Source organism: Clostridium nigeriense (assembly GCF_050585245.1).
Classification (GTDB): domain Bacteria; phylum Bacillota; class Clostridia; order Clostridiales; family Clostridiaceae; genus Clostridium; species Clostridium nigeriense_A.
Map to the genome: position 1 here is coordinate 1 of NZ_JBNOOF010000002.1, position 115,343 is coordinate 115,343.

The 115,343-nt window shown below is 28.4% G+C and carries 101 protein-coding genes, 3 tRNA genes, 1 pseudogene and 2 riboswitches (1 of these 107 running past the window's edge); of the genes and pseudogenes, 92 read left to right on the forward strand and 13 right to left on the reverse strand.

The window, feature by feature from the left end; translation table 11 throughout:
* Positions 1 to 420: 420 nt before the first annotated feature.
* Positions 421 to 1,197: a class I SAM-dependent methyltransferase gene (locus ACQPUY_RS03415; RefSeq protein ID WP_430839528.1), complete on the forward strand. Its 777-nt coding sequence runs from the start codon at positions 421 to 423 to the stop codon at positions 1,195 to 1,197.
* A 143-nt stretch (positions 1,198 to 1,340) separates the two neighbouring features.
* On the opposite strand, the gene ACQPUY_RS03420 is transcribed toward ACQPUY_RS03415, so the two are convergent.
* Positions 1,341 to 2,426 (reverse strand): ArsR/SmtB family transcription factor, encoded by a 1,086-nt coding sequence (locus ACQPUY_RS03420; RefSeq protein WP_430839529.1) that lies wholly within the window; start codon positions 2,424 to 2,426, stop codon positions 1,341 to 1,343.
* A gap of 282 nt (positions 2,427 to 2,708) precedes the next feature.
* Here ACQPUY_RS03420 and ACQPUY_RS03425 point away from each other — a divergent pair, with 282 nt between their 5' ends.
* The 4 genes from ACQPUY_RS03425 (at position 2,709) to ACQPUY_RS03440 (ending at position 10,563) form a co-directional block, all read left to right on the forward strand.
* Positions 2,709 to 8,627 (forward strand): S8 family serine peptidase, encoded by a 5,919-nt coding sequence (locus ACQPUY_RS03425; RefSeq protein ID WP_430839530.1) that lies wholly within the window; start codon positions 2,709 to 2,711, stop codon positions 8,625 to 8,627.
* 67 nt (positions 8,628 to 8,694) lie between these two features.
* Positions 8,695 to 9,408 carry a hypothetical protein gene (locus ACQPUY_RS03430; RefSeq protein ID WP_430840245.1) on the forward strand — a complete coding sequence of 238 codons (714 nt, stop codon included), beginning with the start codon at positions 8,695 to 8,697 and terminating at the stop codon, positions 9,406 to 9,408.
* A 47-nt stretch (positions 9,409 to 9,455) separates the two neighbouring features.
* Positions 9,456 to 9,785: a hypothetical protein gene (locus ACQPUY_RS03435; protein WP_430839531.1), complete on the forward strand. Its 330-nt coding sequence runs from the start codon at positions 9,456 to 9,458 to the stop codon at positions 9,783 to 9,785.
* Positions 9,786 to 10,008: 223 nt separating this feature from the next.
* Entirely contained in the window at positions 10,009 to 10,563 is a 555-nt protein-coding gene (locus ACQPUY_RS03440; protein WP_430839532.1) for a maltose acetyltransferase domain-containing protein, read from the forward strand.
* A gap of 218 nt (positions 10,564 to 10,781) precedes the next feature.
* Here ACQPUY_RS03440 and ACQPUY_RS03445 read toward each other — a convergent pair whose 3' ends face one another.
* From ACQPUY_RS03445 to ACQPUY_RS03460, 4 genes are all read right to left on the reverse strand, one after another.
* Positions 10,782 to 11,471: a radical SAM protein gene (locus ACQPUY_RS03445; protein WP_430839533.1), complete on the reverse strand. Its 690-nt coding sequence runs from the start codon at positions 11,469 to 11,471 to the stop codon at positions 10,782 to 10,784.
* Complete coding sequence (locus ACQPUY_RS03450) at positions 11,464 to 12,027, reverse strand: ECF transporter S component (RefSeq protein WP_430839534.1); 564 nt, start codon at positions 12,025 to 12,027, stop codon at positions 11,464 to 11,466. The genes ACQPUY_RS03445 and ACQPUY_RS03450 overlap by 8 nt, the downstream gene beginning before the upstream one ends.
* Before the next feature lie 18 nt (positions 12,028 to 12,045).
* Positions 12,046 to 13,020, reverse strand: coding sequence for a nucleoside hydrolase (locus ACQPUY_RS03455; protein WP_430839535.1), 975 nt, complete (start codon positions 13,018 to 13,020; stop codon positions 12,046 to 12,048).
* A gap of 396 nt (positions 13,021 to 13,416) precedes the next feature.
* Positions 13,417 to 13,461, reverse strand: a riboswitch (PreQ1 riboswitch).
* A gap of 80 nt (positions 13,462 to 13,541) precedes the next feature.
* A complete protein-coding gene (locus ACQPUY_RS03460; RefSeq protein ID WP_430839536.1) occupies positions 13,542 to 13,880 on the reverse strand; it encodes a hypothetical protein in 339 nt (112 codons plus the stop codon).
* 376 nt (positions 13,881 to 14,256) lie between these two features.
* Between ACQPUY_RS03460 and ACQPUY_RS03465 the strand changes: the two genes are divergently transcribed.
* From ACQPUY_RS03465 to ACQPUY_RS03720, 52 genes and pseudogenes are all read left to right on the forward strand, one after another.
* A complete protein-coding gene (locus ACQPUY_RS03465) occupies positions 14,257 to 14,517 on the forward strand; it encodes a DUF4190 domain-containing protein (protein ID WP_430839537.1) in 261 nt (86 codons plus the stop codon).
* 322 nt (positions 14,518 to 14,839) lie between these two features.
* The gene (locus ACQPUY_RS03470) at positions 14,840 to 16,699 is read left to right on the forward strand and encodes a beta-glucoside-specific PTS transporter subunit IIABC (RefSeq protein WP_430839538.1); all 1,860 of its coding nucleotides are present in this window, start codon (positions 14,840 to 14,842) and stop codon (positions 16,697 to 16,699) included.
* A 4-nt stretch (positions 16,700 to 16,703) separates the two neighbouring features.
* Positions 16,704 to 18,173: a glycoside hydrolase family 1 protein gene (locus ACQPUY_RS03475; protein WP_430839539.1), complete on the forward strand. Its 1,470-nt coding sequence runs from the start codon at positions 16,704 to 16,706 to the stop codon at positions 18,171 to 18,173.
* Between the two features lie 37 nt (positions 18,174 to 18,210).
* Positions 18,211 to 19,050, forward strand: a complete 840-nt coding sequence (locus ACQPUY_RS03480; RefSeq protein ID WP_430839540.1) for a PRD domain-containing protein — start codon at positions 18,211 to 18,213, stop codon at positions 19,048 to 19,050.
* A gap of 247 nt (positions 19,051 to 19,297) precedes the next feature.
* Entirely contained in the window at positions 19,298 to 21,892 is a 2,595-nt protein-coding gene (locus tag ACQPUY_RS03485; protein WP_430839541.1) for a polysaccharide deacetylase family protein, read from the forward strand.
* Positions 21,893 to 21,918: 26 nt separating this feature from the next.
* Positions 21,919 to 23,784 carry a glycosyltransferase family 2 protein gene (locus ACQPUY_RS03490; protein WP_430839542.1) on the forward strand — a complete coding sequence of 622 codons (1,866 nt, stop codon included), beginning with the start codon at positions 21,919 to 21,921 and terminating at the stop codon, positions 23,782 to 23,784.
* Positions 23,774 to 25,459 carry a glycoside hydrolase gene (locus ACQPUY_RS03495; protein ID WP_430839543.1) on the forward strand — a complete coding sequence of 562 codons (1,686 nt, stop codon included), beginning with the start codon at positions 23,774 to 23,776 and terminating at the stop codon, positions 25,457 to 25,459. The genes ACQPUY_RS03490 and ACQPUY_RS03495 overlap by 11 nt, the downstream gene beginning before the upstream one ends.
* Positions 25,460 to 25,470: 11 nt before the next feature.
* Positions 25,471 to 26,559, forward strand: a complete 1,089-nt coding sequence (locus ACQPUY_RS03500; protein WP_430839544.1) for a glycosyl hydrolase — start codon at positions 25,471 to 25,473, stop codon at positions 26,557 to 26,559.
* 5 nt (positions 26,560 to 26,564) lie between these two features.
* Positions 26,565 to 26,798 carry a hypothetical protein gene (locus ACQPUY_RS03505; RefSeq protein WP_430839545.1) on the forward strand — a complete coding sequence of 78 codons (234 nt, stop codon included), beginning with the start codon at positions 26,565 to 26,567 and terminating at the stop codon, positions 26,796 to 26,798.
* A gap of 244 nt (positions 26,799 to 27,042) precedes the next feature.
* Complete coding sequence (locus tag ACQPUY_RS03510) at positions 27,043 to 27,771, forward strand: MurR/RpiR family transcriptional regulator (RefSeq protein WP_430839546.1); 729 nt, start codon at positions 27,043 to 27,045, stop codon at positions 27,769 to 27,771.
* A 273-nt stretch (positions 27,772 to 28,044) separates the two neighbouring features.
* Entirely contained in the window at positions 28,045 to 28,350 is a 306-nt protein-coding gene (locus tag ACQPUY_RS03515; RefSeq protein ID WP_430839547.1) for a PTS sugar transporter subunit IIB, read from the forward strand.
* 43 nt (positions 28,351 to 28,393) lie between these two features.
* Positions 28,394 to 29,728 (forward strand): PTS sugar transporter subunit IIC, encoded by a 1,335-nt coding sequence (locus tag ACQPUY_RS03520; protein ID WP_430839548.1) that lies wholly within the window; start codon positions 28,394 to 28,396, stop codon positions 29,726 to 29,728.
* Positions 29,729 to 29,745: 17 nt separating this feature from the next.
* Positions 29,746 to 30,069 carry a PTS lactose/cellobiose transporter subunit IIA gene (locus ACQPUY_RS03525; protein WP_430839549.1) on the forward strand — a complete coding sequence of 108 codons (324 nt, stop codon included), beginning with the start codon at positions 29,746 to 29,748 and terminating at the stop codon, positions 30,067 to 30,069.
* Between the two features lie 140 nt (positions 30,070 to 30,209).
* Positions 30,210 to 30,752, forward strand: a complete 543-nt coding sequence (locus ACQPUY_RS03530) for a phosphatase PAP2 family protein (RefSeq protein WP_430840246.1) — start codon at positions 30,210 to 30,212, stop codon at positions 30,750 to 30,752.
* 78 nt (positions 30,753 to 30,830) lie between these two features.
* Positions 30,831 to 31,022: a hypothetical protein gene (locus ACQPUY_RS03535; protein ID WP_430839550.1), complete on the forward strand. Its 192-nt coding sequence runs from the start codon at positions 30,831 to 30,833 to the stop codon at positions 31,020 to 31,022.
* Positions 31,023 to 31,300: 278 nt separating this feature from the next.
* Positions 31,301 to 32,248: a PucR family transcriptional regulator gene (locus ACQPUY_RS03540; RefSeq protein WP_430839551.1), complete on the forward strand. Its 948-nt coding sequence runs from the start codon at positions 31,301 to 31,303 to the stop codon at positions 32,246 to 32,248.
* A gap of 114 nt (positions 32,249 to 32,362) precedes the next feature.
* The gene (locus ACQPUY_RS03545; protein ID WP_430839552.1) at positions 32,363 to 33,577 is read left to right on the forward strand and encodes a maltose ABC transporter substrate-binding protein; all 1,215 of its coding nucleotides are present in this window, start codon (positions 32,363 to 32,365) and stop codon (positions 33,575 to 33,577) included.
* Between the two features lie 99 nt (positions 33,578 to 33,676).
* Positions 33,677 to 34,594, forward strand: a complete 918-nt coding sequence (locus tag ACQPUY_RS03550) for an ABC transporter permease subunit (protein WP_430839553.1) — start codon at positions 33,677 to 33,679, stop codon at positions 34,592 to 34,594.
* A gap of 1 nt (position 34,595) precedes the next feature.
* Positions 34,596 to 35,492 carry a sugar ABC transporter permease gene (locus ACQPUY_RS03555; RefSeq protein WP_430839554.1) on the forward strand — a complete coding sequence of 299 codons (897 nt, stop codon included), beginning with the start codon at positions 34,596 to 34,598 and terminating at the stop codon, positions 35,490 to 35,492.
* A gap of 87 nt (positions 35,493 to 35,579) precedes the next feature.
* Entirely contained in the window at positions 35,580 to 36,602 is a 1,023-nt protein-coding gene (locus ACQPUY_RS03560) for a LacI family DNA-binding transcriptional regulator (RefSeq protein ID WP_430840247.1), read from the forward strand.
* Positions 36,603 to 36,690: 88 nt separating this feature from the next.
* Complete coding sequence (malQ, locus tag ACQPUY_RS03565) at positions 36,691 to 38,169, forward strand: 4-alpha-glucanotransferase (protein ID WP_430839555.1); 1,479 nt, start codon at positions 36,691 to 36,693, stop codon at positions 38,167 to 38,169.
* Between the two features lie 270 nt (positions 38,170 to 38,439).
* Positions 38,440 to 39,045: a protein adenylyltransferase Fic gene (gene fic, locus ACQPUY_RS03570; protein WP_430839556.1), complete on the forward strand. Its 606-nt coding sequence runs from the start codon at positions 38,440 to 38,442 to the stop codon at positions 39,043 to 39,045.
* Between the two features lie 99 nt (positions 39,046 to 39,144).
* Complete coding sequence (locus ACQPUY_RS03575) at positions 39,145 to 39,432, forward strand: DUF503 domain-containing protein (protein WP_430839557.1); 288 nt, start codon at positions 39,145 to 39,147, stop codon at positions 39,430 to 39,432.
* 80 nt (positions 39,433 to 39,512) lie between these two features.
* A riboswitch (SAM riboswitch) is annotated at positions 39,513 to 39,653 on the forward strand.
* 90 nt (positions 39,654 to 39,743) lie between these two features.
* Positions 39,744 to 40,772: a methionine ABC transporter ATP-binding protein gene (locus ACQPUY_RS03580; RefSeq protein ID WP_430839558.1), complete on the forward strand. Its 1,029-nt coding sequence runs from the start codon at positions 39,744 to 39,746 to the stop codon at positions 40,770 to 40,772.
* Positions 40,772 to 41,407 carry a methionine ABC transporter permease gene (locus ACQPUY_RS03585; protein ID WP_430839559.1) on the forward strand — a complete coding sequence of 212 codons (636 nt, stop codon included), beginning with the start codon at positions 40,772 to 40,774 and terminating at the stop codon, positions 41,405 to 41,407. Before ACQPUY_RS03580 ends, ACQPUY_RS03585 begins: the two co-directional genes overlap by 1 nt.
* Before the next feature lie 138 nt (positions 41,408 to 41,545).
* Entirely contained in the window at positions 41,546 to 42,382 is an 837-nt protein-coding gene (locus tag ACQPUY_RS03590) for a MetQ/NlpA family ABC transporter substrate-binding protein (RefSeq protein ID WP_430839560.1), read from the forward strand.
* A 200-nt stretch (positions 42,383 to 42,582) separates the two neighbouring features.
* Complete coding sequence (locus tag ACQPUY_RS03595) at positions 42,583 to 43,554, forward strand: serine hydrolase (protein WP_430839561.1); 972 nt, start codon at positions 42,583 to 42,585, stop codon at positions 43,552 to 43,554.
* A gap of 8 nt (positions 43,555 to 43,562) precedes the next feature.
* On the forward strand, positions 43,563 to 44,759 hold the full coding sequence (locus tag ACQPUY_RS03600; protein WP_430839562.1) for an alanyl-tRNA editing protein: 1,197 nt from the start codon (positions 43,563 to 43,565) through the stop codon (positions 44,757 to 44,759).
* A gap of 187 nt (positions 44,760 to 44,946) precedes the next feature.
* Positions 44,947 to 45,657, forward strand: a complete 711-nt coding sequence (locus ACQPUY_RS03605; protein ID WP_430839563.1) for an N-acetylmuramoyl-L-alanine amidase — start codon at positions 44,947 to 44,949, stop codon at positions 45,655 to 45,657.
* Positions 45,658 to 45,789: 132 nt separating this feature from the next.
* On the forward strand, positions 45,790 to 46,527 hold the full coding sequence (locus ACQPUY_RS03610) for a peptidase MA family metallohydrolase (RefSeq protein ID WP_430839564.1): 738 nt from the start codon (positions 45,790 to 45,792) through the stop codon (positions 46,525 to 46,527).
* A gap of 24 nt (positions 46,528 to 46,551) precedes the next feature.
* Positions 46,552 to 47,100, forward strand: a complete 549-nt coding sequence (locus ACQPUY_RS03615) for a hypothetical protein (RefSeq protein ID WP_430839565.1) — start codon at positions 46,552 to 46,554, stop codon at positions 47,098 to 47,100.
* Positions 47,101 to 47,335: 235 nt separating this feature from the next.
* A complete protein-coding gene (locus ACQPUY_RS03620) occupies positions 47,336 to 49,747 on the forward strand; it encodes a glycoside hydrolase family 3 C-terminal domain-containing protein (RefSeq protein ID WP_430839566.1) in 2,412 nt (803 codons plus the stop codon).
* A complete protein-coding gene (locus ACQPUY_RS03625) occupies positions 49,744 to 50,628 on the forward strand; it encodes a LysR family transcriptional regulator (protein WP_430839567.1) in 885 nt (294 codons plus the stop codon). Before ACQPUY_RS03620 ends, ACQPUY_RS03625 begins: the two co-directional genes overlap by 4 nt.
* A gap of 175 nt (positions 50,629 to 50,803) precedes the next feature.
* Positions 50,804 to 52,009 (forward strand): sensor histidine kinase, encoded by a 1,206-nt coding sequence (locus tag ACQPUY_RS03630; protein ID WP_430839568.1) that lies wholly within the window; start codon positions 50,804 to 50,806, stop codon positions 52,007 to 52,009.
* Position 52,010: 1 nt separating this feature from the next.
* Positions 52,011 to 52,664, forward strand: coding sequence for a response regulator (locus tag ACQPUY_RS03635; RefSeq protein ID WP_430839569.1), 654 nt, complete (start codon positions 52,011 to 52,013; stop codon positions 52,662 to 52,664).
* A 180-nt stretch (positions 52,665 to 52,844) separates the two neighbouring features.
* The gene (locus ACQPUY_RS03640) at positions 52,845 to 53,645 is read left to right on the forward strand and encodes an SDR family NAD(P)-dependent oxidoreductase (RefSeq protein ID WP_430839570.1); all 801 of its coding nucleotides are present in this window, start codon (positions 52,845 to 52,847) and stop codon (positions 53,643 to 53,645) included.
* A 48-nt stretch (positions 53,646 to 53,693) separates the two neighbouring features.
* The gene (locus tag ACQPUY_RS03645) at positions 53,694 to 54,113 is read left to right on the forward strand and encodes a hypothetical protein (RefSeq protein WP_430839571.1); all 420 of its coding nucleotides are present in this window, start codon (positions 53,694 to 53,696) and stop codon (positions 54,111 to 54,113) included.
* Between the two features lie 190 nt (positions 54,114 to 54,303).
* Positions 54,304 to 55,929, forward strand: coding sequence for an Mbeg1-like protein (locus ACQPUY_RS03650; protein ID WP_430839572.1), 1,626 nt, complete (start codon positions 54,304 to 54,306; stop codon positions 55,927 to 55,929).
* Positions 55,930 to 56,717: 788 nt separating this feature from the next.
* Positions 56,718 to 57,113, forward strand: coding sequence for a hypothetical protein (locus tag ACQPUY_RS03655; RefSeq protein ID WP_430839573.1), 396 nt, complete (start codon positions 56,718 to 56,720; stop codon positions 57,111 to 57,113).
* A gap of 204 nt (positions 57,114 to 57,317) precedes the next feature.
* Entirely contained in the window at positions 57,318 to 57,899 is a 582-nt protein-coding gene (locus ACQPUY_RS03660; protein ID WP_430839574.1) for a hypothetical protein, read from the forward strand.
* A gap of 5 nt (positions 57,900 to 57,904) precedes the next feature.
* A complete protein-coding gene (locus ACQPUY_RS03665; protein ID WP_430839575.1) occupies positions 57,905 to 58,585 on the forward strand; it encodes a response regulator transcription factor in 681 nt (226 codons plus the stop codon).
* 2 nt (positions 58,586 to 58,587) lie between these two features.
* Positions 58,588 to 59,619: an ATP-binding protein gene (locus tag ACQPUY_RS03670; protein ID WP_430839576.1), complete on the forward strand. Its 1,032-nt coding sequence runs from the start codon at positions 58,588 to 58,590 to the stop codon at positions 59,617 to 59,619.
* A gap of 186 nt (positions 59,620 to 59,805) precedes the next feature.
* Positions 59,806 to 61,161 carry a radical SAM protein gene (locus ACQPUY_RS03675; RefSeq protein ID WP_430840248.1) on the forward strand — a complete coding sequence of 452 codons (1,356 nt, stop codon included), beginning with the start codon at positions 59,806 to 59,808 and terminating at the stop codon, positions 61,159 to 61,161.
* Between the two features lie 736 nt (positions 61,162 to 61,897).
* A complete protein-coding gene (locus tag ACQPUY_RS03680) occupies positions 61,898 to 63,799 on the forward strand; it encodes a beta-glucoside-specific PTS transporter subunit IIABC (protein ID WP_430839577.1) in 1,902 nt (633 codons plus the stop codon).
* A 243-nt stretch (positions 63,800 to 64,042) separates the two neighbouring features.
* Complete coding sequence (locus ACQPUY_RS03685) at positions 64,043 to 66,919, forward strand: glycoside hydrolase family 3 C-terminal domain-containing protein (protein ID WP_430839578.1); 2,877 nt, start codon at positions 64,043 to 64,045, stop codon at positions 66,917 to 66,919.
* A 187-nt stretch (positions 66,920 to 67,106) separates the two neighbouring features.
* On the forward strand, positions 67,107 to 69,557 hold the full coding sequence (locus ACQPUY_RS03690; RefSeq protein WP_430839579.1) for a glycoside hydrolase family 3 C-terminal domain-containing protein: 2,451 nt from the start codon (positions 67,107 to 67,109) through the stop codon (positions 69,555 to 69,557).
* 2 nt (positions 69,558 to 69,559) lie between these two features.
* Positions 69,560 to 70,165, forward strand: a complete 606-nt coding sequence (locus ACQPUY_RS03695) for a hypothetical protein (RefSeq protein WP_430839580.1) — start codon at positions 69,560 to 69,562, stop codon at positions 70,163 to 70,165.
* A 258-nt stretch (positions 70,166 to 70,423) separates the two neighbouring features.
* Positions 70,424 to 71,440 carry a glycosyltransferase family 2 protein gene (locus ACQPUY_RS03700; protein WP_430839581.1) on the forward strand — a complete coding sequence of 339 codons (1,017 nt, stop codon included), beginning with the start codon at positions 70,424 to 70,426 and terminating at the stop codon, positions 71,438 to 71,440.
* A 101-nt stretch (positions 71,441 to 71,541) separates the two neighbouring features.
* A pseudogene (locus ACQPUY_RS03705) lies at positions 71,542 to 72,222 on the forward strand (UDP-galactopyranose mutase); the annotation flags it as partial.
* Between the two features lie 148 nt (positions 72,223 to 72,370).
* Positions 72,371 to 72,889, forward strand: coding sequence for an RNA polymerase sigma factor (locus ACQPUY_RS03710; protein ID WP_430839582.1), 519 nt, complete (start codon positions 72,371 to 72,373; stop codon positions 72,887 to 72,889).
* Positions 72,889 to 73,572, forward strand: a complete 684-nt coding sequence (locus ACQPUY_RS03715; RefSeq protein ID WP_430839583.1) for a hypothetical protein — start codon at positions 72,889 to 72,891, stop codon at positions 73,570 to 73,572. The genes ACQPUY_RS03710 and ACQPUY_RS03715 overlap by 1 nt, the downstream gene beginning before the upstream one ends.
* 118 nt (positions 73,573 to 73,690) lie before the next feature.
* Positions 73,691 to 74,221, forward strand: a complete 531-nt coding sequence (locus ACQPUY_RS03720) for a helix-turn-helix domain-containing protein (protein WP_430839584.1) — start codon at positions 73,691 to 73,693, stop codon at positions 74,219 to 74,221.
* Positions 74,222 to 74,334: 113 nt separating this feature from the next.
* Here the strand turns inward: ACQPUY_RS03720 and ACQPUY_RS03725 are convergent, their stop codons facing one another.
* Positions 74,335 to 74,754: a hypothetical protein gene (locus tag ACQPUY_RS03725; RefSeq protein ID WP_430839585.1), complete on the reverse strand. Its 420-nt coding sequence runs from the start codon at positions 74,752 to 74,754 to the stop codon at positions 74,335 to 74,337.
* A gap of 237 nt (positions 74,755 to 74,991) precedes the next feature.
* Here ACQPUY_RS03725 and ACQPUY_RS03730 point away from each other — a divergent pair, with 237 nt between their 5' ends.
* Entirely contained in the window at positions 74,992 to 75,369 is a 378-nt protein-coding gene (locus ACQPUY_RS03730) for an HsmA family protein (RefSeq protein ID WP_430839586.1), read from the forward strand.
* 122 nt (positions 75,370 to 75,491) lie between these two features.
* Here the strand turns inward: ACQPUY_RS03730 and ACQPUY_RS03735 are convergent, their stop codons facing one another.
* The gene (locus ACQPUY_RS03735) at positions 75,492 to 77,240 is read right to left on the reverse strand and encodes an ATP-dependent metallopeptidase FtsH/Yme1/Tma family protein (protein ID WP_430839587.1); all 1,749 of its coding nucleotides are present in this window, start codon (positions 77,238 to 77,240) and stop codon (positions 75,492 to 75,494) included.
* 222 nt (positions 77,241 to 77,462) lie between these two features.
* On the opposite strand from ACQPUY_RS03735, the gene ACQPUY_RS03740 reads away from it, so the two are divergent.
* The 12 genes from ACQPUY_RS03740 to ACQPUY_RS03795 all read left to right on the forward strand — a co-directional run bounded on the left by ACQPUY_RS03740 (position 77,463) and on the right by ACQPUY_RS03795 (position 87,994).
* A complete protein-coding gene (locus ACQPUY_RS03740; protein WP_430839588.1) occupies positions 77,463 to 77,885 on the forward strand; it encodes a hypothetical protein in 423 nt (140 codons plus the stop codon).
* Between the two features lie 24 nt (positions 77,886 to 77,909).
* On the forward strand, positions 77,910 to 78,869 hold the full coding sequence (locus ACQPUY_RS03745; RefSeq protein ID WP_430839589.1) for a YkvA family protein: 960 nt from the start codon (positions 77,910 to 77,912) through the stop codon (positions 78,867 to 78,869).
* A 23-nt stretch (positions 78,870 to 78,892) separates the two neighbouring features.
* Positions 78,893 to 79,825 (forward strand): viroplasmin family protein, encoded by a 933-nt coding sequence (locus ACQPUY_RS03750; protein WP_430839590.1) that lies wholly within the window; start codon positions 78,893 to 78,895, stop codon positions 79,823 to 79,825.
* A gap of 196 nt (positions 79,826 to 80,021) precedes the next feature.
* Positions 80,022 to 80,939 (forward strand): ComEC/Rec2 family competence protein, encoded by a 918-nt coding sequence (locus tag ACQPUY_RS03755; RefSeq protein ID WP_430839591.1) that lies wholly within the window; start codon positions 80,022 to 80,024, stop codon positions 80,937 to 80,939.
* Positions 80,940 to 81,149: 210 nt separating this feature from the next.
* Positions 81,150 to 81,338, forward strand: coding sequence for a hypothetical protein (locus tag ACQPUY_RS03760; RefSeq protein ID WP_430839592.1), 189 nt, complete (start codon positions 81,150 to 81,152; stop codon positions 81,336 to 81,338).
* Between the two features lie 298 nt (positions 81,339 to 81,636).
* Positions 81,637 to 81,795, forward strand: a complete 159-nt coding sequence (locus tag ACQPUY_RS03765) for a hypothetical protein (protein ID WP_430839593.1) — start codon at positions 81,637 to 81,639, stop codon at positions 81,793 to 81,795.
* Between the two features lie 197 nt (positions 81,796 to 81,992).
* Positions 81,993 to 82,439: a DUF6323 family protein gene (locus ACQPUY_RS03770; protein WP_430839594.1), complete on the forward strand. Its 447-nt coding sequence runs from the start codon at positions 81,993 to 81,995 to the stop codon at positions 82,437 to 82,439.
* A 29-nt stretch (positions 82,440 to 82,468) separates the two neighbouring features.
* Complete coding sequence (locus ACQPUY_RS03775; protein WP_430839595.1) at positions 82,469 to 83,695, forward strand: DUF6179 domain-containing protein; 1,227 nt, start codon at positions 82,469 to 82,471, stop codon at positions 83,693 to 83,695.
* A gap of 316 nt (positions 83,696 to 84,011) precedes the next feature.
* Positions 84,012 to 84,614 (forward strand): carboxypeptidase-like regulatory domain-containing protein, encoded by a 603-nt coding sequence (locus ACQPUY_RS03780; RefSeq protein ID WP_430839596.1) that lies wholly within the window; start codon positions 84,012 to 84,014, stop codon positions 84,612 to 84,614.
* Between the two features lie 251 nt (positions 84,615 to 84,865).
* Positions 84,866 to 85,039 (forward strand): YtxH domain-containing protein, encoded by a 174-nt coding sequence (locus ACQPUY_RS03785; protein WP_430839597.1) that lies wholly within the window; start codon positions 84,866 to 84,868, stop codon positions 85,037 to 85,039.
* Between the two features lie 378 nt (positions 85,040 to 85,417).
* On the forward strand, positions 85,418 to 86,719 hold the full coding sequence (locus ACQPUY_RS03790; protein WP_430839598.1) for a helix-turn-helix domain-containing protein: 1,302 nt from the start codon (positions 85,418 to 85,420) through the stop codon (positions 86,717 to 86,719).
* Positions 86,720 to 86,737: 18 nt separating this feature from the next.
* The gene (locus tag ACQPUY_RS03795; RefSeq protein WP_430839599.1) at positions 86,738 to 87,994 is read left to right on the forward strand and encodes a helix-turn-helix domain-containing protein; all 1,257 of its coding nucleotides are present in this window, start codon (positions 86,738 to 86,740) and stop codon (positions 87,992 to 87,994) included.
* A gap of 428 nt (positions 87,995 to 88,422) precedes the next feature.
* Here ACQPUY_RS03795 and ACQPUY_RS03800 read toward each other — a convergent pair whose 3' ends face one another.
* Positions 88,423 to 90,489 carry a helix-turn-helix domain-containing protein gene (locus ACQPUY_RS03800; protein WP_430840249.1) on the reverse strand — a complete coding sequence of 689 codons (2,067 nt, stop codon included), beginning with the start codon at positions 90,487 to 90,489 and terminating at the stop codon, positions 88,423 to 88,425.
* 172 nt (positions 90,490 to 90,661) lie between these two features.
* Here ACQPUY_RS03800 and clpB point away from each other — a divergent pair, with 172 nt between their 5' ends.
* Positions 90,662 to 93,262 (forward strand): ATP-dependent chaperone ClpB, encoded by a 2,601-nt coding sequence (clpB, locus tag ACQPUY_RS03805; RefSeq protein ID WP_430839600.1) that lies wholly within the window; start codon positions 90,662 to 90,664, stop codon positions 93,260 to 93,262.
* Positions 93,263 to 93,365: 103 nt separating this feature from the next.
* Here clpB and ACQPUY_RS03810 read toward each other — a convergent pair whose 3' ends face one another.
* Positions 93,366 to 94,247, reverse strand: coding sequence for a DUF4300 family protein (locus tag ACQPUY_RS03810; RefSeq protein ID WP_430839601.1), 882 nt, complete (start codon positions 94,245 to 94,247; stop codon positions 93,366 to 93,368).
* A gap of 198 nt (positions 94,248 to 94,445) precedes the next feature.
* Between ACQPUY_RS03810 and ACQPUY_RS03815 the strand changes: the two genes are divergently transcribed.
* The 4 genes from ACQPUY_RS03815 to ACQPUY_RS03830 all read left to right on the forward strand — a co-directional run bounded on the left by ACQPUY_RS03815 (position 94,446) and on the right by ACQPUY_RS03830 (position 95,358).
* Positions 94,446 to 94,522, forward strand: a tRNA-Arg gene (locus tag ACQPUY_RS03815).
* 4 nt (positions 94,523 to 94,526) lie between these two features.
* A tRNA-Lys gene (locus tag ACQPUY_RS03820) sits at positions 94,527 to 94,602 on the forward strand.
* Between the two features lie 7 nt (positions 94,603 to 94,609).
* A tRNA-Gly gene (locus ACQPUY_RS03825) sits at positions 94,610 to 94,684 on the forward strand.
* A 326-nt stretch (positions 94,685 to 95,010) separates the two neighbouring features.
* Positions 95,011 to 95,358: a class Ib ribonucleoside-diphosphate reductase assembly flavoprotein NrdI gene (locus tag ACQPUY_RS03830; protein ID WP_430839602.1), complete on the forward strand. Its 348-nt coding sequence runs from the start codon at positions 95,011 to 95,013 to the stop codon at positions 95,356 to 95,358.
* 213 nt (positions 95,359 to 95,571) lie between these two features.
* Here the strand turns inward: ACQPUY_RS03830 and ACQPUY_RS03835 are convergent, their stop codons facing one another.
* Positions 95,572 to 95,760 (reverse strand): small, acid-soluble spore protein, alpha/beta type, encoded by a 189-nt coding sequence (locus ACQPUY_RS03835; protein ID WP_430839603.1) that lies wholly within the window; start codon positions 95,758 to 95,760, stop codon positions 95,572 to 95,574.
* A gap of 249 nt (positions 95,761 to 96,009) precedes the next feature.
* A complete protein-coding gene (locus ACQPUY_RS03840; RefSeq protein WP_430839604.1) occupies positions 96,010 to 96,636 on the reverse strand; it encodes an ECF transporter S component in 627 nt (208 codons plus the stop codon).
* A 204-nt stretch (positions 96,637 to 96,840) separates the two neighbouring features.
* Between ACQPUY_RS03840 and ACQPUY_RS03845 the strand changes: the two genes are divergently transcribed.
* From ACQPUY_RS03845 to ACQPUY_RS03915, 15 genes are all read left to right on the forward strand, one after another.
* Positions 96,841 to 97,554, forward strand: coding sequence for an ABC transporter ATP-binding protein (locus ACQPUY_RS03845; RefSeq protein WP_430839605.1), 714 nt, complete (start codon positions 96,841 to 96,843; stop codon positions 97,552 to 97,554).
* Positions 97,547 to 99,145 carry a putative ABC transporter permease subunit gene (locus tag ACQPUY_RS03850; RefSeq protein ID WP_430839606.1) on the forward strand — a complete coding sequence of 533 codons (1,599 nt, stop codon included), beginning with the start codon at positions 97,547 to 97,549 and terminating at the stop codon, positions 99,143 to 99,145. Before ACQPUY_RS03845 ends, ACQPUY_RS03850 begins: the two co-directional genes overlap by 8 nt.
* Before the next feature lie 89 nt (positions 99,146 to 99,234).
* Positions 99,235 to 99,615, forward strand: a complete 381-nt coding sequence (locus ACQPUY_RS03855; RefSeq protein WP_430839607.1) for a GntR family transcriptional regulator — start codon at positions 99,235 to 99,237, stop codon at positions 99,613 to 99,615.
* 10 nt (positions 99,616 to 99,625) lie between these two features.
* Positions 99,626 to 100,756, forward strand: coding sequence for a DUF1648 domain-containing protein (locus ACQPUY_RS03860; RefSeq protein ID WP_430839608.1), 1,131 nt, complete (start codon positions 99,626 to 99,628; stop codon positions 100,754 to 100,756).
* Between the two features lie 23 nt (positions 100,757 to 100,779).
* A complete protein-coding gene (locus ACQPUY_RS03865) occupies positions 100,780 to 101,580 on the forward strand; it encodes a YhfC family intramembrane metalloprotease (protein WP_430839609.1) in 801 nt (266 codons plus the stop codon).
* 105 nt (positions 101,581 to 101,685) lie between these two features.
* Positions 101,686 to 102,150, forward strand: a complete 465-nt coding sequence (locus ACQPUY_RS03870) for a GNAT family N-acetyltransferase (RefSeq protein WP_430839610.1) — start codon at positions 101,686 to 101,688, stop codon at positions 102,148 to 102,150.
* A gap of 37 nt (positions 102,151 to 102,187) precedes the next feature.
* A complete protein-coding gene (locus ACQPUY_RS03875) occupies positions 102,188 to 102,688 on the forward strand; it encodes a GNAT family N-acetyltransferase (protein ID WP_430839611.1) in 501 nt (166 codons plus the stop codon).
* A gap of 195 nt (positions 102,689 to 102,883) precedes the next feature.
* The gene (locus ACQPUY_RS03880; protein WP_430839612.1) at positions 102,884 to 103,024 is read left to right on the forward strand and encodes a phosphoribosyl-AMP cyclohydrolase; all 141 of its coding nucleotides are present in this window, start codon (positions 102,884 to 102,886) and stop codon (positions 103,022 to 103,024) included.
* A 434-nt stretch (positions 103,025 to 103,458) separates the two neighbouring features.
* Positions 103,459 to 103,623: a hypothetical protein gene (locus ACQPUY_RS03885; RefSeq protein ID WP_430839613.1), complete on the forward strand. Its 165-nt coding sequence runs from the start codon at positions 103,459 to 103,461 to the stop codon at positions 103,621 to 103,623.
* Between the two features lies 1 nt (position 103,624).
* Positions 103,625 to 104,191, forward strand: coding sequence for a zeta toxin family protein (locus tag ACQPUY_RS03890; RefSeq protein ID WP_430839614.1), 567 nt, complete (start codon positions 103,625 to 103,627; stop codon positions 104,189 to 104,191).
* 415 nt (positions 104,192 to 104,606) lie between these two features.
* Positions 104,607 to 105,530: a hypothetical protein gene (locus ACQPUY_RS03895; protein ID WP_430839615.1), complete on the forward strand. Its 924-nt coding sequence runs from the start codon at positions 104,607 to 104,609 to the stop codon at positions 105,528 to 105,530.
* Between the two features lie 60 nt (positions 105,531 to 105,590).
* Complete coding sequence (locus tag ACQPUY_RS03900) at positions 105,591 to 105,830, forward strand: hypothetical protein (RefSeq protein WP_430839616.1); 240 nt, start codon at positions 105,591 to 105,593, stop codon at positions 105,828 to 105,830.
* Between the two features lie 270 nt (positions 105,831 to 106,100).
* Complete coding sequence (locus ACQPUY_RS03905; protein WP_430839617.1) at positions 106,101 to 106,523, forward strand: Rrf2 family transcriptional regulator; 423 nt, start codon at positions 106,101 to 106,103, stop codon at positions 106,521 to 106,523.
* Positions 106,524 to 106,647: 124 nt separating this feature from the next.
* Positions 106,648 to 107,115, forward strand: a complete 468-nt coding sequence (locus ACQPUY_RS03910; protein WP_430839618.1) for a nitroreductase family protein — start codon at positions 106,648 to 106,650, stop codon at positions 107,113 to 107,115.
* 81 nt (positions 107,116 to 107,196) lie between these two features.
* Positions 107,197 to 108,198 (forward strand): NADP-dependent oxidoreductase, encoded by a 1,002-nt coding sequence (locus tag ACQPUY_RS03915; protein WP_430839619.1) that lies wholly within the window; start codon positions 107,197 to 107,199, stop codon positions 108,196 to 108,198.
* 114 nt (positions 108,199 to 108,312) lie between these two features.
* On the opposite strand, the gene ACQPUY_RS03920 is transcribed toward ACQPUY_RS03915, so the two are convergent.
* Positions 108,313 to 108,894, reverse strand: coding sequence for a histidine phosphatase family protein (locus ACQPUY_RS03920; RefSeq protein WP_430839620.1), 582 nt, complete (start codon positions 108,892 to 108,894; stop codon positions 108,313 to 108,315).
* A gap of 56 nt (positions 108,895 to 108,950) precedes the next feature.
* Positions 108,951 to 109,796, reverse strand: a complete 846-nt coding sequence (locus ACQPUY_RS03925) for an aldo/keto reductase (protein WP_430839621.1) — start codon at positions 109,794 to 109,796, stop codon at positions 108,951 to 108,953.
* Between the two features lie 102 nt (positions 109,797 to 109,898).
* On the opposite strand from ACQPUY_RS03925, the gene ACQPUY_RS03930 reads away from it, so the two are divergent.
* Positions 109,899 to 110,297: a MerR family transcriptional regulator gene (locus ACQPUY_RS03930; RefSeq protein WP_430839622.1), complete on the forward strand. Its 399-nt coding sequence runs from the start codon at positions 109,899 to 109,901 to the stop codon at positions 110,295 to 110,297.
* 557 nt (positions 110,298 to 110,854) lie between these two features.
* Positions 110,855 to 115,343, forward strand: the 5' portion of a protein-coding gene (locus ACQPUY_RS03935; RefSeq protein ID WP_430839623.1) for an Ig-like domain-containing protein. 401 nt of this gene lie beyond the right edge of the window; the window shows 4,489 of its 4,890 coding nt (coding positions 1-4,489); the start codon lies at positions 110,855 to 110,857; the stop codon falls past the right edge of the window.

A 115,343-nucleotide genomic window follows, 5' to 3' on the forward strand; every position in this document is an offset into this window, starting at 1 on the left:
ATTATAAATAACAATCTTATTAAAACAGAAAATGGAGATCTAGTTGAAAAGCAAGCAGCTCAAGTAGTTGTTAAGGATACGACAGAAATCGAACTATAGTTTTTAAGTATTAATTTCATTTTACTCCGAATTTAATTTTTATATAAAGACCCTTAGTAGAATAATGAAAGTTGTTATACTAAGGGTTTATTGGCTATTAAGTATACCTAGACAAAAATATGAGATAAGTATATAATAATTTCAATAAGAATCTTGATAAATAAAGGCTTAGAGCCTTTGAAATTAATAAAAATGTAAATTTAGAACCTTGAGAGATCAAGGTTTTTTCTAACAGAAAATCAATGTTTTATATAAGTATTAACAAGAAACGTTTATCCACTTTATAAGTTAAGCAATTATATTAAAAGGGGAGAAAAAGAAATGACAGTGGAATTAGAAAAACACTATAATAAATTTTGTGAAGATAAAAGATTAACAAGAAGACATGGACAAGTTGAATATATAACTTCTATGAAATATATTCATGAATATTTAAATGATGATAAGAATTTAAAAATATTAGATGTTGGAGCTGGTACTGGAAGATATTCAGTATCATTAGCTAATGAAGGATATGATGTTACAGCAATTGAACTTGTAAAACATAATCTAGGAGTTTTAAAGGCTAAAGGTAGCTCAGTAAAGGCTTTTCAAGGTACTGCGTTAGATTTAGCTAGATTTGAAGATAATACTTTTGATATGACATTAGTTTTTGGACCAATGTATCATTTATATACATTTGAAGATAAAGTAAGAGCTTTAGAAGAAGCAAAAAGAGTAACTAAAGTAGGGGGAAAGATATTAGTTGCTTATCTAATGAATGAGTATAGTGTAATAACATATGGATTTAAAGAAAATAATATTAAAAAGTGTATTGAAGATGGAAAGCTTGATGAGAACTTTCATGTTATATCAAATCCCGAGGATTTATATGACTATGTAAGAATTGAAGATATTAATAAAATAAATGAAGCTGCAGGAGTAAAGAGAATAAAAATAATTTCAGCAGATGGGCCAGCTAATTATATGAGACCAATTTTAAATGCTATGGATGAAGAAACATTTAAAACTTTTATTGATTATCATTTATCTACATGTGAAAGAGAAGATTTATTAGGGGCAGGTGCTCATACATTAGATATTTTAACAAAAGAATAGATAACAATTTATAGTAATAAAATTACACCCAAAATATTAGCTATTGCTTAATATTTGGGTGTAATTTATTGTATTTAGAAAACCCCGAGTTAGATGTGGGGTTGCGGATAGCTTATAGCTATGATTATTGACTACGATTGTAATTAGCTTTTATTACAGAATAGGTCTTTCTGGCTTGTAAGAAAGGTTTCAAAGGCTTCAGTATCAAGTGAATAATAAACTCTCTTGCCATCAGTAGTGCAAACCACAAAACCATGATTGATAAGTTTGCTCATGTGGTGATGAATTGTATTCCTAGAAAGATTAAGGTGATTTGATAACTCTATACCGTATGCACTTTGTTGACGTAGATAACAGAGAATATCAAATCTTGTACGATCTCCTAAAAGGTGGTAAGCTTCATAGACATTGTCTACATAGGAAATCTGTCCGTTTAACATATCTAAAAGATCTTTACGTAGGATTCCGCAGTAAATATTCACATTATTGATATTTACATTAGAGGTAAGGTTTGTATCCATACCAAAAATGAAGGGTCTTAGGTGATATTCTATTTCATCTACAGGCTTTAGCTTTGATATTTTCTTAAAAAATTCCATGTATCCAGTATCAACTACTTCTATACTAAAATTATCTATTATGTCTGTTAAAGAATTTTTTTCCTTTTTTAAAGTATTAATAACAATTTTTAGACAGCAAGAAATTTCATTTAATACCTCTTGATAATTTCGGTAGGTGTCTAGAATAACTATTTTGATTTCAGCTGGAACAGAAAGTAACAGAATTTTGTCTAAGAATTCTCGGTCATTTAATGAACCAGGAATATTGCAATTATCTGAGATATCCAAAGCTTCAGCAATATTATAGGCAACTCTATCATGTGAGAAACCTTTCATATATGAAATTAGAGAGTCAAAATCTTCATCAAATTCTTCTAAAACATTATAGAATAGGAGGAAGGCAACTGAAGTTGATCCGATGGTATTGAAAGGAAAACCTTCAAGGTTAGCAAAATATTTATTTAGTATATCTTCATTTATAGATATATTTTTATCCATACGAATAGTAAGTTCTTTAAGTTTAGAAAATGTTTGATGAAACGAATCTTTATCTTTTAATTTTCTTTGTTTAATCTTTTGTTCTAAGTGATCCCAAGTATTACCTGATGCCTTTCGACCAAGATATGCAAGAGCTTCAAGCAGCAGGTTAGGTTTATCTTTATAATCCATAGTATAAATTTCCCTTCTTCTGATACCTTTAGGCACATTTTTTTACTTTTTTATTAATTTTGAAAATAATCGTTTTGAGTATTTCATATAATAGCATTTTTGTCAAGTTTTACAATAGTTATAATTATATAAAAATGGTTTTTATTGACAAGGAGTGGGAAAAAGTATTATTATATTTATGTATAATATATATAGAACATAATGTTACATATTGATTTAACATTACTAGTAGTATATATTGTACGAGTTGTAAATAAAATTAAATAAAAAGGGGGCAAAAACATGAAAAAGATGAATCGTTATTTTTCGGGAATTATTACGATTTTCATGTTAGTTGGGATGTTAACGACTAACACTCAGGCAGATATAAAGGAGAGTGATGATTCTCAGCTGACGGCTGTTGAAGTTGAGGGAACTCCTAGGCTTGATGAATTAAAAACAAAACCAAATGAATCACAGGTAGAAACTATTTATGGGGACGATGAGATAGTTACAGCCATCGTAGAGATGGAAGATGCTCCTGTGATGGATTATTACGAAGTTAGCAATTATTCTTTACTTGATGGAGAAACTTCAGCAGGGGAAGCAGTATCTAACTTTTTATCTTCAGAGGATGCTAAGATAGCATCTGATGAAATAATTGATAGTCAGCAGAATGTAATTTCTAAGATATCCACACTAGCTAATGAAAGTAGTAATATAGCTAGAGTGTCTGAAGGTGAATTTGAAGTAATTGATAATTGGTCTACTATCGTAAATGCTATGGCTATTCGTGTACCATATGGTATCATTGATAAAATTAGTGGAATAGAAGGAGTTAAGCGTGCTTATGTTGAGCACACATATGATCTTCCTGACCTTATTGAGAATTCAGTGGTGCAAGATGGCAAGGAAAATTACTCCTATAGTTATGATATGATAGGGGTTGATGAAACCTGGAGGCAAGGGGATACAGGTAAAGGTATGCTAGTTGCAGTTCTTGACAGTGGACTTGATATAAAGATTGATTGGAACGGAGAAGTTGTACGTACACATGAAGCCTTTACTGATGATTCTTTTATGAGTGGAAATCCAACCGATGGAATAGATGATTGGAATCTACGTTTCACTGGTAATAGTCTTGAAGAGTTTCTAAAGGGAAATCAACTTAATTCTACTACTGGAAATAATGGAAATCATATAACTTATGATAACAACGCACTTTATAAAAATTTAAAGGTACCATATGCATGTGACTATGCGGAGGGAGATTTAAATGTTTTACCTGCTGATAGCGATCATGGTACCCATGTTACTGGTACTATTGCAGGATTTGCTAGTACTGAGGAAGGGGAAGTTAAATTTTCAGGTGTTGCTCCTGATGCACAGGTATTATTCATGAAGGTATTCCCTGATGCTGGTGGAGGAGCAGCAGAAAGCTATATTGTAAATGCTCTTGAAGACTCTCTAAAGCTTGGGGCTGATATGATTAACCTAAGTTTAGGTTCTGATAATGGTTTTGCAAATGACGATACAATTCAGAATGATGTCCATGAACGTGTTAATAAATCAGGAATAGTTCTTATGACTTCTGCTGGAAATAGTGAAAAGTCTTCTGAAGGTAATAGTTACAATGGTAATAGCTTAACATCTAATCCTGATGAATCTATGATGTCATCTCCAGCTATTTATAGTAGTAATATTAGTATTGCATCTATAGACAATACTATTAAAGTACAATCATATTTCACGTGGAATGATAATGAAGGTAATGAGCACAAGGTTTCTTTCAACGACCCATGGTCTGTTGCTATGAAGGCGGACTTTTCAGATAAGGAGTATCCAATTTATTCTGTAGGTGGGGTTGGTACTTATAATGACTATTATAATGCCGGATTTAATAATGGATATAATAACGGGAAGACAGGTTTAGCGCTTGTAAAGCGTGGAGAGATATCCTTTGCAGATAAAGTTAACAATGCTATTAGTTTTTCAGGAGTAAATTCTAGTAATGAATCTTACGGTGTATTAGGAGTTATAGTATATGATAATGATCCTAACGGTACAGAATTAATTGGAATGAGTGTTTCAGGTACTAGTTTAGATTCAGCATTTATTTCAGGACAAGATGGTTATGAAATAGTAAATGCTTTAGAGAGTGGATATGATGTTAAAATAAAAGTTTCTAAAGTTGATGAAACACTTGATAATCCGAGCTCTGGACAAATGTCTTCATTTACTTCATGGGGAGCAGGTCCAGGACTTGAGCTTAAACCTGAAATTACTGCACCAGGAGGAAATATATGGTCTACAGTATTAGATAAGGTTAACACAAGCAATAACGGATATACTGGAAGTTATGAAATGATGAGTGGTACATCTATGGCAGCTCCTCATATGGCAGGTGTTGGTTCGTTGGTTCGTCAGCATATAGCTAAAGAAAGTGCCTTTGCAGGAACTCCAGTGGCATCTATTGGAGATATTGTTAGCCAGTTATTAATTAGTACTGCTATTCCTCAAAAGGATAAAAATGGATCATATTATTCTCCACGTCAACAGGGGGCAGGTCTTGTAAATGCATCAGCAGCTGTGTCAACACCGGCTTATATAACAGTTGATGATAAGAAGGTTGGTAAGTTGGAACTTGGTGATGACCCTGATAAAAATGGTAGTTATAATATAAGTTTTAATTTAAATAATATTTCAGATAGTGATTTAAAATATAATGTTGAAGTTGTCTTGATGAGACCTGATACAGAGTCTACATCTAGCAAATGGGGTGAACGTAATGTTATTTCTAATAATGATGTTATTATAAAAACTACATCACTAGGAGAAGTAAGTGTACCTGCTGGTGGGAACACAACATTTAGTAATACTGTATCATTAACAGATAGTGAAAAATCAGAGTTGGACAGGCTATTTGAAAATGGAACTTATGTAGAGGGATATGTAATTTTAACTGATGCAACAGATAGTGAGAATCCTCAGATAGGTATGCCTATGCTATCATTCTATGGTGATTGGTCTAAAGCTCCAATATTTGACTCAGCTTTATGGATTGACGAACCTGAAGATGGCGAGAATGTATTAAATAACGAATCCACTTGGAATACTAATATAGTTGGAAGTAACCAAAAAAATGATATCTATGGAGTTATAGGATTCTTTAATCTTGGTCAGAACGTATTTGATGAAATGTCATCTAGCAGTCAGGTTATATATAAAGAAGAAAATATAACACTATCACCTAATGGAGATGAGTATTTTGACCGTATTGATGACTATATTCTTTATCAGCTTCGTGATGCAAGAGTAGTAGTTATTGAGGCAAAAGATTCTGAAACTGGAGAGGTTTATATGCGTGATTGGGCTTCTTATCCAACAAAGAGTCTTTATAATTCTAGCTTAGGTGCTGCTATACCATTTAGCCTTTACGGTACATTCCCAGAATGGGGTGGGACTGATATGGAGGGAAATGTACTTCCTAGTGGAACGAAGTGTACCTATACTATTACTGCTTATGGAGATGGAGATTATGGCGACGAAGTTTATAATGAAGAAGTAGATAGATATGTTACAAACTTTGATTCCATAATTCCTGGGGAAAATGAGCCTACATTTAATGGTCATACAATGGATATGACTGGAGATGTTATTTCCTTCCCAGTTACTATAGATACAGTAGCACCAAAACTTGAAAATAATGCTGTTAGAATATATGAGAAAGATGGTCGCACATATATTACTGGAAAAGTATATGATGAAGATGGATCAATTGCATCTGTTGAAATAGCACCATATGTAACACGTACCTATAAAGAGGGTTATGGTGATCCTAATTATTCTCAAATAGGTATTGATAGGAATAATCCATTTTATGTTAATAATGTTTATGAAGCAGAAAAAAAGGAGCTTACATTTACTGTAGATGTAACAGAATATAGTCATGCTAATGAGTCATATCCAGGTGAAAATAATTATTATGATTATAAATGGAATGGAAATGTTCTTGTTTCATGTGGAGACTATGGTGCTAATGACAGAAGTTATGCGATAAAAATTGATGCTTCAAGTGGAATTGTTCTTTCACAGACATCTGCTCTATTAAATCCTGGACAGCAATTTGATTTAAGTGTTAATAATAATACTGAAGTTTTAGCTGATACCCTTACACGTACCTCAAGCAATCCTGAAGTTGCTACTATTGATGAGTATGGCCGTGTTACTGCTATTGCACCAGGACAAGCTGTTATTACTGTTTCAAATGGTAGTTCCTCTGCTACTTGTGTAGTAGCAGTTGAAGAGAAAAATACTGAGGTTAAGAGTTTTGATTTATCTATTGATAGTTTTTCAGGATTAAAGCCTGATGGAGAACTTGTAGTTAAGGTAAATAATATTCAACCAGCTAATGTTAAGATAGATAATATACGATGGGAAGTTTCAGAAGATGAAGATTATGCTAATGATTATGCATCAGGTCTTATTACTGTAGGAAAGTATTCTAGTGATGCTCTTTCAGGATTTTTGTATCTGACAGTAAATTCATCACAAGAAGTTCTTCCTAAAGGCCATGGAGTATTAACAGTTACTATAGGTGATGTACAACGAAGTATGGATATAGACTGGGATCAAATTTATCAGTCTAATAAAGAAGATGACATTATTTCTGGGGGAAACTATAATTCACAGTCAATTTATGTAACTCAGGGTGAGACAGCTACACTAATGGCAAAGTATAGGCAATCTAGTTTGCATCAGATAGGAGATGTGAATACAGAACTTAAAGGACTTAAGCTTGATGGAGCAGATTTCTTCAGTATAGGGGGAAGCTATAAGGCTAAATTAGTGAATGATGAGGGTTATGCGTTACCATCTGATGTTCATATTTACATTGTATATTCAAACGGCTATAAATATGAGATTAAGAACTATCCTGGCTATAATGCTTACACATATGATTCAAATACAGGGGAAATTATCATTAACTATGCCCCAAGTGGTGCAGATAATAAGCTTCTCATTGTAGCAGATGGCGTAGAGAGTGAAGGTGCCAAGGCTGGTACTATATCTGATACGACATATGTTAAGCCAGATGGAATGTTTGGACCATTTGATTGGACTCTTACAAAAGGGAATGGTGAGATTGAATTAGGCGAAGCAAATGTAAATGGAAAGAAATATGAAGCGGCTATGTATACTCCATCTGAACCAGGAGTGAGCTATATAACTGCAACTACGAAAGATGGACAGTATTCTGTGAATTTTGCAGTAATATCTGAACCAGTTTTAGCAGATAAGATAACTCTTGATACACATAATATAGAGATGAAGGTTGGTGAAACAGCTAATCCAGTAGCAATATTGTCTCCAACACCAACTAATGAGAAAGACAAAGAACTTACTTGGACAAGTTTTAATCCAGAAGTTGCTACTGTTTCGGAAGATGGAACTATAACTGGATTATCTGAAGGATATGCATATATAAAAGTTGAATCAGCTACAGATAATAATGTAAAGAGTTATTGTATTGTTAAAGTTTCAAAAGATACTGAAAAATATACAGTTACATTTAAAGATTACGACGGATCTATTTTAAAGGAAGAAATAGTTCAAAAAGGTAATAGTGCTATAGCTCCATCTGATCCACAAAGAGAGGGATATTCCTTTACAGGATGGGATAATAGTTTTGAGAATGTTACAGAAGATATGACTGTAACAGCACAGTATTCTATAAATAGCTATACTATTACTTTTACTGCAGATGGTAAGGTTATTGGTACTGTAACTAAGAATTACGGAGAATCATTGACAGATAATGAGTATCCAGAAATTCCTCTTAAGAAGGGATACACTGGTTATTGGAATAAGGTAACAGATTATATTAAGAATGATATTACAATTGAGACTGTCTATACAGCAGATTCAGGAGATACAGGAACAGATAACCCAGGATCAGGAGGTTCGGGAACAGATAATCCGGGACCTGGAGATACAGGAACAGATAATCCGGGATCAGGAGGTTCAGGAGTAGATAATCCAGAACCAGGGGATTCAGGAACAAATAATTCTGGTTCAAGCGATTCAGGATCGAATGGTTCATCCTCTTACGATAAAATTCCGAATACAGGAGGAAGGGATTGGAAAATTGCTTTATGGATTGCTGTAATTTTATGTTCTATAGGTGCAGTGATGAGGCGTAATAGAAGACAGGTAGAATAAAAATATAGAGGCTGTGGCACTAAATTGTTAGTGCACAGCTTCTTTTTTTGAGAAAAATAATCTTATTATACTCACGGATGGTTTTATGCATATAAATACACTAAATGCAATAAATGTACTAGATAATCTAATGTATAGAGATTTAATCCCAAAAAGTGTATGTGTTTTTGTAGATAGTAATAATAACAGAGTTGAAGAGCTAGCTTTCAATAAAAATTATGGTGAGTTCATTACTAATGAAATTCTTCCATGGGTTTATAATAATTATAATGTAACTACTGAATCGGAAAAAACAATTATAGGTGAAGATAATACTTTTGATATAACATTAGTTTTTGGACCAATGTATCATTTATATAAATTTGAAGATAAGGTAAGAGCATTAGAAGAGGCAAAAAGAGTAACTAAAGTAGATGGAAAAATATTAGTTGCGTATCTTATGAATGAATATAGTGTAATAACATATGGATTTAAGGAAAATAATATTAAGAAGTGTATTGAAGATGGAAAGCTTGATGAGAACTTTCATGTTATATCAGAACCAGAAGATTTGTATGATTATGTAAGGATTGAAGATATTAATAAAATAAATGAAGCAGCAGGAATAAAAAGAATAAAAATAATTTCAGCAGATGGTCCAGCTAATTATATGAGACCTATTTTAAATGCTATGGATGAAGAAACATTTAAAACTTTTATTGATTATCATTTATCTACATGTGAAAGACAAGATTTAGTAGGGGCAGGAGCTCATACAGTAGATATTTTAATAAAAGAATAGTTTATTTATTATTAATCCACTAAAAATTTTGTAAAGGAATGATATTTATGGCATTAGGTTTTTTATTTATTACAACAATTATAATTGGAATAATTATAGCAGAAACAATAACTATAGCTTTTTTAAAGAAAGATACTATATTTAATGAAATTTGGTTTATATATTGTAGCTTAATATTAATAGTAGCACTTACAGTAATTGCATTTACTGCATTACCAAGTAGCTATGTTATTTATAGGATTATAGCAATTTCTTTAGGAGCATTAGGTGCTTTAGGAGTATATTTAGGCAAGTTAAAAAAGTTAGACTTTAAAATGAGTATAGTTATAATTGCAATATCTTTAATAGGAAATTATTATATAAGTTTCTTTATATAATACAAAAATATTATTTTTACCTAGGTATTAAGGCGGGAAGATTTACCACTTACTACCTAGGTTTTATTATTTTCGCCTATAACTTAATTTGATACAGCTTATTTTTTACAAAATTCTTTAGGGATTATATTGATTGCATTAATAATACAAGAATTTTTTATAAGATAGGAATATAATAACATTATAATATTAAAATAAAATTTAAGGGTGGGTAAGATTTATTATGACAGAAAAAGAAAAAATGATTAAAGGTGAAATGTATTTAGCAGATGATGAAGTTTTAGTAAAAGAAAGACTTAATGCTAGAAGACTATTTAGAGAATTTAATTCTACTTTAGAAACAGAATTAGAAAAAAGAACTGAAATATTAAAAGAATTATTTGGAGAGGTAGCAGGAAAAATATACATAGAGCCAACCTTCAAATGTGATTATGGATACAATATTAAAGTAGGTGAAAATTTCTATGCAAATTATGATTGTGTAATGTTAGATGTATGTCCTATAACAATAGGAAATAATGTGTTTTTAGCACCAGGAGTTCATATTTATACTGCTACTCATCCATTAGATCAAATAGAAAGAAATAGTGGTTATGAATATGGAAAACCAGTAAAAATAGGTGATAATGTTTGGCTTGGTGGAAGAGCTGTAATTTGTCCAGGGGTAACTATTGGAAATAATGTTGTAGTTGCAGCTGGAGCAGTAGTTACTAAGAATGTTCCTAATAATGTAGTTGTTGGTGGAAATCCAGCAAAAATTATAAAGAGTATAGAATAATCATTATATAAATAAGAGGGTATATGAGGGATATATTATGTAAAATTAATATAGATAATTTAAATAATAAAGAAGCAATATTTAATGGAAATAAAGTTTCAGTGATAAATAATAATTTTGAGATTAATATATAAATATAGAAGAGGAGCTAATCTTTAGTGAATTTTTATTCACTAAAGATTAGCTCCATTTTTATTTAATTACATTATGTAGCCTTATTAATCTCCAACGCCAAAATCAGTATTGTTATATAATACTTCAATATTGTCATAGGAATCTAAATATTTATATTCTTCAATAAACCATTTTACTAGTTCCTCATCTCTTTTTATATCTGTTGTATTATTTACAAATACATTTAATGTGGCATATTTGAAGTTTTTAAGGACTATATCTATATCTCTTTTAATCATTTCTTTAGTTTGACCTTTTATTCCAATTAGTAAACAAGCTGATTCAAAGTGTTCTTTTACATCATCAGGAGTTTTAAAATTTGCATTTTTATTTAATACTAAATTTCTAAAGTTATTATCAAAGGTTTCTACACCTATTTTAAATACAATTGGAATACCGAAGAATTCTCTCATTTCATCTAATCTATTTTTGTAGCACCAATGGCTTTCTAAAAATAATTTTTCTATATTTTTTTCTTGAATTATTTTCTTTATATCATTTAAAGTTTCTTTAGGAATTTCAAAGCAGCTACCTGAGTTTATAACTTCTAATACTTTAAATTCTCCAGTAATATTTTTTAATACTTCTTTATTTAGGTTTACTATTTCTTCTTCGTTTAAGCTATTATCATCTATATAGTCACAAAAGCTACATTTTCCCCAGACACAAGGAAAGGCTTTTAATAGTACAATTTCTCTAATATTTTTATTGATTATTTTATTATATCTATCCATTTATTACACCTATTTTTTCCTTCATATTATATGGTAAAGATTTAATTAAGATTAATACTATAAAAATAGTAGCGGCCTTATCTAATAAATCAAATAATATTTGAGTTGAGAAAACACTAGCTACTATATTTACACCAACGTTTTTCAAGTACATAACTACAAATGTAGATCCAGAGGAAGTTATACCACCAAAAACATAGGCTGAAATTAATGAAGCAATTAGTGAACCTGCTATAGTTGAGATTAAAATGCCTAAAACTATAAATTTACCTTTAAATAATCCTTTTTTATAGCATAAACCAGCTGTTAAGCCTATTACTATTTGAACAGGAAAGAAGTATAGTGAATATGGATCAAAGGTAAAGCCATTAATTAGTGAGGTAGCTAAACCAGTTATTACACCACTTAGTGGTCCAAATAAGAAAGCAATTAAGAATGTTCCTATTGTATCTATAAATATTGGAAGTTTAAGGGCAATAGCGATAAAGCCTCCAAGAATGTTTATTACAACAGCAATAGACATAAATGTTAATTTTAAAATGTTATTATTTCTCATGATTCTATCTCCCGATTATCAAATTAAGCCATATTTTTTATTGTTAAGTATTAATTTTATATCATTAATATGTTCAGGGAATAACCTGAAAAGAAACATTTCCATAAATTTCTTAGAATCAACTTTAGTTAAAACTAATCCATTATGTTCTTTTTTATAGAATTCGCCTACATCAACTAAGGTTTGCCCCATAGCAATTCCATTAACAACAATATCTAAATAAGAAGTAAAGCCTTCACAAATACTTCTATCTATAAAATAAGCTACAGCTAAAGGGTCATTAATAACACATCCAAGGGTTCTTTCTTGTTTCCAATGGAAATCAACATAAAATCTTGTTATATCCACAATAAATTTACCTATTTCTCCGCCAATTTGATTTATAACTTCTATAAGATTAGGAGTTAATACTATTTCACGGGTAACATCTAGACCTACCATGGAAAATGGAACTTTACTTTTATCAAAGACATTTTTTACACTATGAGGATCAACCCAATAGTTAAATTCTGCAACTTGTGAACAATTACCATGGGATTTAAATGCACCACCCATAGATACTATTTCCTGAATCATATTAAAGGAAGACTCATCTTTTTCTAAAGCTTTTGCTAGATTAGTTAAAGGTCCTAAAGCAATAATGCTAACATCACCTTCTTTAGCACTATCTAATATAAAATCAATTCCGTTATAATTAATTTCAATATCAGCTTCTTCATAATTAGTTTCACCTAATCCATCTTCACCATGAGTGTCTTGTGCAGTAACTAATTCTCTAACTAAAGGTGTACTTTCACCAATATAAACTTTAATATCATCTCTCCTTAGAAGTTTTAAAACTTTTAAAGCATTTTTAGCACCTTGGTTAGCAGGAACATTTCCAGATACAATACTTATTCCTATAACATCTAGTTCAGGTGAATTTAAAGCTAGAAGTAGAGCTAATGAATCATCAATACCTGGATCACAATCAATTATTACTTTTCTTTTCATTTACATTTCTCCTTACCGATTATATGAAAATTTATATTCATAAATAATAAAAAAGTAATTCTATATAATTTTGCTTATTCCGTCGCATTCGCTCCAAGTCATCGCAAAATTAATAGAATCACTTCAGAGCTAAAGGATGGAAATTATAAAACCTTATTCACAGGGTAACACTTTTATAATTTCCTAAAGAGTAAAAAAGGAACGAACTATACAGTTCATTCCATCACAAATAAAATAGGACATAATTTATAAAAAGTTATTTACAGCATAAGCTTTTTATAAATTGCTAGAAATTAAAAAGGACTATTAGTAAATAATAGCCCTTATAAAAATCTAGTTGTTATTTCATTGAAATTTTATACAACAAAAATAATCTAATTTAAAATAAATTAAATTAGGGTCCTAGTTTTTTATAGAGGGATGGTTACGAACCTCTCTCAGAATCATTCTGAGTATATAAATTTTACATTATTAGTATATAACAAAAAATAAGTTTTTCCAAGATTTTAAGATAAATTATATTATATAGAAGAATTTAGATCATAAGAACTTGAAGCAATTTCTATAAGGTAATCTTTATCTATTATTTTATAATATTTACCTGTTTTATTTAATTTATTATTATTGCAGAATGTATTAAGAACTCTTAATAAGTGTCTATAGCTAGTGCATAAAAGCTCTGCACATTCTGTTAAGTTATAATGAAATATATTATCTGTAGAGTTGTTTAGTATAAATGAAGCTAAACGACTTTCTAATGAATCAAACATAGTAATGCAAGTATTACTATTCATGTAACTAAGCCTTTCACCAAGATTCATACAAGTATATCTTAAAAATTTTATATCATTAAAAAGCATTTCCCTATGTTTTGCAAGAGATATTCCTATACAATAGCCATTTGTAGTGGCTTGAACTGTAGCTGTAGGAGGTTTTCTCCATAGGCTACATGTTTCGCCTAAAATTTGTAGATGTTATTGATGTTTTAGAAGAAAGCAAATTTTTAACATGTGTCAAGTTTTAATATAATAGTTAGATTAGTATTTTAAATTTGTGAATCGAAGATTCTAATGTTGAATGAAAGTAGATAGATTTGTGAAAAAACGGATCTATCTATTTTTTTATAGTATAAATTTACTAATATTAAATATAATGGTATACATTTTTTGGAAGATAATATAATATAAAAGTATAAATTATATTTGTTTATAAAATATTTAAAAAGGGGGACTTATCTTGGGCGAATATAATAATAGTTTAGAGAATAAAAATAACTCTACAAACGGAATGGCTATAGCTGGATTTGTTTTAGGTCTTGTTTCATGGTTTATAAATTTCCTTGGTTTAATTGGAATATTAGCAATAGTTTTTTCTGCAATCGGATTATCACAAGTTTCAAAGACATCTCAAAAGGGAAAAGTATTTTCTATTATTGGACTAGTATCTGGAATTATTAATGTGATTTATGCTTTTATAGTAATTATTACAATATTCTAGTATATCTTAGTATTAAAAATGAATATAAGAGAATTTATTTTATTAGAACACTGAGAATTTTCAGTGTTCTATATTTATTAAAAAAAAATTTTTGAAAAGTAAAGATTTACATTGACTAATTAGCTAGGATATAGTATTATAATCTTAGTTAATGTTTAGACATGTGACTGGTAATGCAGGCAGGATCTAATAAAAATAACACTATTTTTACGTGTTACTTTTATTGGGTCCTTTTTGCTTTTTTAAATTGATATTGGCCAAATTCAATTAGTAAATTCCAGAAGTTAAACTAAATTTCAAATTATAAAAGGAGAAATTGATTATGAAAAGTTATAGAGAAACAGCTATAAATATTTTGAAAAATGTTGGTGGAGAGAAGAATGTAGCATATTTAGAGCATTGTTCTACTCGTTTAAGATTTACATTAGTTGATGATAAAAAGGCAAATATTAATGAATTAAAGAAAATTGATGGCGTAGTTGGAGTAGTTACTTCAGCACAATGTCAGGTGATTATTGGTAATGAAGTTATAGAAGTTTATGATGAAATAATGAAAATTGCTAATATTGGACAAGGAGAAGGAAATAAGGCTCCAGAAGGCAATAAGAAAATAGGTGCAACTATACTTGATTTTATAGTTGGTGTTTTCCAACCGTTAGTTCCAGTAATTGCAGGGTCAGGTATATTAAAATCTTTATTATTACTTTTAGCTATGTTTGGGGTATTAGATAAATCAAGTCAGTTATATAATATATTAAATAATATTGGAGAAGCAGGATTTTATTTCTTACCTATATTCGTAGCAAGTACTACTGCTTCTAAATTAAAATCAAATAAATTAGTATCAATTTCAGCAGTAGCAGCTTTAATTTTACCATCAATGACAAGTATAATGGCAGAGGGAGCTTCAATATTTGGACTACCTATTACAAATATTAATTATACTTCTCAAGTATTCCCAGCGATACTTTGTGTGTTATTCTTAGCTCAAGTAGAAAAATTATTTACTAAGATATCACCAAAAGCAATTCGTATATTTTTTGTACCACTTATGACATTATTAATTACAGTACCAGTTACTTTAGTTGCTATAGGACCATTAGGATATTTCTTAGGACAAGGTTTCACAAGTTGCATATTATTCTTATATAGTAAATTGGGATGGGTGGCAATTGCTATTTTAGCTCCAGTTTTACCATTCTTAATTTCAACAGGAATGCATAAAGCCTTAGTACCATACGCAGTATCATCTATTACAGAAATGGGATACGAACTTTTATATTTACCAGCATCATTAGCACATAATATTTCTGAATCTGGAGCATGTTTTGCAGTAGCCCTTAAATCAAAAGATGATAAGACTCGTTCAACAGCAATATCATCTGGAGTATCAGCATTATTTGGTATTACAGAACCAGCACTTTACAGCTTGACTATTCAAAATAAGAAGGTATTATCAAGCGTTATGGCAGGTAGCTTTGTGGGAGCAACATTTATAGGTATATTTGGGGTTAGAGGATTTGCAGCAGTAGGACCTGGTCTTGCAAGTATTTCAATGTTTATTTCAGAAGAGCTACCTAAAAATATACTTTATGCAATAATTGGTGCATTAATATCTTTTGTAGTTGCTTTTGTTGTAGGTATTATACTTTGGAAGGATCAAAAGGAAGATGTTATAGAAAAAAGTAAAGAAGAAGTAGTTCAATCAGATGATTTAAATAAGGAAATTACTTTAGTAAGTTATGCAAATGGAGAAGTTGTTAATATTGAGGATGTAAAAGATGATATGTTTTGTCAAAAAATATTAGGTAATGGAATTGCTATAATGCCTAAAGATGGAGCTCTATATGCTCCTTGTGATGGAACAATAGAAACTGTATTCCATACAAATCATGCAATTGCGATTAAATCAAATTGTGGGAAAGAAATTCTTCTTCATGTAGGTATAGATACAGTTAAATTAGAGGGAAAGTATTTTGAGGTAAAGGTAAAAGTTGGAGATAGAGTAAAGGCAGGAGATTTACTTTTAAACTTTGATATAGATGCAATTAAAAGAGAAGGATATGATACAATAATTCCAATGGTAATTACTAATATGGAAAATGTTGATATTCAACCTAAAACTCAAGGTAATACAAAAGTAGGAAAAGATTTAGTTTTAGTTAAAGCAATGGAGGTATAGAATAATGAGTATTAAAAAAGGATTTCCAGAAGGATTTTTATGGGGAGGGGCAGTTGCTGCAAACCAAGTTGAAGGAGCATGGAATGTAGGAGGAAAAGGTTTATCGGTTGCAGATGTTGCAATGTTTAGATCTAATATAAGTGTTACAGATTATAATGGTCATGTTGGTATAACTAGTGAACAAATACAAAAGGCAATAGAAGATAAGAGTTCTGAATTATATCCAAAACGTAGAGGAATAGATTTTTATCATCATTATAAAGAAGATTTAGCATTATTTGCTGAAATGGGATTTAAAGTTTTAAGAGTTTCTATAGCATGGAGTAGAATATTCCCAACAGGAGAAGAAAATGAACCAAATGAAGAGGGCTTAAAATTCTATGAAAATTTATTTTCTGAAATGAGAAGGCTAGGAATAGAACCATTAGTAACTTTATCTCATTATGAAATGCCATTAGCATTAAGTCAAAAGTATAATGGATGGGTTGAACGTAAGGTTGTAGACTACTTTGTAAAGTTCTGTACTGTATGTTTTGAAAGATATAAAGATTTAGTAAAACTATGGTTAACTTTCAATGAAATAGATAGTATATATCGTCATCCATTTACTACAGCAGGTATAGTAGCAGATCGTTGTGAAGAAGGAAAAGAAGAACAAGATATATACCAAGCATTACACCATCAATTTGTAGCATCAGCTATTGTGACAGGTGAATGTCATAGAATAATAGAAAGAAGTAAAGTAGGCTGTATGCTAACTAAGCTTACAACATACCCATTAACATGTAAGCCAGAAGATATTTTAAAGGCTTTAAATGAAAATCTTAATAACTACTTTTACTCAGATGTACAAGTTCGTGGTAAATATCCAGAACGTATAAAAAGAATGTTTGCTGAAAAAGGTATTGTTATTGAAAAGAATGAAGATGATGATAGAATATTAGAAGAGAATACTGTTGATTTTGTATCCTTTAGTTATTATATGTCATTAGCTGCATGTGAAAATGAAGAGGAGATGGAAAAAACAGCAGGAAATACGATTATGGGAGTGAAAAATCCATATCTTCCACAAACTGAATGGGGATGGCAAATTGATCCAGTTGGATTGCGTATATCATTAATTGAATTATATGACCGTTATCAATTACCATTATTTATTGTTGAAAATGGAATGGGAGCTGTTGATAAAATTGAAGAAGATGGTTCAATAAATGATGATTATAGAATTGCATATTTCAGAAGTCATATGATAGAGATGAAAAAGGCAGTAGAAGAGGGGGTAGAGCTTATGGGATATACAAGCTGGGCTCCAATAGATTTAATTAGTGCAGGAACATCTCAAATGTCAAAGAGATACGGATTCATTTATGTAGATCAAGATGACTTTGGAAATGGAACATTAGAAAGAAGACGTAAGAAATCATTCTACTGGTACAAGAAAGTTATTGAAACTAACGGAGAAGATATGAACTAAGGATTAATTAAAATAAATTAATGTTGAGAGGGATATTATGCTAATCATAAAGAAGGCTTTGAATTCTAGTGTATTATTGGTTGAAGATGATAAGAAACAAGAATTTATTATATTAGGAAAAGGCATAGGATATGGACGTAGAGCTGGAGAAGAGATAGATGATAATGATGAAAATCAGATTTTTATGCCAGTTGAAAATCCAACAGCTAAAAGATTAATGGAGATGATTAATTCAATTCCTGCAAAATATTTTGAATTAACTCAAGAAATTATTAATTATGCTACTGAAAAGTTAGAAACTACATTTACAGATAATATATATTTACTTCTTACAGATCATTTAAGTTTTGCAGTAGAAAGATATAATAATGATATTATGGTTTTTAATAGAGTTTATTGGGAAATTAAAAACTTTTATCCAAAGGAATTTAGTGTTGGAGTCTATGCATTAGAATTACTTAATAAGAAATTTAATGTTAATCTTCCAGAAGAAGAAGCTGCTAATATCGCCTTTCACTTAGTTAACGCACAAAGTGGAAAAAGTTATCAGCATGATGCTATGAGAGCAGCAAAACTTATTTCAGCTGTAGTTAATTTAGTTAAGTATGCAACAAATCAAGATTTTGACACGGAGAGTTTTCATTATTCAAGATTTATTTCTCATATGCAATTTTTTGCAGAAAGATTTTTTGCTGAAAAATTAATAGATAGTTCTGATGATTTTTTATATGAGCAAATAAAGCACAAACATGCTTCTTCAGTAAAATATGCAGAAAAGGTTGCTCAATATATTTATAAAACATATAACAAAGAACTACCTAAAGAAGAAATAGCATATTTAGCAGTTCATATACAAAGATTAATATCTATAGATTAAATTATGAAAGGACCTAGATTTTAGGTCCTTTTAAAATTTTCTGATAATGAATTAAATTACTTAATGTTTATTAAAACAATATTTTTTTGAGTTATTTTTAGATTATTAAAAATAATTTAAATACCAAATGTTGTAAATAAAATATATTATTGCTATAATGAATCATGCAAAATCTAATTAAAGGTAAAAATAATGGTTATATGAGAAATACATTGTTTTTGTTAATTTATAAATCGGAGGAGAGAAAATGAAGAGAAAGATTGTGCCTATAATAACAATAATATTATTATTAGCTTTATTTATAGGACTCTATGCTTACAGACATTATGGGATAGATAATAGTTCATTAGGAGTAAATCCAATTGATGATGAGAAATATGATTCATCATATGAAACTAAACTAGCAATAGAAAAATATAGTATTAATAAAAAAGCTAAAGTAATTAAAGATATTGATACAGAATCTAATATTATTGCTTTAACCTTTGAGGGAATAAATGATACAGAGGTTACAGAGGAAATACTAGATTTATTAGATTTATATGATGTTAAAGCAACTTTTTTTATTACAGGAGTAGAGGCTGTTGAAGATCCTAGTACAGTAGAGCTGATAAAGGAATATGGACATGATATAGGTAGTGGAACTTTATCAGGGACAAAGGATATGCAAAATTTATCAAAGGAAGATTTAATATCAGATTTCTCTAGTGCTAATAAGGTGTTAAAAGAGATAGTTAAAAAGAATGCGAGATTATTAAAATGTAGCTCAACAGTATATAGTAATGAATTATTAGCTTCAGCATATGCAGCTGGAAATAGATATGTTGTAAGTCCAGACTATTATTTAAGTTATCAAAGTTTTAAAGATTATGAAGAAGTACAGAGTTATATAAAGAAGTTATCTAAAGGAGAAATTATATCTATAAAATTAGATGGAGTTTTAGATGATTTTGAGTATAATAAATCCAGCTCAGAAGAAGAACCTGCAATAGATAAAAAATCTACTATAGATGAAACTCAAATAGATGAGTATGATGTAAGTATCGTAGATATAGTAGAGTGGATTTTAGATTCAATTACAGAACAGGGAATAACACCAGTTCAAGTAAAAAAATTACCTATTATAGATAAGACAATCGATACAAATGAAGAAGAAGAACTTACAAAGCCTAATACTACTTATATTATAAATAATATTTATAATGAAGTTATTAATAAAGAAGAAATAAAAAATGAAGTAAATAAGAATGAAGAAAAAGAAGAAATTAATTTCTCTGAAATTAATTTAAATGAATTAATAGAAAAAAATAACAATAATCTTTCGCCAGTAGTTTCAAGATTTTTTACAACTCAAGAGGCAGTAACATATACATTTAGAGGAATAAGTAATGGAAAAGTGTTAGATGATGTATTGGAGAGTCTTGATAAATACAATGCTAAAGGAACGTTTTTTGTAACTAAGGAAGACATAGAAGATTATCCAGATAGAATAGAAAAAATTATAAATGCTGGTCATGAAATTGCTAATGGAGGAGTAACTTCTAGTTCTAAAATATTAAGTAAAACTACTGAAGAAATATGCAAAGAAATTTATGAAGTTGATAAATTATTGAAGAAAAAAGGAATTTACACTAATGCATACATGGCTGGATATGGATATTCAAATTCCAATATTCAAGAAGCCATATCTACAATAAGGCAAATAAGTGGTCTTGAAAATTATGAGCTAATCACCTATACAAAGGCACCTATTCTAGGAAAGTATAGAAATATGAGTGCTGAAGATATTGTTAGTGATTACTTTAATATAAATTCTTATGTTTCATTAAGCAAAGGTGAAATTGTGTATTTTAGATTAGATTCAGATATATTTGAAGATGAAAATCAAATTTCAAATATTATAGAAATTTTAACAGAAAGGTATGTAAAAAATGGGTATGCTCATAGATATAATGAGAGGACAAGCTCCTATGATATAGCTCAAGTACCATTAAACTACAATATAACCTCTGTAAAAAATATACAAAATACTATTGAGGGCACGAATGGATATGGTAGATATAGTATTTTATCTAATTATAAAACCCTTGAAAAGATTAATAGTGATAAAGTTCTTGATTTAATTAGAACTAATTATATAGGCAATGTGTATGTACCACTATATGGTTTTAGTGATGAGGAAGTAGTGGGAATTGATACTACTGGAACCATAAACACTAACGGTGAAGATGTAATATTCTTTACATTTGATGATTGGGGCGGTGATCCTATTGTTAATGAAATATTAGATGTATTAAATAAACATAATGTAAAAGCATCATTTTTTGCAATAGCAAGGTATTTTGATATAGATAGTAATTTATCTAATATTAATCCTAATATACTTAGAACAATTGCTTTAAATGGGCATGATATAGGTAGTCATACGTATAGTCATGAATTACTAAGTGAAAGTAAAGAGACACTAGAGTGGTCATTAACTGAGTCATATAATGCTATGGCTAAGGTAATAGGTGATTTAAATTCTCTAAAGCAATATTTTAGACCACCAACATTATATGTTGATAAGGATGGGTTATCATCTGTATTTGAAAGTGGATATAAGTACTCAATTAGCGGAAATATATCTACTCATGATTATGAAAGTAGCTCTTCAGATAAGATAGTCAATACTATTGAATCACAGCTAAAAGAAGGAGTAGGTAATGTAATAGTAATGCATATGAATAACCAAAGTTATTATACAGCAGAAGCATTAGATAAGTTCCTTACTAATAATGAAAATGGAGTATACGGTAAGAAGTATAAAATTGCAAAGCTTAGTGATTATCTGGAAAATTAAAAGCTTTTATATAGGGAGGAGTAAGCTTGAAAATTAAATATAAGAAGAAAAAAGTTAAAGATGATGAAGATATTTTATTAGAACCAGAAAAGGATAGAAGAATTTTATCTAATGTTCCAGATAAAAAAGGTATAAGAAAAGGAATTGATCGTAGAGGTCAAAAGATGATAAATAGCAATAAAAATAAAACAACTGCATTCATTAAAAGTAGTAAAGCTGGAATAAGGTATGTTACAGAAATTGATGTAAAAGTAAAATATAAAAATTCTAAAGAAGAAAATGAATTTATAGTAAAATCTAATAATATATCTACTACTGGAATATTAATAAAACTAGAAGATAAAAGTCAGTTAGAAGCAATTAATGAAGCTGACTATTTAAAACTACAGTTTAGAATATTACCAGGTTCGATGCCTGAAGGCTATGAAATGAAAGTTAAAATAAGAGGCAAGAAAGCAAGAGATATGCTTGATAAGGATGGAAATATATTATGTGGAATTGAATTTCTAGAAACCTTATCTGAATATTCAAATAGGAAAAAAGATAAATATTTTTTGGCTATGTCAAGTATATTATTATTTTTCATAAGCTTTTTTATAATATTAATGAGGGCAGAGAGTATAATTTATTTTAAGTTTAATAAATGGATGTACTTGTACAGTATAATAGCAGCAATATTTTTATTGAGTAGATATCTATTTGGTGCATTATACAAGCCTGTTCCAATTGACTCTAATTATACCCCGGGAGTAACTATAATTATTCCTTGTTTTAATGAAGAAAAATGGATACAAAGAACAATTATAGGATGTATTAACCAGGAGTATCCTATTGATAAATTAGAAGTAATAGTTGTAGATGATTGTTCTAATGATAGGTCTGTAGAGAAAATTAAGGAAACTATAGAAGAGTTAAAAAAAGAAGAGAGATTTGAAGTTGATAAAAGATTAAAGTATTTTGTCCAAGAAAAAAATATGGGTAAAAGAGAAGCACTGTGTACAGGAGTTTTAAATGCAAAACATGACTTAGTAGTTTTCGTTGATTCAGATAGCTTTTTAGATCCATTTGCAATTATTAACTTAGTACAACCCTTTAAGGATCCTAAAATGGGAGGGGTATCTGGTAGAACAGATGTGGCTAATACATATACTAATGTATTAACTAAAATGCAGTCAGTTAGATATTATATAGCCTTTAGAATAATGAAGGCGGCAGAAGGATATTTTGATGCTGTTACATGTTTATCTGGACCACTTTCATGTTATAAAAAACAAATAGTTATGGACAATATGGAGGCATGGAGAAATCAAACTTTTTTGGGGCAAAAAGCTACCTTTGGAGATGATAGAGCTATGACTAATTTTGTTTTAAATAAACATAGAACTACTTATCAGGATACAGCTATTTGCTCTACTATAGTTCCTAATAAGTATAAGGTGTTTTTGAAACAACAGATGAGATGGAAAAGATCATGGCTTAGAGAGTCAATTATTACAGGAAAATTTATATGGAAGAAGGAACCCTTCATGTCTATCTTTTTCTATACGGGATTATTAGTTCCTATATTAGCTCCAATTGTAGTTGTGTATAATCTTATTTATGTCCCTATATTTCATAATGTTTTTCCAACAACCTTCCTTGTAGGATTGTTGATGATGGCATTGATGATGAGCTTTGCACAAATGTTTTTTAGAAAGAGTACAACATGGATATTTGGAATGATATTTTGTATATTCTATGAAGCAGTATTACTTTGGCAAATGCCAATTGCTTGGGCAACATTCTGGAAATCAACATGGGGAACAAGAATGACTAAAAGTGATATAGAAGCAGAAAGAAAAAGAACAATAATGAAAAAGGGAAGACAAGGAGGAATTAATAATGAAGTATAAAGAAATTTCTCCTAAAAGAAAAGATAGAAAAAAGATTATTAGAGGTACTATACAAGCATTGATATTATTAGTCTTATTAATAGTAGCTATAAGAGCAATATTTACATTTTCAGAGTATAGTCCATATGATCATAATGTTGTAAGTAATAATGATGACAATGGTTTTGTTGTTATATCTTATTTTGGAGTAGATAGAAGTGGAACTAATAAACTAATAAGTACAGAAGCATTAGAAAATCAATTAAAAGCTTTAAAGGATAATGGATATGTTACTATAACCCAACAAGATGTTTTAGATTATTATAATGAAGGTAAAGCATTGCCAAGTAAGGCGTTATTACTATTGTTTGAGGATGGTAGAAGAGATACTGCAATTTTTGCACAAAAAATAATGGAGAAGTACAATTATAAGGCAACAATGCTTACTTATGCTGATAAGTTTTCTAAGAATGATCCTAAGTTTTTAATGCCAAAGGATTTAAAAGAACTTGTTAAAAGTTCTTACTGGGAACTGGGAACAAATGGGTATAGACTGGAGTATATAAATGTTTTTGATAAGGATGATAATTATTTAGGAGAGTTAACTTCTAATGAGTTTTCTGAATTATCAACTAATATTAGAAGAAATTACAATCACTATTTAATGGATTATATTAGAGACGAAAATAATATACCAAAAGAAACTTATAGTGAAATGAATGAACGTATAGATTATGACTATGAAAAATTATATGAGATTTATAATAAAGAGTTAGGAAGTGTGCCAAGCTTATATGCTCTTATGCATTCTAACACAAGTCAATTTGGAACAAATGATAAGGTTAGTAAAATTAATGAAAAGTGGATTAATAAAATTTTTAGTATGAATTTTAATAGAGAAGGATTTTCTTTAAATACTAGAGATAGCTCAATATATGATTTAACAAGAATACAACCACAGGCATATTGGTCAACAAATCATTTATTAATGAGAGTTTGGGATGATACTAAGCAAGATATAAATTTTGTTGTTGGAGATGAAGAAAGATCAAAAAGTTTTCAAAATATAAAAGGTGAAGCAGAATTTAAAGATGATACTATTATTCTTACATCATTACCAGAAGATCAAGGAATTATTAAGTTATTGGATAGCGAGGATTTTAAAAATATTAAATTATCTGTAGAACTTAATGGAAATATAATAGGTTCACAAGCAATTTATCTTAGGGCAAGTGATGATTTACAAAGTAATTTAAGATTTAAGATTATTAATAATAATATTGAAATTACAGAAAGCATAGATGGTAAAGAAGAATTACTATATTCAAAAGATTTGAATGATGGAAGAGATGTTGATGACATTGATATAAATGAAAAGGGAAATAAGAAAGTAAGTATAATATTAAATGAAAATAAACTTGATATTACATTAGATGGAGAAACAGTAGTAGAAGGACTAGAAGTACAAAGCACAGAAAAAGGAAGTGTTTTCCTAGAATCAGCTTGGGGAGAGTATGGATATAGTCAAAGAAATATTGCAGATGATGTTTATGATGGAATATTTAAAAAGCTAAAGGTTACTGAAATAGATGATACAGTATTATATGATGGATCACTAAAGGGAACTGAACTTATTAAATATAACATTAAAAATTATTTTGGAAAAGTTATAAATTGGTTTATAACTAACTTATAAGAAGAGGTAATATGATTAGAAAACATAAAAATCTTTACATTATGATTGGAATTTTAACATTAATAGTAACTTTATTATTGTTATTTAAATTAATAGATAATAGCAAAAATATTGAAGAAAATAATGTAACTACACATGGAGATAATGTATTTATAGATGATGATAAGAGTGGGACTTTTACAGATTTAAGCAATTTATCTTCTTGGGTTGTATATTGGGACTTAGATGTAGATAATGAGATAAAACAATTAGATAATGAATTAAGTAGTATTTCATATTTCTCAGCAAATTTTAATGATAAAAATAAACTTGTAATTCCTGAGAAGCTAATAACATATTACAATGAAACTAAATTATATAGTTTTAAAAAGTATATTACTATTGTAAATGATGTGGTTTATGATGATGGAAAATCTTCTTTAAAAGATACCAATGTATTAAATGAAGTTCTAAGGGATGAAGAATCTAGAAAAAATCATATTAATGAGATAATAGACTTAGCTAGTAAATATGAATTTGATGGAATAGAAATTGATTATGAACAAATTAAGGATGACTTAGATTTATGGGATAATTTCTTGTTGTTTATTGATGAGCTATATAGTAAATCAATTTTAAATAATTTAGATTTAAGGGTAATGCTAGAACCTAATGCCCCTATAGAGAAATTAGATTTTATAGAAGGGCCAATCTATGTAATGATGTGTTACAACTTACATGGGGCTTTTAGTGAACCTGGTGAAAAGGCAAACGAAGAGTTTATAAAATCTCTAATAGAAAAAATGAAAAAAATAGATGGAAATAAGAGTTTTGCTATAGCTACAGGAGGATTTGATTGGGGAGAAGATGGTAAGACTAAATCAGTATCCGAATTAGAGGTTAATAAAATATTAAGTGAATATGATGTAGATGTACAAAGAGATGAGAATAGTAAATATCTATATTTTAAGTACATGGATAAAGATAATATAAAGCATGAAGTATGGTATGCTGATAAAATTACTTTACAATGCTTATATAAACCAATAATAGAGGCTGGATATAATGTTAGTCTATGGAGATTAGGCGGAAATTTATTTAATAATTTTGTGGGAGGATAAGGGTTATGCATAAAGTTGAGATAAATGGAGTGCAAATGAAATTTATAAGAGGATTTTTTGATAATTACCAAGATGACAAGGTTAAGCTAACAGTTTTTGATGATAAAAATAGAATTAAAATAATTTACTTAGCTGAAACAGAGTTATCAGCTGTAGATTTAGAGAAATATTTAAAGTCAGAATTTAAGAGAAAATCACCTTATGGGACAAGTCTTTACTATACAATACATGTAAAATAAAGTTTATGTTAAATGAGAATTGGAAATATTACTTGAAGCATTTTTATATGAATTAAGGATGTAGGAGATAGATATCCATAAGGATAATTTAGATAAAAATAAAAAAGTCTCTTTTTATTAGTATAAAAACATAATGAAAATAAAAGGAGAATACATTTAAGTATATAGAAAAGTAAATTGGCTGAGATCTTGACAGAGGAGATTTCAGCCTTTTTTAAAATTATTATATTTAAAGGAGATTAGTATGTTTAGTTATAATAAGATACAAAGTTTAAATGAACTTGAGCTATCATTGTATAACTATATTATGAGAAATAGTGAAAAAGTTATTTATATGAGGATAAGAGAGTTAGCAAAAGAAGCTCATGTTTCAACTACAACTATATTAAGGTTTTGCAAAAAACTAGATTGTGAAGGATTTTCAGAATTTAAAGTTAAATTCAAAATGTATTTAGATCAATCTGGTGGTAAAGGGTTAGCAGATAATACTTCAATGATAATAGACTTCTTAAAAAAAGCCCAAGGAAAAGAATATATAGAAAAAATAGATTTAGTTTGTGATGAATTGAATAAGGCTAATACTATTATATTTATTGGAATAGGATTCTCTGGAATAATATCTAAATATGCAGCTAGATATCTTTCAGCTATTGGAAGAAACTCTATTTATATAGATGATCCATTCTATCCTTTAAATTTAAAATATAGTGAGAATTACGTTGCAATGGCTTTTTCAGTTTCTGGAGAAACACCAACAGCTATAGAGCATATTAATAGACTTAAGAAAAAGGGTTGTAAGATAATAAGTATTACTAATAATGAAGACTCTACAATAGCAAAGATATCTGATATAAATATTGGATATTATGTACAGCAAGAAAAAACTGAAGAGGATGATATTACAACACAAATACCTGCATTATATATTATAGAAATCATAGGCAAAAAATTATATAAAAATTATAAGGGATAGAGGAGTCTATCCTTTTTTTTTGAAAAAATACCCTGTTACTATCATTAATAAATATATTGAAAAGTAATATAAAAACTATGGTAAAGTAAGACAAATTGTTATTTTTATGTGACAAATTATATATAAGGGAAGTCTGTTTTTTTAGGCGTGAAAATGATTACAAAGAGAGCTTGGAAGGATATAATTTAATTATAAAGAAAGAATAAATTGGTATTGGAAGATGGATGCAAAGAGAGTAAGCTCAGGCATAATGTAAATTTAGGGGGAATTAGTATGAAAAATATTTTATTAGTTTGTGCAGCAGGAATGTCAACTAGCCTTTTAGTAAATAAGATGAAGGCTGCAGCAAAGGAAAAAGGAATAGAAATACACATTGAAGCTTTACCGGTTTCAGAATGTTCAAGTGTTATAGATAAAATGGATATTGTACTTCTTGGACCACAAGTAAGATTTCAAAAACCTCAAGTAGATGCATTAGTTAAGGGAAGGGTACCTGTTGAAGTAATAGATATGAGATTATATGGGACCATGAATGGAAAAGTCATTTTAGATAATGTATTAAAAACTCTTGGCATTTAACAAGAAGTTTATAATAAATAAAAAGATAAAAGGGGGAAAAATAATGAGTATTATGACTAAGCTAGAAAGCAGTATGGAAAGACTACTTGTTCCTATTGCTACAAAGTTGAATGCGCAAAGACATATTGTTGCAATTAGGGACGCATTTATCTTAACCTTCCCATTAACAATGGCAGGCTCACTAATGGTATTAATAAATAATGTTTTACTTCATCCAGATGGATTTATAGCAAACCTTTTACACTTAGGAGATTTAATTCCTAATTTAGCAGACTATCAAGCTATATTTGCACCTGTTTTAAATGGCTCTTTAAACATTTTAGCAATTTTAATAGTATTTTTAATAGCAAGGAACCTTGCAAGATCCTTAGGCGCTGATGATCTATTAACAGGACTTACTGGAGTATCTGTATTCTTTATAATGTATCCTGCAGCAGTGGATGGAAGCATTACAATGACATATATGGGACCTCAAGGTCTATTCGTTGCAATAATAGTTGGATTATTAGTAGGCGAACTATTATCAAGACTTTCAAAGTCATCTAAACTTGAAATTAAGATGCCTGAGCAAGTTCCTCCAGCAGTTTCTAGAACATTTAAGATATTGTTACCAATAATAATAGTAACAGTTGGTTTCTCAATCCTTAACTTTATATTAGATAAAGTTACTAATGGTGGAGGAATTCACACTATAATTTATAATGTATTGCAAGCTCCGTTAACTAAACTTGGAGATAACATTTTTTCAGTAGCAGTTATGGTTTTAGTATCAAATTTATTATGGATAATGGGTATTCATGGACCTAACACAATTGCAGCAGTAAGAGAGACTATGTTTGCTGAAGCAAATGCCGCTAACTTAGCTTACGCACAAGCTAATGGAACAGCATGGGGAGCACCATTCCCAACAACTTGGGTTTTAACTGATGCCTTTGCTAACTATGGTGGTTCAGGTATGACATTGGGATTACTTATAGCAATATTCATATTCTCTAAAGCAAAGGATCAAAGAGATATTGCTAAATTATCCATAGGACCTGGATTATTCAATATTAATGAATCAGTAATATTTGGTTTACCAATAGTATTAAATCCAATATATATAATACCATTCTTACTAGTACCTATAGTAAATGTTTTTATTGGATATGGAGCGATATTCTTTAAGATTATTCCACCAATAGCTTATGGGGCTGTGTGGACTACTCCAGGACCACTTATTCCGTTTATAGGAACTGGTGGAGAATTTATGGGACTTGTAGTAGGATTTGTTTGTTTAGCAGTCAGTGTATTAATTTATGCTCCGTTCGTAATTGCATCAAATAAAGCTGCTATAAAGATGCACGAAGAAGAAGTAGCAAATACAGAAACTATGTAATTAGGTAGGAGAAAAAAATGAATGAACTAGAATTAGTTGCTTTTGAAATAATAAGCAATGTTGGCATGGCTAAATCTTTGGCTATGGAGGCAATAAGAGAAGCAAGAAATGGGAATTTTGAAGAAGCTGAAAAAAAGATAGATGAGGCTAAAGTTTTTTTGCTAGAAGGACATCATGCTCATTTTGATTTAATTCAAGATGAAGCCAATGGTAAAAAGATAGAGTTCTCATTAATAATAATGCACGCAGAAGATCAACTCATGAGTGCAGAAACTATTAAAGATTTAGCTATAGAGTTAATTGAAATGAACAAAGAAATTAAAAAAATAATATTTAAATAAAATAGGGATTTAATGGTGATTATAAGAGTTACATTCTTGTAATCACCATTTTGGAGTTAAATAACTTGTACAAATTATACATAAAATGTATAATTGTTAAATAAATATAATTACATAAAATAAATGAAGAGGTTATTATGATAAGTTTTATAAGTAATATTGATATAAATACTTTACATTTTATTAAAGAAAATTTCTCAAATCCAGTTATGGATAAGTTAATGGTAATAATAACAAACCTAGGAGATAAGGGCTTTATTTGGATATTAGTAGGCATTATTTTATTAGCTCAAAGGAAGTATAGGAAAGTAGGATTTATTTTATTAATAGCTTTACTTATAACTTCTATAATTGGTGAAGGAATAATAAAAAATGTAGTTCAAAGACCAAGAGCTTTTATAACGTATCCAGATATAAATATAATAATTAAAGCTCCATCATCTTTTTCATTTCCTTCAGGGCATACTGCATCATCATTTACAGCAGCAGTAGTTATCGGATATTATATGAAAAATTGGAGAGTTATAGTTTATGCGCTAGCTTCATTAATAGCATTTTCAAGATTATATCTTTTTGTACACTATCCATCAGATATAATTGGTGGAATTTTACTTGGAGTTACATGTGCTCTTTTAACAATTAAACTATTAAATAATGTTAATCTAAAGAAATCAGTAGAATAAATTTATTTACCTAACTAAGTATAATTATATTTTAATGGTTAAATATAATTATATATCTTAGTTAGGAGGTGTAAATCTATGGGTATGGAAGAAATAGAAAATAAAATTAAAAAGCTATATAAATATGTTAAATCTGGTAGATTGACCCAAGAGATTGCTGATGAAATATCTGAGTTAGTTGAAAAGGTTGAGGAAATGGGAGACGACGTTAAAGATAACGTTGCATCAATGGTTAATGATATGAAAAAAGCATTAAAAAAGATGAAGTAATATAAAATATTTATTAACACATAAAAAGCTGAATTATTCAGCTTTTTTGTTTTTTAGGAACAGATTCACTTTAAATTAATATTCTTAAAATTTATTATATATTTGTGAAATTGTACAAAATAAATCTTCTAAATTGTGCAAATATACTATTGAATAAAAACGATTGCAGGAATATAATTTAATTACAAGAAAAATTTGGAAAAAATATAAGAATTTTAATTGTAGTTTTTGGAAACGTTACCTGTTTCAAGTCAAAGTAATTTATTCGGAGGGAGATTATGTATGGATTAAAAAGCTCCTTTAAAAAAATAAGCGAGAAAATTCAAATTCCCTTCAAACTAAGTGAAAAAAATGGAGTTGTATTAGCAGACTTTCTTAAAGGAGATAATTCTAAGGTTATAAGTAGTATAATTAAAATTCCAACAGAGGAATTGCTCTTAGAAACTTATGAGAATTATAGTAATTGTATAAGCTTATTAAAATGCTTCTTAGAACAAGAACTAAATAATGCAGTTAAATCAAAGGAAGAAATTATATTAGGTATATTAAAGGAAAAAGAATTTTCAGATGATAGTCTAAAAGAAGTTATTAAATACAAGCCCTTTAAATTAATATTACTATACTTAGAAGAAAAACAATCAAAGGTATTAGACTTTATTAAAAGTAAGTATGAGAAAGAAGAAAATATTATAGTAACACAAGATAAATATATATTGATTATAAGCAAAAATGATATTAGTGATGAAAAAATTAATGATTTATTTGAATCAATAAGCAAAAATATAAAAGAAAAGGTTTATGTAACTTACTGTAAGATAAATGAATATAAAGAGCTTAAGGAGAGATTTGAATATTTAAAAGATAATATAGAAATTTGCTTAAAATACAATTTAGCCTCAAAGGTTTATAGTGAAAATTCTTTATTGCTTGAAAAGATGGTTAATAATGCTAAACATGAAGAAGTTATTAGAGTATATAAGCAATATAATGATTTATTTTCAAAATTAGATAATGATTTAATAAAAACAATCGAGGTATTTTTTGTTGAAGGACTTAAGATCACAGAATCTGCGGATAAGCTATATATTCATAGAAATACATTATTCTACAGAATAGATAAGATAAAGAAGATAATTAATTATGATATTTCTAACTTTAATGAAGCACTAGAGTTTAAAATATTATTTTTACTTTGGAAAGAAGCAATTTATAGTAGTAAATTGTAGAGTTTTTCGGAAACGGTACCGGAAAGGGTATCTGAAAATGTTATCAAAAAGTTAATAAACCTAAAAGGGGTTTATAATATAAAGATTTAAATTAGATTTTGGGAGGAATTTATTATGGTTAAACGTTCAAAATTATTAGCAATTTTAATTGCTGGATTAATTACTACAACTGCCTTTGTTGGTTGTGGCTCAAGCAGCTCTGATGGAGGAACAAGTTCTGATTCAGGGGAAAAGAAAACTTTAACAGTTTGGTCTCACTTTACAACTAATGAAGTTCAGGAGTTTGAAAAGGTAGCTCAGGCTTGGGGAGAAGAAAATAATGTAGAAGTTAGCGTTGTTGAAGACCAAGGTGAATGGCAAGCTATGATTCAAGCTGCTCAAAGTGATAATGGGCCTGATATAATGTTAGGTATTCCACATGATAACTTAGGAACATTCCAAAAGGCTGGAGTTACAGCAGAAGTACCAAGTGGTATTGTTTCAGCAGATAAATACACATCTGATGCACTAGTTGAAGCAGTTACATTAGATAGTAAGATTTATGCAGTTCCTTTTGCACAAGAAACAACTGCAATGTTTTATAATAAGGATTTAGTTAAAGAAGTTCCAACAACTATGGAAGATTTAGTAGAACAAGCTAAAGATGTTGGATTTGTATATAATATTAATGATTTCTATTTCTCATATGCATTCTTATCAGCTAATGGTGGATATGTTTATAAAGATAATAATGGAACATTAGATCCAACAGATATAGGGCTTGGAAATGAAGGAGCAATAAAAGGACTTCAATTTATTTCTGATTTAGTAAATAAGGATAATTTAATGGCAGCGGATATTACAGGAGATATAGCTCAAGGTGAATTTACTTCTGGAAAAGCTGGATTCTATTTCTCAGGTCCATGGGATGTTTCAGCAGCTGAAGAAGCTGGATTAAACTTTGGTGTAATTCCAATGCCAACACTTGGTGGAAATACTACAAGTACTTTCTTAGGTGTTCAAACTGGTATTGTTAATGAAAATTCTAAGAATAAAGATTTAGCATGGGATCTTATGCAAGAATTTATTGATAAGGGACAAGATATAGTATATAAAACTGGTAATAGAATTCCTGTAGCTAAAGACTATACTATTGAAAGTGAATATACTAATGCCTTTGTAGAACAAGCTAAAGTAGCTACACCAATGCCTAATATAGTAGAAGTTCAAGCTATGTGGACTCCAGCAAATAATAACTTAATATTATTAACTTCTGGACAAACTGATGCAGCAACTACTGCTAAGAATATAGTTGATCAAGTTACAGAAGGTATTAAGCAAATTAAATAAAAGATTAAACTAATAGAGATGGTGATGTTGCACAATAAATATTAATGATGATGTTCTTGTGACAGCCCCATCTCTATATAAAACAAAGGGGGACTTTATATGGGCATGAAGAGTAAAAGTCATAAAGCTTATTATTACTTAGCACCAGCACTTATTTCAATTCTAATATTCACAGTAATGCCAATAATATCAACAGTATATTATGCTTTAACAGATTATACTCAATACTCTAAAGGTGAAATAAACTTTGTAGGATTAGCAAATTTCAAAGAAGTGTTAACAGGACCTTTTAAGGAAACTTTTTTACCTGTATTTGGATGGACGATGATTTTTGCAATAGTTTCAACTCTTGGATGTTTCTTATTAGGTTTAATTTTAGCATTAGCACTAAATAACCCCAATATAAGAGAAAGAGGATTTTATAAAGGCATATTAATATTACCTTGGGCATTACCAGCAACAGTTGCTATACTTTCATTCCAAGGATTATTTAATGGAAGTTACGGTCAAATTAATAATTTATTAATGGCATTACATTTAATTAAAGAGCCTATAAAGTGGTTGACAGATCCTAACTTAGCTAGGGTGAGTATATTAATGGTTAATATATGGCTTGGATTCCCATATATGATGAATGTGGCTTTGGGATCATTATCAGCAATACCAGAAGTTTATTATGAAGCTGCAATGGTAGATGGGGCAAGTAAATGGAAGCAATTCACAAGCATAACATTACCATCAATAGCTAAAACAGCTTATCCATTAATAATTTCATCATTTGCATTTAACTTTAATAACTTTGGATCTGCATATCTAATAACCCAAGGAAACCCACCTAGATTAACAACTCAATTTGCAGGTTATACAGATATACTAGCATCAGTAAACTATAAGCTTTCAATACAATTTGGGAGATTTGAAATTGCATCAGCACTTAGCATAATAATCTTTGTAATAATTGCATCAATTTCATTTGTTCAAATGAAAGCATCTGGTCAGTTTGAGGAGGTTGAATAAAATGCAACAAGTTGATACAAATTTAAAGATAGCTACACAAAAAGAAAAAAAAGTAGTGTATAAAAAGAAATTAAGACCTGATGAAATAAGGACAGCTTGGATAAGTAGAGTTTTTATATGGTTTATGTTAATAATTACTGTTTTTCCTATAATAGCTGTAATCTCAGCTTCAATGGCAAAAGGAAATGCGTTTACACAAACAACATTTTTCCCTAAAGAATGGACATTAGAAAATTATACAAAGGTAATAGAAAAAACTCAATTTTTATTATGGGTTAGAAATTCATTAATAATAAGTTCAATAGTGGCTGTTATTCAATTACTATTATCAGTTCCAGCAGCATTTGCTTTTTCAAAATTAAAGTTTTGGGGAAGAAAAAAAGGATTAATGAGTTTATTAATACTACAAATGTTCCCAACAACAATGGCTTTACCTGCAGTACTTGGTATAGTATTTGCATTTAACTTAACTAATAAACCATGGGTTTTAATATTAATACTAGCTGGTGGAAGCGCCTATAATATATGGTTATTAAAAGGGGCTATAGATGGTATTCCTGATGAATTAGTAGAAGCAGCATATATAGATGGGGCATCTACACTTAAGGTGTTTTATTCGATAATATTACCCCTTCTTAGAAATATGTTAATAGTAATATTCTTATTAGCGTTTATTAGTGCATATAGTGAATTTATGTTTACTTCAGCAATATTAAAAAATGCAAATGTTCAAACTATAACTACAGGATTACAAAAGTTTATTACTAATAATTTCTCTGCTAACTGGACTCAATATTCAGCAGCGGCAGTAATGTCAGCATTACCTATAGTAGTAATATTTATGATTTTCCAAAAATATATAGCAACAGGATTAGTTTCAGGATCAGTAAAAGAATAATTCTATATTTATGAATTATATTAGTTTAATTATAATAATATATGGAAACGTTACCGAATAATTTGTCGAAACTTGGAGGGAGTTATGATAAACATAAGAGATATTGCTAGAATATCTGGAGTAGGGGTTAGTACAGTTTCACGTGTAATCAATAATCATCCAGACGTTAAAGAGCAGACTAGAGAAAGAGTTTTGGAAGTAATAAAAGAAAATAATTATATACCAAATAATAGTGCAAGAAATTTAAAGAAAAATAATACAAATAATATTGGTGTTTTAATCAAAGGTGTATTTAACCCATTCTTTTCAGAAATGTTAGATTCAATAAGTAAAAGAATATCTAAGGCAGGATATTCAATGATATTAGAACATCATGATTATCTAAGCGACGATGAAATGAACAATTTAATATCTATGATAAAGGAGAAAAGACTACAAGGAGTTATATGCCTTGGAGGAAACTTCACAGAAGTAAAGAATGATGATTTTAATGATATTGCTGTACCAGTAGTATTAACATCTATAAATCACAAATATGGAAAGGAGTTTTCTAACTTTTCATCTGTATCTATAGATAATGAAAAGTCAGCATATTCAGCTACAAAATATCTTATAGATTGTGGTCATAAGAATATAGCTATAATGCTAGGTGATGAATATGATATTGGGATTGGTCACTTAAGAGAAGCTGGTTATTTAAATGCTCTAAGTGATAATAATATAAAGTTTAATAAAGACTATAGAATCTTAGGAGATTATGATTATAAAGGTGCTTATGAAGAAACTAATAGGTTAATAAAAAACCATAAAGAAGTAACAGCTATATTTGCAATATCAGATATAATGGCTGTTGGATGTGCAAAGGCCATAAAAGATAATGGATTAGAAATGGGTAAAGATATAGCTGTTGTTGGATTTGATGGTATGGATATAAGTGAGTTTTATAATCCTACTATTACAACAGTTATTCAGCCTAAATTAGAAATGGCAAAAATTAGCGTTGATTTATTATTAGATTTAATGGCAAATAAAACAGATAATAAACACATTATTTTAAATACAGAGCTTGTAGTAAGAGAATCATCGACTAACTTTAATATTAACCCTTAAACAGAAATTCTAAAATCTCTTATAAAATTAGTTTTACTAAGGAGATAAAAGAAACATAAAATAGCTTTTTAGAAAAGGGGTAAAGTTTATGGAAAGAAGTAGTGGAATATTAATGCATATTTCATCATTACCTGGAAAGTATGGAATAGGCACCTTTGGGAAACACGCCTTTGCCTTTGTAGATTTCTTAAAGAAAAGTGGACAAAAATACTGGCAGATACTACCTCTAGGACAAACAGGATATGGGGATTCACCATATCAATGCTTTTCAGCATTTGCTGGTAATCCATATTTCATAGATTTCGAATTATTAGAAGAAGATGGATTAATAGAAAAAAAAGATTATGATAATTTAGATTATGGTTCCAAAGAGAACACTGTAGATTATTCAAAATTATTTATTAATAAAAATAAAGTTCTAAGAATTGCTTATAATAACTCAAAAGGAAAATATAAAAAGCAATTAAAAAAGTTTATAATTAAAAATTATTTTTGGCTTGAAGACTATGCTTTATATATGGCTGTGAAAAAGCATTTTAATTTAGTTAGCTGGCATAATTGGGATGATGATATAAGATTAAGAAAAAGTGAGGCCATAAAGCGTTATAGAAAATTACTTAAAGATGAGATTGATTATTGGATTTTTATTCAATACCTATTTTTTAAACAATGGGAAGAATTAAAAGAGTATGCTAATGAAAATGGCATAAGAATAATAGGGGATATACCAATATACGTAGCAGAAGATAGTGCAGATATTTGGAGTAATCCTAAGTATTTTAATGTTGATAAAGATATGAAACCAATAACTGTAGCAGGATGTCCTCCAGATACTTTTTCAGATACAGGACAATTATGGGGGAACCCTATTTATAATTGGAAGGCATTAGAAGAGGATGAATATAATTGGTGGATAGATAGAGTTAGAGAGAGTTTTAAGTTATATGACGTTGTTAGAATAGATCATTTCAGAGGATTTGAAGCTTATTGGGAAGTTCCTTATGGAGATAAAACTGCAGAAAATGGTGAATGGACAAAAGGCCCAGGAATAAAGCTTTTTAAAGCTATAAAAGAAAAACTTGGAGATGTGGAAATTATTGCTGAAGACTTAGGAGTGATGACAGATGAAGTAATAAAACTTAGAGATGAAACAGGATTTCCAGGTATGAAGATATTACAATTTGCTTTTGGTGGTGAAGATAGTGGCGATTTACCACATAATTATCCAGTAAATTGTGTTGCATATACAGGTACACATGATAATGATACTGTTTGTGGATGGTATAATAGTACTGGAAGCAAAGAAGAAATTGAAAAGGCAAAAAAATATCTAAATTTAACTTATGAAGAAGGAATAGCAAGAGGACTAATAAGAGGTGTATGGGGAAGTAAAGCTTACTTAGCAGTTACAACTATGCAAGATTTTTTAGGACTAGGAAATGAAGCAAGGATGAATTTTCCTTCTAAATTAGGAGGAAATTGGGTTTGGAGAGCTAGCGAAAAAGATATTAATGATAAATTAGCAAAAGAAATTTATTATTTAACTAAGTTATATAATAGATGTTAGTGAATGAATAATTAAGAATGCATAATTGATAATTAAGGTGAAAACTACTCTAGTAGTTTTGGAGTAAATTAAAATAAAAGGCTGCAGTAGCAGTCTTTTACTTTTTTTAGAAGAACCCCTTCTTTTAGATTCTTAAGTTACTTAAATCTTTAGATAATCGGTTAAAATATTGGTTACAATAGAGTATAATCTACATAAGCTATATTTAAATATAGCTTATGTAGATTATTATGAAAAACTATATAAATATGAAATAGGAGAGAAATAGAGATGGTTCTTAAAAATAAATTACAAATTACTAATTCTGTTGAGCTAGCAAGAATTGAAGAAAAAATAAGCAAGAAAAAAGCTATTGAATTATTTGAAACTGGATATCTAAATAGCCTAGAAGCAGGTAAATTCAGTTCATTATCTGAAATTCATAAGTATATATTTGGTGATATATATGATTTTGCTGGCGCAGTACGTAACGTAAATATTGCAAAAGGAAATTTCAGATTTGCTCCTGTTATGTATTTAGATGCTGCTTTAAATAACATTGATAAAATGCCACAATCAACATTTGAAGAAATTATTGAAAAGTATGTTGAAATGAATATCGCCCATCCATTTATAGAGGGAAATGGCCGTAGTATGAGAATATGGCTTGATTTAATGTTAAAGAAAGAATTGAATAAAGTAGTTGATTGGAGTCAGGTAGATAAAAATGATTATCTTCTTGCAATGGAACGTAGCCCAATAAAAGATATTGAAATAAAATATATTTTGAAAGAAGCACTAACTTGTAAAATAGATGATAGAGAAATATATATGAAGGGAATTGACACAAGTTATTATTATGAAGGATATACAGTCTATAAGACAGAAGAACTGTAAGGTTTAAACATTTATAGTGATATAGTTTCAATTATAACAAAATTTAAATTCAAAAGAATTGTTTAAAAATGCGAACATTTTTAAATAAAAGGTGATAATATGAAAGTATTAGTTATGACTCTAGATTTAAGAGCTGAGTGGGTACATTCTCTAAAAGAAAAAAGGATGGTAGTTAGGAGTATAACTCAAAGGTTAAAAAATAAATATAATATTTCAGTTAATGAAGTAGATAATCAAGATATTCATCAAATTATTACAATTGGCGTATCAGGAATATGTGCAACTAATGCACAAGTTGATTCTACAACTGAAAATATAATAAATTTTGTTGAATCAAATACTGACGCTGAATTAATTAACATATCAAAGGATGTTATAGTTTTTTAAAGTATTTAAAAATAATTATTGACAATTTTATGTAATAAATGTATATTAATATAAACAGAAAAATTAATAAAATTTTGAGTTTCTTATCAAGAGTGGTGGAGGGACTGGCCCTATGAAACCCAGCAACCTGCAATAGGTGTGATAGGCTTAATTAAATTAGGCTAAATTACTCTTATTAAGTTTGGTGCTAAATCCTGCAGCTTTTAGCTGAAAGATGAGAGAATAAATTAATAGGTGAATTTTATGCGCACTAGAGAATTTATTCTCCAGTGCGTTTTTTATTTTTTCAGAAGTTCTTAGGAGGGACGTTAATGATTGAAATTAAAAGCTTAAGTAAAAGATTTAATGATGTTGAAGTCATAAAAAATGTTTCTTTAAAAATAGAAGAAGGAAGTATTTATGGAATAATTGGACATAGTGGAGCTGGAAAGTCAACTTTATTAAGATGTATAAATGGACTTGAAACCTACGAAGAAGGTTCAATAAACGTAATGGGAAAAGAAGTTAAGGAATTAAGAGGATTAGAGCTTAGAGAATTCAGAAAAAAATTGGGAATGATATTTCAAGGCTTTAATTTATTAAATAGAAAAACAGTATTTGAAAATATAGCTTTACCATTAGAAGTTTGGGGTTATGAAGAAGAATATAAAGAATACAAAGAAAGCTTAAATGGAGAAAAGGCAATTAGCTATAGGAAATACAGAAAAAACAAGATAAATGAGAGAGTTACTAAGCTTTTAGATTTAGTTGGACTTTCAGAAAAAGCAGATGTGAAGCCATCAAGTTTAAGTGGTGGGCAAAAACAAAGAGTAGCAATTGCAAGAGCATTGGCCCTTGAACCTAAAATTTTACTTTGTGATGAAGCAACCTCTGCTTTAGATCCTAAGATAACAAAGGATATACTAGCACTACTATCAAAAATAAACAAAGAGTTAGGAATTACTATTGTAATAGTAACTCATCAAATGGAAGTAGTAAAAGAAGTATGTGAAAAAGTTGCATTAATAGAAGGGGGAGTATTAAAGGCAGAAGGAAAATCAGAAGAATTATTCCTAAGACCGGGAGTATCTCTTAAAAAATTTCTTGGAGAAGAAGATGAACTTCTTCCTATTAAAGGAGTTAATATTAAATTATACTTCCCAAGTACATCTTCAGAAAATGCACTTATAACAAAGATGTCAAGAGAGCTAGATATTGATTTTTCAATAGTTTGGGGTAAGCTTGAAAAATTTAGAGAAGAGATATTAGGAAACTTAGTAATAAATATTGAAGAAAAAGATAAGGACAAGGTTATAGCTTATCTTGAAGAAAAAGGAGTAGTATCGGAGGTGCTTAATTAATGTCAGAAATATTAATAGAAGGATTTAATAAAACAATAATAATGGTGTTTTTTTCAACACTATTTTCAGTAATATTAGGATTTATTCCAGCTATTGCATTAATAGTTACAGCTCCAAAGGGCTTAAAACCTAATAAAACAGTTTATCAAACTTTAGATACAATAATAAATATTTTAAGAGGTTTTCCATTCTTAATATTAATGGTAGCAATTATGCCATTTACAAAATTACTAATTGGAAAATCTATAGGTACAATAGCAGCGATAGTTCCATTAACTATAGCAGCAGCTCCATTTGTAGCAAGAATTATAGAATCAGCTTTAAAAGAAGTAGATCCAGGAGTAATAGAGGCAGCAAAATCCTTTGGAGCTTCAAATACACAAATAATTTTTAAAGTTATGCTTAAAGAAGCAGTTCCATCAATAATTTCGGGATTAACGCTAACTGTAATAAGTATAATTGGATATTCGGCTATGGCTGGGACAGTAGGTGCAGGTGGACTTGGTGACATAGCAGTAAGATACGGTTATCAAAGATATCAAACAGATGTAATGATAGTAACAGTAATAATTCTAATAATAATTGTACAAGTTCTACAATCATTAGGAAATTACTTATATAAAAAATTATCATAGTATTTTGCAAAGCAAAACTAAAATAAAAAATTTTTCATTAGTCACATTTAATTATAAAAAAAGAAACTCATAAGAGTTTCAACCAAAATTATGCATTGTTAATTATGCATTAACAATTAACTTAAGGGGGATTTAAATATGAAAAGAAAATCAATTTTATCAATTTTATTAACAGGTGCTTTAGCAATAAGTTTAGTGGGGTGTGGAACAGCAAAATCAGATGATAGTACAGGAGCAGCAAAGGAAGATAAAACAATAACAATAGGAGTTAGTCCAGTTCCTCATAAAGAAATAGTAGAGCAAATTGTACCAGATCTTGAGGCGAAAGGATATACAGTTGAAATAGTAGAATTTACTGATTATGTAACACCTAATACAGCTTTAGAAGAAGGGGAATTAGATGCAAACTACTTCCAAACTATAGCATATTTAGACGAAACTAATGAAGGGAAGGGATTACATTTAACTTATACAAAGGGAGTTCACTTAGAACCTTTAGCAGTTTATTCAAGTAAAATTAAAGATATAAAAGACTTAGCTGATGGAGCAACAATAGCAGTTTCAAATGATCCATCTAATGAAGCAAGAGCTTTAAGAGTTTTAGAGAGTGCAGGAATTATAACATTAAAGGATGGAGAATTAGTTACTCCAAAGGATATAACAGAAAATCCAAAGAACTTAAAATTTGAAGAGTTAGAAGCAGCACAAATTCCAAGAGTTTTAGAAGAAGTTGATTTAGCAGTTATACCTGGTAATTATGCTCTTGAAGCAGGATTAAGTCCAGCTAAAGATGCTGTATTTGTAGAAGATTCAACTTCAGAGGCTTCAAAGAAATATTATAATGTAATAGCAGTAAAAGAAGGAACTGAAGATAGTCAAAAAATAAAAGACTTAACAGAGGCATTAACATCAGAAACAGTTAAAAAGTATATACAAGAAAAATATTCTGATGGGTCAGTAGTTCCAGTATTCTAAATTAATTAAAATCTTATAAAAAAATCCTTTATAAACAAGATGAAATAGCTTTAATTGTATAAACAGTTAGGTATTTCATCTTTTTAATTTTAATAAATATTTTTAAAAATTATATATCTATTAAGAAGCTATAAGTTGTGATATTTGCCATAGTCCTATGATATAATGTAATAATTATTAAATTTATGAAGGTGAATAAAATGAAAAAAATATATATATTATTTATTTTATCTTTATTATCAATATTTTTAGTAGGCTGCAAAAGTAAGGAAGTAGTAAGTATATATGAAAATGGATCAGATGAAGAAATAATTGAGATTCAAGAGGATAAAGATGAAAATACTGAAGAGGAAGAGGATGAAGAAGCAATAGATTTAGTAGAAGCTATATCTAAAAATGTAGATGAAATATTAGGTGAATATAAGAATAATGTATCTATTTATTTTAAAAATTTAAATACAAATGAAGAATATATTTTAAATGGAGATACATATTATGTAGCTGCAAGTACCACAAAGGTTCCATTATGTATGATGATATTAGATGATGTCAATAATGGAAGTAAAACAATGAATGATTTGCTTTATTTTACTGAAGCTGATAGAGAAGGGGGAAGTGGAAGTCTATATTACTTAGATGAAGTTCCGAACTTAACTATAGGAGAAGCTATTTATCTATCTATTGTAGATTCAGATAATATTGCAAAGAATATGCTAAGCAGAGTGGCTAGTTCAAATGTTACTGATTATATGAGAGATGTTACTGATGATTATAATATTCCATATGGCAATTATACAACAGCAAATCAATTTGGAGAACTTTTAAGAATTTTATACGAAAATCCAGATAATAATCCTTATTATAGTACTCTTATAGATTATATGACTGAGACTAATTACCATGATAGATTAGATAAATATTTAGATTATGGAATAGTTGCACATAAGATTGGAAATTATTATAGATATTATCATGATGTAGGAATAATATATGGAGCAGATCCTTATATATTAGTAGTTTTAACTAAGGATATTGGAGACTTAAGTGATGAATCCTTTGAGGATGGTGGAGAAGATGAAAGGTTCGTGCTAGATTGGGGCGATGAAGCTTGTGAGATTATAGCACAAATATCTAAGGAAATATATACTTTAGTAGATGAGAGTAAAAAGTAGGTGAAAATATGGATAAATTATTTTATAAAAATCAATATCTAAAAGAATTTGAAGCAAAAGTAATAGAAGTAAAAGAGTTTGAAAATAAATATCATATAGTATTAGATATGACTGCATTCTTCCCTGGGGGAGGAGGACAGCAGTGTGATTTAGGAGATATATCTGGCAGAGAAGTTTTAGATGTTTATGAAAAAGACAAGAAAATATATCACGTTGTTAATGAAAGAATTAAAGATGATTCAATTGTTAAATGTAAAATAGACTGGGATAGAAGAGAAGATGGAATGCATCAACATTTAGGTCAACATATATTATCGGGATGTTTCTTTAAATTATTTAATGCTAATACAGTGGGTATTCATTTAGGAAAAGAAATAAGTACAGTAGATATTATAGGGCAATTAGATGAAGAGAAAATGAGAAAAGCAGAAGCTTTAGCTAATGAAGTAATTAAAAAAGGCTTAGAAGTAAATTTCTTAGTTCCAAGCGAAGAAGAATTAAAAACTATGAATTTAAGAAGAGATTTGCCAAATACTGAAGATGATATAAGAGTAGTTGAAATAGAAGATTTAGATATTAATGCCTGTTGTGGAGTACATCCTAGTAAAACTTCTGATTTAAGAATGATTAAAATTAAAAGGTTTGAGAAAAATAAAGGAAATACTAGGATAGAATTTTTAGCAGGACAAAGAGCAGTTAATGATTCACTAAATAAAGATAAAGTAATAAGAGATATATGTAATTATTTAAGTAGCAATGAAGATGAAGCTTTAAATGGAATAAGAAATTTGAGGGCTTCGTTAGAGGAAATAAAGATTGAAAAAAAGAAGTTGGAAGAAGAACTATTAGAATACGAAGTAAATTCATTATTAGCAGAAAATGAGGGTAGTAATAAAAGTAGAATTATAAATAAAATATTTATAGATAAATCTGTAGAATATGTTACAAAGCTTGCTAATAAATTAAGTGAAAAAGATAATGTTATTTGTTTATTTGCAATAAAAAATAAAGATAAAGCTAATATAATTCTTTCCTCATCTAAAAATATTGAAAATATAAATATGGGACAGGTTTTTAAAGAATTTGCTAATATTATAAATGGAAAAGGTGGAGGAAGTAAGACTTTAGCTCAGGGGATTGGAGAATTAGGTAAAATAGAAGAATTTCTAAATAGTATATATGATGTGTGCTATAGCATAATTTAAAATTTAGTTGCCATTTAGATAGGATCTTAATTAGTTATAATTCTGAAGAATGAGGAATTATTACATTCAGTGTTGAAATATATATAATAAATATAAATTTTGGAACCAACTATTGGAATTTGAAATATAATGAAATATAAAGTAATAAAAATTTATATAGTAATTATATAAATTGGGAGGGAAAAAGTTGGCAAAATGGGTATTAGATGCAGGTCATGGTGGCAGTGACTCTGGGGCAGTTGGTAAAAATGGTAGGCGAGAAGCTGATATTGCATTGCAAGCTGTCTACGAAGCCAAAAGGTTACTAGAGAGAAATGGTGAAATAGTGTTACTTACAAGGGCATCTGATATTTACTTAGATGTAAAGGATAGAGTAGATATTGCTAATAGTTGGGATGCAGATTATTTTGTTAGCTTCCATATGAACTCCTTTGTAGATAATTCTGTTAGTGGAACTGAAATTGTTATATTTGAAAAGGGAAATAAATCAGAAGAATTAGCAAGGTTTTTAAAAGATGAGTTACTTGCTAATTTAAAATCTAAGGATAGGGGAATAAAGGAAGCAAGTTACACTATTTTAAGACAAACTAAAATGGCAGCAGTAATAATAGAAGCTGATTTTATATCTAATGAAGAAGTAGAGAATAACTTTGATAGTATAAAGTATGGATACATGGTAGCTAATGCTTGTTTAGCGATGGTTAATAAAATCCTAATTGATACTCCAGTTAAAAAACCTAAAACACCTAAAAGAGAAGGTTGGAGGATTTGTATAGGATATTATAAAGATTATGAAGAAGCAGAAGAGGAAGTACTTAGATTGCAAAATGAAGGATTTAAAGATGCATATGTAGTTCCTTATCCTGAAGATAATGAAAGAGTTAAAAAATTAATATAAAATCAAAAAATAGAAGAGTAATTAACACTCTTCTATTTTTTGATTTTATATTTTAATAATTATATATGAATATTGTAATCAATATCTTTAAATGGTAAAATATTGATGAATTTAACTTGGGGAGGAATTTATATGAGATACAAGGGGTTTTTTCTTATTATATTAATGTCTATTTTTTTATTTAGTTGTGCTGAAAAATCTAATATTATAAAATTAAGAAAGGAAAGTGAGCATTTTAAGTATAACTCTACTAAAGATGATGAAGAGGCTTTAGATGATATAGAAAAAATTTTAGAAGATAATTATGAGAGAGTAGCTAAGGATTTAAATGTAAACTTAGAAGAAAAGATAAATGTAACTATTTATCCGAATATTTCTGAGTTCCATAAATCTATTGGAATGATAGACGCAGAAGATTGGTTGGTAGGCGTTGCTAAAGATGGTGAAATACATATGGTATCACCATTAAATCCTGGAAGTGTTCATAATTATGAAAGTTTAATGAAAGTTATTGTTCACGAATATACACATATATTAGTAGGGAATATAACTAAAGTTACAGATACTTATTTAAATGAAGGAATTTCAGTAGTTGAAGCTAATCAGATAGATAATAATATTAAGTACTACTTAAAGGAAACTGCTAAATTGAATAAACTTCCTTCAATAGATGAGATGAAAAATAACTATAGTAGCTTAGAGCAACCTTATGCTTTATCAGGAGGGTTTGTTGATTTTATTATTAATGAGTATGGTTATGATAAAATGATTGATTTAATTAAAAATTCAGATGATATAGAAAAAATTATAGATTCTACAAAAGAAGAAATAATAGTAAAATGGAGTGAATATATACTTAATAATTATTAATAGACATAAAAATGGAGGGATATGATGATAAGTAATTATTTATACTTATTTTCTATAGGAATAGCTTTCATAACAATAATATTTATAATCTATAATTGTATTTTAATAATGAAAAAAAAGAATGCTTCTAATATAGATAAAAGTATAATAAAAAAATATAAAAATAATTTAGTAATTTTTATAATAGTATTAGTAGGATGTATTTCATTTGTTTTTTATTATTCAAAACCTGTAAGTATATATAAAACAGTAGGTATAGGTGAGAATATAAATTATGAAGACGTTAATGTATATGGAAATATTACTAGTTCAGATATTATTAAATTAGATGTAGAAAAAGGAAAGGAAGTATTTAATTTACTAGAAAATTATAATTATAAAAGAGTTTTTAACTTTAATGATATTACTGGAGCTGTAGAATTTATTTTATTTGAAAACACTGATGGAAAGCCAGGTATAATAGAGATTTGGAACACTGGATACATTAGAATACCAAATAATAATCTATATAAAATAGATTTAGATAATAAGGTACAGTTATATAGTGAGTTAACCAATATTTTAAAAGATTAAAAATAGAATATATATGTATAAATGTTGGAAATATAGAGGGTGCAAAATAATTATGTACCCTCTATTTTAGTAATCAATTTTTTATGAATTAAAAACATTTGCAAACGACTACTGTTTTGGTTAGAAAAATTATGGTATAATGTAAAATAATGTTGGATAATATTATTCATATTATAATTAGATAAAATAATTTATATAGTTCAAAGTCATACTTAATATAAAAGAGGAATAAGGAATGAAGTATAGAGAAATAATTGAGAAGATGACATTAGAAGAAAAAGCATCATTAATGTCGGGAAAGGACTATTGGAAGTCAAATGATATTGAGCGTCTTGGAATAAACAGCATGTTTTTAGCTGATGGATCTTATGGGATTAGAAAGCAAAAAAAAGCATCAGATAGAATTGGACTTAATACAGGTAACCCATCTACATGTTTTCCTACAGCAGCAACTATATCAAATAGTTGGAATGAAGATTTAGCTGAAAAAATTGGAGAATATTTAGGTACCGAAGCTGTTGATCAAAAAATAAATGTATTGTTAGGTCCAGCTATAAATATGAAAAGAAATCCTTTATGTGGAAGAAATTTTGAGTATTTTAGTGAAGATCCTTATCTTGCTGGTAAGTTAGCAGCTGGTTATATAAGAGGAATTCAATCTAATGGGATTGCTGCGTGTGTTAAGCATTTTGCTGTAAATAATCAAGAAGAAAGAAGAATGTCAATTGATACTATAGTAGATGAAAGAACACTTAGGGAAATATATTTAACTGCTTTTGAAATTGCAGTTAAAGAAGGAAAAACTAAGTCTATAATGTCATCCTATAATAAAGTTAATGGTACATATGCAAACGAAAACATACATTTAATGAAGGATATTCTTCGAGAAGAATGGGGCTTTAATGGATGTGTTATAACAGACTGGGGCGGAAGTAATGACCGTGTAAGTGGATTATTAGCTGGTAATGAATTAGAAATGCCATCAACAGGTGGTGAAACAAATGAAGAAATAGTACAAGCGATTAAAAGTGGAAGACTTGAAGAAAAAGTGCTAGATGAGTGTGTAGATAGATTATTAGATTTAATATTTACAACAGAAAAGGCACTAAATGAATCATATGTAAAAATTGATATTGAAAAGCATCATAGAATTTCCCAAAGAGTAGCAGAAGAATCAATAGTTCTTCTTAAAAATAAAGATAACATATTGCCTATTAAGCCAAATAAAAAAGTAGCAGTAATAGGAGAGTTTGCTAAAGAAGCAAGATATCAAGGAGCTGGATCATCTATAGTAAATCCAACTATATTGGACAATACATTGGATTGTTTTGAAGAATCGGGAATTGTTAGTATTGGATATGAACAAGGATTTGAGAGATATGGAAAAACAAATAAGAAATTGATCAGTAATGCTTGTGAACTTGCTAAGAAGGCTGATGTAATACTTTTATATATTGGATTAGATGAATATGTAGAAGCTGAGGGATTAGATAGAAATACTATGAGTATTCCTAAAAATCAAATAGAATTATTAGATGAATTATATAAGGTTAATAAGAATATTGTTGCTATTATATCTTGTGGATGTGCATTAGAAATGCCATGGATTAATAAGATAAAAGGATTACTTCATGGATATTTAGCAGGACAAGCTGGTGCAAGATCTATACTTAGAGTTTTGTCTGGAGATGTTAACCCTTCTGGTAAATTGGCAGAGACATACCCAATTAAATATGAAGATACACCATCTTATAATAATTTTCCTGGGAAGGAAGTTAGTGTAGAGTATAGAGAGGGACCATATATTGGATATCGTTACTATGATACAGTAAATAAAGAAGTACTTTTCCCATTTGGTTATGGGTTAAGTTATACAACTTTCGAATATTCAGATATAGAGGTTAATAAAAATTCAGTAACATTTAAATTAAAAAACTCAGGAAATTTTGCAGGTATGGAAGTTGCACAATTATATGTAGGTTGTAAATCAGATAAAATTTTTAGACCTAAAAAAGAGTTAAAAGGATTTGCTAAAGTATTTATAAATGCTGGTGAAACAAAGACGATAAAAATATATTTTGATGATAAGACATTTAGATATTTTAATGTTAAGAGTAATAGATGGGAAATAGAATCAGCTGAATATGAAATAATGATAGGATCTTCAAGTGCAGATATAAGGTTAATTGATAGCATTTGGATAGAAGGTACTGATTCTGAATTACCTTATGACAAAAGTAATTTACCTTCTTATTATAGTGGGAAGGTAACCAATGTTGGACTAGAAGAATTTGAAAAGCTTATGGGTAAAAAAGTTCCTATTAGCACTTGGGATAAAAAACAAGAGTTAGGATATAACGATACTATTTCTCAATGTAAATACGCAAAAAGCCTTATTGCAAGAATTTTATATTATTTAATGATTTTCATACATTGGATTTTAAAGAAGATAGGGAAAAGAGATAAGGCAAATATTATGGTTATGTCTATATTCAATATGCCATTTAGAGGAATATCTAGAATGACAGGGGGTATTATTAATATACCAATGTTAGATGGAATATTAATGATAGTGAATGGTAAGTTTTTTAAAGGAATAGCTAAACTTATAAAAGAAAAAAATAAAAGGGGTAAGAGAAATAAATGAATACAGAAGCATTAGAATATTTTATAAAGGTCTATGAGAAGAAAAGTGTTACTGCTGCAGCTAAAGATTTATTCATTACTCCTCAAGGATTAAGTAAAACTATAAAGCAATTAGAAACTGATTTAGAAACAGAATTATTTTATAGAGGTTCTCGTGGGGTAGAAGCAACAGAATATGGGGAGGTATTATATGCTAGAGCTAAGCATATATGTTACCTTGTGGAAGATTTGAAAAAAGAAATTAGTGTTATGAGTGGAAGCAAAGGTGTTTTAAATACTGTGGTTACCTATTCAGCATCATCATCTCTACCAATTAATTTGTTGTTTGGATTTCCTAAGGAGCATACTAATATACAAATGAAATTAAAGGAAGTTCCAGATGAATATCCAATAGAAAAATTATTTGAAGATGAAGAAGTTGATGTTGGACTAGTTATGGTTAATGAGAAATTTGATATATGTGATTATGAATTAATGCTAGAAGGAGAAGTTGTTATCGTTGTGTCAAAGGATCATCATTTAGCACAAAAAGATGAAATTTCAATAATGGAATTAGAAAATGAACCATTAGTATTAAAATCAGTAGAATCAGGTGAAGAGCACAGTTTTGTATCAAAATGTTTAGAGCAGGGATTTACACCACATGTAAAATATGAAATAGGAAATGTTGTAACTGCACATATGCTATGTAGATCTGATGGACTTGCTGCTGTTTCAGTAGACTATATAGAAAATTCTATTAAGGATGATAAGTTAAAAGTAATAAGATTGAAGGAAAAAATAAATCAAAATATCTACTTAGTTACTAAAAAAAGACCAGTCCAATCTAAAATTGTTTCATTATTTAAGAGTTATATAAATGAATATAATAAAAGAAAATAAACTGCTTTATATAGTAAGTTCTTTTAATAGATTTTTATCCTATTAAAAGAACTTACTCTTTTATTTCAATTTCTTTTTGCCCAAAAGTACAATTGTTATAACTATGAGTTTGATATAAGATAAGTAAGAGATAAATTATTATTTAATTAAATTGGCTAAATAAGGGGGAAAATATGTGGAAAATAAATTTAAATCAATATTTATACCATATTTTAAGGAGATATTTATGAACAAGTCGCCTATAATAATTGGGGTTATTCTAATTTATATGGCTACTTTGTTTGGAAAAAATTCAGATAATTTATCACGCAATGGAACTATAGGATTTACGATAGTAATGTTACTTCAGGTATTTGTATATTTGTTTTCGGATAAAATATTTAAACGTAAGTATTGGATTTATTTTATTATTCAGGCAATAATAACTTTCGATTATGCTGTTATATTATCTGAAGGATATGAAACTATAGTATTAGGAGTAGTCCCTCTTTTAGTTATTCAAAGTATGATAGTATATGATGATATTATTAAGGTTATTGCTACAGCAGTATTTTTCTATAGTATTTATGGTGTTACTATTATTGTTTATGGTGGATTTAAAGAATTAACACAATCTATTCCATTGCTTATAATAATAACTATAGCTATACAATCGTATTCAATGTTTTATATTAAACAAGTAAAATTGAGAATACAATCTCAGAAGGTCTTAAAAGAGTTAGAGTTAGCATATGAGAGAGTAGAAGAATTAACTTTAATTAATGAGAGACAGAGAATGGCTAGAGACTTGCACGATACACTTTCTCAAGGACTCGCAGGGGTAATTATGCAGTTAGAGGCAGTAAATGCAAATATAAAAAGGAATAATATAGTACGATCTCAGGAAATTGTGAAAATGTCTATGGAACATGCTAGAAAGACTCTAGCAGATTCAAGACTTGTTATAGATGATTTACGTATTCATACAAATTCAGTTATAAATTTTAACAAGACACTAGAAAATGAAATATCTGTTTTTAAGAGTGTATCGAATGCATATATAACTTCAGATATTAGAGTAGTATCTAATATATCTCCAAGAGTATTTAAAAATATTATATATATTATACGAGAGGCATTAAATAATATTGCAAAGCATGCAGAAGCAAAAAGTGTATATATTGAAATAATAGAAGTTAATAATCAAATTAACATAAGTGTTAGGGATGATGGTATAGGATTTGATGTTAAGCTCTTAGATAAGATGCTTGGCCATTATGGAATACTAGGAATGACAGAACGTGTAAAAGCGACAAATGGAAAAATGGTAATAAAAAGCAAAAGAAAATGCGGGACCAATATAAATATTATTATACCAATAGAGAAAGGAATAGATGAATAAAATGAATAGAAGAAAAATATTGGTAGTAGATGATCATTTAATAGTTAGAGAAGGGCTGAAACTAATTTTTGAAACTGAAGAAAATTATGAAGTTATAGGTGAGGCAGAAAATGGAGATGAAGCATTATTACTTATTGATAAGCTAAAGCCGGATATAGTGTTAATGGATTTGAGTATGCCAAAAAGAAGTGGACTGGAAGCAATAAAAACTTTAAAACAACAAAACAACCCCGTACCAATTATTATTTTAACAACTTTTAATGATAATAATTTAATTAGAGAAGGACTTTTCTTGGGGGCAAAAGGTTATTTACTTAAGGATAGTACTCGTGAAGAGCTTATTAGAACAATAGAGGCTGCAATAAGAGGAGAAATGCTTCTTCAACCAGAAATCACAAGAAGTATTTTTAGTGATAATCGTGAACAGAAGCAAATAAACAGTTCACTTAATACATCAATTACAGAAAGAGAATTGTTTGTTTTGCAAGCTATTGCAAGAGGCTGTACAAGTAAGGAGATAGCTATTGATATGGGAATATCTGAAAGGACTGTTAAAGCACATTTAACCAATATATATACTAAACTTAAAGTTGATTCTAGATCTGAGGCTGTTGCAGTGGCTATAGAAAAGGGTATAATTCATATTATTAAATAAGAGACTAGTTAAGAACATAAAAAAGTAAGGCTACAATAGCCCTACTTTTTTATTTGCCCATAAGTACAAGTGTTATTTGCCCTAAGGTACAATTGAGGAGAAAGTGTGAAGATTATATACTAAAAATATACTGAATCGAGAATTAATGAAACAAAAAAAGGGCATTGGAGGAGAAAGAACATGGAGGTTATAAATAAAAATATAGTTGTAACTGGTGGTGGCAATGGAATGGGGAGAGAATTAACTATTGAATTATTATCAAAGGGAGCAAGAGTTATTGCAGTGGATATAAACCAGATTGGATTAGAAGAAACATTCATATTATCAGGAGAAAACAAAAAATTATTAACTAGAGTTGTAAATATTACAGATAAAGAAACAGTATTTAAATTTTCTGAAGAGATTATTTCTACTCTTGGTCACATAGATGGTGTTATTAATAATGCTGGAATTATTCAACCATTTAAAGAAATAAAAGATTTAGAATTTGAACAAATTGATAAAGTAATGGATGTTAATTTTTACGGAACAATCTATATGACAAAGGCTTTCTTGAGTCATCTACTGACTAGGCCAGAAGGTCATATTATAAATATTGCTAGTATGGGCGGGTTCTTGCCAGTTCCTGGGCAGAGTTTATATGGTGCTTCAAAGGCTGCAGTGAAGCTTATGACAGAGGGATTATATTCAGAATTGTTAGGTACTAACATTCATGTGTCAATTGTTTTCCCAGGAGCTATAGCAACAGATATAATGAAAAATTCACAGGTTTCTAATAGAACTGTATCAGGTGAGGAGAAGAATTCTAAAATGCTAACTTCTCCATCTACTGCAGCTGAATTGATTATTAAAGGTATGGAAAAGAATAAGTATAGAATATTTATTGGTAAGGATTCTAAAGCTATGAACTTTATGTATAGTATTAATCCAGGTTTTGCAACTCGATTAATAAATCGTATTATGGGGTTAAGAGAGCATTAATTGGTATTAAGAAACTTAATATTAAAATTGTATGAGAGATTTGTTAAGTTGAAAAAAGTAATGATTTTATTTGATATTTTATATATTGGAGTTATTGGACTTAACAGTTATATTTTGTTAATTCATAAAAATCAGAATGAAGAAAAACTTATATATGTTATATGTGCTGCTGCTTTTTCATATGTTTTGACATTGATTATATTACTAATAAAGTTAAGAAAAAAGAAAAAACTTAGAGAAACACTTTACTTAACAAGAAAAATATTTAAAGTAATTTATACGATACTGTATCTTACTATAATAATGATTCATTTAATACGATTAAGTTCACTTGAAGAAGTATCAAATGGGCAGATGATAGTTATTATCTATAATATAGTTATGTTCATTATAATTTTACTAATAAATATAATATCTTTTTGGTGGAGAAAAGTATTAAATATGATTTTAAAGGTAAGAGAGAAATAGAAAATAACTTGGGGTATTATTATATCTTGCTATTTTAGGATACATTAATACCTATGTTAAATTTGACTATGAACTATTGTTTGAAACAGGTAAATAATATGAAAATGATGCAACTCTTATAAATTAATGAGTGTATAAGTATAGGAAATTAGTAGGATAACTGATAAAGAAGAAGGAGAATAAAGGAAGTATGAATAATATCTTGTCCTATATAAAATGGCGAGGAGATTTAAGTTTTAAAGAAAGAGAATTTAATGAAGTAGATAATCTTATATTTTCGATATTAGCTTATATTGATTTTTCAGGAATAATACCGACTATAGATGATGGAGGAGTTATTAAATTAAAGGAAGCTTACAATATAATTTTTGAAAAATATAAGAGAACAGAATGTTTGAAGGTACAGGGAATGTTTGAATTGCCTTCATCTTTTTTAGAGGAAATGGCGAATAGTAGAAGATTTAGTGATATAAAACTTTTTAATTATAAAGATATATATGATAAAGATTTGCAAATTCAATTTGCAGCATTGCATATAGAATTAGATGATGAAACAGTTTATGTAGCTTTTCGAGGAACAGATCAAACAATTCTTGGATGGCGTGAAGATTTTGCAATGACTTTTCAGATTGTGGAATCTCAGAAGGAAGCTAAAAGATATCTAGAAGAAACTATGGTTATAGGGAATAAAAATTACCGGCTTGGAGGTCACTCAAAGGGAGGGAATCTTGCTGTTTATGGTGCTATGATGTGTGAAGATAATCTTAAAAATCAGATTATTGAAGTTTACGATAATGATGGTCCTGGCATCTGCAAAGAGATACTAGAAGTAGAAAAATATGAGGCAATCAGAAATAAAATTATTTCAATAATTCCACATTTTAGTGTCATTGGGCTTCTATTTAAGCATGATAAGGAACACAGAATTGTTAAGAGTAGTGCCAATGGTATAATGCAACATGACGCTATGTCATGGGAAGTAGAAGCTGACCATTTATTGATAATGGAGCATTTAGCACCAGAATGTAAAGTACTTAATGGAATTTTTGATACTTGGATTAAAGATGTAAGTATGGAAGAACGTGAAGTTTTTACAAAAAACTTTTTTGATGCATTAGAAGCTGGTGGAGCAAAGCAGATAAATGAGGTAGCTAATAGTGGAATAAACGGATTTGAATCTGTTTTAACAGCTATGGTAAGTTCAGAAAAAGATACAAAGATAGTAGTACTTAAACTTATAAAATCTGTTATAAAAAGTTTTAGCTGGAATAATCTCAATAAGATATGGAAAACAAAAGGTATTATAAGAGGTATTGGTATTGTAATTTTAGGATTATTTTTTATAAAAGTACCAGAAAATGCATTACAAATCATTGGTACAGTAATTGTTGTAGTTGTGATAGCTTTTGCTATAAAAAGGCTAGTTTATCGAATTACACAGAAATTGAATTCTAAGAGTATAAATCAGTATATTGTAATCTTTTATATTACACTTATTACCTTCTCAATATTATCTGTGATACAAGAAAAGATTATTATCTTTTTTATGAATTTTACTTTAGGAGTGATATTTTCTACTAATGGAATATTAAAACTTAAAAGTACTATGAAATGTTTAAATAAAAATCAAAAACTTTGTATGATGCCACTAGGTTATCCACTCTTATCAATTATGCTTGGTATTGTTGCATTGGTTACACCAAGTCATATTATGAAGCAATATATTTTTTCTATAGGATCTTTTATGATTATTGAGGGGATACGAGAAGTAATGATTGACTTATCTAGAAATACTACTATTATATCTATTCTATAAGAAACATCAGATAAATTTACCCAAAAGTACAGTATGTTTTGCACTAAGGTACAATTGTTGCAATTATATATTTGCTGTAAGCTAAATGTATAAGAAATTTACTTAGATATAAAAAGATATTAATAAGAGACTAATATTATATAAGGAGGAAAGATATGAAAGTTAGAGATAAAATTGTAATAGCAGTAGGGGCAGTAATTGCTGTAGCAATATCAGTAGTGACGGTTAGAAAGAAGGAAAAATAATGATTATTACTATTTAGATTAATTTAGGAATTGAGGAATATAATGTGGAAATGGGTTGATAAATTTAATATAAAAAAAATACTTTTTAATTTCTTAATGAATATAGGAATATATGTATTAATCATTTTTACGGGGATAGCTATGTTATTTATTTATATAAGTTTAAATGAATTAGTTCAAATGATACTTTTATTATTTAAGGAAAATCAATTTATTTATATTATACAAAATATTATAATTTTATGAGCCAGTAGTATATATAAGCTCCTATTCATATTCTATGATATAGCATCATTGATATTTTTTAATAATTAATATAAAAACTATATTTGTTTACTTTGAATTTACATTAAGTAGATATAATTTAATCAACATAAAGGCTTATAGTAATTGATATACACAATTATACAGAATATGGAAATATTTATGTGGATGAATTAGAAAAGTACAAAAGATAGTGCGGCTACTAAATGCCAATATAACAAATATTAGTATAAGGTGAACCCTTAATTAAAGGTAAAGGAAAGGAGAAAAGTGAGCAAAATGAGTAAAAATTTTCAAGAACAAATTAGAGATCGTCTTCAAAATGGTTTTAAAAACTGGAACAGTGGTTATGAGGGATGGCTTGAATGGTGTGATACTTTATATGAGCCAGATGCGCATTATAATGTTTATGGGAAAAGGATGAGTCTTCAGCAATATAAAGATATGATGGGACAATTCTTTTCAGGATTTGATGTAGAGCTAGGGGATTTTCATAATATGCTTGTTCAGAATGACTGGTGTGCAATCAGGTATTCGGTGCACATTACAAATAAAAAGACGGGTGAAAAGATAGAGCAGGAAACAATGGAGTTTGTTAACTTTAAAGAAAATCAAGAACCAATCGGCGCACGAGTTATTGAAGGGTGGGCACTTTCAGATAAACCACTTGGCTAAATTATGTTACCAAAGATAGAGTATTAACTTAAAAATCTGGGTTTGCAGTTTTGTAGCCTGGATTTTTTTGTTTACGAATACTTTACGTACAAGAACTAAACTATTCGTAATTAATATAGAAAGAGAGTGAGTGATTTGCCCAAAGTAATTATTTTTTTTAATAGAATAGATTATTTGACATTGTCATTTTATAAAAATGCGTTAATGGGAATTATTAAAATACTACTTGGGGTTTTTACTAATTCGGTTCTTGTCATTGCAAATGCTTTTTATAATATAGTATTATGTATCGGAAAAATAGTAACAATATTAAATCGTGATATTAAAGAAGTATCATGGAAAAAGAAGTTTGAAATAATAGATACAGGAAAAGGTAATGAAAAAGAAAGTTCAGGAATTTTTCTAGGAGTTACTATTATCTTGCTAGGGATGGTATTTATAGGGGCTAGCATACATAGCCTTGAAACAAAAGAAGTTAGAAGCTATCACTGGGTAGAAGTGTATCTACTTACTTTATGTACTTTTATAAAAATTATGGTAAATACATATGAATTAATAAAGTTGAGAAAAATAGGACATTCTTTTTTATCAATTAAGTTAACGAATTTTACGGATGGAATTTTATCTTTGTATATTACTCAGGAGGCGATATTATCAATGAAGGAAATTGATAATAGATGGTATTATAATGGAATCGTTGGGATTTCACTATCAATAATTGTATGTATAATAGGATTTACGCTGATATTTTATACGATGATAGTATTAAAATCAAAAGGAAGGTGAATTTAGTGGCAACGATATTAATTGTAGAGGATGATAAAAATACGAGACTTCTTACAAGTACTAGACTGAAATCATACTACTCTGTTGAAGAAGCAGAAGATGGAGAAGTAGCTTTAGAAATATTAGATCATAAACATATTGATTTGATCATAGCGGATATACAGATGCCAAGAATAAATGGTTATGATTTAGTGAAAATATTAAGGGATACGAAAAATACTATTCCGGTAATTATGCTGACAGCGATGCATTCAATTGACGATAAAAAAATAGGATTTGCGTCTGGAACAGATGATTATATGACAAAGCCGATCAATTATGAAGAACTTCTTTGGAGAATAAAAGCATTGCTTAGACGAGTAAATATAGCCAGTGAAAGAAAAATATCTGTAGGGCCAATAATTCTTGATGCATCCACTTATGAAGTCAAAATAGGGGAGCGACAAATAGAACTAGCAAAAAAAGAATTTGATTTACTTTATAAATTTCTATCCTATCCAGGAATGATATTTACAAAAGGGCAGCTATTAGATGAAATATGGGGTTATGATACTGAAAGTGATGAAAATACAATAAAGACACATATTAACCGATTGAGGAACAAGTTTGAAGGTTGCAGAGAGTTTGAGATTGTAACGGTTAGAGGACTAGGATATAAGTCAGAGCTATGTGAATTTGGAAAGTAGTTATGAAAAAAAATACAATGTTTACTGAGAAAAAAAGAATTGGGTTATTTGGATGGGCTATTTGGTTTTATATTATAATTTTAATTAGTTCAGTTATGGCATTCGGACTAATTACAACATTTGTATATAAGACAAATAGAGAAAATGCAATTAATATGCTTGCTATGATGCCAATTATGGGAATAGTAGATGGCTTTGCTATATATAAAATCATAAATACTATTAGAAGAAGAATGGAAAAAATTTTAGATGGAATTAATGATGTTTCAGAAGAAAATCTTGATGTAGAATTAGATTTGGATTATGCAGGAGAATATAAAGTTATTTATCATAATTTCAATAAAATGGTTAAAGAATTAAAAAATACAAAGATAGAAATGCAGAATTTCTTGAATGATTTTTCTCATGAATTTAAAACACCTATTACTTCAATCCAAGGGTTTGCAGAAATTTTGCTTGAAACAGAAGTTAGTGATGAAGATCAAAAACAATATCTTCAAATAATTGCTGAGGAATCTGCAAGGCTTGCAGAGCTTTCACAAAATACACTATTGTTATCTAAATTAGATGCACAGCAAGTGGTGATAGATAAAAATGAATTTTCTTTAGATGAACAGATAAAAAAAATAGCTATTTTGATATTTAAGGAATTAGAAAAGAAGAATATAACTTTGGAAATGGATCTACCTAATGTGAAGTATTATGGAAATCAAGAACTTTTATGTCAGGTTTGGATGAATTTAATGAATAATGCTATAAAATTTACACCTGAACGAGGGGAAATAACAATTTCAATTACGGATAATAGCGATTATATTAGTGTGAATATTTCAGATAGTGGTATAGGAATGGATGAAGAAACGATGAAACATATATTTAAAAAATATTATCAGGGAGATTCTTCGCATGCAACAAGAGGTTACGGATTAGGTTTATCTATTGTAGGAAGAATTGTAAATTTGTGTGGTGGCAATATTGATATTATAAGCAAACCAGGCTATGGAAGCATGTTTACAGTAAACTTACCAAAATAAGCATGATATTTAGTATATCTTTAGAGTTAATATAAAAAATATTGAGATAAGAGGAACATCTTAAAAAGGTGTTCTTTTTGTTTGTTAATAAATAAAAAGTAATAGAATATTTTAGTTTACCTTCATGTTACTTTTAAAACTTATAATTAAAAAATCATAGAATGTAGGAGGAATATTAATATGAGTATGAATTTTAAAGGAATAATAGAAAAAAGAGGAATGGAACAAGCAATGAGGTATGTATCTGGGAATCCAAGAGAAAATTTATCAAAACTTTTAAAATGGGCAGATAATATTGATATAGCTGGTAATTGGGAGGCACAAAGAAAAGTATTCCATGATATATTGGATAATCCTAATAATAACTGGTATCAATACGTGATGGGATTATATGAGGATATTGATAATGAAGTTTTACAAAGGAGCTTTTCTAACTTTCTAATTAATGTGGGTATGATTGGGTATCAAAAACAAAGAGAATTAGAAAAAAAACTAAGTTGTAATATTCCATGGGCAATACTGATGGACCAAACATCAGCCTGTAATTTAAACTGTACAGGATGCTGGGCAGCGGAATATGGAAAGAAATTAAATATGACTTATGAGGAATTAGAAGGAATAATTAATCAAGCCAATGAGCTTGGAACATACTTTTTCTTATACTCAGGCGGGGAACCACTGGTTCGTAAGGATGATTTAATAAAGTTATGTGAAGCTCATCCAGATTGCGTGTTTTTAGCATTTACAAATGGTATATTGATTGATGAAAAATTTGCTGATGAAATGCTTCGTGTAAAAAATTTCATTCCAGCTATTAGTGTCGAAGGTTTCGAAGAGAGTACTGATTTTAGACGTGGTAAGGGGACTTTTAAGCAAGTTGAAAATTCTATGAAAATATTAAAAGAGAAGAGACTTCCATTTGGAATTTCCTGTTGTTATACTAGTAGAAATACAGAAATAATTGGTTCTGAAGAATATTTTGACCAGATAGTTTCCTGGGGGGCGAAATTTTGTTGGTTTTTCACATATATGCCAGTTGGAAAAGAAGCGGTTCCAGAACTAATGGCAACAGCAAAACAAAGAAAATTTATGTATGAACAAATAAGAAAATTTAGGAATACAAAACCATTATTCACACTGGATTTTTGGAATGATGCTGAATATTCCGGTGGGTGCTTAGCTAGTGGGAGACGTTATATTCATATAAATGCTAATGGAGATATGGAACCGTGTGCATTTATACACTATTCAGATTCTAATATTCGTGAAAAAACTATTTTAGAGGCATTACAGTCTCCATTATTTATGGAATATCGAAAGGAACAGCCGTTTAATCATAACCATCTAAGAAGTTGTCCGTTATTAGATAATCCAAATTCTTTAGTAGAATTAATTAATATATCAGGTGCACATTCGACTGATTTACAAGATCCAGAAAATGTTATTGATTTATCCAACAAATGTATTCAAGCTTCTGAGGAATGGGCATATGTTGCAGATAACTTATGGAATTATTCTAGGCATTGTGAGAGATGTCATTAATAGATATAGAGATTTTATGAAGATAATTAATTACAGCAACTGTATCTTTGTAACTATTGGGGAATGAGCAGCACTATGTTTTGTAGCTAATGAAAAGAAAAAAATAAGAAAGGAAAGTGTATATATGACTGAAAATAAGAAAAAAGTAGGTACTATAGTGATTTGTGCTGCCGTAGTTAGTTGCTTGATTGGATTAATTATAAAGAGAATTAAAAGTGATAAATATTATTTATAGGGTATAGGTACATGATTAAGATATTTTTAATATACTTATTGATACAATAGGTATATTAAAAATGTTTCAAATATGAGTATACTTTACTGATTATGTGTAAAAGCAACTTTATTTAATAATCTATCAAGAATAAATATATCTTATAGCAAAAATTTATATATTCGTATGCATGGCATAATAGCTAAAATATAAAAATTAAAGATAGGAAATAATTAAATCCCAGTAAAGTCTTGTAATTATCTTACTGGGATTTCTTAATATTATTTCTAAGTATTAGAGGTGAAGCTTAAAAAGTTTAATTTTTTATATACCAGGTATTGAAATAAGAACGATTACTCTTTATAAACTAAAAGTTTATACCTAATAACTTTTGGTTTAGCTAAATTTTTTGTTTACTACCAGAAACTTTTGGCTGATAGAAGTTCAATACTGGATATGATAAAGTTGAATTTGGAAATGAAAAGAATTAACAAATTAAGAAGTATTATATAGGAGAGTGAAATGAAGAATTTAGATTTAGCAAAAGAAATACTTAAAAATGTGGGAGGTGAAAGCAATATAAATTCCTTAGTACATTGTGTCACAAGATTAAGATTCAAATTAGTGGATAATAATAAAGCAAATAAAGATAACATAAAAAATCTTGAGGGGGTTTTAAGTGTTGTTGAAAGTGGAGGGCAATTTCAAGTTGTAATAGGAAATAAGGTTGGTGAAATTTATAAAGAAATTATGAAACTAACTAATATTAGTAATGGAAATATAACTGAAGAAAGTAAAAGTACAGATAAAAAAGAAAAGAGTGATTTTAAAAGTAAAGTACTTGATTTAATATCATCAGTACTTGCACCTGTGTTAAGTATATTAGCTAGTGTAAGTATTTTAAAAGGAATACTTGCGATATTAGTTTATTTTAATTACATATCAGTTTATAGTGGAACATATCAAATCTTACATGCAATAGAAAATAGTGCACTTTATTTTATGCCTATCTTAATGGGATTAACAGCTGCCAAGAAATTTAAAGCAAATGAATTTATAGCAGTAACTTTAGGAGCTATATTAATTAGTCCAGGAATTATTGAATTCATAAATAAAAATAATGGAATTGATTTCTTATTTATTAATATTAAAGAGATAAATTACGGATTTACATTTATACCAATAATAATATCAGTATGGATATTATCTAAATTAGAAGAGTTCTTAAATAAGGTAATGAATGAAAATTTAAAACCTTTCTTTATGCCTTTAATTTGTTTAATAGTAATGACACCATTGACTTTTATAATAATTGGACCTATAGCAACAATAGTAACAGGCATAATTGGAAGTAGTTATAATTTTATATATAATCTAAGTCCAATAATTTTAGGTGCTATAGTAGGAGCGTTTTGGCAAGTATTAGTTATAAAAGGAGTTCATTGGCTAGCGATGCCAATAATTATCAATAACTTATCTTTATATGGGTTCGATACTATTTTTGCATTTGCTATATGCGGGAGTATAGGACAAGCAGGTTCTGTATTGGGTGTACTTTTGAAATCAAGAGATAAAAATATTAAAAAGGCAGCTTTATCTACAATACCTACAGGGTTATTGGGTATAACTGAGCCAACTATATATAAAGTAACATTGAAGTATAAAATACCATTTATATGCGCTTCTATAGCAGGGGCAGTAGGAGGAGCTATTGTAGGATATTCAGGAAGTGCAACTATGGGATATATTATTCCAGGTTTACTAACATTACCTGCATACTTTGGTAAGGGTTTCAGAGGATTATTAATAGCAATAATTACATCATATTTATTAGCGGGAATATTATCTTTTATAATGTTCAAAGATTCTAGTGAAAATAACGAGGAAATTATAGATACTAATTTAAAAGAAGATAAAGATATTGAAAATAAAAGAGATGTTAGGTCAGAAGAATTTAAAGATATAGAAATTTTAACAAGCCCAATGAAGGGAGAAATTAAGGATTTATCAGAAGTTGCTGATAAAGTTTTTGCAGAAAAGTCTTTAGGTAATGGAGTAGCGATTGTACCTTCAGAAGGAAAATTAGTAAGTCCTGTTGATGGAATCGTTTCAGTGGTATTTCCAACTGGACATGCAGTAGCAGTAACTTCTAATAAGGGTGTAGAAATATTAATGCATATTGGATTTAATACAGTTTCATTAGATGGTAAGTACTTTAAGGTAATGGTAGCTCAAGGTGAAGCAGTTAAAAGAGGAGATTTATTAGTAGAATTTAATATTGATAAAATCAAAGAAGAAGGATTTGATATTACTACCCCAATAGTAGTAACTAATTCAAGTGAGTATTCTAATATAGTAACAGTGAAAAAAGGATTTATTAAGTATAATGAAAATCTTTTAAAGATAGATAAGGGAGTCTCATAGAGCAATAATGGGGAGTAGCATACATCAAAAATATAATAATTAGAATGAAGAAATATCATTATAAACTAAAGGTTTACCCCTCCTAACTTTTAGTTTAGGTAAACTTTTGGTTTAGACAGAGTAACTTTTGGCTGATAGTTATTTAAAATAAAAAATGTTAAAGTTAACTTGTTTCTATAATTGTTAAAAGAGTGTAAGATGTTTTAACAATTCTAAGAAAGATTAAATATGGGAGGATTAACAATGAGAAGAAAATCTAAAATCACAGCTATTATAACGTATGTAGTAAGTATTGTGTTAATAGTAGGACTAGTAGTAGGGAATTTTTATGCGATGAGTTATTCACAAATTATTTCTATTTATTTAGGACATGAAACTAGTAAAACTGTTAGCAACGATGAAAACGTAGACAGTGAGTACTATAAAAGTTCATTTTCCACAGAAGAGGAAATGAGAAAGTATACTGAAGAAATAAGTCAAAAGATAGAAGAGGAAGGAATTGTTTTATTAAAAAATGATAACAATACGCTTCCACTTATTTCAGGAGGAAAAGTAAGTTTACTTGGACAAAGTTCAGTTGATTTAGTTTATGGTGGTGTTGGTGCAGGTTCTGTAGATTCATCTGAAGCACCAAATTTATTAGATGCTATGAAGGCTTCAGGATTTGATGTAAATATGACATTATGGGATTTCTATAAAAGTGGAGCAGGGGCTTCATATCGTAAAGCAGTTCCAGATGTTTACGGAAAAGGTTCATTTGCTGTAAATGAAGTACCAGCTAATGTTTATACTGAAGAAGTAAAAAATAGCTTTAAAGAATATAATGATGCAGCTGTTGTTGTAATAGGACGTTCAGGAGGAGAAACTGCTGACATTTCAAGTGAAGTCTTAGATACTGGAAGCTTATATTTAGAAGTAGATAAAAATGAGAGAGAACTTTTACAAATGGCTTCTGATAACTTTGATAAAGTTGTAGTAGTTATCAATGCTAGTAATGCTATGGAACTTGATTTCTTAGATGAGTATGATATTGATGCGTGTATATGGGTAGGTGCTGTAGGTGAAAGAGGAGCTTATGCAATTGGTGAAGTTCTTAATGGTAATGTAAATCCATCAGGAAACTTAGTAAATACTTATGCTTACGATGTAATGGGTTCACCAGCAATGGCTAACCTAGGTAATTATCAAATATCAAATAGTAATGTAACTAATGGTAATACATACATGGTTTATGCAGAAGGGATTTATGTAGGATATCGTTACTATGAAACTAGGTATGAAGATGTAGTGTTGGGAAATGAAAAAATAGATAATTATGATTACTCTAAAGAAGTTCAATTTCCATTTGGATATGGATTATCTTATACAAACTTTGAATGGTCTGATTATACCGTAAAAGAGCAAGAAAATAAATTTGAAATCTCTGTAAAAGTTACTAATAAAGGTGATGTAGCAGGTAAAGATGTTGTACAAATTTATATGCAGTCTCCTTATACAGAATATGATAAAGAAAATAATATAGAAAAATCAGCAGTGGAGTTAGTTGGGTTTGAAAAGACTTCTTTAATAGAACCGGGTAAATCCGAAGTCATAACAGTTAGTGTAGATAAAGAAGAAATGAAAACTTACGATGCTAAAGGCTATGGAACTTATATTGTGGATGCAGGTGATTATTACTTTACAGCAGGTGAAAACTCTCATGATGCTTTAAATAATATTCTAGCAGCAAAGGGATATAGTAAAGCAGATGGTATGGATTATGATGGTAATGTGGAATTAACGAATAAGGTTACTGTAGAAAATCTTGATTCAGAAACTTATGCTGTGTCAGTTGCAACTGGTAATGAAATAAGCAATCAATTTGAAGATGTAGATATTAACTACTATGATCCTTCATTTAAGTACTTATCTAGAAATGATTGGACAGGTACATGGCCAACTACATATGCTGGTGGTTCTATGACTGCTTCAGACCAAATGTTAAAAGATTTAGAAATTTCGCATACTGAAGATCAAGAGGCGGTTATGCCTGAAACTGGAAAGATAAGTGATGAATATGGTAAGTTAAGTGCTGCAATGTTTATTGGATTAGATTATAACGATGAAATGTGGGATGTTCTTTTAGATCAATTAACAATAGAAGAGATGACTAAATTAGTACGTATGGGTGGATATGCTACTGTAGCAATAGAATCAATTAATCTTCCTGGAACTATAGATAAGGATGGTCCTGCAGGTATTTCTAGTACTTTAGTAGGTGGTGGAACAAAATGCATGTCTTATCCGGCACAAGTAGTTATGGGTTCAACTTGGAATATTGATTTAATAGAAGAAATGGGTAAGGCTATAGGAGAAGATAGTTTAAATTCTGGCGTAGCAGGATGGTATGCACCTGGTATAAATATACATCGTGCGCCTTTCAGTGGTAGAAATTTTGAATATTTCGCAGAAGATAGTTTCCTTTCAGGGAAAATGGCTGGTAGTGAAGTAAAGGGTGTACAATCTATGGGTGCATTCGTATTTATGAAACATTTTGCTTTAAATGACCAAGAAACAAATCGTATGGGAGGAGCAATATTTGCTAATGAACAAACTGTACGTGAATTATATTTAACACCTTTTGAATTTGCTGTTCGTGATGGGGATGCTAGAGGCGCGATGGCAAGTATGAATCGTATAGGAGCTCGTTGGTCAGGTGGCCATGCTGGTCTTATGACAGAAACTCTTCGTAATGAATGGGGATTTGAAGGAACAGTTATTACAGATCAAGCTTCTTATTCAGTATTTGCTTATCAAGACATTTTAGAAGGTTTAGAAGCTGGAACAAACTTATGGTTAAATACTGATTCTTCCTTATGGGAATTAAGTGGAAATACATTAACTCCAACTGTAGTTAATAATATAAGAGAATCAGCTCATAGTATAATTTACACTATAGTAAATAGCCATGCGATGAATGGATTATCAGTTGATTCTAAGATTGTTTCAGTAACACCTTTATGGAAATATTGGTTATATGCATTAGATGCAGTTGTAGCTATTGGTGTAGTAGTATCTGTGACATTAGTAACAAAAAAGCTTTTAAGAGAAAAGAAAGAAAATAGGAAAACTATAAAATAAGAATTATATATTAAAATCATAACTGCATATAATTGATTTAATCATTTATATGCAGTACTTTTAGTTACGTTTATTTTAAAGAAAAATATAGTATATCTTTAATAACATTAGTAGCAAAAGATACAGTAAAATAATCAGGTGAGTAATGCTAAGTTGGTGTTACTACAATATAAAAGAGGAATAAAATATGAAATATAAAGAATTAATAGAAAAAATGACTCTAGAAGAAAAGGCATCTTTAATGTCAGGAAAAGACTTTTGGCAGACTCAAGAAATAGAACATCTTGGAATAAAAAATATGTTTCTTGCAGATGGACCTCATGGTATTAGAAAGCAAACTGCAGCAGCTGATCATTTGGGACTTAATCCTAGTGAGCCAGCAACTTGCTTTCCAACAGCTGCTACAGTATCGAACAGTTGGAATGAAGAGTTAGTAGAAAAGATTGGAGAATATCTCGGTGAAGAAGCAGTTGCACAAAAGGTTAATGTTTTATTAGGGCCTGGAATAAATATGAAAAGAAATCCTTTATGTGGCAGAAATTTTGAATATTTTAGTGAAGATCCATACTTAGCTGGTAAATTAGCAGCAGGATATATAAGAGGAATTCAATCCCATGGAATTTCTGCATGTGTTAAGCATTTTGCTGTAAATAATCAAGAAGAAAGAAGAATGGTTATTGATACCATAGTTGATGAAAGAACTCTTAGAGAAATTTATTTAACAGCATTTGAAATTGCAATTAAGGAAGGTAAAACTAAGACTGTAATGTCTTCTTATAATAAATTAAATGGAACTTATACAAATGAAAATATACATTTAATGAAAGAAATTCTTCGTGATGAATGGGGATTTGATGGATGTGTAGTTACTGACTGGGGTGGTTGTAATGACCGTGTAGAAGGTTTGATTGCTGGTAATGAATTAGAAATGCCAACTACAGATGGTGAAACCAATCAGGATATTATTAAAGCAATAAAAAGTGGAAGAATAAAAGAGGAAGTATTAGATGAATGTGTTGATAGATTACTTGAACTTATATTTGAAACCACAGAAGCTCTAGAAAATTCTCAAATTAAAATTGATAATAAGAAACATCATGAAATGGCACAAAAGGCAGCTGAGGAGTCAATAGTACTTCTTAAAAATGAGGATAAAATTTTACCTATTACAAGGGAGAAAAAAGTTGCAGTTATAGGTGATTTTGCAAAGGAACCTAGATATCAAGGTGCAGGTTCTTCTGTTGTTAATCCAACTATTATAGATAGTACTACAGATTGTATTAAGGAATTTGGAATTTCCTATATTGGATATGAATCGGGTTTTAATAGATATGGAAAAAGGGATAAGAAAAAGATAGATAATGCATGTGCACTTGCTAAAGAAGCTGATGTAGTTCTTTTATATATTGGTTTAGATGAGGTTACTGAAGCTGAGGGATTGGATAGACAAAATATGAAAATTCCTCAAAATCAAGTAGATTTGTTAAATGAATTATATGAAGTAAATAAAAATATTGTAGTTGTATTATCTTGTGGTTCAGCAGTAGAAATGCCATGGATAAATAAAGTAAAAGGATTACTCCATTCATATCTAAGTGGACAAGCAGGAGCAAAGGCCATACTTAGAGTATTAACAGGTGAAGTAAATCCATCAGGTAAGTTGGCAGAAACATATCCTTTAAAATATGATGATACTTCTAGTTTTAAAAACTTTCCAGGAAAAGAAGTGAGCGTGGAATATAGAGAAGGAATATATATTGGATATAGATATTATGACACAATAGGTAAGAAAGTTCTTTTTCCATTTGGATTTGGATTAAGTTATACAAATTTTGAGTATTCAGATATAAAGGTAAATAATGATAAAGTATCATTTAAGATAAAAAATGTTGGGAAAGTTTCAGGAAAGGAAGTGGCTCAATTATATGTAGGATGTAAATCTAAAGAAATATTTAGACCTAAGAAAGAATTAAAAGGCTTTACTAAGATTTCTTTAAATCCTGGAGAAGAAAAAGAAGTAACGATACCTTTCGACGATAAAACATTCCGTTACTTTAATGTAAAAACTAATAAATGGGAAGTCGAGTCAGCAGAGTATGAAATAATGATAGGGGCTTCAAGTGAAGACATAAGACTTAATGATACTATTTCGATACAAGGGACTAATGTAGAACTTCCATATAATAAAAGTGAACTTAAATCTTATTATTCAGGAAATGTATATGATGTAAATTTAAATGAATTTGAAAAGCTTCTTGGAAATAAAGTGCCTAATTCAAAATGGGATAGAACAAGGGATATTGGCTATAATGACACTATTGCACAATGTCAGTATGCAAAAGGCTTATTTGCTAGATTTGCTTATAAGATGATAGCTTTCGCACATTGGTTTTTAACCAAAATAGGTAAGAGAGATACTGCTAATATGATTATGATGTCAGTATATCATATGCCATTTAGAGGAGTTTCAAGAATGACTGGAGGAATTGTTAATATGCCTATGTTAGATGGAATGTTAATGATAGTTAATGGTCATTTCTTTAAAGGATTATCTCACTTATTAAAAGAAAGACGAAAACTAGTAAAATCTAAAAAGATAAAAATGAGTTCGAACATAGAAATAGTAGAGGAGGCATAGAATTGAATAAAGAAGTGGTAAAAACAAATAAAATAGTTTCAATGTGGACAAGATTTAGTGAAAAGCATCCAGGAACAGCACAATTTCTAGTATTCTTTATACTTAGTAATGGTATAACAGTATTACAAATGATATTAATGCCTGTACTAAAGGGTATGTTTGAACATACATCATTGGTAAATACAAGTTTTCAAATACTACAGGTTGGAAATAATTTTGATGGAAGTGCATATTATGTTTTTAATTATGCAGCAGGTTCTCTTGCTTCAGGTGGAGGGGGCGGTCTTGCTTACTTCCTTGCAGTACAAATATCAATGGCTATTGCACAAGTAATTAATTTTTTTGCACAAAGAAATGTAACATTTAAGTCAAATGGGAGTGTTGGGAAAGCTGCATTTTGGTATGTAATTGCATATTTAATAATAACAGTTGGAGCAGCTGCACTTCAAGGGCTTTACAAGGCACCGATATACAACTTATTAATGAATACATGGGGAATGGGAGCAACAGGTGAAACAATAGCAGATTTTGTTACAATGATAATTAATAGTGCTATTTCATTCTGGGTATTTTTCCCTATATTCAAAGTAATCTTTAAGAGTAAATAAGAAGAGTGCTGAACTATTGTTAGATATTATAAAGGCTTATGGTTGAATCAAGTTGTAAGCCTTTATGTAATAGAAAGAATAATTTGAACTATAATGACAATAGAATATAAAAAATTAGAAAGTTAGGGTAATAAGTCTAAAATTTGTTAAAATAATGTTATAATTAGATTGAATAGTTAAAATTACTTAAGGGATAAGTACATTCTAATTAGAAGTTTTATCCCTTTGATTTAATATGTAAGAAAGGGTAGTGTAATTATGAAATTATTATCAGTAGTAATTCCTTGTTATAATTCGCAGGAGTATATGAAGTATTGTATTGAGTCACTTTTACCAGGAGGAGACGACGTGGAAATACTGATAGTAAACGATGGCTCATCAGATAATACAGGAAAAATTGCAGATGAATATGCTAAAAGGTATCCAAACATAATAAGAGCTATACATCAAGAAAATGGTGGACATGGAGAAGCTGTAAATGCAGGTATAAGAAATGCCACTGGAGTATATTTTAAAGTAGTTGATAGTGATGATTGGGTAGATACAAGAGCATATTTGAAAATATTAGATGCTATAAAAACTTTTGATAAAGAGAAAACATATGTTGATATGATAATTAGTAATTTTGTATATGAAAAAGAGAATTCCAAGTTTAAAAAGGTTATGAAGTATGATAATGTGCTTCCAGAAGGAAGAATTTTTTCTTGGGATGATATTGGAAGTTTTCATAAAGGGCAATATATTTTAATGCATTCAGTTATATATAGAACAGGGGTCCTAAGAGAATGTGGACTAGCACTTCCAAAACATACTTTTTATGTTGATAATTTATTTGTATATTTACCTCTTGAGTATGTTAAGAAGATATTTTATATAAATGTTGAATTTTATAGATATCTTATTGGAAGAGAAGATCAATCAGTAAATGAAAAAGTAATGATAAAGAGAATAGATCAACAGATTAAAGTAAATAAGCTAATGATTGAAAATGTTGATATAGAAAACATAGAAAATAAGAAGCTTTATAAATACATGCTTAATTATCTTGAAATTATAACTACTGTATCAGGTATATTATTAATACGTTCTGGAACATCAGAAAATTTAAAAAAGAAGAAAGAGTTATGGAGATATATTAAAGATAAAGATATAAGGTTATATCGTACTCTTAGATATAGATTAATGGGACAACTTATTAATTTACCTGGTTTAATGGGTCGTAAGATTTGTATAGGATTATATAAAATATCTCAATTAGTTGTAGGATTCAACTAATATATAGGAAGGTTTACTATGAAAGATAAATATGATTTTTTAATTTTTGGAGCTGGACTTTATGAAGCAGTACTTTCTTATGAAGCAAAAAAACGTGGAAAGACATATATGAAAAACTTATAAAAGGATATACATAAAAGCAATGGGGAAGAGCTTGTAGTAAATTACCAGATTTCATAATTAAAAGATTACCTGTAAGGGTTACTTATGATAACAACTACTTTAATGACATGTATCAAGGAATTCATATTGGTGGATACACAGCTATGGTTGAAAAAATGATAGATGGAATTGAAGTAGAATTAAATATAGATTATCTTAAGGAGAAAGATAAGTGGGATAGTATTGCGTATAAAGTAATCTATACAGGTCCTATTGATGCTTATTTTAATTATACTTTAGGGATTCTTCAATATAGGAGCATATATTTTGAAAGTAAGGTTTTAGATATTGAGAACTTCCAAGGAAATGCAGTTGTAAATTATACTGATAAAGAAACTCCATATACATGTATACTTGAACATAAACATTTTGAATTTGGCAATCAACCTAAAACCATTATTAGCAGAGAGTATAGTAAGGAATGGAAAGTAGGAAAGGACCCATATTATCCTATAAATGATATTAAAAATAATGAATTATATAATAAATATAGAGAGTTATCTAAAACTGAAAAAAATGTGATTTTCGGTGGAAGATTAGGAGAGTATAAATATTACGATATGGATAAGGTTATTGAAGTAGCTTTAGAAACGGTAAAAGAAAAATTTTTAGATATTTAAATATTCAATAAGAAATTGATGATAAAATAATAAAAGAGGATTCTAAATAACAAAATGGAATCCTCTTTTATTATTTTATTTTAAAATGTATGAACTTTTTACGATTTAATTATATCTAATAGATGAGAATATATGAGGAGGTAAATAAATGTTTGGGTTAAATAAATTAGATTTAGTGGACAAGGCTAAGAGGGGAAGTGGAAAAGCCTTTACTGAATTAATAGAAGAAAATCTTAAGAGTATATATAGAGTTGCAAAAGGAATTTTAAATAGTGAAGATGATATAGAAGATGCAATACAAAACACTATACTAAAAGCGTATTCAAATATTAAACGTTTAAAAAATGATGAACTGTTTAAAACTTGGCTTATAAAAATTCTTATAAATGAATGTAATAAAATTTATAACTTTAATAAAAAATGTATAAGTTTAGATAAGGTTATTGAAGAGCAGTATAACGATAAATATGAAAATTTAGACTTGAAAATTGCTGTTGATTCCTTACAAGAAGAGTTAAGGCTAGTTATCACATTATTTTATTTTGAAGATTTAAAGATAAGTGAAATTTCAGAGATTGTAGGAATACCAGAAGGTACTGTTAAATCAAGATTATCTAGAGCAAAAGATAAGATTACTGAAAGTATGAATGGAAAGGAGATAATGTAATGATGGATTTAGAGAAGGGATTAAAAAATCTTTATAATGAGGATGATATTAAAATACCAAACTCTTTAAGAGAAAAGGTTGATAAAATATATGAAGATATAGAGTCAAAGAGTAAAAAGAAAGTTAGAGACAATGTATTGAAAGCTGCTGGATTATTCATTACATTATTAATAGGAATTAACTTTGTTAAACCTTCTTTGGCTGAAGAGCTACCAATAGTTGGTCCAGTACTTAAAGTATTAAATAACAAATGGGGATTAGGAATTAAATATACGGAAAATGGATTAGTAGTTAAAGAAGAATTTCATACAGAAAATCATATTATTAATATAGAAGCTGTAGATTTTGAGGGAGAACAATTATTAATAGTATACAAAATTGAAAGTAAAATTAAGCTTAATAATCCAACTTTATATAGTTTTACTATAGATATAAGTGGAGAAGATTTTAATGTTGAAGGAGGAACTGGATTAGACACAGGTGGTGCAGATGAAGATGGTATATACTATGGATATTCATTGAGGCAATTGAATTTTGATAAAGGTGTAAATAATAAGGAAGAATTAACTGTAAATATATCTCCAAGGTCAATAACAAGTTTTATAGGTAATGAAGATGTTACAGAGGAAATTAATGATTCTAGAGAAATAAAGCTAACAATAAAGAATAAAAATTATAGGTAAGATTTCTTGGTTATTTTTTGAAATATATATACAAATTATGAGATTAAGAGTATAATATTATTAGTAAAAAATATTTTAGTAATAAAATATTTTTAATTAATAAAAAGAGGGTGTTAAAATGAATTATTTGGATTTATATTTACAAAGGAATAATTTAAAAAGATATGATGTTTATAAGAAAACTGGAATAAGTCAGCAATTATTATCGAATCATACTAATAAAAAAATAGAAAAGTATTCGAATAAGGTGATAATGGCTTTAGCAGAAATATTAGAAAAAACTCCAGGAACTGTATTAGATGAATTATTAGATCTTGAAAGGGAAAATCCAGCTTTTGAAGCATATAATCCAACTGAATTATTAACAGCTTTAGAGTATAAATATGATAGAATCATAATTAAAGGAGCCTATTGTAAAGAAGTATATAAATTAATGAAAAGCCAATTATCAGAAACAGAAAGTATGGGTTTTGAACTAGGTAGTGCAGGTGCAGCTACAGTACTTGCCTATGCTATAAATGCGGCAAGAGATCTTTTTAGTAATTCAGATAAGGTTACTAAAGATATTGAAAGAAAAATAATATCTTATAAATTAGAAGATGCTTCAGAAGAAAAGGTAATTATAAGATTAAAACAATTAGATTATTAAGGAAGATTTTGAACTTTTAAAAATTATTAACTTAATAAGTATGGTTAATAACTTTAAATTTGGCTGTCAAAATGACAGCCAAAATAATTTATTTTTAATTTTGTGATAGAACCTTATATATATTCAACTAATTTAAGTTTTACAAAATTATAAAAGAATTTAATACCAGATAATAATAAGGAAAATCCTAATCCAGTATAAAAGAATGCAATAACTGAGTCTGAAAATAAATTATTTATACGTATAACAATTCCTGTTACCATCATGAATGTCATAATGGCAAAAGATTTCATATCAAAGAATTTCCAAAACCATTGTTTTTTATTTTTGTATTCTATAATTCTTTTAGTATGTTTCTTAACAAGTTTGTTAAAAATCATATATCTAAAGATTAAAAAAATAACTATAGATAAAGTAATAAGAGTTAGTGATACATTTCCACTATATGCTTGACATCCTATATGTAAAACATTATATCCAGCAATACTCCATACTAATCCAGCCAAAAACAATAGTAAGTTTTTTTCTATCATATAAATTCACCTTCTTTAATAAGATTTAATATTTATTATAAATGGACTCTTATAGAATTTATTTGAACGATGTTCATTATAGAATTATTAAATTTATTTGTCAACTATCTAATTATATAAAATGCAATAAAAAAATTTGACAAATAAAATATAGAAAACTATAATGAACAGTGTTCAGAAAAATAAATAGGGGTTAATTAGTCTGAAAAATAGACTTTAATTTTAGGAGGTATGATTATGAGCATAAAATTAATTATGGCAATTGTAACTATTACATTAGCACTTATTTTTTATACAATAGGTGTATTTTCAGAACGTAAAAGTGGAACTTTAAATAAGTTTCATGTAATTATCTTTTGGATTGGATTATTATTTGATACAACTGGTACAACTATCATGTCTAGAATTGCAAATGGAGGAAGTTTGCTTAGCCTACATGGTATTACTGGAGCATTAGCAATAGTTTTAATGCTATTCCATGCAGTTTGGGCTACAATAGTATTTACTAAAAATGATACGAAAAAACTACATAATTTTCATAAATTTAGTATTATAGTTTGGTTAATATGGTTAATACCTTATGTAATAGGATTAATAATAGGAATGTCAAATTAAACCTATCAATAAAAGTCATTAACATAAGTAGTTTATATTAAGTAAATAATATTTTTAAATAAGATAAAAGAGAGATAGCATCTTTGGATGATATCTCTCAATAGTATTAAACACTATATTTTTTATTTAAAAATATTATAAATTGTATATATCTCTTCTTTATCTAGAGTTTCTTTATCTAATAATTCATTGGCTATTTTATCTAAGATTTTTCTGTTTTCAATTAGGATAGTTATTGTTTCTTTATATAAGGAATTAATTAATTCTCTACATTCTTCAACAACAGGATTTCCATAGCTATTAGAAAGTTGTCCTAAACTTGATAGCTTTAATAGGCCAAGTGTATTTCCCATACCATATTCTGATATCATAGACAGAGCTATTTCTGTTGTTTTACTTAAATCTCCTTCAGCCCCTGTTGAAATCTTATCTTTACCAAAAATTAATTCCTCAGCTGCTCTACCTCCTAAAAGAACCATAATTCTATTCTTTAGATAATCTAATCTTTGGTATGAACTATCTTTAGGTATAGTTAGTGTATAACCTCCAGCGCCTTTAGTAGTTGGAATAATTGTGATTTTTGAAACTGTATCTTCAGGTGTCTTTATTAATGAAAGAAGAGCATGTCCAGCTTCGTGATATGATGTTAATAGTCTATCTTCTTCTAGATAATGACTTCTTTCTTTTTTTTCATATCCTGCAAGAACAATTGAAAAAGCTTTATTTATGTGTCCTTCATTTAATGATAATGAATTTTCTTTAGCAGCTATTATAGCAGCTTCATTAATTAAACTTTCTAATTTAGCACCTGAAAAATAGGCAGTTTTTCTAGCTATATCTTTTATATTTATTTCATTATGAGGTTTATTTTTTAAATGAAGGGATATTATCTTTTCCCTTGCTGCTAGGTCAGGAAGAGAAACTTCAATATGCCTATCAAATCTACCTGGTCTTAATAGTGCAGAATCTAAAGTATCTAATCTATTAGTTGCAGCAATAACAACTATCCCTTCTTTTTCACCGAAGCCTGACATTTCAGTTAAAAGAGCATTTAATGTTTGATCTCTTTCATCATTTCCACTAGATGCATTAGAACCGCCCCTTTTCTTTCCTATGGCATCTATTTCGTCTATAAAAATAACAGCTTTTCCATGAGCCTTCGCTTTCTTAAATAAATTTCTAATCCTAGCGGCTCCAACCCCTACATATACTTGTACAAAGTCTGATCCACTTAATGCATAAAATGGAACCTTAGCTTCGCCTGCAACTGCTTTGGCAAGTAAAGTCTTACCAGTACCTGGAGAACCATAAAGAATTACTCCCTTTGGCATTCTAGCGCCATACTCTTTGTATTTATCAGGGTTTTTAAGAAAATCAACAACATCCATAAGGCTTTCTTTAGCTTCTTCATTACCAGCAACAGAATTGAAGTTTAATGCATTTTCGTCTACAGAAAAGTCCTTAACATCTAAATTAGAAATTTTTGAACTACCAAGATTTTTCTTATTTAGTGATATAAAAACAATTGAAATTATAGATGTTAAAAGCATTACTGAAGTTATAGTTTTAGATGGACTACTTACTTTTTCATCTAAAATTTCTATATTATTTTTTAATAAATCTTCCTTTAAAGTAGGACTATTAGGGTTACTAGTAGAATATTTACTTCCATTCTTTAAAAATACAGTTAAATTTGCATCATTATTAAATATAACTTTAGAAATATTATTATCAGTTATATCTTGTAAAAATAATGAATATTGTTTATTGTAGTTAGCCTTTTGTCCAAAACTTAAATACACTAAAACTAATGTTGAAATAATAGCAGTTGCTATTGGAATCCAAATTATATTTTTCTTTAGTTTGTTCATCATTACCTCCTAAATAGAAGATGAATTATCATAAATATTTTAACATTTATAAATATTTAGTCTAATTAAATACATATATTTTTCCAATGTAAGTGTTGGTATATATGTAAAATTCAAAAGATATCTTTTAAAAGATATCTAAATAGAGTATACTTTAAGATAAATAGTTGACTGATTAGACTAATAGATTTATTGAGTAATATATAAGGAGAGATAATAAAAGTGCTTAATTCAACTGTATTATCATCAAAAGATATTACTGAAATAATTAACTTAAAGGGAAAAGAAAAAGGGATAGAAGTAACCCATATAGAAATAAATAAAGGAATAGTTTTTTCAGGAAAGATTTTTACTAAAATGAATAGCAATTTTAGTGGCATTGTTTATATTAAGAGGGTTTGTGATAATAAAATAATGCTAGAAACTAGAGATCTAAATATATCTAAGTTTGGAATATTAAAAGGAGCTAGTGTAGTAATATTAAAGACTTTAGTTAAAATTTTAGGTGATGATTATATTAGAATAAAAGGAAATGATATAATTATTAATTTAGAAAAGTATAGTTCAGATATTAAAGATGTTTATATAAAGGACAAGTTACTTTATATAATTGGAACAGATTTGGAAATTTATCTAAATGCATAATTAACTTATTAATAGGAGGTAAGTATGAATATTTCGGGTGTTAAAGTTTCTTTAACTGGAGAAGATTTGTTAAGTATATTAAATGATTTTGTGAAAATTGATGGATTATCCTTAGAAAGAGTTGAAATTGATGAGGAAATAAAGCTATATGGAAGTTTTTCTAAAGGTTTTACTATAAACTTTATTGCTGGAGTAAAGCTTAGTAGAGTAGAAAATGGAATAATACATGGCGAGGTTTCTTCTTTTAAGATAGCTAAAATAAAAATATTTTCTATACTTAGAAAGGCTGCATTAAAGTTTGCTTTAAAATCCTTAGAGGAAAAGGGAATAACATATAAAGATGGAAAAGTAGTAATAAATATAAAATCTTTATTAAAAGATGTTCCATATGTGGATTTAAATATATCAGATTTACATTTAAGAAAGGGATTTTTAAATGTAGATTTATCTAATATTAATGTTTCACTACAAGGGACATTAATTAAAGAGGTACCTGAAGAGGAAGAGGAAACAGAAGAAGATGAAGAAAAAATAGATGAAAATATAGAAAAAGTTAAAGACTATTATAGCCTTGGTAGAGGTTATGTAGAAGAAAAATTACCGTCAAAGGTAAAAACATATAGTGATTATTTGTTTATAATTCCTGATATGGCTGCATTATTATATAGATTACTAAAGGATAAGAGAGTTTCATTAAAGACAAAATTAATAATTTCAGGAGCCATTGCATATATTGCTTTTCCAACGGATATAATACCAGATAATATTCCTTTTATAGGAAAAATAGATGAAATAGCAGTAGCATTTTTTGCACTAGAAAGAATAATAGATGATGTATCAATTAATATAATATTGGAAAACTGGGAAGGTAAGAATGATATAGTTTTAGTTATTAAAAATATAATTGAATATGTAGTAAACTTTACTGGTGCTAAAAATGTAGAGAAGGTTTATAACTTTGTTGAAGAAGTTATGTCATTATAAAATTAAATAAAGGAGTAGTAAGCATGGCTAAAAAGGTTTATGCAATTAAAGAAGGATTTAATTTTGCTACTAATGAAAAAGTAGAAAATTTAATAGTAGATACTTGGGCAGAGTGTCAAAAGTATATAAAAGGTGTTAAGGGTGCTAAGTATAAAAGCTTTGAAGATATAAATGATGCTAAAAAGTTTTTATCAGATGGAGATGGAATGCTAAAGAAGGGCAAGGATAGTTATCCTATGGATTGCTTACATATTTATGTTGATGGAAGCTACAATATAACTACAGAAAAATATGCTTATGCCTTAGTAGCTGTGAAAAATAATATAGTAGAATATATTGAGAATGGTAAAAGTGAAGATAACTCTAATAAAAGCATAAGACAAATTGCTGGAGAATTAGAGGCGACAGTTAGAGGTGTTGAATACGCATTAAGAGAAAATGAGAAAAAGGTTGTAATCTTCCATGACTATGCTGGAATTGCACATCATGCAACAGGATTTTGGGAAAGAAAAGAACAGTCATCTATTGATTATTACAATAAGATGAGAAGTTTTATGGATAAAGGGATAGAAGTTATCTTTGTTAAAGTTGATAGTCATACTGGAGATTTATATAACGAAATAGCAGATGAAAAGTGTAAAGAGGCTTTATCTATTGCTTCTAATAATGAAGTTTATAAGTATCTTGGAAATAATAAAATTTATGTTACTAATGATTTAGTTAGAAACAAATTAAAGTCTTTGGCTATAGGAAGAGAAAATAACATTATTAGTATTAAAAAAGATGAAAATGATACTAATATAAATATTTCTAAAGAAGAAATAGCAGTAGATAATGAGATTAATGAAAATAAAGAAATCTTTGAAAGATTGAAGAATGTATTAAATAAACTTCCTTTAGAAAAGCAACAAGATGTAGTAAATTATGCTGAATACTTATATAAGAAGGAAAAATAAAAGATTGCGTTGCAATCTTTTTTACTTTATCAATTATTTTGCATCGAAAAACGAAAAATAAGAAATATTTTGTGAAAATTATAAATAAGGTATATCAAAAATAGATAAAGATAGTTTAAAGAATAGTAAATGATATGAAAAAATTATTATTTCATGTTAATTATGTATAGAATAATATGGTTAAAGGAGAAAAAACATGAAGAAAATAACTCAACTTGGAAAGCTATATGAAACGAGGATATTCTTAGGAATTATAATATTTGTAATTATTTTATTTATTGCTTTGATATTATGTAATAATCTAAAAAGTTTATATTCTGGTAAGTCAGATTCCAATAGTAATAGTCAGAATTCATTTTTGGAGGAAGAAAGCTTATCTGTGACATTTCTAGATGCAGGAAAGGCTGATGCAATAGTACTACATACAAATAATAGTACTGTTTTAATTGATACAGGGCTTAAGAGTGGTGGGAAGGAACTGGTACAATTAATAAAGAGTCAAGGAATTGATACTATAGATTATTTGATTTTGACGCATTTTGATAAAGATCATGTTGGAGGTGCAGCAAGGGTTATAAAAAAACTTAAAGTAAATAATATTATTACTTCGGATTATTTTAAGGATAGTGATGAGGTAGAGGATTATCTAGAAGCATGTGATGAGGCAGGGATTACGGCTCAGATTCTAGAAGATGAGATTAGCTTTACTTTGGATAATGTAACATACAAAGTATATCCTCATATTGCTTCAACTTATTCCGAAAAGGAAAGTAATAATAGTTCATTAATTATATCGGTAGAACATGGGGAAAATAGAATGTTATTTACTGGAGATGCAAATAATCTTAGAATTGAAGAATTTGTTACGAAACAGGAGAGTAACTTTAAATATCAATTACTAAAAGTACCTTATCATGGACGTTATATGGAGTGTCTTCCGGAATTTGTGAATTTAATACAACCTGAATATGCAGTTATCACTTCATCAGAAGAAGAGAAGGAGGATAAAGAGACAGTTGAATTGTTAAAAGAAATAGGTGCAAATGTCTTGCTTACAAGAGATGGAACTATTGTAGTTACAAGTGATGGAAAGAGGCTGACTATAGACCAATAGGTATATAAAAATCAAATAGGTAAAATAGTTTAATAAAAAAAGATCTTAGGAACTTCTTTTTTTATTTGATATTATTGCGAACTAATTAAGAAAATATGATCTTTGAAAATTGAATAGTATGGTATTTTAAGTTTATATGTAAATTATATGTTATTTAGTATATAATTGTATTACGACTAAGCTGAATTTTAGATTAGGAGGAAATAAGAAATGAATAAAATTTATAAGAATCTTATAAAATCACTTTTATTCGGAATATTAGTTTTCTTTGGGTTTGGATATATATTAGGAGCTATATTTAATGGTGATGCTGCTGGAATAGCTATATTAGGTATTTCTATTATATCAACAATAGTTTTTTGTACATACACAATAATAGATACAATAAAAAATCATTAAACTTCTATGAAAAGAAAATTAAATATTAAATTAGTAAAAATACCGTACTATTCAAGAGAATATGCGGTATTTTTTAGTGCGCAATTCAAATATAAAATGCAAATTTAATATTTTGAAAACTAGTTATAAAACTGTTCTTAGAGAATTGAACAATAATAAATTTACAATATATGTTATAATTAATTTGTATTTATATTATTATGTGAGGTAGCTGTTTAATAAAATACTTGATAAATATGGATTTATAAAAGAGTATTAATATCATTTGTAAAATATTTATATAGAGAGGTATAGGGGGATGGAAATTAAGAATAATTATTCTAGAATTGGAAGTATTTTAGGATTATTAATGGGTGGAGGAATCGGAGAACTTTTATTTGATAGTTCAGGATTAGGAATGATTTTAGGGTTTCTATTAGGTTTAGTGCTTGGAGCAAACATTAAAAAAGCCAATTAGAATTTGTCGGTGAGATTTTATGAAAGAAGATATAAAAAATAAGGAATTATTTATAAATTATAAAAAGTGCTGTAAAGCTTGATATTTCAAGTTTTATAGCACTTTCTTCTATACTCTTATAATACCATAAAATAGAAGAAAATTCAAGTCTAGTACTAATATGGGAATAGTAGTAAACTGTATTAGAGGTGATAGTAATGAGTGAAAAATTTTCTTTAACTATCCAAAATATGAAGAAAAAACAATTAGCAATGGAAATAAAAAAATGCAATGAGATGACAATGAAATATGGAGTTACATTGTCAGACACCCAAATTGAAAGTTTAATTAATAAAAGGTTTGAAAGTTTGAAGAATACTGGAAGAGTAGAATTTGGAGATGGAATTTTAAAAGAGCTAATAGAAGCATTTTGTGATTCTCCATACATCATTCAAGAAACCTATGAAGAAACATTAGAAGAACTACAGGAAATTTTTTATTTTTTTAAGGGAGAAGCTATGGAGCAAATAGCAGATGATGAGTTAATAGAATTTATGAAGAGATGCTTCAATGAAGAATGTCAGGGATCGATAGAATATTTAAGTGGAACAAATCTTGAGGAGTTATGTCGTAATACTAGATATGGATTAAATGGAGAAAGATAAAATAACTTATGGATATAAAAGGAGATACTATGGCGGATAATAATTTTTATTTAGAGCTTTTAAAAGATTCAAACCTAGCTAATATAAGCAATGAAGATAAAGAAATAATGAAAATAAAGCTTTGGACTTTATTAGGAAAAGTTACAGAAAGATATACCATGGGAGATAGTTCATCAGTTCCAGTTGAAATTGCTGAAGAACTTTTAAAGTCTATTACATTTTTATTAAAGAAAGAAATGAAAAATCCAAAATCGAATGTAGACCTATTTCAATGTGAATGTCTAGAAGATGCATGGAAGGACTCATGGCTAACAATAGAAAATGATATAACAACGGGTAAGGATTTGCTAAAAGAGGTAATAAAAACATCAACTGGGATAGAAAATATATCATATGAGGATACTGTTGCTGGAATTGAAAAAGGTATCAAAGGTTACGATTATAGATTTTGGGCTCATGAAGTACCGTGCAGTATAGATTATCAACTCTCAAATCCTGTAGATGAAGATTTTAAAGGAATAGATTTCATTAATGAATATCTTACACGATTATTATTTGAAAATAAATTTTGTAATAACTTTGAGAAAGAAAAAATAATAAAAATTTTAAAAAGCTATTGCAGAGATTATAAAGAATTATTAATAAATATATTTGAACCAGTACTTACTAATGTTATTGGTTTAGAGTTGGTAGAGGCAGATATATTTGAATTAGAAATGAAAAGCTATGAAAGAGAAATATTACTATATACTTTCAAAAAAATGACTATAGAAGAAATAGAGGAAGATATTATAAAAGCAGCTAATAATATATGTAATAAATTAAAAATAGTAAGTGATTATGAAAAGAATTATGTAAAAATGACAGCTTTAAATTTACTTGTTAGAATTGAAGAAGGTATTAAAAATAATAATTTAGAAAATATATTTTTAAGCTATAAAATAGAGGAAAATGAAATGAAGGATATTTTTCTAGATAATGAAACTATGGATGATGAAAGATTAAGGAAATTAATAGATGAAATAAGAGTTTGTAGATTTACTAAGGATAAAATTGCAGTTATTCATAAGAAAGTTAAAAGTTTAGATGATTTAGTAGAAATTTTAAATAATTGTATTTGGGAAGATGAAATAGAGGAATTAGTTAATAATTTTAGTAAAGATGAGATAGAAGCATTGAAATATTATTTGAATAATAAATTAAATGGTAATATTTCAAATACAGGATGGGAAAATAAATTTATCCAGATTTGTTAGTTTGTATAGAATTATTTAGATGTTAAAATTTGTATAATACTAAAATTACTATTTAGGCTGCTTTAGTGTTATTTTATCACCTATAGTTACATTTACAGTTAATTCTAAACTTAATATTACATCCATTTTCAATTTTTTATACATTTAAAAATAAAATATCTATAAAAGTTGAGAATAATCTATTTATATCTTTCGGATAAATTCAAATTTATAGATTAGATGAAATTGTTATTTTATGGTTAATAAGTTATAATGGTATCAAAGATATTTGATGAATAATTGTATTAAGTTGTGAGAAAATTAAAGGGAGATATTTATGGGAACAATCACTGGTAAAATAACCAATAAATTCAGAGAACCAATTGAAAATGCACTAGTAGGATTAAAGGATAAAGATTTTCAGGATATATGTGTAACATATACTAACGCAGAGGGTAATTACAGATTAGATGTTGAAAATAGGGTGTATCCTTATTTATATGCAGTAAAAGATTACGGAATAGAAAATCTAGAATTTTGGTGTCAAGATATAAATTTGCAAAATGATATAGAGATAAATGCTTCTATTGATAAGTTAGAACTATACGGGTTAAAGGTTTTTAAGGTAGATGGTGGATATCCTGCACTAATGGTATATTTTAGACCTATGAGTTTAGTTAAATATTTAAACAAAGAAAGTGATATTTCCCCCAATGTAGATACAATTAAAGTTAAAATTAACAATGAAAATTGTGAAATATATATAGTTAATGAAGTTGAAGAGTTTGGTGGAAATGGTAGTTCAATGAGAGCAAGTTTAGTACACGTATCACTTAACAAGGAGAAACTTAAAGAATCAGATAACTATTTAGAAGTAGAAATAGTTGATTGTGATGGAAATTTAGGGCAGGCAGCAACATATTTTACTTTAAACAAATAAAGTTTAACTAATTTCCAATCTTAACTTATAACGAAATAAATATTATTTTATGAGATAAAAAATGTTTATCCCAAAAATCATTGTACAGAAATTTGAGTTAGACTTTAATGTTAAATATATAACTAATTTACTTACTAGAGCAAATTATATTCAAAAAGAATTTGATAAAATTTATTATCCTTATTCTTATGAATATAAGAAGAAAAATTACAAATAATAAAGTTAGAAATAATTTTATGAGGTGATGATAAATGCTAAGGATGTTAAAAGGTATGGCAGTAGGTGCAGTAATAGGTATGGCAGTAAGTGCTGTTGTATTACCACAGTTAGATAGAAGAACTCAAAGAAATATAAAAAGAGTTGGAAGAAGAGCTATGAATATGGCTGAAGATACCTGTGATATGCTAATGGGATACATGAAGTAAAAAGTGTATTCAACAATAGTAAACAAAACTTAATAAAATTTAATACAATTTTTTAAAGTTAATACTATTAAAAAACTCCTAAGGGAGTTTTTTTGACTTTATAGTTTTAATTTTACATTGTGTGACAGTACTTTCCATTATTTTAGCCCTATAATAGTGAAAAATTTATATAAATATAAAATTATATTATAAAATCTACAAATTTTATAGCAGATTTTTGAAATTATCTAGTAATTTTTATGTATTTAATGATATAATAATAAAAAAGAAAAAAATAAATTTTGTATTTTAAATTAAATTTTGACGAAAAAATCAAAATAAATATGGTGGAAGATACATTTAGTATTAATAAGCGGTAATGAAAAGGAAGAGTGTTTGATGGAAATTCTTGCGTTAGGGGAAAAAATAAAGAGAAGAAGAAAAGAATTAGATATGACTCTTAAAGATTTGGCAGGGGATAGAATAACTCCAGGTCAAATTAGTTTAGTTGAATCAGGAAGATCTAATCCTTCTATGGATTTACTTGAATATTTAGCAGCTGCATTACAAACTTCAGTTGAATATTTAATGGAATCTGAAGAAACTCAGGCTGAAAAGATAAGTGTATATTATGAGCAAATTGCAGAATCTTATATATTGTCTGGAGATTACATCACTGGAGAAAAATACATAGAGAATGCTTTATACTATGTTGAAAAATATAACCTAGAATATAGAAAAGCAAAGATTATTTATTTGAGAGCGCAAATTTATATGGCTAAGGGAGAACTAACTTTAGCACAACAATTTTTCTTATCTTCAAATGTAATATTTATTAAAAATAATAATTATGAAGAGATAATAAAAACTTTTTTAAATCTAGGAAAAATAACATTAAATCTAAAAGCATATCACTCATCTAGTAGTTACTTAAGACAAGCTGAAAAGGTCTACCTAGATAATAATATAGGAAATGATTTTTTACTTGGAGAAATTTATTATTATATGGCGGAATCTTATTTTAAAATTGAAAATATTGCTAAAGCTATAGATTATTCATTTTTAGCAAAAAGTAAATTTGAACAAGTTAATAATAGAGAGGAATACGCTAAAACACTTTTATTATTATCAGAGGAATATAATAAAAAAGGTGATTTATCAAATGCAATAAAGTATTCCCAAAAGACTCTAGAAGTATATAAAGAGTTAGATGAGTTAAATAATATTTCTGAAATAGAGAATAACCTAGGAAAACTATTTTATGAATTTGAAAACATAGAAGAATCATTTAAGCATTATGAAATATCTAAAGAGATTAGAATAAGAAGAAAAGATTTTAAGATAGTAGAAACATTAATTAATATTTGTGAGAATTATATTAAATTAAAAGATATTTCAAAATGTGAAGAATTATTAGGAGAAATAAATACTTATTTAGATGAAGGCGATATAGAAGGTTTAATAGAGTTAAAATTATTATGGTATAGAATTTATACAATAAAAGAACTTTCAAGGGAAGCAGAAAATGTTCTATTGGATACATATAACTTAGCTAAAGCCAACGATTTACAAAAACAATTGGGGAAATTATCAATAATGATTGGAAAGTTCTATATAGATAATAAAAGGGATGCTGAAGCAGCTAAATATTTAGATGAAGGAGTTAATATTTTTAGGAAGATAGGAATTCTTAAAAATTAATTCAAGCGGGGGTATTAAATGGAAATATTATCAACTGGTGAAAAAATTAAAAGGGCAAGAGTATATCAAGGGATAACTTTAAAAGAATTATGTGGAAATAAAGTCTCAATTTCCAAAATGAGCTGTATTGAAAATGGAAAAATTAAGGCCGATAAAGACATTTTAGAATATATTGCTGATAAACTTGACCTTGATTATGAGTATTTAGTTAGGGATGTAAAAGAACAAATTATTACTAACCTTGAATTAATAAATAAAGACCTAGTTCCAGATGAAGAAATGGATAAGGTTATAAATCATAATTTAAATTACGCCTTAGAATATTCCTATAACAACTTAGCTTTTGAACTTATACATAAACTTTTTAGTTATTATGTAAAGAAAAATAAGGTAGAAAATATACAATTAATAATATCTCAATATTATGATTTATACCAAAAAAATAATACTTTTGATAATACAATAACTTATTATATAGATATGGCTACATTCTTCTACAGTATTAAGGACCTTAATGAAGCAATAAATTATTACGATAGGGCTAGAAATTTATTAAAAAGTGAAAAAGGCTTTAGTAAATCTAACTATGCATATATTTGCTATAGAGAAGGAAAATCTTATGAAAAGATGGGTTTACTAGAAGAAACTTATAAGACATTAAAAGAGGCTTTGAAATATATTGATCACATTAGTGATTCTTTAGAAAAGGGTGATATATACCATTGCTTTGCAACAGTATGTATTAAGCTTAAGAAAGAAGATGCGGAAAAGTATTTAAACTTAGCATATCAACATAAGAAGTCAAATCCTACTATGTTAGCTATATCAAAAGGGAAAAATAGTAAAAGCTACTTTTATGTAGGAAATAGAGAAAAGGCTATTGAAGAAATTAAAGAGGGAATAGAGATATTCCCTACAGAAGATGAAGCAAAGTATGTTAGATTCTTGAATTCATGTATAAGAACTTTATATGAAAATAAAGAATATGATATTGCTTATGAAATTACTGATAGAGCTTTAAATTCTGCAATAAACTCAAAAGATATAGTTCTGATTGAAGAGTCATACTATTTAAAAGGAATGATACTTCAAAAGAAAGGGATGTATGTTCAAGCTGAGATGTATATGAACCTATCACTAGATTCTTTATTTAAATTTGCTAATAGAGAGAAAAGACGTGAACGTTATTTAGACATGGGTGAAATGTATTATAAGCTAGGAGAAGTCAAAGATTCTTTAAAATATTTTACTTTAGCTATGAAATTGGAAAAATAGAATATAAAAAAAGAAATTAAGCAAAAACTTAATTTCTTTTTATTTTTTATGAATTTATAAAAATAAAATTGCTATTTTCTAATAGGATGGAAAAATGATGATAATATACTTAATAATGAATATTTAGAGAATACGCTAGGCACAAAAAATAGTCCTCTCATTAACAATCAATCCTTTCTAAACTTTTTTCCGTTCATATTTATACTTAAATTATATTTAAAATTGATTAATAATGCATTGACTTAAATGTGCATTTTTAAGTACATTTAAGTTATTAACAAAATTCTTAATAAATTGGAAAAGTACAAAGGAACCATAAAATTTGGTTCCTTTGTACTTTTTATAATTTCATTCCTTTAGCTTTTAGAAGTAAATATGTTGTGTTAGGGCGACTTGGAGCTTGCGACGGAGCAACTAATATAACATATTTACTTAGTATTTTTAATCAAAATTAGCTTTGCATGATAGCCTTTAAGTTCAGTAATTATATTCAAAATAGTATTTTTCTTTGAGTATTTAAATTCTATCTTAGGGAAAGAAGCCTTATGTAAGATTTCTTTTTCTTCTTTATTTAACCTATCTGGTGACCCCATAGATAGCCAATAGTTATAAGAAGACCCAATTCTTTCGCTAATTTCATAAGTGATTATTCTAGATGATTTTTTTATATTTTCTATGTTTAATGATATTTTTTTCTTAGATATTTTTCTCTTACCACGTTTCGTAAAGATATCTTCAAATTTTTGCATTTCTTCTAATTCATCATTATAAGAATAAAGTAGTATACAATATTCATCTTCTTTTTTAGTAACTATAAGCCCATTATCTATTTTAACTATCTCATCACCTAGCTTACTTAGCAAATAATAAGCGTAGTAGGAAGGTTTTCTAATTCCCATATCATTAACTAATCCAGGTGCTCCAATAAAAACTTCATTAGTTAAACTTATTTCTTTTTCTAACACATCAAAGGCTCTTAAGAAATTTAATGAATTTTTATTAAAAATAGTATTGTGAATTATAAAAGGTAGCATAAAAGCTGTATCATAAATTTTATTTAAACTTTTATCACAGATAAAGTCTTCTTCAATAACATCTAGGTTGTATTCTTCTATTAAGAAGTTTAATAAAGAACTCTTTATTTCTTTATCTATAACAGGAGTAAATTGAAATTTAAATTTTGTTATATTAATATAATCTATTTCAGAGAAGTACTCAAAAAAACTTATTAAAACTTGCTTATATTTTTCAAATGTAAAATTGGGATTATCGATTAATATAAGTGGTTTTAAATCTATGTAATCTAAAAATTCAATTACGCTTTTAGCTTTGTTCCAGTTATAGAAATCGGCTTTTGGAAATACCCCCATATCATTATTAAACATATTTTCAAGTCGTACATATTTAAAGTGAAGCTCTTCTTGTATTTCTTCTAATATGTCTTTATTATCTTCTAGCAATAAGTCGAAGGCGTCATCTAGATTTATAATTTCACTATAATCATTGTTAAACTCTCCAAGGGTTTCATCCATATCTATATGAATCTTCCAAAGTTTATTTTCATAATTAAACCTTTCATAATCATCTAGTTCAGAAGATAAATATTCTAAGGCATCTTGAAGATTTAAAGTTTCTATTTTTTTACTAGCTTCATATTCTTTTTCAGTTAATTTATTTTTCTTTCTATATTGAAGTGGGGTGCAACCATAGTAATTTTTAAAATTTTTATTTAAATATCTTACATGTGAAAACCCAACTTCATCTGATATATCGGAAATACTTAAATCGCTATCTAATAAAAGTTTAACAGATTCTTCAACTCTAGTTAAATTAACTAAGTCTGTAAAGCTATATCCTGTAGCATACTTAATTTCATGAGATAAATAGTGAGGACTTAAAAATTCTTTTTTTGCAATCTCTTGTAAAGTAATATTACTATCATAATTATTAAAAATATATTTAGAAATTCTATGATACCTAGCTAACTGCTCAGATTTATCTTTTAACTCTTCTTTTTCATAAGTTAAGTAGTGAAAATTATTTATAAGATGATATAGTAAATCTACTAAAATAGATTCAATTTCTTTATCATAATCATCAAGTTTTTGAACAGCTTCGCATAAAAGTTTAGCTAGAAAATTTCTAAGCATATCATATTCTTCACCTTCTTGAGCACCATCATCTGTTGAATTAGTATAGAAGAAGATATTATTAATATCCTTATAGTATTTTTCAAAGAAATAAGGGTCTATGTGAAAAATCAAAACTTTATTGTCTTCATTACTATAAATTCTATGAGCTTCATCAACATTTATAATTTCCATTTCTTTTTCTAATACTTCGAATGAATCAGTATCTACATTAACATTTATACTTCCTCTTAAAACATAAAGTATCTCAATAGAGTTATGCCAGTGTATGGGATATTCTTTTATATTGGCATAAGATATCTTTATAGGAGAATCAGAGGGATAGCTTACATATTCTCTTCTTATAAAAATCACCTCTTTTTAATTATTTCATTTACTCTAATTATATCCTATTTATTATGAAATAGAAAATTATAAAAAAAATCAAAATATACTTTGACTTTCTTTGACTTTTGTATTATTATTTAAATATAGATTAAAATAAATATATTAAGTAGTGTATAAAGGAGTGAAGCACATGAATATTGATAAAATGACATTAAGAGTTCAAGAAGCATTAAATAATGCTAGTATGTTAGCAGTTAAATTTAATCAGCAACAAGTAGAGTTAATACACTTATTTACAGCACTAGTAGAACAAGAGGATGGTTTAATACCTAATATATTGACTAAAATGGGTGTTAATGTTAAATCAATTGATGATGATTTAAATAGAGTTTTAGGAAATATGCCAAAGGTTCTAGGTGAAGGTGCAAACTCTTCTGGGGTGTATGCTACTAGACAAATAGAAGAGGTATTAGTTAAGGCTGAAGATTTAGCTAAAAAATTCGAAGATTCTTATATTAGTGTTGAGCATTTAATGCTTGCAATAATTGATGTAGATAAAAATGGAGAAGTTAAGAGAATATTAGATAAGTATAATATTAATAAAAAAACTTTTATGGAAGTTTTAAAGGAAGTTAGAGGAAATCAAAGAGTAGAAACTCAAGATCCAGAAGGTACTTATGATGCTTTAGGCAAATATGGTACTAATTTAACTGACCTTGCTAAGAAACATAAACTAGATCCTGTAATTGGTAGAGATGAAGAAATAAGAAGAGCTATTAGAATATTGTCAAGAAGGACTAAAAATAACCCAGTATTAATTGGTGAACCTGGAGTAGGTAAGACTGCTATTGTAGAAGGCTTAGCTGAAAGAATAATTAGAGGAGATGTGCCAGAAGGATTAAAAAATAAGGTTATATTTTCTTTAGATATGGGTTCTTTAATTGCAGGAGCTAAATATAGAGGTGAATTCGAAGAAAGATTAAAGGCTGTTCTAAAAGAGGTACAAAGCAGTGAAGGAAGAATAATTTTATTTATAGATGAAATTCATACTATAGTTGGAGCAGGAAAAACTGATGGAGCTATGGATGCAGGTAATTTAATTAAGCCATTACTTGCAAGAGGTGAGTTACATTGTATTGGTGCTACAACCTTTGACGAATATAGACAGTATATAGAGAAGGATAAGGCATTAGAAAGAAGATTCCAACCTGTTATAGTAGAAGAGCCAACTGTAGAAGATGCTATATCAATTCTTAGAGGATTAAAAGAAAGATTTGAGATACATCATGGAGTAAGAATTCATGATTCAGCATTAATTGCAGCAGCAAAATTATCTCATAGATATATTCAAGATAGATTTTTACCAGATAAGGCAATAGATTTAATTGATGAAGCTGGTGCTATGATTAGAACAGAAATAGATTCTCTTCCAACTGAGCTTGATAACATAAGAAGAAGGTTATTCCAATTAGAAATTGAAAAGGAAGCTTTAACTAAGGAAAAAGATGAAGGATCTAAGAAGAAGCTTGTTGTATTAGAAAAGGATATTGCAGAACTTAAGGCTAAAAATGATGAAATGACTGCAAAGTTTGAAAAAGAAAAAGATGCAATAGTTACTTTAAGAAACTTAAAATCTAAATTAGATGATGCTAGAGGAGACTTAGAAACTGCTCAAAGAAGCTATAATTATAATAAGGCAGCTGAAATTCAATATAGTGTAATTCCAGCATTAGAAGAAGAAATTAAACAAAAAGAAATAGATGTTAAAGAAAATTATGAGGGAGCACTTTTAAAGGAAGAAGTAACTGAAGAGGAAGTATCAAAAATACTTTCCAAATGGACTGGTATTCCTGTAAGTAATCTATTAGAAGGTGAAAGAGAAAAACTTTTAAGATTAGAAAGTGAAATGGAAAAGAGAGTTATTGGCCAAGAAGAAGCTATAACTGCTGTTTCAAATGCAATTCTTAGAGCAAGAGCAGGACTAAAGGATGCTAATAAACCTATAGGTTCATTTATATTCCTAGGGCCAACAGGTGTAGGTAAAACAGAACTTGCTAAGACTTTAGCTAGAAACTTATTTGATTCAGAAGAAAATATTATAAGAATAGATATGTCTGAATATATGGAGAAACATTCAGTATCTAGGTTAGTTGGAGCGCCTCCAGGATATGTAGGTTATGATGAAGGTGGTCAACTTACAGAGGCTGTAAGAAGAAATCCATACAGCGTAATTTTATTTGATGAAATAGAAAAAGCTCATGAAGATGTATTTAATATATTCTTACAAATATTAGATGATGGTAGGTTAACAGATAATAAAGGAAAAACTGTAGATTTTAAAAATACTATTATAATAATGACTTCAAATATTGGAAGTAGCTATCTTTTAGATAACAAGAGTGAAGAAACTATAGATGATGAAATTAGAAGTCAAGTTATGAATGAAATGAAACTAAGATTTAAACCTGAATTCTTAAATAGAGTAGATGATATAATTATGTTTAAGCCTCTATCAGAAAATGGAATTAAGAAGATTATTGATATCTTCTTAAAAGAAGTTTCAGGAAGATTAAAAGATAAGAATATAACTCTTAAAGTAACTGATAAAGCAAAGACAATTATGGCTAGAGAAGGATATGATCCAGTATATGGAGCAAGACCATTAAAGAGATATATTCAAAATAGTATAGAAAATACTTTAGCAAGAAAAATTATTAAAGGCGATATTGGTTATGGCTCAAATGTTATGGTAGATGAAGAGGATGATCAATTAGTAATTAAATCTGAATAGAATTGGAAATTAAGGGGCTATTACACTAATTAGTATAATAGCCCTATTTCTTTATAATGGAGTATAAGAGAAAAATATTTCCATTATATTATTATTAATAATTTTAGAGTTCCTCGTTATTAATAAACAATATAGGTTTTATGTCACTTCCATAAATATCATTTCTTGATAAAAGATATTTTTTTACATCTTCTTTGCTAGAAAATTTAGATATTTGAAATGGATCTATGGCTGAATATTTTTCAAGAACAATAAATTCATCTTCATTTTCTATCATTACTACTGAATGACCTACAAACATCTTATTTTCAAATTCATCATTTATATAGATATTTATTAATGAAACTTTGCCATTATTCTCTATATTAACTTCTCTTTTATTTAACTCTTCTTTAATTAACTCTATTATTTTTTTCTGATCTTTTACATTGCCTATATCTACAGGATTAAATAAATTTATAAACTTTTCTTTATCCTCTTCACTAAAATCCACTATAGGATTACTATCAATAGCCTCAATATCAAACATTAAATAATTATCTGCGTCTAATTTACCTTTTGTTGTTACAAAATCTTTAAATAATGCAAAAGCTGCTAACCTGCAGTTTATTTCGCTTATAGTCATTCCCCCATCTATTGTTTTGGGAGTTAAAATAATTGAATTATATAATCCATTTATTGAATCAACAGTTACAAAATCTACCTTCAATAAACTCTTATCTTCAACTCTTTCATTAAAATCATTAATATATTTTATATATGTGGTTATATTTTCATCACTTATTCCATTGTTAATAAGTAAAGTCTTTACTTCATCTTCCATATTTTTATTTGCTATATTAGAAAGTGTTACTGGAATTTTTTCAACTTGATTTTGACTTGAAATATTAGTATCATTTAATGAATTGTTTTTATTTTCCATACAGCCTACCATCATACTTCCAATAACTAACGTTAAAGCTAATGAAATAAATCTTTTTTTCATAACTTTTACCTCCATTACTTTGTTGCAGTTCTATTATAGTTTAGAAGTCTAAAAATTGTAGTTACAAAACTATTACAACTAATTTTAAATTTTATTGTATCTATATTTTACCTATAAATTTTAATTTTTTTAATAAATTTAATAAAGATGTTGACAAGTTGCGACAAAATGAGTTATTATATTGCTCGTGGGAAAAATGCGTGTTTAGCTCAGCTGGATAGAGCAACGCCCTTCTAAGGCGTGGGCCAGGAGTTCGAATCTCTTAACACGCACCATTATGGTTTACTAGCTCAATCGGTAGAGCACTTGACTTTTAATCAAGGTGTACCGGGTTCGATTCCCGGGTAAGCCACCACACTCTTGCGGAAGTGGCTCAATGGTAGAGCGTCACCTTGCCAAGGTGAATGTTGCGGGTTCGAGTCCCGTCTTTCGCTCCAAATATTATCCGTACAAGATAGATACAAATTAGTATCTTTTTGTACGGATTTTTTTACTATTTAGGAAATTATAAAGATGTTACCCTGTGAATAACTTTTTTGTAATTTCCTTCCTTCAGCTTTGAAGTGCTTCTATTAATTTTACGATGACTTGGAGCTTGCGACGGAATAAGCAAAATTATATAGAAGTACTTTTTTATTTAATTAATTTTATATTTTTTAATAAATATTATTTGTTAATAATATTTATTAAAAAATACTTACAGTTTGCTTTTTATGTGATATAATAAATTTAATTAATTAATACATAAAGGGGAGAGAAAAATATGTTAGTAGTATATGATAGTAGATTTGGTAGTGGAAAAGCATTTGCTGAGAAGTTAGGAATGCCAACACAAAACGTTAGTGAGGCATTAAACGAAGAATGTATTCTTGTTACACGTAATGAAGGATTAGGTCAAATTACACAAGTTACAAGAGAGTTTTTAGATAAACACAAAAATTTAGTTCGCGGTGTTGTTGTCAATGGTAGTAAGGAAAGACATGCTGAAACATATTGTTTTGCAGCTGATAAAATTGAAAAAGAATATGGAATTACTTGCCTTCGTAAAATTGATGGACAAGGAACTGATGAAGATGTAGAAGCAGTAAAAGCTGCTATTGAAAATCTTTAAGCTAAGTAAGAATTTATCTTATTTTTAAAAGGAAAAGCTATGTATAGGTATAACCTAGACATAGCTTTTTTATTATTAGTAGGAATTTATAAAAATGTTATTGTGTAAATAAGGTTTTATAATTTCCTTACTTTAGTTTTAGAGTGTTAAAATATTCTAAAGGGTGACTTGGCATTTGCAATGAAACCCGGATATAATATTTTAACACCTTTTTTATTTTATTTTTGATTCGTATTGTTGAACCATTCTTTTAACCATTTCTCCACCAACACTACCGCATTGTTTTGAAGAAAGGTCTCCATTATAGTCTGTGAAAGGAACTCCCATTTCACTAGCTACTTCATTTTTGAATTTAGATAATCCATTCTTTGCTTCTGGTACTAATGTTTTATTGCTTGCCATAATAAGCGCCTCCTTAAAAATTAATACAAAGTTTTTTGTTACTTTGTACTATTATATTATGTAAAAGAAAACTTATTAAACTATAAAAATAAATACATTAGGAGAATTATATTCCCACAAAGGATAAAAGTGGTACAAACTATTTGTAATGAAGAATTAAAAATTAACAATGAAAAAATAAAAGAAAAAAACTCCCGAAGGAGTTTTAAAAATTAATTTATTTTTATAATTTATATAATAAAATATGGTTTATATATTTTTCTTTTGCATTTTAAATATAGCAATTACTATAGGTGTAACAACTAAAGCAGATAAAATAGCTTCTGCAAGTCCATTTGTACCAATTACGGTTAATAGAGCTGTAGTAACTGCACCCATTGAATTTGTTGAAATAGTCCCTCTTTCCATAAGCACTGTAGCGTAATCTTTAAAATAAACTAAGTAAATAGTGCCAAGTACACCGATAGTATTAACTAATGAACCACAAATTGCAGCAATACTAATGGATACTTTTATGTTTTTTACCTTTGATCTTATTATTTTATATACATAATAAGAGATAACCCCGATTAATACTCGTGGTAAAACAGATACTAATGGATTATAGAAAAATGGGGACATTGGTGTTGGAGCTGTAATATTTTGATAAATTGAGAATAAGCCAAATATTAGGCCTATAGAACCACCTACTACTGGGCCCTCGATTATAGCTCCAATAATTACTGGTAAATGTAAAATAGTTAGTTTGAAAAGTGGTAGAGGTATAAAACCAAGTCCTGTTAATCCTAAGAATAAACAAATACCTGATAGCATTGATATTACTACCATCTTTCTAACATTTTCATGGGATTTTCCCACCCCGCTAGTGTTTAACATGATAAAACTCCTCCGTTCTTATTCCTTTTTAAGGATATAATTCGGCAAAAAATAAATTTTTGCAAAGTTCGGTTTCATAGAATACCGACTGATATAATTTTATCATATATGAACAATGTGTAAAGTAGAAAATTTAAAAAAATATTGCTCTTTTATTATATCTGTTATAGTATAAGTATAACAGATGTAATAAGGGGTGTTAAAATGTTAGAAATAATTAATTTTTCAAAAGCATATAAAAATGGGAAAAAGGCTGTTAATAATATTTCTCTTACAGTTAATAATGGAGAAATATTTGCCTTTATAGGTCATAACGGAGCAGGAAAAACAACTACTATAAAATCAATAGTTGGAATACTTGAATTTGAAGAAGGAGATATTTTAATAGATGGAATATCTATTAAAAAAGATCCAATAAGCTGTAAAAAGAACATGGCTTATATCCCGGATAATCCTGATATTTATGAAAGTTTAACTGGAATTCAATATTTAAATTTTATATCTGATATATTTAATGTATCAAAGAGTGATAGAGAAAATTCCATACAGTATTATGCTGATAAATTTGAAATAACAAACTTTTTAGGAGATTTAATTTCTTCATATTCACATGGAATGAAGCAAAAATTGGTTCTTATTTCTGCATTACTTCATAAACCAAAACTTTTAATATTGGATGAACCTTTTGTTGGATTAGATCCAAAAGCTTCACATTTATTAAAAGAAGAAATGAAGGCTTTATGTAGAGAGGGAGTTTCAATTTTCTTTTCGACTCATGTATTAGAAGTAGCAGAAAAGCTTTCTGATAAGGTAGCAATAATAAAGGATGGTGTTATAGTTTCACAAGGTAGGATGGAAGCTGTTAAGGGAAATAGTTCATTAGAAGATATATTTATGGAGTTGATAGATAATGAGTAATTTAGTAAATATTTTAAAAGTAACATTTATTAATTCTAGTGGTATTAATAAGCTTACAAAGGAAAAATCAAAAACAGAAAGAAATAAAGCTATATTTATAGCAGTTACTATTGTAATATCTATAATAGCATTTTTTGCTATGTCAATTATATATTCTGAGCTTTTGGCAAAGGGATTAGAGCAAATTGGAATGTTAGAATTGCTTTTAGTTATGGGGTTTATATTAAGTACGGCAATGATTTTATTTACATCTATTTATAAAGCTCAGGGTACATTATTTTCATTCAAAGATTATGATTTGTTAATGAGTCTACCAATTAAGAAAAGTAATATTTTAATTGTAAAGATGATACATCTATTAGCAATAAATTATTTCTTTTTATTATTTACATTAATATGTCCAGCAATTATTTATTTTAAATATAGCAGTACATCACCGATATTCTTCTTAAGCTTAATATTAGCATTTTTAGCATTACCACTTATTCCAATAGTTATATCTTCAATAATAGCCTTTGGAATAAGTTTTATATCATCTAAGATGAAGCATAAAAATGTTGTTATTATATTAGGAACTTTAGGGATAGTACTATTAATATGCATAGCATCATTTAAATCAGGGGATTTAATACAGTCAATATTATTAAATAGTTCATCAATTTCTGATGGGATTTCTAAGATTTATCCACCAGCAGCTTTTGCTATAAGAGGATTAGTTAATTCTAATTTCATGGATATTTTAATTTTTGTATTATTATCAGCTTTAGTATTTTCATTATTTGTACTTGTATTTAGTAAAAGTTTTAAAAGTATAAGTTCTAAACTTCAAGAGAGTTATAAAAAGGCTAATTATAAAGTAAAAGAAATGAAAAGTTCTTCTCAATTAATGGCCTTATTTAAAAAAGAAATAAAAAGATATTTTTCATCTCCTATATATGTAGTAAATACAATTATTGGTCCTATAATATTATTGGGAATGTCAATAGCTACTATATTCATGGGAGAAGATGTACTTCTAAGTATGTTTGAAGTAGAAATGATGAAAGAGATTATTCCTATATTTACTATAGTCGTTGTATGTGGAGTTTTAGTTTTATCTTGCACAACTAATTCATCTATATCATTAGAAGGTAAAAATTTATGGATATTAAAATCAAGTCCAATAAGACCAATAGAAATATTTAAAGCTAAAATAATGTTAAATTTAGTTTTGATTGTACCAGCTGTATTAATTTCAGATATTATTTTTTCAATATCATTAAAATTAGAAGTAAATCAAGTTCTTTGGCTTTTAATAATATCAATAATTTTTTCTATTATAGTACCGATTATAGGAATAATAGTAAACTTGTTCTTCCCTAAGTTAAATTGGGTTTCAGAAACAGCTGTAGTAAAGCAAGGGGCAAGTGTACTGATTCAAATGTTAATTTCTGCAGTTATAGTAGCAGTTCCAGTAGTTATTTACATTTACGGGAAAATACAAAATATAAATTTATTTTTATCATGTATAGTAATTTATGAAATAGTAATATTAGGAGCTATAACCGTAATCTTAAATACTGTATCTGTAAAATTATTTAATAGGCTATAATTTAAGGAGATTTCGAACAATGGAAAAATAAGAGTTCATTTCAAATAAAATATTACTTTAAATTTTTTATAGACAAAAGAGGTGGTTTAGTGATTTTGAGAATAGACTTCGATTCAGAAGTTCCAATATATGTTCAAATAAAAAATCAAGTCATTGAAGGAATAGCCAGAGGAGAAATTGAAGGAGATGAGGAGTTGCCTTCAGTTAGGGTTTTAGCAGAAGATATAGGGGTAAATATGCATACTGTTAATAAGGCTTACACAATGCTAAAAGAGGAAGGGTATATAAAAATTGATAGGAGAAAAGGTGCAATAGTATCGTTAAATTTAGATCAATCCATGAATAGATTTAAAGAAGATTTGAATGAAAATTTATATTATTATATGGCTCAATGTTATAACAGAGGATTAAGTAAAGATGAAATTAAAGATTATATAGATAAAGTATTTTTAGATTTTAATAAAGAGTAGGTGATTAGTAATGGAAAAGATAATTATTTTAGGAAGCACTATTTTTGTAAGTATAATTCTATTTTTTTCAACTATTTTTGTTAATAAATTTTCTAATAATGGAATTATTTTTGGAGTTAGAGTACCCAAAGAATATGAGAAGGATGAGGAGATAATTAAGTTAGAAAAAGAATATAAGAAAAATTATTTAATATTTATTTTACCATTAATTATTATAATAAATTTACTTGTATTTATAAGTTCAAGAATATGGGTATATTTTATATTGATATTTTCTTTGATTGTAATTACTAATATTCCGATATTTATTTATTGGAAAAAAACAATGAAGCTTAAAGAAGAAAAAGGTTGGAAAAATCTTGGAAAAAATGTTGTTTTGGTAGATACGTCAATAAGAAAACCCAAGGTTAGAGAAGATGATGTAGTAATTAAGACTAGACATTTTTTAGTATTATTAATTATTCCTGTAATAACAGTTATAGCTACTTTAATTGCTTATAAAAACGTACCTAATCCTTTTCCTATTCATTATAATGCAGAAGGTTTAGCCGATGGATTTGTTAATAAGGAAGGATTTAAAGGATTTTTTTATTTAGTTTTATTTCCAGTATTAATACAGGTTGGAATGATAGTTTTTTTAGCTACACTTAATAAATTTGCTATTAATAGTAAGGTTGAAATTAATAGTGGGACCTTAGAGGAAATTAAGAATCAAAGAAAAGTTTTTAAAAGAGTTAACTCTATACTTTTATTTATAATTGCTTTAGAAATATCATTAATGTTTGCATTTGTGCAATTTTGTACTATTTATTCTTGGAATATTAATTTAGTGAATATAATTGGTTTACCAACAATATTAATTACAGTAGTTATTTTTTTAATTATAAGCTATAAGATTGGACAAGGTGGTAAAAACTTAAAATTTAGTAAAGAAAAAGAAGAGATATATAGGGATGACGATAAAAATTGGATATTAGGGAATTTTTATTACAATAAAAATGATCCAAGTATCTTTGTTGAGAAAAGAATAGGAGTTGGATGGGATATTAATTTAGGTAATCCAATAGGCGCACTGTTAATGATAGTACCTTTCGTTTTAATAATATTCTTAATAATTTATTTCATTATAAAAGGAATATAAGAGTAAATAAGGAGGAAGTTAATATGGTTAGTAATTTATCTATTATTTTTATGGTCAGTAGCTTAATTATAAGCTTAGCTTTGCCTATTGGTGGGATTATTTACTTGAAAAAGAAGTATAAAGTGAGTTTAAAAATATTCTTTATAGGTATGCTAGCATTCTTTATTTCTGTACAAATTTTAGAGGCACCAATTCATTCATATTTTTTAAGTATTAATAAAACTACTTCAGAGTTTTTATTAAACACTCCAATAGCGTATATGTTATATGGAGGATTAATGGCGGGTATTTTTGAGGAAACAGCAAGATTAATATCATTTAAATACTTAATAAAGGATAGAAATGATATTAATGCTATTACTTATGGAGTTGGACATGGTGGTATAGAAGCTATATTAGTTGGAGGAATTAGTAGCTTAAATGCTATTATTTATTCAGTCCTAATAAATAAAGGCGGTTTTCAATCAGTTATGGAAGGTGCTTTAGTTTCAAAGGATGTAATAAGTGCAACACATGATCAATTTGTTAATACTAGTTCTTATATTTGGTTAATGACAGGAAATGAAAGAATTATAGCAATGATTGTTCATATTTCATTATCAGTTTTAGTTTGTTATGCAGTAAAAGAAAGAAAGTATATTTATTATGGAATAGCAATACTTGTACATGCAGTAATAAATTTTCCTGCAGCTCTTTATCAAGCTGGAGGTATAGAAAATATTTTATTAGTAGAAACTATAATTTTAATTTTAGCTATATCATTAGCTGTACTTGTATTTAGAAAATTTTCAAAAATAACACAGAATATTAGTGAAATTATGTAGAAAAACCTTTATAATATTATTAAAATATTAATAATTTATATGCTTTAATAAATTTATAATAAGAATAAATTTAATAAGGTATATGTAATATTAGGGGGCTATATTATGAAGGATCTAACTATTAGAAAAGCTAAACGTGGTGATGAAGGTAAAGTTTTAGATTTAGTAGAAGAGGTTTTAAGTGATTATGGATTAGAAGTTAATCCTGAAATTGAGGACTTAGATATTACGGACATACCGAGATACTATACAAAAAATAATGGGGATTTTGAGGTTATAGTATTCAAAGGAAAAATTGTTGGGAGTTATGGAATTTATAAAATAGACAAGGATACATGTGAACTAAGAAAAATGTATTTAAAACAAAGTTTTCAAGGTTTAGGGCTAGGTAATATTATGATTGAAAATTCATTTAAAATAGCTAAATCATTAAATTATAAAAAGATTACATTACAAACTAATTCAGTTTTGTATAAGGCTGTAAAGTTATATAGAAAATATGGTTTTGAAGAGTTTGATGACGATGTATGTGAAAGATGTGATATAGCAATGATTAAAGATATTGCTTAAAATAATTACTTAAATGTCGTTAAAGAGAGGAATTTTTATGCGTTATTATGATACTAGTATTGAGAATTTAAAAATTAGGGAAACTAATGAAGAAGATTGTGAACTTATATTATCACTTATTAAAGAAATTGCTGAATATGAAAAAATGTCAGATGAGGTAATAGCTACTGAAGAAACTTTACGCGAATCTATTTTTAATAATAATAGAGCAGAAGTAGTTATTTTAGAATTAGATGAAAAGCCAGTAGGTTATGCATTATTTTTCTATAACTTCTCTACATTTGTAGGTAGAAGTGGATTATACTTAGAAGATATTTTTATTAAAAAAGAAGCAAGGGGAAGAGGAATAGGAAAAGAGGTATTTAAATTCATTGCAAAGAAGGCTAGAGAAGAAGGTTGTAAAAGGATTGAGTGGGTATGCCTTGATTGGAATGAGCCTTCAATTAAATTTTATAAGTCCTTAGGTGCTGTTGCTATGGATGAGTGGACAATATATAGATTAAATGAAAAAGAAATAAAAGAATTAAGTGAAATTTAAAGTAAAGATTCAGTTTAAGCTGAATCTTTTTTTATGTCTAGATAAGTTATAAAAAGGTCACACTAGAATATTATTCTAGACGGAAGAAGAGCGTATAAAGAAGTCTAGAATTATTAACTCAATAAATGATGTTTTTAATTCTTGGGGATATAAGGAGGTAATAACTCCAAGTATAGAATTTTATTTTAGGAGATAATGATCATTAAATTAGTTATCAATAATGTAAAGTCTATATTCTTAGATTGTGATTTAGATACAATATTGATTTTAGTGGATCAAGTTGGGGTAACCTGCCACACTGGAGAAAAGACTTGTATGCACAGAAGTTATAATTAGTGCAAAAAATAATAGTAAAGAAGAACTTTTTTATATATTATTTACTTGTGATACAGTGAACCGTACCATAAGTAAGCCTCCAAATTTTATATTTGGCAAGGCGAACTTACACCTAGGAACGAATGTGAGTAGGTGTTACCTATATTGCCTCCAAATTTTATATTTGGCAAGGCAAACTTAAGTGACACTTCAAAACTTGTTTTGAATAGTGGAACTTACACAAAGTGTACCCTACGAATGAATATGAGTAGTGTGTTTCCTGTAAATGAGCTTTTTAGTCTTAGCCATTGATATTACTTGGTTAAGACTCTTTTTTATATATGCTAAGGTGAAGCATACCTATGGAGAACCAAAATTAAAAGACGTTAGGTTTATAAACTATTAGGTTTGGTATATAATATTTGTATAAATGCTTTTTGAAGGAGGTAATTTAATTGGAAAATAAGGATATTAATTTATATGAGATTTTTATAAATTATTCATATAGTCAATTAAAGGAATTATTTAAAAACGCAAAGACAAAAGAAGAGCAAGACTTTTATATGACCTTATCTAATTTAGTATTACAAAAAGAGCTGGCGAAAGTTATAGGTGAATAGTATGCCAACTTATACAATTTTTGCGGGAGTTAACGGTGCAGGGAAAACTTCGATATATAAATCTATTTATTATGATGAAAATAAAGATGAAAAAAGAATAAATACTGATGAAATGGTAGCCAGAATTGGATCGTGGAAAGATAATAATCTTCAAATTAAATGTGCGAGAGAGGCTGTTAGATTAATAAAACAATATATTCTAGAAGGTATATCATTTAATCAAGAAACCACTTTATCAGGTAAAAGTATAATAAAGAATATAAAGTTTGCAAAAGAAAATGGCTTTTACATAGTTATGAATTATGTAGGAGTTAAAAATCCAGAGGTTGCTAAAGAAAGAGTTAAAATTAGAGTAAGCAAGGGTGGCCATGGAATATCTGATAAAGATATAGAAAGAAGATATTATGATTCCTTAAAAAATCTAAATGAAGCAATTGAAATATGTGATGAAGTAAATATATATGATAATACAGAAGTGTTAGGAGAAGTTATATATTTAAAACATGGTAAGGTCATATGGAAAGATAAAAAAATACCTAATTGGGCAAATAACATTTTGGAAAGATAGCTAGTAAAATTATAAAAGTTTTACTAGCTATTTTAGTATAAAAGTATAGTTAAAACTTGAATTTAAGTGACGCTCTAAATCTTTGATTTAGTTAGCGGAACTTACTCCTACGAACGAATGTGAGTAGTGAGTTTCATTTATAAGAAAGTAAAAATTAAGTATTTATAAGAACTTATTATATTATTTTTAAAGGAAACTCCTTCTCCTAGCGTCGAATGAGTAAGTTCGAGAATCCAAATATAAAATTTGGGCTCTCACTTAAATTCCAATTAATAGGGATAATTAAATATACTAGATAATGTGTAGAATATAGAGTTCTTCAACTATAATTTTTAATGTAGTTGAGGGATTTTTATTTGTATTATTTACGAAATAATTAAAGTAATATATAATTATTTGAATAAGTTATATATAAATGGAAAAAAAGATTGATTTTACAAAATATGGGGGAGGAGAAATGTGGTCTGAAAAAAGAGGTATTGAAAGTTATATAATTTTTGCTATACTTCCCATAGTGATGAATATAGCTACTAATGTTGTATATTTTATAAGTGAGGGTTCATATGAAACTTTACAGGCTGTGGATTCGTTTAATAAATTTACTGCATTTTGCATTTTAATATGTTGCCTTTTTAATTTTTTTGAAAGGGGTAGGAAGCTTTCACAAGATGAGAAGAAAGAGCTTAATAAAAAAATGTATGGTATGAAGCTATTAAATATATTTTTTATTGGATATATAATATTTACAATTATTATTGTAAAAAATATCAGTATAATTATTTCAGCATTAATTATATATGTTGGATATATAAACTTTTATATGTTCACAAGTAAGATCAGGACAGTTGCTATACTTTCTGAAACTCAAAAGAATTGGAGAAAAGCTTATAATAAACATTCTTATGAGGATAGTAGTTTATTATGGAAGATTAAACCTATGCTAGTACCTCATGTATCAGTAAGTTTTACTGAAAGAATTAAGCATATTAATTGGATTGGACTTATATTTATATTACCGTTCTTAGGTGATTTTAGGCTAGTGTATATTCCTATGATGGTTATTGCTTCTATTTTTATTATTCCAGATGCATTATATTTTGTAGATGCTATTTTGGGACTGTATACAGAGACTGAAGGAATATGTACAGGCGTTGTAATGAAAGTAGGCGACAGATTGAGAAAGGTATATTACGAAGTATATGTTACTGATTTTTCGAATAAAAGAGAAATTAAATTTAGAGTGTATGATTATTGCAACTATAATGAATATGATGTTGTTAAGCTTACGCATGGAGGACTTTCTAAGAAAGTTATAGAAACAAAGATAGTAAGTAAATAAGTATTTTATGATGTAAATAAGAAGATATCTTATGAGTACAATAAAAGTGTATTAGATAATTTGAGTAAATTGTTAAATAGTAAAGAGTCAAGAAAGAAGCAGAAGAAGAAGAAGTTATTACATATGATAATTTCTAAGATAACAATTAATGAGTTAAGGGAAGTTGATTCAATAAATCTAACTATAAATGATAAGTTAGTAGATTATATAAGTAAGGAAGAAGGAGTATATATAAGCTATGCTCCTTCTTCTATTATTTTAAAAAATATTGGAATAAGTGTATTGAATTTAGAGTTATAGAAAATAGGATTAAAATACTGTGTGAAGTAGGGGAGGAAAACATAGACCAAGTAATTCAAATTGAGAAAGTCAATACTGGAATAAATTTTAAAATATCCATTAAAGTTACATATCCTTAAAAAAGGCTCTATCAATAATTAACTATAATCCGACAATTTTGAAATTTCATTTTATTGCAAATAAAATAATAATATGGTAATATCATATTATTCTAGTTGTAACCTCAATCGTTACAACTTGAAAAATTTTTATTATATAGGAGGGGAAATTTTGAAAATCAATACACAATGTTCTTTAGCGATACACATCCTGATATCAATAGCAATGTTTTCAGATAAAGTTAAGGTAACAAGTGAAATAATTGCAAATAGTACAGGAACTAATCCTGTTATTATTCGTAACATATTTGGATCACTAAAAAAGGCAGGCATTATTAAAGTTCGCCGTGGTTATGCAGGTGCAGAATTGGTGATGAATCCATCAGAAATTACGATTTTTGATATATATAATGCAGTTGATCCAACATCACTAGAAAACTTAATTGGAATACACAAAAATCCATCTCCTGAATGTCCAGTTGGCTGTAAAATACATGATGTTTTAGAAGAACCTTATAATGCTGTCCGTGAAGGAGTAAAAGAGATTATGTCAAAATATACTTTAGCAGATTTAGTGCTTAAGTATGATTCTTAAGAAATTAAATTATATTTGGAGGTAAAAATGAAAATAAATATTCCAGTACAACAAACTATAAAAAAGGTAATAGTGTAAGGTCATATGAAGAAAAAAACTTTCTACTCAAGATAAAGAAAAACTTATGGCATATGCTGATAGTTTAACAAATCCATTTGGAGTAAAAGTAAATTTTCATATTATAGAAAAAGATTTAGATTCAAAAGGAGAAAAATTAGGAACTTATGGAGTTATTAAAGGAGCTACTACTTTCTTAGGAGTATCAGTAGAAAATACTGAACTAGGTCTTGAAGCAGCAGGATATGAGTTTGAAAACCTAATTTTATATGCAACTCACATGGGGCTTGGGACAGTATGGTTAGCAGCAACTTTTAGTCGTGATAGCTTTATGTCTGCTATGGGTATTAAAGAAAATGATTTATTCCCAGCTATTTCTCCTGTAGGATATCCAACTTCTAAAAGAAGCTTGAGAGAATCAGTTATGCGTAAGACCATGAAATCAGATCAGAGAAAACTAATAAAAAATAAAGAGTATCATAAGAAATCTGGAAAGGTATTTTGGATTAACACTAAAAATTACACGTATAATTAAGAATAGAGAAGAAAAATAATTACGAGTACCAATTGGAAAAATAAATTTAATAGATTGATTTAAGATAGAAGGAGGAAATATATGAAAGCCGTACAAATTAATAAATATTCAAAAGAGATAAATGTAACAATTAATGATATACCTGTTCCTAAGGTCAGTGATAATGAAGTATTAGTAAAAGTCAAAGCAGCTGCTGTTAATCCGTTAGAGCTTTTAATTCTTACAGGAAGTGTAAAATTAATTCAAGACTATGATATGCCACTAACATTAGGAAATGAATTATCTGGGATAATAGAAGAAGTTGGAAGAAATGTTACTGGGTTTAAAAAAGGAGATAAAATATACTCACGTCTTCCTATAGATAAAATAGGAGCATTTGCTGAATATATAGCAGTTAATGCCGATGCAATCAGTCATATGCCAAAAAATCTTGATTTTAAAGAGGCAGTTGCTGTCCCATTAACAGGTTTAACTGCTTATCAAGGATTACATGAAGAATTGGAAGCAAAGGCAGGACAAACTGTATTTATTCCAGGGGGGTCTGGAAGCTTTGGAGAGATGGCTATTCCCATAGCTAAATCAATGGGGCTTAATGTTATTGTTTCGGGCAATACAAGATCACGTGAACAAATGATGAAGTTGGGGGTTGACCTTTATGTAGACTATACAAAAGAGAATTATTGGGATATTATTCCGAAAGTTGATTTTGTAATAGATACTCTTGGACCAAAGGAGTTTGAAAGAGAACTCTCTGTTTTAAAAAAAGGTGGGCGCTTATTAAGTTTGCGTACAGGTCCAAACAAAAAGTTTGCTGAAAGAAATAAATTTCCATTTTGGAAGCAAAAGTTATTCTCACTTGCAGGTGCAAAATATGATAAATTAGCTCGAAAAGAGGAAAAGGAATATCGTTTTATTTTTGTTCGTGCTGATGGAGAACAACTAAAAGAAATTACACGAATTGTCGAGGAAAATAACATTGTGCCTAGAATAGATTCCCGTATATTTACTATTGAACAAACAGGTGAAGCATTAAATTTGGTGGCTAGCGGGCATACTAATGGTAAAGTAATCATTCAATTTTAAAGATAAGATTTATGTATGAAATTTCTTGTTATTATGGGATATTTTACTATAAATATTCTAAAAGTGAGGTTCCTACAACAAGCAAATAAATGCTTATTGCAGGAATTTTATTGATTAAGGTAATTCACTAAAATCATGATTTATTATTTCTATCAACTTAAAATCATCATTTTCAAATTCAAATTTTAGTATACAACAATTACCTAGTCTTTCTTTTTGATCAATATCACTAGTATGAGCCCAGTATCTCATAAATTGACGGCAAGCAGCTCCATGTGAAACAGCTAAAACTGTATTATGGTCATCATTTTTCATAATTGAATGGAGGGTTTTAGCAATTCTGTTTCTCAATTCAATTTCACTTTCACCTCCATACTGAACAAAAAAGTCTCTATAAGGTAGTGGTGGGTTTAAATCTTCACTTTCCCCTTCAAAAGTACCAAAATTCCATTCTTTAAGACCTTTTACTCTTGTATAGGACATGTTTGTAACATACTCTAATGTATCACAAGCTCTTTCAGATGTAGAGGAGTAAGCATGATCAAAAGTAATGTTATTACTTTTAAAATACTCTCCAGCAATGATAGCTTGTCTGATTCCTACTTTAGTTAATGGGGCATCACACCAGCCTTGAATTTTTCTTCTAGCGTTAAATAAGGTTTGTCCATGTCTCATTAAGTACAATATCTTCTTCATATATACCTCTCTTAATTTCCATGATGTAATAATTTAATAATTTAATAATTTCTACTTTATCTACTAAGACTAGCTAGCATCTCTATAGATGATGCTTCTTGATGATTAAAGAAAGAACTTTCTTTTTTGTCTAAAGCACAGATTGTATTCATATCATCTTCACTTAATTCAAAATTGAAAATATCTATATTTTGTTTCATTCTTTCCTTATTCACTGTCTTTGCTAGTGGAACAATTCCTCTTTGAAGTAGCCACCTTAAAATAACTTGGGCAACTGATTTATCATATTTATCACCAATTGACTTCAAAGTAAGATTGTCAAACATTCCATTTTTCCCTTCAGCAAAAGGAGCCCATGCTTGTAGTTGTACCCCATACTTATTGTTAACTTCCTGTGCTATTAATTGTTGGTGGAATGGATTAATCTCAATTTGGTTTACAGCAGGTGTAACTTCATTGAATAAAGACAGGTCAGCTAAACGGTCTGGATAGAAATTTGACACTCCTATTGCTCTAATTTTACCTTCTTTATTTAAATCCTCCATAGCTTTGTAAGCACCATAGTAATCACTTACTGGTTGATGAATTAAAACTAAATCCAAATAATCTAATTTCATTTTCTTTAGAGATTCTTCAATAGATTCCTTTGCTTTTTCATATCCAGCATTACTAATCCATACCTTAGTAGTAATAAATAAATCTTCTCTAGGAACTGGTGATTTAAGAATAGCTTCTCCAACTGCTTCCTCATTTCCATAGGCTTGAGCTGTGTCAATTAAGCGATATCCGGCATCAATAGCGTCTAACACAACCTTAGTACATTCTTCTTTATCTGTGATTTGAAAAACTCCAAATCCAACTTTAGGCATCTTTATGCCATTATTTAAAGTTACATATTCCATTTTAAATCCTCCTTTAGTTTTAATATTTTATGGTCTATAATAATTTTACTAGTAGGTAGTAGCTACCGAGCAAGGATTTTTATTAATTTAGGAGGAAATTTTATGTATACAACAAAAGAAGTATGTGAACAAGTTGGAATATCTTACGAAACATTAAAATTTTATTGTAAAGAAGGTTTAGTGCCAAATGTTAAAAGAGATAAAAATAACTATAGAATCTTTGATGAAAAGAATATTGCCTGGCTAAATGGACTGCAATGCCTAAGAAAGTGTGGTATGAGCATTAAAGATATGAAATTGTATATGAATTATTGCATAGAAGGTTCTTCTACAATTTCTAAAAGAAAGGAGATGCTTGATAAACTAAAAGAATCATTATTAAAGAAAATGAATGAACTCAATGAATGTATTGATTTCATTGACAATAAGCAATCTTTCTATGATGATGTATTGGATGGTAAAATAGAATATATAAGTAATTTGATTGATGTAGATAAATAGTAGGGTACTTAATATTATTATGATGAGAATATGAAATTAAAATATTATCAATTATATTGTATATGGGAAAATCTAAACATTTTTACTAAAAGAGGATTGGAATAATATTAAAAGGTTTGAAATTAAAGTTTTAATACTAAGTATGTATTAAAACTTTTTTACTATTTATAGAAAAAAATAATAATTGATTATAAAAAATATAGAAGTATAATAAAATAAATTTTTGATTTATTTTGATGTTCTATAAAAGTTTATATGTGAACGCTTATTACACTACTTTTATTATAAGTCGTTATTCAATCCTAAGATGTCTTCCCTTGAATAATTGATCATTTAACATAAGTAATCTTCCTAAATATGCTCATGACCAATATCAATTTAATTATATTAGATACTTTGCATAACTAACTTCCTTTTAGCTCAAAAAGTAATAATTTTTTTAATTTACAAAATTAACCAAAAATGTAAAAATTGCGTTGAAGTTTAGACGATTATATATTATGTTATAAAGTGAATGATAAATTTATTTAATCTATTAATAATGGGGAGGAGAAAAGATGAGAGGAAAAAAAGTATTAGCAGCATTTTTGATTATTGTAGTTAGTTTAAGTTGCTTTTATGGAGGAGGTGGTATCACTGTAAAAGCAATGAATCAATCAGACGAAGAGGCAATTATAGAGAAAGAGACAGAAGAGACAAAAGAGACTGAAGAGGCAATTATAGAGAAAGAGACAAAAGAAACAGAAGAGGTAAAAGAAACAGAAGAGATAAAAGAAATAGAAGAGACAAAAGAAACAGAAGAGACAAGTCAAGAAATCAGAAATTTAGCATTGAATAGACCTACAAGAGCATCAGCATATTTAGAAGCTAAGGACGGATATCCAGCAAGAACTCCAAATCTTGCTGTAGATGGAAATTTATCAGAACAAAATAGCAGATGGCAGAGTGGTGAAGATGCAACATTTAAAGAACAATGGATAGAGATAAAACTTAGAACAGATTCTTTAGTTTCTGAAATTAAGGTTAAATTTTTCGCAAAGCTTTATGGAAATTTTGTGATTGAGACATCAGAAACTAATGAAGAAGGTGCGATATGGAAAGAAGTCGGAAGAGGAGAAATGCCACCGAGTAATAATACGGATTTGACTAAAGTTGTAAACTTAAATGAAAATGGAAAGATGAAGCATGTAGAGCGTTATGTAAGGTTACGATTTACATCTGGAAATACAAATGCAGCCAATAGGAGTATAGGTGTGTATGAAATAGAAATTAATGGAGTATTAGATTTGGATCCTGGGGAGGAGTTATTACCGGAATCTGCAAAAGATGTAATTGATAGCATATCTTATTTGGAAACGATAACAAAAGATATGGAAGAAGTACCCCTTCCAAAAGCGCCGGAAGGATATGATATTCGAGTAAAAGGAAGTGAATATTCACAAGTAATTTCAGATGATGGTAAAATAAGCAATTATAATATTTACGATTATGATCAAGATATCATTATTGAGGCAGTAAATAAAGAAAATCAGGAAGATAAGGCTGAAAAGAGTTTTAATGTTCATGTACCGAATAAAAGGGAAAAATATGCATCTTTATTCCCACAAGTTAATAATGCGAACAAGGAACCAAAAGTAATTCCAAGTCTTCAGGAGTGGTATGGATATGAAGGAGAATTTAATCTAAATAGTGAATCTAAAATAATTATTCAAGATGATGCAGAATTAGGAATTAAGAAGGTAGCAGAAGAATTCCAAAGTGATATGAAGGATATTACCGGGTGGACATTAGAAGTAGTGGAAGGTGGCAATGCAGGTAAATCTGATATTGTTTTAACTTCTACAAAAACAGATATATATGATACTGGAGAAGAAGGATATTTACTAGTGGCGGATGACAGTGGAATTAAAATATCAAGCAGTGGTTATAATGGGTGTCTTTATGGACTTATGACTTTGGAACAAGTTTTTTATACGCAGAAAAAAGAGTTCACATTCCCAAAAGGTGTTATAAGAGACTTCCCACAATATGAAATTAGAGGTGTTATGATTGATATTGCAAGGGCACCTTACCGTATTGAAGCTTTACAAGATTTAGTTAAGACATTTGCTTTTTATAAGACAAATGAAGTACAGTTTCACTTGAATGATAATAGACATATTGCCTCAAGCGGTGACAGAGGAGATTATAATTATTGGAAGAATGCCGAAGCAATGTTCCGATTAGAAAGTGATTTATTTCCAAGTCTGAAAACAGATGATAAGGATGATGAATATTATAACGAAGTGTACGGTGGCTCACCACAGTATTCAAAAGAAGAATATAAAGAGCTTCAAGAGTTAGCAATGAGTTATGGAATCAATCCTATTTCTGAGATTGATGCACCTGGACACTCACTTTTATTTACAAAATATGTAAGAAACAACTTGGAAGAAGTACAGAAAGTTCTTCCTCAAATCAAAGGAAATATTAACAGCACTAGGGATTGGGAATTATTATCTTTAGTAGGAGAAAATGGAGAATGGGCGATTGATTTTATGGAAACATTATATGGAGAATATCTAGACTCAGAAGATCCAGTTTTCTTAGGTGACACGGTAAATATTGGTATTGATGAATATTGGAATATTCAAGATAATGAATATGAGGGAATGCGTAATTATATTAGCAGAATGGCAGAGACTATTAAAGAGAGTGGAAAAGAGGTTCGTATGTGGGCATCTATGTTACCTTATTTTGATAATAAAGGCGTTGATGCAAATCAATATAATGATATTGTAATAGATTTCTGGTCATCTTATTGGGACAATGCTGCTAGAAGAGTTTCAGAAGGATTTAAAATAGTAAATGCTGATTCAAATCATCTATATGGAAATCCAGGAAGAGATTATAGAGATATTGTAAATATAGAACATATTTTTAATAATTGGGATCCAACCATAATTTCAGGGGGAAACTTGAAAAAGGGAGAGCCAAATCTACTTGGTGCAAAGACTTCATTATGGGCGGATATTAATAATATGGGAGTCACAGAGAGAGATAGTCAGGAAAGATTAATTAGACAGGCAGCTGTTTTGAGTGAAAAAACATGGGGGGGAACTGATAAAGATCAGAACTTTGAAGATTATAGTTTTAAATATGAGAGTTTGAGAGAAGGGCCTGGTGTAACTCTAGGTGCAGGAGTAGAATCTAAATCAGGGCTTGTTATGTCATATGATTTTGCAAATGAAAAAGATGGAACTATATATGATTCAAGTGGAAATGGATATGATGGGAAAATTAAGAATGGTGAAATAGTAAAAGAAGACGGAGAAGCGTGGTTAAATTTGGATGGTACTGGTGAAGTTACAACAACACTAAAGTCGTTGGATTATCCATATACAGTGCAATTTGATTTAAAATTATCTGACGTTGATAATCGAGAAGAGGATATATGCCTTTTTGATGGAGAGGATGGACGTTTAACTGTAAAGAAGAATGGAAATCTTGGATTGAATCGTGTATTCTTCAATCAAGATTTTGGTTACAAAATACCAACAAGTGAGAAAGTAGAGCTTACGGTGGTTGGAACGCAACAAGTTACAAAGCTTTATGTAAATGGAAAGCTACAGTCTGTGTTGTCAAGATTGACAGCTTCTGAAACAGACTATGATAATTTATTATCTACATTTGTATTTCCTTTAACTTCTATTGGAAGTGGCCTAGATGGTAAAATTGCAAATATTAAAGCATATAACAAAGCATTGTCTCCAGAAATTATAGATAAGATAGGAAGAGGAGAAAGTGTTAGTGAGGTAAATGTTTCTCAAGATAAAGGTGCAGCAGGAATGGCACAGCGTAAGGGTGATGGAGGTCAGGATGTTGATTGGAAAAAGTTGAGAGTTGGATGGAAAGCATTAGATGGTGATGGAAATGCACTGAACGGTTCTCATGGAACAGATGTGAGCGAAAAAGATTCTTATTTTGAGGGGGCATATGCAGATAGTTCTTTTGCAGTTGATATGCAAGGAGAATATGATATAAGCAAGCTAGTTTTGCAATGGGATAATCCTCCACAGAGGTTTATGATACAACAGTCAAAAGATGGTGAAATTTGGACAGACATTCAAGAAGTAACTGGGAAAAGCATAAATGAGATAACTTTCAAAGAACCAGTTAATACACAATATTTGAGAGTTAAAGGATTACAGAATAATGGAAATACATTTAAGTTGAGGGAATTTGAAGCATATGAGCAAGTTGAAAAATCAGATTTAAATTCAATTATTACTCAAGCTGAGGAAAAAGTTCAAGAATTAGATTTGAGCTATAGTGATAAAAAAGGATACGATATATTCTTTGATGCATATGTTATGGCAAAGGCATTGAACGAAAGTGTAATTGCAGAACAGGCAGAGATTGATGAGGCAAAAGAATCATTGCAAATATCATTAGATTCTTTAACAGAAAAACCAGAATATATTAAAGTAGAAAAAATAGAATTAACTGCTGAAAAAGAAGAACTAGAAATTGGAGAGCAGATAAAAATAACAGGTGTAATCACACCAGATAATGCAACAGATAAGACATTGAAGTGGGAAACATCAGATCCAGAAGTGCTTAAAATAGATGAAAATGGAACAGTAACTGCAATAAAAGAAGGAAAAGCATCTATTAAGGCAATTTCTCCTGATAATGTTCAGGCAGAATTAATATTTACAGTGAAAGAAAAGATAATAGAAAAACCTGAATATATTAAGGTGGAAAAAATAGAATTATCTGCTGAAAAAGATGAACTAGAAATCGGAGAGCAGGTAAAAATAACAGGTGTAATCACACCAGATAATGCAACAGATAAGACATTAAAGTGGGAAACATCAGATCCAGAAGTGCTTAAAGTAGATGAAAATGGAAAAGTAACTGCAATAAAAGAAGGAAAAGCATCTATTAAGGCAATTTCTCCTGATAATGTTCAGGCAGAGATAAAATTTACAGTGAAAGAAAAGACAACAGAAAAACCAGAATATATTAAAGTAGAAAAAATAGAATTAACTGCTGAAAAAGAAG

Excerpts from the sequence above, each read along its gene's own strand:
- ACQPUY_RS03850 (WP_430839606.1), top strand. The coding sequence starts at position 97,547 with ATGAGTAATTTAGTAAATATTTTAAAAGTAACATTTATTAATTCTAGT.
- ACQPUY_RS03865 (WP_430839609.1), top strand. The coding sequence starts at position 100,780 with ATGGTTAGTAATTTATCTATTATTTTTATGGTCAGTAGCTTAATTATA.
- ACQPUY_RS03525 (WP_430839549.1), top strand. The coding sequence starts at position 29,746 with ATGAATGAACTAGAATTAGTTGCTTTTGAAATAATAAGCAATGTTGGC.
- ACQPUY_RS03685 (WP_430839578.1), top strand. The coding sequence starts at position 64,043 with ATGAGAAGAAAATCTAAAATCACAGCTATTATAACGTATGTAGTAAGT.
- ACQPUY_RS03500 (WP_430839544.1), top strand. The coding sequence starts at position 25,471 with ATGATTAGAAAACATAAAAATCTTTACATTATGATTGGAATTTTAACA.
- ACQPUY_RS03475 (WP_430839539.1), top strand. The coding sequence starts at position 16,704 with ATGAGTATTAAAAAAGGATTTCCAGAAGGATTTTTATGGGGAGGGGCA.
- ACQPUY_RS03640 (WP_430839570.1), top strand. The coding sequence starts at position 52,845 with ATGGAGGTTATAAATAAAAATATAGTTGTAACTGGTGGTGGCAATGGA.
- ACQPUY_RS03730 (WP_430839586.1), top strand. The coding sequence starts at position 74,992 with ATGAGCATAAAATTAATTATGGCAATTGTAACTATTACATTAGCACTT.
- ACQPUY_RS03535 (WP_430839550.1), top strand. The coding sequence starts at position 30,831 with ATGGGTATGGAAGAAATAGAAAATAAAATTAAAAAGCTATATAAATAT.
- ACQPUY_RS03505 (WP_430839545.1), top strand. The coding sequence starts at position 26,565 with ATGCATAAAGTTGAGATAAATGGAGTGCAAATGAAATTTATAAGAGGA.
- ACQPUY_RS03520 (WP_430839548.1), top strand. The coding sequence starts at position 28,394 with ATGAGTATTATGACTAAGCTAGAAAGCAGTATGGAAAGACTACTTGTT.
- ACQPUY_RS03875 (WP_430839611.1), top strand. The coding sequence starts at position 102,188 with ATGCGTTATTATGATACTAGTATTGAGAATTTAAAAATTAGGGAAACT.
- ACQPUY_RS03420 (WP_430839529.1), bottom strand. The coding sequence starts at position 2,426 with ATGGATTATAAAGATAAACCTAACCTGCTGCTTGAAGCTCTTGCATAT.
- ACQPUY_RS03550 (WP_430839553.1), top strand. The coding sequence starts at position 33,677 with ATGGGCATGAAGAGTAAAAGTCATAAAGCTTATTATTACTTAGCACCA.
- ACQPUY_RS03890 (WP_430839614.1), top strand. The coding sequence starts at position 103,625 with ATGCCAACTTATACAATTTTTGCGGGAGTTAACGGTGCAGGGAAAACT.
- ACQPUY_RS03440 (WP_430839532.1), top strand. The coding sequence starts at position 10,009 with ATGACAGAAAAAGAAAAAATGATTAAAGGTGAAATGTATTTAGCAGAT.
- ACQPUY_RS03765 (WP_430839593.1), top strand. The coding sequence starts at position 81,637 with ATGGAAATTAAGAATAATTATTCTAGAATTGGAAGTATTTTAGGATTA.
- ACQPUY_RS03775 (WP_430839595.1), top strand. The coding sequence starts at position 82,469 with ATGGCGGATAATAATTTTTATTTAGAGCTTTTAAAAGATTCAAACCTA.
- ACQPUY_RS03735 (WP_430839587.1), bottom strand. The coding sequence starts at position 77,240 with ATGAACAAACTAAAGAAAAATATAATTTGGATTCCAATAGCAACTGCT.
- ACQPUY_RS03830 (WP_430839602.1), top strand. The coding sequence starts at position 95,011 with ATGTTAGTAGTATATGATAGTAGATTTGGTAGTGGAAAAGCATTTGCT.
- ACQPUY_RS03540 (WP_430839551.1), top strand. The coding sequence starts at position 31,301 with ATGTATGGATTAAAAAGCTCCTTTAAAAAAATAAGCGAGAAAATTCAA.
- ACQPUY_RS03445 (WP_430839533.1), bottom strand. The coding sequence starts at position 11,471 with ATGGATAGATATAATAAAATAATCAATAAAAATATTAGAGAAATTGTA.
- ACQPUY_RS03615 (WP_430839565.1), top strand. The coding sequence starts at position 46,552 with ATGATAAGTAATTATTTATACTTATTTTCTATAGGAATAGCTTTCATA.
- ACQPUY_RS03810 (WP_430839601.1), bottom strand. The coding sequence starts at position 94,247 with ATGAAAAAAAGATTTATTTCATTAGCTTTAACGTTAGTTATTGGAAGT.
- ACQPUY_RS03635 (WP_430839569.1), top strand. The coding sequence starts at position 52,011 with ATGAATAGAAGAAAAATATTGGTAGTAGATGATCATTTAATAGTTAGA.
- ACQPUY_RS03840 (WP_430839604.1), bottom strand. The coding sequence starts at position 96,636 with ATGTTAAACACTAGCGGGGTGGGAAAATCCCATGAAAATGTTAGAAAG.
- fic (WP_430839556.1), top strand. The coding sequence starts at position 38,440 with ATGGTTCTTAAAAATAAATTACAAATTACTAATTCTGTTGAGCTAGCA.
- ACQPUY_RS03610 (WP_430839564.1), top strand. The coding sequence starts at position 45,790 with ATGAGATACAAGGGGTTTTTTCTTATTATATTAATGTCTATTTTTTTA.
- ACQPUY_RS03485 (WP_430839541.1), top strand. The coding sequence starts at position 19,298 with ATGAAGAGAAAGATTGTGCCTATAATAACAATAATATTATTATTAGCT.
- ACQPUY_RS03745 (WP_430839589.1), top strand. The coding sequence starts at position 77,910 with ATGAATATTTCGGGTGTTAAAGTTTCTTTAACTGGAGAAGATTTGTTA.
- ACQPUY_RS03895 (WP_430839615.1), top strand. The coding sequence starts at position 104,607 with ATGGAAAAAAAGATTGATTTTACAAAATATGGGGGAGGAGAAATGTGG.
- malQ (WP_430839555.1), top strand. The coding sequence starts at position 36,691 with ATGGAAAGAAGTAGTGGAATATTAATGCATATTTCATCATTACCTGGA.
- ACQPUY_RS03920 (WP_430839620.1), bottom strand. The coding sequence starts at position 108,894 with ATGAAGAAGATATTGTACTTAATGAGACATGGACAAACCTTATTTAAC.
- ACQPUY_RS03930 (WP_430839622.1), top strand. The coding sequence starts at position 109,899 with ATGTATACAACAAAAGAAGTATGTGAACAAGTTGGAATATCTTACGAA.
- ACQPUY_RS03835 (WP_430839603.1), bottom strand. The coding sequence starts at position 95,760 with ATGGCAAGCAATAAAACATTAGTACCAGAAGCAAAGAATGGATTATCT.
- clpB (WP_430839600.1), top strand. The coding sequence starts at position 90,662 with ATGAATATTGATAAAATGACATTAAGAGTTCAAGAAGCATTAAATAAT.
- ACQPUY_RS03590 (WP_430839560.1), top strand. The coding sequence starts at position 41,546 with ATGAAAAGAAAATCAATTTTATCAATTTTATTAACAGGTGCTTTAGCA.
- ACQPUY_RS03680 (WP_430839577.1), top strand. The coding sequence starts at position 61,898 with ATGAAGAATTTAGATTTAGCAAAAGAAATACTTAAAAATGTGGGAGGT.
- ACQPUY_RS03700 (WP_430839581.1), top strand. The coding sequence starts at position 70,424 with ATGAAATTATTATCAGTAGTAATTCCTTGTTATAATTCGCAGGAGTAT.
- ACQPUY_RS03655 (WP_430839573.1), top strand. The coding sequence starts at position 56,718 with ATGAGTAAAAATTTTCAAGAACAAATTAGAGATCGTCTTCAAAATGGT.
- ACQPUY_RS03690 (WP_430839579.1), top strand. The coding sequence starts at position 67,107 with ATGAAATATAAAGAATTAATAGAAAAAATGACTCTAGAAGAAAAGGCA.
- ACQPUY_RS03455 (WP_430839535.1), bottom strand. The coding sequence starts at position 13,020 with ATGAAAAGAAAAGTAATAATTGATTGTGATCCAGGTATTGATGATTCA.
- ACQPUY_RS03435 (WP_430839531.1), top strand. The coding sequence starts at position 9,456 with ATGGCATTAGGTTTTTTATTTATTACAACAATTATAATTGGAATAATT.
- ACQPUY_RS03760 (WP_430839592.1), top strand. The coding sequence starts at position 81,150 with ATGAATAAAATTTATAAGAATCTTATAAAATCACTTTTATTCGGAATA.
- ACQPUY_RS03755 (WP_430839591.1), top strand. The coding sequence starts at position 80,022 with ATGAAGAAAATAACTCAACTTGGAAAGCTATATGAAACGAGGATATTC.
- ACQPUY_RS03880 (WP_430839612.1), top strand. The coding sequence starts at position 102,884 with ATGATCATTAAATTAGTTATCAATAATGTAAAGTCTATATTCTTAGAT.
- ACQPUY_RS03575 (WP_430839557.1), top strand. The coding sequence starts at position 39,145 with ATGAAAGTATTAGTTATGACTCTAGATTTAAGAGCTGAGTGGGTACAT.
- ACQPUY_RS03870 (WP_430839610.1), top strand. The coding sequence starts at position 101,686 with ATGAAGGATCTAACTATTAGAAAAGCTAAACGTGGTGATGAAGGTAAA.
- ACQPUY_RS03480 (WP_430839540.1), top strand. The coding sequence starts at position 18,211 with ATGCTAATCATAAAGAAGGCTTTGAATTCTAGTGTATTATTGGTTGAA.
- ACQPUY_RS03495 (WP_430839543.1), top strand. The coding sequence starts at position 23,774 with ATGAAGTATAAAGAAATTTCTCCTAAAAGAAAAGATAGAAAAAAGATT.
- ACQPUY_RS03780 (WP_430839596.1), top strand. The coding sequence starts at position 84,012 with ATGGGAACAATCACTGGTAAAATAACCAATAAATTCAGAGAACCAATT.
- ACQPUY_RS03650 (WP_430839572.1), top strand. The coding sequence starts at position 54,304 with ATGAATAATATCTTGTCCTATATAAAATGGCGAGGAGATTTAAGTTTT.
- ACQPUY_RS03785 (WP_430839597.1), top strand. The coding sequence starts at position 84,866 with ATGCTAAGGATGTTAAAAGGTATGGCAGTAGGTGCAGTAATAGGTATG.
- ACQPUY_RS03795 (WP_430839599.1), top strand. The coding sequence starts at position 86,738 with ATGGAAATATTATCAACTGGTGAAAAAATTAAAAGGGCAAGAGTATAT.
- ACQPUY_RS03460 (WP_430839536.1), bottom strand. The coding sequence starts at position 13,880 with ATGCTTTTTAATGATATAAAATTTTTAAGATATACTTGTATGAATCTT.
- ACQPUY_RS03915 (WP_430839619.1), top strand. The coding sequence starts at position 107,197 with ATGAAAGCCGTACAAATTAATAAATATTCAAAAGAGATAAATGTAACA.
- ACQPUY_RS03845 (WP_430839605.1), top strand. The coding sequence starts at position 96,841 with ATGTTAGAAATAATTAATTTTTCAAAAGCATATAAAAATGGGAAAAAG.
- ACQPUY_RS03515 (WP_430839547.1), top strand. The coding sequence starts at position 28,045 with ATGAAAAATATTTTATTAGTTTGTGCAGCAGGAATGTCAACTAGCCTT.
- ACQPUY_RS03620 (WP_430839566.1), top strand. The coding sequence starts at position 47,336 with ATGAAGTATAGAGAAATAATTGAGAAGATGACATTAGAAGAAAAAGCA.
- ACQPUY_RS03425 (WP_430839530.1), top strand. The coding sequence starts at position 2,709 with ATGAAAAAGATGAATCGTTATTTTTCGGGAATTATTACGATTTTCATG.
- ACQPUY_RS03770 (WP_430839594.1), top strand. The coding sequence starts at position 81,993 with ATGAGTGAAAAATTTTCTTTAACTATCCAAAATATGAAGAAAAAACAA.
- ACQPUY_RS03910 (WP_430839618.1), top strand. The coding sequence starts at position 106,648 with ATGGCATATGCTGATAGTTTAACAAATCCATTTGGAGTAAAAGTAAAT.
- ACQPUY_RS03470 (WP_430839538.1), top strand. The coding sequence starts at position 14,840 with ATGAAAAGTTATAGAGAAACAGCTATAAATATTTTGAAAAATGTTGGT.
- ACQPUY_RS03720 (WP_430839584.1), top strand. The coding sequence starts at position 73,691 with ATGAATTATTTGGATTTATATTTACAAAGGAATAATTTAAAAAGATAT.
- ACQPUY_RS03675 (WP_430840248.1), top strand. The coding sequence starts at position 59,806 with ATGAATTTTAAAGGAATAATAGAAAAAAGAGGAATGGAACAAGCAATG.
- ACQPUY_RS03670 (WP_430839576.1), top strand. The coding sequence starts at position 58,588 with ATGAAAAAAAATACAATGTTTACTGAGAAAAAAAGAATTGGGTTATTT.
- ACQPUY_RS03585 (WP_430839559.1), top strand. The coding sequence starts at position 40,772 with ATGTCAGAAATATTAATAGAAGGATTTAATAAAACAATAATAATGGTG.
- ACQPUY_RS03660 (WP_430839574.1), top strand. The coding sequence starts at position 57,318 with ATGGGAATTATTAAAATACTACTTGGGGTTTTTACTAATTCGGTTCTT.
- ACQPUY_RS03790 (WP_430839598.1), top strand. The coding sequence starts at position 85,418 with ATGGAAATTCTTGCGTTAGGGGAAAAAATAAAGAGAAGAAGAAAAGAA.
- ACQPUY_RS03710 (WP_430839582.1), top strand. The coding sequence starts at position 72,371 with ATGTTTGGGTTAAATAAATTAGATTTAGTGGACAAGGCTAAGAGGGGA.
- ACQPUY_RS03415 (WP_430839528.1), top strand. The coding sequence starts at position 421 with ATGACAGTGGAATTAGAAAAACACTATAATAAATTTTGTGAAGATAAA.
- ACQPUY_RS03715 (WP_430839583.1), top strand. The coding sequence starts at position 72,889 with ATGATGGATTTAGAGAAGGGATTAAAAAATCTTTATAATGAGGATGAT.
- ACQPUY_RS03555 (WP_430839554.1), top strand. The coding sequence starts at position 34,596 with ATGCAACAAGTTGATACAAATTTAAAGATAGCTACACAAAAAGAAAAA.
- ACQPUY_RS03450 (WP_430839534.1), bottom strand. The coding sequence starts at position 12,027 with ATGAGAAATAATAACATTTTAAAATTAACATTTATGTCTATTGCTGTT.
- ACQPUY_RS03860 (WP_430839608.1), top strand. The coding sequence starts at position 99,626 with ATGGAAAAGATAATTATTTTAGGAAGCACTATTTTTGTAAGTATAATT.
- ACQPUY_RS03595 (WP_430839561.1), top strand. The coding sequence starts at position 42,583 with ATGAAAAAAATATATATATTATTTATTTTATCTTTATTATCAATATTT.
- ACQPUY_RS03545 (WP_430839552.1), top strand. The coding sequence starts at position 32,363 with ATGGTTAAACGTTCAAAATTATTAGCAATTTTAATTGCTGGATTAATT.
- ACQPUY_RS03600 (WP_430839562.1), top strand. The coding sequence starts at position 43,563 with ATGGATAAATTATTTTATAAAAATCAATATCTAAAAGAATTTGAAGCA.
- ACQPUY_RS03750 (WP_430839590.1), top strand. The coding sequence starts at position 78,893 with ATGGCTAAAAAGGTTTATGCAATTAAAGAAGGATTTAATTTTGCTACT.
- ACQPUY_RS03925 (WP_430839621.1), bottom strand. The coding sequence starts at position 109,796 with ATGGAATATGTAACTTTAAATAATGGCATAAAGATGCCTAAAGTTGGA.
- ACQPUY_RS03510 (WP_430839546.1), top strand. The coding sequence starts at position 27,043 with ATGTTTAGTTATAATAAGATACAAAGTTTAAATGAACTTGAGCTATCA.
- ACQPUY_RS03725 (WP_430839585.1), bottom strand. The coding sequence starts at position 74,754 with ATGATAGAAAAAAACTTACTATTGTTTTTGGCTGGATTAGTATGGAGT.
- ACQPUY_RS03625 (WP_430839567.1), top strand. The coding sequence starts at position 49,744 with ATGAATACAGAAGCATTAGAATATTTTATAAAGGTCTATGAGAAGAAA.
- ACQPUY_RS03580 (WP_430839558.1), top strand. The coding sequence starts at position 39,744 with ATGATTGAAATTAAAAGCTTAAGTAAAAGATTTAATGATGTTGAAGTC.